Here is a 110,367-nt window from a genome sequence, read left to right on the forward strand (position 1 = left end):
GGATAAGCAATGCATAGAATGTTTCTGTCGTTGTAAAACTTGTAAATACAGTTACATCAGGATAAATAATATACGGTAAATGCGCGACACCGTAAGCGTAACTTGCAAATGCATATTGAGCGACGACTGCTAAAACGGCGATGCGAGGATATCCTAGTGTGCCATACTTCTTGTTTGTCCACCAAAGAGAAGAGTACCCGATAACGAATAAAACGATAGAAACTGTAAACCATGGGAATTGCTTTATGAGTCCTTGCATAAGCCAGTGCGTTTCCGGATCCATTACAACGAGGGCGATAATCGCGGTAACGAGTGTTGCAGGACCAAGGATGATGGCGTTTCTTCTATAAATTCTATACGAATCTTCTGAACCTTGCTCTCTCGCAAAATCAGCAAGAAAGAGAGAGGAGAGAAATAGTTCCGAAGTTAGCCCGAAGAGCATATAGCAGTAGATAACCGGGCTAGAAAGAAGTTTTCCATACAGAAGTACTTCTTTTCCTTCAGACATTGTAATATAAGCCCCCTCTGTAACGGGTAAAACGGTAATTAATAAGGCTGGAATTAAGAGCCCAGTAATACCTGAAATCACCCGAAGAAGGAATTGATACTTTGGCAGAGAGTAGGCAAATACCATGAACGTACTACGAATTGCAATGAGTATTAAAATTAACATAACTGGCACGAACATCACTGTCGCAAGGGTGAAAGCAGCTTTCGGAAAGAAGCCGAGAAAAGCGACAACGACAAAGACGAGAAATGTATTTGTTACTTCCCAGGTTGGTGATAAGTACCGATTGGCAAGCTTGGCAGCGAGCGTTGGATGTTTTGCGTATACCATGCCCCAAAAACCTGCTCCAAAATCGATGGACCCTAATATACTGTATACGAAAATAAGAGCCCATAAGATGATGATTGCAATACTTTCCTCATGCACGAGAATCGCCTCCTTCGTGATGTAAATCATTTGTAAGCGGATGTTTCTTAAAGAATGTCCGTAGTACAAAAACTGTTAAAATACCGAGTCCAATATATAAAATAATGAATAGAATAAATAAAGGACCGACAAAATCAGCGCGTGTAGAAGCGTCGACTGTACGTTGCATACCATAAATGGTCCAAGGTTGACGACCACTACAGCTGAAAATCCATCCGAATTCAATACCGAGCATCATAATTGGTCCACATGCAGCAGCTCCCCAAAGAAGCCACTTCGGTAATTCTGTTCCTTTTTTTCGGTAAACAAAGTACCAATATAAGAGGGCGATTGCCGCAACTGCAAAAGTAAAGGCAGCGGTGCCGACCATTAAGTTGAATAGTGTATGTGTATAAAATGGTGGCCATGTTTCTTGTGGGAATTCCTTGAGTCCTTTTACGACGGTGCTAGGGTCGAGTCCCACTAGTAGGCTAAGCATGTTCGGAATTTCTAGTGCATAGTTTAGTTCAAGCGTGTTAGGATCTACAACTCCGCCAATTGATAACGGTGCATGTGATGTCGTTTCAAATAAAGCTTCAGCAGATGCAAGTTTTTCAGGGGAATGCTTATGTAAGGCAATCGCCGATTCGTGTCCGGAAAGCCACATCGTAGCACCTGTAATAAATGTCACGACGAGTCCTAACAGTAGTCCCTTTTTATGATATGCCACTTCACGTTTACTTAAATTCTTCTTTAATAATTTAAATCCAGCGATAGAGGCAATGACGGCAGCTCCAGTTGTATAGGCTGTAATCACAACGTGGAATGCGCTTGTGCCAAAACTCGGATTAAAGAAAGCTTTCCACGGATCAACGTTAAAAACTGATCCATCTGGCCCCATTGAAAAGCCTGCGGGTGTATTCATCCATGTATTTGCTGATGTAATAAGCACGGCAGATGCCGTGGCACCAATCATGACGAAGAATAGCGAGATTAATCTCATAAATGGAGGTAGTTTATCAGCTGCATATACATAAATGGACATGAACAAAGCCTCTAAAAAGAAAGCGAAAATCTCAATTTGAAAGGGAACAGAAATAACCTGCCCAACAATTTTGGCAAAACCAGGCCAAAGAAGTGAGATTTGCACACCAACAATTGTTCCAGTTGGAATTGCTACACCGAGAAGGATGGCAAACGCCTTCGTCCATCTTTTCGCCATAATGGCATAATCGGAATCTTTCTTCCAGTGATAGAGTATTTCACTTATAAAAATCATCAATGAAAGTCCCACGCCAAGTGTTGCAAAGATAATGTGGAATGCTAATGAAGAACCAAAAAATGCTCTTGCTAATGTTACCGTATCCATATGTAAACTCCTCTTCTTTTTTTGCCATTATTTTCTGATTGAATTGGAAGATTTATTCAAAAAAACTACCAAAAATATATATGTATTTAAAAAGTGGATATGGTAATATGTTGATTGAATATTCTAAATAAAAAGAAGTTAATGTTTAATAATATTTTGTTTGTTTTTTAGTGAGGAATATTTTATAATCTTTTATGCGAACATAAGTTCTGTTTTAGAGGTGAAGAAGTTTATGTGAAATGGAGAGGATGTTTTATGTATCCTGAAGTCATTAAAAAGATGGCATTTTCAAAAGAGCATAGAGATTTATTATTGAAGCTGTATAATAAAGAGATTACGCGTCGTGAATATGATCGACTTGTAGCATCGCTATATAGACCTTCTAAAGAGGCTTGTGAGGGATAGAGGCACGGGAGACAATCTAATAGATTGTCTTTTTTACATTCATGTATGTTCTGGTAAAATTAAGGTTAGTCTTAATGGGGAGGTGAAAAGATTGCGGAAACGTTTATATATAGGGATTGGAGTTATTCTCTTAATTGCTTTAGGTGGCATTGTATTTTGGGCGGCTATACAAGGAAACCGTACAGAACATTTTATTTTAAGACATATGGTGAATGAAAATGGGACACTTGCCACATATCGTTTAGCGGATACAAAGGCAGGTAAGGGTGAAGCGAAAGGTCGTGAAGCTTTATCGGAATCAGCAGGACTCTGGCTACAATATACACTCGATAAAGACGATCAAGCGTTATTCGATGAACAAGTTAAAGTTATTCAAAATAGCTTTGTACATAAGGATCAAATCGTTATATGGAAAATTTCTGAAAAGGGAGAAATGCAGTCAGCTACAAATGCACTTATAGATGATCTTCGTATTATAGAACAATTATATCGTGCTTATGAGATGTATAAGGAGGAGCGTTATAAAAACTTAGCAGATCAATTGAGTGACGCTGTAATTCGTTATAATAAGAAAGATAATTATTACGTTGATTATTATGATGCAGATGCAGGGAAACAAAATAATTTCGCAACTACATCATACTTAAATCCGCACGCATTCTCGTATATGAAGAAGTACGGCAAAGTTTCTGCACAGCAATATCAGGAAGTCGTTCAATTTTTAGCGGATTATCCAAGGCATGGCTGGGCATTCCCAAAAGAGTATAAAGAAGATGGTACATTTACGTACGATAAAGAAGTGAATCTTATTGACCAATCATACGTGGCATATCATCGAAGTTTAGGTGGCCTTTCATCAGATGCTTATTTGGAATTTATAAAGAAGAAGTTCCAGGAGGATGGAAAGCTATACGGTCGTTACAATTTAGAAACGGGAAAACAAACTGTGAATTATGAATCGCCAGCTGCTTACGGACTAACGATCTTGTACGTACTACAAACAGGTGATACAAAGTTTGCAAAGGAATTATATGATCATATGGTCACATTCCGAAATGATAATGTATTTAGTAGATATTACGGCGGATACGTAACAGGTGAAAATAATAATACGCATATTTTTGATAACGTATTGCCACTTTTAGCGGAAATAGAATTGGAGAAGAATAAAAAATAGAAGGTGCTATCCCCTTTTGGGGTAGCACCTTCTATTTGTGTCGTTATTTATTGATATAATTTTACACCTTAATATTAGAGAAGTATTCAATCACAAACTTACGGAATTGCTGAGCAGTTTTCGATAAGTAGCGTTTCTTTGACCAACTTAAGCCGATAGTTCGCTCGCAATTTGGTTCAATAATACGTAACTTATTTAATGCTAAAGTAGAGTTTTTTAATAAAGTTAAACTTGGGACAAAGGCGATGCCGAGACCTTGCTTAATGAGGTCGCTAATCACGGTTGGTTCATCTACTTCAAAAGCGATATGTGGAGTGAAACCAGCTTCCTTGCAAAATTCATCTGTTAAGTGCCGAAATCCGTAACCAGTGTTCATACTAATAAATGGTTCATCTTTTACCTCATGCAGATGGATGCTTTCACGTCCTGATAAACGATGACCTGAAGGGACGACTAAGAAAATTTCTTCTGTAATAAGTGGTTCCCACATAATTTCCTCGCCTTCAATGGGCACAGAAGAAATGCAAAAGTCAATTTCTATATTATCTAGTTGTCGCTTCATAGAAGGAGTAGATGCGAGAAATTGTTGGAAGCGAACGTTAGGATGCTCTAGTAAAAAAGAACCGAGTAGTTCTGGTAATATTCTTGGAATAGAAACTGCCAGTGTAATAGAGCTTTGTTGTAATTCAGCTAAATCTTTAATTTCTCGTTCACCTTCACTTAATTCATGGAAAATGCGCTCTACTCGTTTTAAAAATACTTTTCCAAAAGAGTTTAATGTAATCTGTCGACCTTGGCGATCAAATAACGGGACGCCTAAGTCCTTTTCTAATCTAGCGATTGTTTTGCTGAGCGAAGGTTGTGCGATATGCAATTCTTCAGCGGCTTTTGTCATATGTTCTAATCGTGCGACTGTCCGAAAGTATTTTAGTTGAAGAAGTTCCATTTTGATTCTCCTTTCTATAGACCAAAAGGAATGGATTGATAATTAAAGATGTATTATACAGTATGGAAAGTGGCGTGTATAGTAAATCTGTTAAACCATTCTAATGGTGTTAAATTAGGAGAAGGAGTATGTTTCATGAATGGAATTCAACTTATATTTAAAGATTGGAAAGCGATGTGGCACCATAAACATGGACGTATCGCCTTAATTTTTTTATTAATCGTTCCTTTAATTTATTCAGGATTCTTTTTAGCTGGATATTGGGATCCGTATGGAAGATTAGATAAATTACCTGTTGCGATTGTAAATTTAGATAAGGGTGCTGTGATGGATGAAAAAACAATTCATGCAGGAGACGATTTTGTAAGGAATTTAAAAGAGAATAAGGAACTAGCTTTTCATTTCGTATCAGAAAAAAATGCGGATGAAGGGTTAAAAGAAGATAAGTATTATATGGTTGTTACGATTCCAAAGGATTTCTCTAAAAAGGTAAGCACACTTATGGATGAGAAACCAGAGCCAGCACAACTTCAGTACAAAGTGAATCCGGGTAAAAATTTTGTAGCAGCTCAAATTGGAACGACAGCTGTTGAAAATATGAAAACAAAAATTTCAAATAGTATTACGAAATCTTATACAGAAGGTGTCTTTTCAAAGTTTCAAGACTTAGCACAAGGGTTGAGTGATGCAAGTAATGGTGCTGAGAAGTTACATGAAGGAACGACAGATGCAAGAAACGGGGCAAATCAGCTTGCAGATGGTATTCATCGTTTAAGTGACGGGACATCAAAAGTGAAAGAGGGAAGTGAAAAACTTGCTGATAGCCAATCAGCCTTAACTGGTGGGGCAAACGAGCTGAGTCAAGGAGCGACCTCACTTCATAGTGGTATGGAATTATTAGCACAAGGTGAAAAAACTTTACAATCAGGGGTTAGTGAATTAAGTGCTGGTACAAATGAATGGATGAATGGAAGTGAGAAGCTTACTGAAGGGCAAGTGAAGGCGGACAATGCAGCGAATAGTGTAAAACAACAACTAGAAGAGTACGTGAAAAGTCATCCAGAAGTGCAGCAAGATCCTGCTTTTCAAAAAATCATTGCTACTTCTAATGGATTAGCTAAAGCAACAAACACTTTAAATAATAGCCAACAACAATTGACACAAGGTGCGCAGAAGCTTGCGGATGGTCAGCATAAGGTTGAAGAAGGTATGAATACATTTGGAGTTAAGTTAAATGAAGCTACTACTGGAACGAAAAAGATCGCAGATGGTGCTGCGAATTTAGCTAATGGATTTACGAAGTGGGGAAGTGGATTTACATCATTACAAGAAGGGGTAAATCACCTTGCGAGTGGCGGAACAGAGCTAAATCATGGTGCTGATCAGTTAACGAACGGACTTGTTAAACTTGACGATGGCGCGGAAGAACTTTCTACGAAATTGGGAGAGGGTGCAGAGAAGATAGCGGATGTTCGCAATGATGATGCACGCAATACGATGTTCTCAGAGCCAGTTCAATTAGTGAAGTCGACAGTTTCTGATGTACCTAATTACGGTTCAGGTATTGCACCATATTTCTTATCACTTGCATTTTATGTTGGCGGAATTATGGCATCGAATATTTTACCACTTGGCCGTAGACAAAATATGAAGGTAAGCGGAACGGTACATTTTATTAATAAACTAGGATTGGTATATGTAATTGGATTGATTCAAGCATTACTAGTAGATGTGGTTGTGCTAGGAGTTATGAACTTAGAAGTTGCAAGTGTGCCACTCTTTGTTTTATCAAGTATCGTTATTTCCTTTACGTTCATGACGTTTATTCTTATGTTAGTAACGGTATTTGGTCTTGTTGGGAAATTCTTAGCGGTAACGCTTCTCGTCTTGCAATTAGCGACGAGCGGGGGGACTTTCCCAGGAGAATTAAATATAGCTGTTCTTAGCAAAATTGGACAATTTCTTCCAATGTCCCATTCTCTTAGAGGGCTACAAGATGTGATTTCTTTAGGAGATTGGTCTCAATTACAAATACAAATTTTAATATTGTTATGCTATCTCGTTGTTGCTGGCGGAATTGCTTGGATCACGAGTCATATACAACATAAGGAAACGAATGCAGAACAAGTTTCTTAAAAAAAGAAGCTATCCGTTTTTTTCGGATAGCTTCTTTTTTACTTGCGTTGCATTACCGCAAAGTAATTGTTTTCATTATCAGCAAAGTTGAATGCTCTACCTGTAGGTAAATCTACAACTTGCCCAACTGTAACGTTTTTCTCAGAAAGATCTTTATACAGTTGATCTAAGTTATTAGAGAAGAACATAAGTGAAGGCGTATTTAAGTTTAATTCAGGTTGCATCTTTGCAATTAACGCTTTATCGTGAAGGACGATGCTTGTGCCTCCTTCTTTCGTTGGTGCAATTTCAATCCAGCGAAAGCCTTGTCCGTTATTTTCTTCCGCGATAATTTGGAATCCTACTGTCTCAGTCCAAAATTGTACTGCTTCATCTTGATTATTTACATATAACATAATTTGTCCAATTTGATTAATCATAGGTGTGTCCTACTTTCTTTTCTTGTCTGGAATTCTATTATATCAAAGATATGGTTTGAATACCTTTTCGTGATTTTTCCGAAGTACAATCTTAGCCCATTTCACATTTTTCGTAGGAGAAGGTCCTGTAATCCACGTATGAAATGGTAGTGTACTGCAAATGACCATTGCTGAAATTGAGATTGTGGCCGTTATTGTAAATAATAATAGGCTATATAATATTGTGTTTTCTTGCAGTGTGAATAAAGAAAGAAATTTTGTACATAGTTGCAAGAAGAAAAAATGAGCTAAATAAGCACCGTACGTGTAATTCCCGATAAATCGTAAAGCTTTATATAAGAAACCGCGTCGCTGTACGATTGTAATAGACAGCACGTAAAGTATAATGATTTCGCATACGATATATAAAAACATAGACGGTTTTAAATAAGTCGAAACGGTTAAATGAATAGAGTTTGCTCCGTAAAAACTAAATAACTCATAATTGATGAATAAAAATAAGATGAAAAATAATATTGTGATAAGCGGGATATGTTTCATGACAAATGTACGCCACGTTTTTAATGCGACAGCAGCGATTCCTCCCATGACGAAATAGAATGAGTAGAACAAGAAGGAACGATCTGTATAATGTAAAATGGTTGAGCTAGTCAATTTCTCTCCATTAAAAATGTAGTGAGAAGAATACCACATTAAGAGGAAATATAGAGAAGCAAAGATGGTCATATATTTATATATGTCTTTTTTATTTTCAGTTCGTTTTTGAAACCAATAAAATAGTGTACATAGTAAAGGGAACAATAAGTGAATTTGGAACATCATAATCACGTACCAAAGATGGGGTGCAGCTGTTCCGAGTAATAAACTTTTTATACCACTTTGTAGTGTAATCATATCGTTTGTTGTTAATAAGTAAAGAATAGACCAGAAGAAATAAGGAATGAGTAAATGTGCGGATTTTTCATAAATATATTCTGTGTAGGCTAGTTGCTTCGTATATTGCCGAATTAAGTGAAAGCCGACGATAAATATGAATGCAGGTGCTGAAAACTTTGCAAGGTTGAATAGCATGCCCATAATGAGGGATTGCTCAAGTAAGACATTTCCTTGATTCATTGTATATAATAAGGAACTTTGCAAAACGACAGCAAGAAATGCAATGCTTTGCAAAACTTTAAATTCTGGTGCGCTTTGAGTCATCATGTCCATCTCCTTTTCCATACATGATTATAGTACGGAGAATGGATGATGGGTGTGGAATATTTGTGAAGATTATAACAAATTTGTGGCGGAATAGATTATATCGACGATTTTTCGGATATATCGTTCATAACTTCAAATATATCAACGATTTTTTCAATATATCGACGTTTCGACAAGGGATATCGACTTATCAACAAATAACGACAAAAAGAGGATGCTCAAAACGAGCATCCTCTTTCTATTTATTAAGCAAATTTGTTTTTGATCCAGTTCTTACCTTCTACAAGGCGAGCTGTCATTACGGCACAAGCGTTATCTGCTGTTACGTTTAACACTGTTGCAGGAGGATCAATGATTGTACTAATTGCTGCGATAATTGGCAATGCTTCTGGCGGGAAGCCGTATAGAGAAACGATTAACATTTCACCAATCATACCGCCGCCTGGAATAGCGCCCATTACTGTTCCTACTAATAGAGAAACAACAAGTGCGATTGCTAATGTTTTCGGTCCTTCGAATTCCATGTTGAAAATACCGAATAAGAAAGCAATTTTTAGTACGCCACCTAAAACAGATCCGTCTTTATGAAGTGTAGATCCGAGAAGGACAACTGTTTCACGAACGTCAGAAGAGATACCCATTTTCTTCGTTGCTTCCAAGTTCGCTGGAATACTAGCAGCACTACTACAAGTTGCAAGTGATGTAACTGTAGGGGATACCATGTTCTTCCAAAATACTTGTACACCTTGTTTGCGACCTGCAAGGTATGCATAGAACGTGAAGAATACAAAGAAATAAATTAGAGACGCTGGATAGTATACCATTGCTGCTCGGAAGTAAGTTCCAAGAAGTTGTGGTCCGAATTCACCAACTAATGCCGCGAAGTAAGCAGCAAGTCCGATTGGAGCGTAGTACATAATGAAAGATACAACTTTCATTGAAATTTCTGCACCAGCTTGTAAGAATGTAGCGAATGGTTTTCCTTTTTCACCAACTGCTGAAGTTGCAACCCCCATTAAAATAGAGAAGAAAATAAGAGCTAACATATTTTCACGAGATAGTAACTTCGAGAAGTCAGATACTGTTATAATACCAACGATTTGATCTGCAACACTAACTGCTTTTTCAGCTTTATCAGGCTGCGTTAGTTCCAATACAACACCTTGTGCTGGCGGGAATACTTTCACGACAATAATCATAAAAATAGCAGCTAAAATACTTGTAAATAAGAAAGTCCCAGCCATACTAGACATAATTTTACCGAAACGTTTTAATCCATCCATATTAGCAATAGATGACGCGATGCTAAAGAACACTAAAGGTACAACAATCGTAAACATTAAGTTTAAGAAAATGTCACCAAGCGGCTTTAAAGCAACTGCATCGGCACCCATGAAATAACCAATGAAACCACCAATTAGGATAGAAGATAATAAAATAAGTGGAAAGCGATATGCCTTCATAAATATATCCTCCTATCAATTAAAAAAATCATACTGAATTATTATAGCGAGTTAGAGCCCTCTTTACTAGGAGAATAATGATAGATGGAATAGCGTGAAAACCGAGAAATTTTTGTTTTTAAGCTCGGCATACAGCAGGCAATCTAGACATATATATTTGTAACCTAGTGGTGGCAAGGATGCGCCGTAATTTAGGTTTGGAAAAAGGGGGAGGGAAAAGGGATGAATATTTTACTTTGCTGTGCAGCGGGAATGTCTTCCAGTTTGATTGTTACTAAAATGGAGAAAGCAGCAGAGGCAAAAGGGATAGAGGTAAAGATTTGGGCAGTCTCAGGTTCTGAAGTAAATAGTCACATAGATGAAGCTGATGTGCTTTTACTTGGACCGCAAGTACGTTATTTATTACCGAAAATGAAAGAGTTATGTAAGGAGAAGGGAGTACCTGTTGATGTCATTCAATCTGTCCATTACGGGCTTTGTAATGGAGAAGCTATCTTACAAGCAGCTTTGTCAATGAAACCATGAGGAGAGTGGGATAGATGATACGGTTTTTAGAGAAATATGTAATGCCAGTAGCGGGAAAGGTTGCAGAGCAGAGGCATTTGCAAGCAATTCGTGATGGAATTATTTTGACGATGCCTTTCTTAATTATTGGATCATTTTTCCTTATCATTAGTGCGCTACCAATACCAGGGTATAATGATTTTATGGCAGGTTTGTTTGGGGAGAATTGGCAGAGGGCCTTGGGGTATCCAGTTAGTGCAACTTTTAATATAATGGCTTTAATAGCTGTTTTTGGAATCGCTTACAGGCTTGGGGAATATTATAAAGTGGATGCTTTAGCATCTGGGGCGTTGTCGCTTGTGACATTTTTACTTGCAACTCCCTTTCAAGTTGCATATATTGTTCCGGGTACGAAAGAAAGTATACTAGTAGATGGAGTAATTCCAGCGGCATTAATGGGAAGCCAAGGTTTATTTGTAGCGATGATTATTGCAATTATATCTACTGAAATATATCGATTTATTGTGCAGAAAAAGATGATTATAAAGATGCCTGAGACAGTTCCACCAGCAGTAACGCGTTCATTTGCAGCACTTATTCCGGGATTTATTGTTGTGACAGTTGTTTGGATCATTAGATTAATCTTTGAACATACGACTTTTGGTAGTATTCATAATGTTGTAGGGAAGTTGTTGCAAGAGCCGCTTAGTATACTGGGAGCTAGTCTTTGGGGGGCAGTAATTGCAGTTATCATTGTTCATGTTCTTTGGGCGTGCGGAATTCATGGTGCTGCAATTGTTGGTGGTGTAATGAGCCCAATTTGGTTATCGTTAATGGATCAAAACCGAGTTGCTTTTCAAGCGGGTCAAGATGTACCGAATACGATTACTGCACAGTTTTTTGATTTGTGGATTTATATGGGCGGTTCAGGTGCAACACTAGCTTTAGTTGTCGGAATGTTATTATTTGCGCGAAGTCAGCAATTAAAAAGTATAGGTCGATTGTCGATTGCACCTGGTATTTTCAATATTAATGAAATGGTAACTTTCGGTATGCCAATTGTCATGAACCCACTGTTACTAATTCCATTTATAGTAGTTCCGGTTGTATTAACGATTGTTTCTTACTTTGCGATGGAATGGGGGCTAGTTGCCCGTCCGAGCGGAGCTGCTGTACCTTGGACGACACCGATTCTGTTTAGTGGATATTTGGGATCAGGCGGAAAAATTTCAGGTGTTATTTTGCAACTCGTTAACTTTGCACTAGCATTCTTCATTTATTTACCGTTCTTAAAAATATGGGATAAACAAAAGTTGGCGGAAGAAAAGGGGGAGTAAAGAACTAAAATGGATACGATAGAAACGAAGGCTTTTCACTTAATTTTGCATGGGGGAAATGCACGAAGTTGTTCAATGGAAGCAATTGATTGCGCAAAGCGTGGAGAATTTACAGAAGCAGAAGCGAAATTACAAGAAGCGTTAGAGGAATTAAAAGAGGCGCACCGTGTACAAACGGAGCTCATACAGAAAGAAGCTGGTGGTGAAAAGACCGAAGTTACCCTTCTGATGGTGCACGCGCAAGATCATTTAATGAATGCAATTACGGTGAAGGAATTAGCGAGTGAATTTGTAGAATTATATAGGAAGATGTCAGTATCGGAATGAACCTTGCGTATGCAAGGTTTTTTTATGTATGTGTCGGTACCATCAGTGGAATGCTTGTTCCACTGATGGTATTTACAATCCTCCTTTTTATAAATGAGTAAGGTTGATATTTAATCGGTAGTAACAATCTCCCCTATACCACGAATTAGTTTTTTATATTCATCTCATTTGGTTTTAATATACTCACGATGTAATCAATCGCTATTTGTGGTTCAACGGTCGTACCGCACGTGTAACAGTCGATGGCTGCAAAGTTTTTTTCTGGATAAGTGTGAATAGAAAGGTGGCTTTCAGATAGTAAAACTAAAATAGTAACACCATGCGGATCGAATTCTTTTGCACTTACGTTTAAAACATGGGCACCAGAACAATTTGCAGCGGCAACTAAATGATATTCTAAAAAGTGAACATCATCTAATAGAGAAAAGTCTACTCCCCATAAATCTACTATTATATGCTTGCCGAAAGTAGAGTATTCCATAAGGTAGCACTCCTCACTATAATATCGTCAAAACTCCATTTCCTTTTTGTAACATTCGTGTAGGATAAGGTTCGATTCTGAATTTACAAGATCTTGGTTACGATGTTCTAAATGTTCTTCTTTAAATTGAAACAAAGGAGCAAGAAGAGAAGGTAATGTTCGAGGAGTTGGCACAATATATAATTGCTCAATTTGATCGAGTATATAGGCAGAGTTAGCAGCAATATGAAATCCCCAGTCAGTTCCGAAAGAAGGAACGATCGTATGATAACTTTTCACAGTCAATCCAGCATGTTCAATTGTATTACCAATACTCCAATAAACAAGAGGTGCATCAGCAGGAGAATTAGATTGGCAGACGAATGCTCCGTCTTCTGTTAAGAATGTAGCTATACGAGTGAATAATTCACTTGTATATAAAGTACTTAACAACTCTGTTGCTGGATCTGGAAAATCAATAATAATGACATCGTATAAGGATGAAGGAGAATTTAGAAACTCTTTCGCATCACATACGTGCACATTTACACGACTATCAAAAAATGCACTTTGATTTAAGGAAACTATCTCCGGCACAGTACGTGCCATATTAATCATTGCCTCGTCTAAATCAACAAGGTCCACATGTAGCACAGTTTCATATTTCAAAACCTCTCGTAAGGCAAGACCATCGCCACCACCTAATATGAGAACACGCTTTGGATCAATTACTTTTGACATAATCGGATGAACGAGTGCTTCATGATAAATTTGCTCATCGACGGAACTAAATTGTAGTTGCTTGTCCAAATATAAACGGACATCGCTAACTTGTAACAAAGTAATATTTTGATAATTACTTTGTTCTGCAAATAAATTTGTATGTTCGCTAGCTTGTATTTCTGTTAGCGAAATTTCATCCCATATATCTAAGTTATATGAGTTTGTTTCTATTATAGGTTCCGATTGCTCTTTTTTGTCTTGCTTATTTTCTATTTCCTCTTGTTCTAGTTCAAATTTGTCAGAGTCTAATTCAGAACGCTTGTCTTTTTTATAGCTTGTTATTCTATAAATCTTTCTTTTGTTCTGTTTTCTATGTTTTGGCATAGGAATCCCCTTTCGAATTGTGTTATTTTATTCTATGTAATTTAGTAGAGTTTGATTGGACAATAGATAGAAGAGTGTGTTTAAGAGAGGTCTATTTTTCACTAGATTTTCACGTTTTAAAAAATTTTTTAGTGTTTTTTTGTTTTAAACACAACTAGACAACTAAACACTAATCTATTTTCATACAGTTATGTGTTAAAAGCGTGTTGTTTTATAACACACTGTATGTTTTTTAGGTGACACACTATTTGAAAGCGTTAACACACAAAGAAAACAGTCGAAAAAGTGCTGATTTTAGTGGTTTTAAAAAGTTGGCACGCTAATTGCATTAATAAATAGCGTAAAGAAAAATAAATAAAATATAAATTTTTTATACTACACAAGGGGGATTTTCAAATGAATATTTTATTATGTTGCTCAGCAGGGATGTCTACAAGTTTACTAGTTACAAAAATGGAAGCGGCTGCAAAAGCTCGCGGTCTAGAAGGAAAGATTTGGGCTGTATCTGGGGATGCAGTAAAAACAAATATCGATCAAGCAGATGTATTATTACTAGGACCACAAGTTCGTTACATGCTTTCTTCAATGAAAACGCTTGCTGATGAGAGAAATGTTGGAATCGATGTTATTAATCCAATGCACTACGGCATGATGAATGGAGAAGCAGTTTTAGATCACGCGTTAACACTTAAAAAATAATTAGGGGGGAAGCGAAATGCAAAAATTTATTGCATTTATGGAGAAGTATATTGTTCCTGTCGCTGGTAAAATCGGATCGCAACGTCACTTAGCTGCGATCCGTGATGGATTTATTGCAGTTATGCCACTTATTTTAGTTGGTGCACTGGCATCACTAATTAATGGTTTTCCGTCTGAAGTTTTCCAAGATTTCATGAAAGGTTTGTTTGGTGAAACGTGGAAACAAGTTGGCGGTGGAATGTGGACTGGTTCTTTCGCAATTCTAGCACTAATCATAGCATTTACAACAAGTTATAACTTAGCAAAATCTTACGGCGTTGATGGTTTGTCAGCAGGTATTATTTCATTTGGTGCGTTAATTATTCTTACGCCAACAACACCGAAAGAAGGCGGGTTGAACTTAGCTTGGACAGGTGCACAAGGGCTATTCGTAGCAATTATCGTAGCACTTCTTGTTACTGAGGTATTCCGTTTCTTTGTACAAAGAAACATTACATTTAAAATGCCTGATGGAGTACCACCAGCAGTTTTAAGATCTTTCGCAGCTATAGTTCCAGCATTTGTTATCTTAACAGTAGTTGCAGGTATTCAATTAGCAGTGAAATTAGCTGGTACAAGTGTTCATGAATTTATTTTTAATACGATTCAATCACCACTGCAAAGTTTAGCAGGGACATTACCAAGTGCAATTATCATTGTAATCCTTGTTCATCTTCTTTGGTTCTTCGGTTTACATGGGCCAAATATCGTTGGTGGTATTATTGAGCCATTATACTTACCGGCATTAGAGAAAAATATGAAGTTATTCCAAGGTGGTACATCTGCATTTGATGTTCCAAATATTATTACAAAACCATTCTTTGATACTTTCGTATATCTTGGTGGTTCTGGTGCAACATTAGCATTCTTAGTAGTGGTATTACTTGTAGCAAAAAGTGCACAATTACGCGGTGTATCTCGCTTATCAATTGGACCTGGTGCATTTAACATTAACGAACCAGTAATCTTTGGTACACCAATTATTTTAAATCCAATTTTATTCTTACCGTTTATCGTAACACCAATTGTATTAGTAATTACTTCCTATACAGCTATATCTATTGGATGGGTACCAAAAACAGTTGTAATGATTCCATGGGCAACACCACCAATTATTAGTGGTTATCTTGTAACAGGTGGACATCTTTCAGGTGCAATTCTACAGTTATTCAACTTTGTAATTGCGATGGTAATCTACTATCCATTCGTTGTATTATGCGACCGTTCTGTTGTTCGTACTGAAAAAGCAGCAGCACAAGGAAATAATAACTCTGTACCTATGTAACACAGTAATTGTTCTCACAGATAACATTATCTGTGAGAACAATTACCTTTATATCATGTTCAGAAGGATGAGACCCATCTACAAGAACACCAAACTATCATTCATAAAATAATAATGTAATAGAAATGTTCAAACTGAAGGGGTATTTAAATCGGTTGAACCATAATAGAGAGGGCGGTAATTATGATGACTACAGCAGAACAAATTCCATTCCAATTAATTTTAAATAGTGGTAATGCACGAAGCTTTGCAATGGAGGCACTTCAATTTGCCAAACAGGGGAAAATGGCAGAGGCTGATGAAGCGATGGTAAAGGCGAAAGAAGCGATTAATGAAGCGCATCATTTCCAAACAGAGCTCATACAATCAGAAGCAAGAGGAGAAAAAACAGAGATTAGTGTTCTTTTAATTCATGCACAGGATCATTTAATGAATGCGATTACAGTAAAAGAATTAGCAGCAGAATTTATTGACCTTTATAAAAAGTTAGAAGCGAAAGGGGAATAAAGCATGACTGGAATTAAAATTGCTACAATCGGCGGTGGATCTAGTTATACACCAGAGTTAATTGAAGGATTTATTAAGCGTTATGATGAGCTTCCTGTTCGTGAAATTTGGTTAGTAGATATTGAAGCAGGAAAAGAAAAGTTAGAAATCGTTGGTAACTTAGCGAAACGTATGGTGAAAAAATCTGGTTTACCAATCGAGGTACATTTAACACTTGATCGCCGTGAAGCATTAAAAGGTGCTGACTTCGTAACAACGCAGCTTCGCGTAGGTTTATTAGAAGCTCGTGCAAAAGATGAAGCAATCCCGTTAAAATATGATGTAATCGGTCAGGAAACGAATGGTCCTGGTGGTTTATTCAAAGCGCTGAGAACGATTCCTGTTATTTTAGATATTTGTAAGGATATGGAGGAGCTTTGTCCGAATGCATGGTTAATTAACTTCGCGAACCCAGCTGGTATGGTAACAGAAGCTGTCCTTCGTTATACAAATATTCAAAGAGTAGTTGGTCTATGTAACGTTCCAATCGGAATCCGCATGGGTCTTGCAAGATTACTTGAAGTAGATGCAAGTCGTGTCCACGTTGATTTCGCAGGTTTAAATCATATGGTATACGGACTAGATGTATATTTAGATGGCGTAAGTGTAATGGATCGTGTGTTAGAGCTTGTAACAGATCCAGAAAAGCAAATTACGATGGAAAATATTGCAGCGCTTAACTGGGAGCCAGACTTTATTCGCGGCCTTCGTGCAATTCCATGTCCATACCATCGTTATTACTACAAAACACGTGAAATGTTAGAAGAAGAGAAAGAAGCTTCAGTTGAAAAAGGTACACGTGCAGAAGTAGTAAAACAATTAGAAGATGATTTATTCGAGTTATATAAAGACCCGAACTTAGATATTAAACCACCACAATTAGAAAAACGTGGCGGCGCTTATTATAGTGACGCAGCATGTAGCTTAATTACGTCTATTTACAATAATAAAGGTGATATCCAGCCTGTTAATACACGAAACAACGGAACAATTGCAAGCTTACCGCATGATTCAGCTGTTGAAGTGAACTGTATTATTACGAAAGAAGGTCCAAAACCAATTGCGGTTGGAGATCTTCCAGTACCAGTTCGCGGTTTAGTACAGCAAATTAAATCATTTGAGCGCACAACAATTGAAGCTGCTGTTACAGGTGATTATCATAAAGCGCTGCTTGCTATGACAATTAATCCACTTGTACCATCAGATAAAGTGGCAAAACAAATTTTAAATGAAATGTTGGAAGCGCATAAAGAATATCTTCCACAGTTCTTCAAAAAGGTAGAGAAATAAAGCGGCGCTATTCAGCCCGCTTTTTTTATTCTATTAGGAGGTATTACGATGATTAAGTTAATTGTAAACGCAGATGATTTCGGTCTTACAGAAGGTACAAATTACGGCATTATTGATGGACATATAAATGGACTTGTAAATTCAACGACGATGATGATGAATATGCCAGGAACAGAGCATGCGGTACGCTTAGCAAAAGAGCATAACCTACTCGGAGTAGGCGTACATCTCGTATTAACAGCAGGAGAACCACTTCTTGGAGATGTACCATCACTTGTAAGGAGCGATGGATTGTTTCATAAACAAAGCGTCGTATGGAAAGGGAATGTAAATCCAGAAGAAGTTGAGAGAGAGTGGACTGCTCAAATTGAGAAATTCCTATCTTATGGATTAACGCCAACTCATTTAGATAGTCATCATCACGTGCATGGATTGCCGATCTTGCACGATGTTCTTGAGAGATTAGCGGCTACATATAATGTTCCGATTCGTCGTTGTGAGGAAGAGCGAGCAGTGCGCCCATTTTCAGATGTGTTTTACAGTGACTTTTACGCGGATGGTGTGACGGAAGATTACTTTGTGAAGTTAAAAGAAAGAGTACAAGGTGAACAAACGATAGAAATTATGGTTCATCCAGCTTATATTGATCCAGAGCTTGTGAAGCGTTCTTCTTACGTGATGGATCGTGTGAAGGAGTTGCGCATTTTAACAGAGAGCGAGTTACCTGAGGGAATAGAACTTGTGAAGTTTTAATAGAAAAACGACGGCTATATAATGCCGTCGTTTTTTTGTGCTTACAAGATGGATAGAATATATCCGCCGAAGGCTCCGAGTATAACGATAACCCAAGGTGGTGTTTTCCAAAAAGCGAGTAAGCAAAATAGAAGAGACGCAAAAACAAAATCTACAGCGTCCATAATGGTGCTTGTCCAAATAGGATCATAAAAAGCTGCTAATAAAATACCGACAACGGCTGCATTGACTCCAAGTAGTGCGCCTTGTATGTAAGAGATTTTTCTCACACTGTCCCAAAATGGTAAAACACCAATAACGAGCAAGAAAGCAGGAAGAAAGATCGCAATTGTTGCGAGTATGGCCCCAAACGTCCCGTTTAACACTGCTCCTATATAAGAGGCGAATGTAAATAGTGGACCTGGCACGGCTTGTGTTAATCCGTATCCAGCTAGGAATTGTTCTTTCGTCATCATTCCGTTTTGTACGAACTCACCTTCAAGAAAGGGCAGCACGACGTGTCCGCCTCCAAATACAAGTGCACCAGAGCGATAGAAACTATCAAATAAAGCGATGTAATAAGAGAACGGTCTTAATATTGGTAGCAGTAGTAATAGTCCAAAGAATAAGACGAGACAAGAGACTGCTATCGCTTTTGAAATAGGTACTTTTATGTTTTGAGATTGGCTAATTGGTTGGTTACGATATAAAAACCAGCCGATAAAGCCCGATATTATAATGAGGATGACTTGTGTCCAGCTACTTGGCCATAATAAGGCGATTACGGCAGTTACAATCGCAATCGTCGCACGATTTCGGTCTGGCGTTAACTTTTGCGCCATTCCCCATATGGCATGAGCAACAATGGCGACTGCTACAAGTTTTAGCCCGTGAATCCAGCCACCACTTCCAAGATCGAACTGATTCAGGAACGAGGCGAAGAAAACCAAAACAAGCACAGACGGTAAAGTGAATCCGATCCATGAAATAATAGCTCCTAATACCCCGCCCCTTAATAATCCAATCCCCATACCGACTTGACTGCTAGCAGGACCGGGAAGGAATTGGCACAGTGCTACTAAATCTCCATAGCTTCTCTCATCCATCCATTTTCTTTTTTGTATGTATTCATGGTGGAAATAGCCGAGATGGGCGACAGGACCACCAAATGAAGTAAGTCCTAATTTAAATGAGACGAGAAAAATCTCTAATAATGTGCGAAAAGTGTATTTGTTATTTTTCAAAACGACCTCCGAGAATGTTTTTCTAAGTGCATTATACAAGAGGTAGTAAAGCAAAAGGAACGATTCTAATGTAAAGATTGTGTGAATCTTTTCTTCGTAATTAAAACTTGAAAAAGTCATAAATGATTATGTATAAACCATAAAGTAGTAGAAGTAGTGCTGGGAAATTTATATAAGGAGAATGCCCGTATGACAACACATTTCTTTGCGAGGTTAACAGGTAAGAGGGAAATACCTCCTGTAAATACAGAAGCTTATGGTGTAGCAGAGTTTATATTTAGTTATGATTTAAAGAAATTACAATATCGGGTCATATTGAAAAACATCGAAAAAGTTACATCATGCCAAATTCATTTAGGGAAAGCGGATCAAATTGGTCCAGTTATTTTAAATTTGTTTGGTCCGGTAAAGCAAGGTATTAGTGTAAGTGAAGGAGTCGTGACCGGTGTAGTCAATGTGGAAGATTTTGAAGGGCCTTTACAGGGGCGAGCTTTTGATAGCTTACTTCAAGAAATCATTCAGGCAAATGTATATGTAAATGTTTATACGAAGTCCAATAAGAAAGGCGAAATTAGGGGGAGAATCAGGAAAGTAAAGAAGTAGAAAAAAGGCTGTCCATATTTTGGAACAGCCTTTTTTGCTATAAGGTGCAAATTGTAGTGATTATTGCCGGTAAATCGATATATTTGAAAAGTTGCTGATATAATCTGGGTTACGCCGATATATTTGGAAAACCGCTGATATAATTCGCGTTACGGTCGATATAGTTAAACAACTGCCTCAATTAATTTTTTACAGGCTGATTTTTAATGAAGAAGTCCATGACATAAAACACTTCGTCATCCGGTATTTGTATTTCAAATGTATTTTCAATCGGTTGCAATGCTTTTTTCACTTTCATATACATCCAGTACTCATCTTGTCTTCGTTTTTCTTTATCTGGATGAGGGAGGAGGCTTTCTCCTTTTTGAAGACGGTCAACCATACAGCTCATATGCAGAATCACACCCATTAAGCTGTCAGGCGTTAGCTGTAAGGAAATTAATTCTTGAATTGTATTTAATGCATAACGAATTGTTTTAATAAGTAATGCTCCGTCGTTCCGCTGCATTTGTTGTTCAAGAATATCAGCCATTTTTGCATATGTTTCTTCATACGTAATTAATTCTTGAATTGGTTGAATCGCTGTGTAGTTTACAATGTCTTGGAAATGATATGTTAAGCATGGCACCTGCACATCGAAATTTGTGACGATACAAATGATATTTCGCTCTTTTTTTATGTTCTCAATCATTTTCGTTAAATCTTTTTCATGGACGATACTAATTGGAATAATTTCAATTAAGTCTTTGTCAAATCGCAAATAGTTCTCTAACATTTTTTGAATAGCTAAAGCACTGCCTTCACCAGTTAAACAAGCTGTCAAAATAACAGACTTCATTGGTGATAGTGGTTTTTTCTTTTCTTCTTGTACGTTTAAGTAAAACGGTGTTAAGTTCTTCACTGTTTCATATAACGCATCTAACGAGTAGCCAAGCTGAGCTTTTCGAGCTGCTTCTAGTGCATGTGGAGTGCTTGTCATGGAAAGAACACGTACCGGGATTTTGAACTCAGTTTCTAATATATCCCCAATATAAGCGAGAGAGCCCATATCAACGAGTAAGAGAAGTCCATTTACATTTTGAAGTGTTTTCATATACACTTTCACACGCTCTAAGAAATCTTTCGGCGATTCATGTAACGGCATATCAATACCGGTTACTTCCTCAATGCCGAGAAGTTCGTTTGCGACGTTTGCCATTTCTGTTGCGATGCCGTTACCGTGCGCTAATATTAATACTTTTACTTCTGTTTGTGAGGCAGGAATTGGATCAACAACGAAGAACATTGTTAAAAAGCCTGCTTCATCAATAGGCATTGTTATTTGTAATTCATCCTCCAGTAGTTGAATGCATTGCATCGCTACGGAAAAAGCTTCTTTATATTTTGTACGAATTTGATTTAATTGTGGGTGATGAATTTGTTTCCCAGCTTGCAAACGTTGTAGAGTTGTCTGTACATGTAAGCTTAAAGCGAGAAATACTTTTTCATCAAACGTCTTAGATAAATGCTTCTCAGCAAGTACCGCAATTTTTTCGCAAACGGAAACGATATTACGATCCACAATTTTAAAAACATTTTCATGACTTGTTTTTTTAGAAATTTGGTTAAAATATTGTACGAAAAAGCTTTGAATATCATTTTCTATTAGTAATTCTAATTCGTCCTCTTCAATACCGCGAGCTTGAAGTTCTTCATATTTATAATCAATATAATCGTATATAGAAGATTGTTTTTCATTTTCTATTTTATGATTACTCCAACCTTCATTACCTGTAAATACAAATGTTTCATTTGGTATTTGGTATAGATGACGGCTCTTTCTTTCAATGAATAGCCCTTCTTTCATATACCAAGGTAAATCTGTACTTGAAACATAGACAGAATCACGTTTCTTTGTCACGAAGTCAGAATAGGCTTTCGCACAGGCAATTTGTACATCCGTTTTTAATTGCCCGATGTTATTGGGACAATTGTAAAAGACGAAGGCGCGCATTGTATTCGGGCTAACGTGAATTTCTTTTCGCAGACGTATCGCTTCATTTGTGAAAAATAGTTGCAGTAAAGCAAAGCGTTCTTTATGTGTACGCTCACGAAGTGGTGGTAGCGTAACGGTCATCGGTATACGTCTTGTAAATGTTTTTAATAAAAATGAATTTGGTTCTTCTGTTGTTGCAGTAATGATTAATACTTGTGCCTTACGCTCGTTTTCTGTTTCTCCAAGGCGGCGGTATACCCCGCGGTCAATAAAGGTGAAAAGCATTTCTTGTCCCTCTGGAGGAAGACGATGTACTTCATCTAAGAAAAGGATCCCTTCATGTGCTTTTTCAATTAACCCTTTTTGATCACTTGCCCCTGTATAAGCTCCTTTTTTAATCCCAAATAACTGCCCCAGTAGTAGCTGTGGATTATTTGCGTAATCAGCACAGTTAAAGACGATAAATGGTGCATTTTTAGGAAGCTGTTCAACTTCAATTGCATATTCGTGCATTAAAGAAGCGAACATAGATTTTCCGACCCCTGTTTCCCCTAGCAGTAAAGTATGCATACCGTTTGGAGGATAGAGAATAGAAGCTTTCGCTTTTTCGATTGCGATTTTAAGGCTTGTATTTTCAATTGCAAATGTATCTAATGAAGTTGTTTCCTTTGAATGCGTTTCCAACGAAGCGTTCGTTTCTATATAAAAACGAACAGGACGCGTATTTGTTTTTAATAAACGTTTATCTTTTACAAGTTTGTTTAAGTCGCTACTTACATTGGCGCGATCTAGTTGTAACAGGGTAGCGAGTTCTGATGCGGTTACACCTTCTATATAATTGCCTTCTTGTATTGCGTTAAAAATGAGATCTATTCGTTTCATTTCTATTCACCTCGAAACTTCATCACTATTTAAAATTTTACACAAAAATGGGAAGGGTGGGAAGAGAAAAATAAAACAGCTTTAGCATATAGGCACTAAAGCTGTTACAATCTTGTGTCTTTCCAAAAGTTCACTTCGAGATGGGAAGACGGATTATAGGGAAGAAGTTTGTATCCTTGTGACTGTAAGTAATCAATTACTTGTGGCAGTATTTGTACGGTTACACTCGAATCATGCATTAAAATCACTTCGACTTGTTCATCGCTCTGATTACGTACTCTTTCTAATATGGAAGAAGGATTGTCATAGCTTTTCCAGTCATATGTATCGATTGTCCAATCCCACATTTTATACTGGGCGGATACAAGTGCATCACGGTAATTCTTTTTTAAGTAAGGCATACTACCGTACGGGACACGAACGAGATGTGTATTTAATTTTGTAACTTGCTGAACAATGGTTTGTGTTTGTTCCATTTCTGTAATTAAAGCAGATGGATCACCAGTATAAAGGCGTTTTACATCGTGTGACATACTGTGAAGTCCGATATAATGTCCGTCTTTAATTAATCGTTGCATTGTTTTTTTATAATGTGGCACTTTTCCACCAATAACAAAGAAAGTTGCTTTTCCGTTCTTTTCTTTTAAGATGTTTAAAATTTGCGTAGTATATTTGTTTGGTCCGTCATCAAATGTTAAGTACGCGATTTTTTGGATAGGAGAGGTAGTTTCAGTATTTGGATGATGTTCAGCAGGAATCATTGTAGTTGCTCCTGCATGAGATGACGCGTACATAGTAATTGTTAAAAATAAAATAATGTATTGAAATACTCGCTTGATCATAACATTCACCCTCAGTTTGACAATCAAGATGTAAAAAAGAAAATAGAATCCTTTTCTTATTATGTATATCTTTCTCCAATAGTGGGACTCTCAAACAAACTATATTTTGGAAATATGAAATGAGGAGTAAAAAATAAAAAATAGCATCCTCTTATAAGAGGATGCTATTTGAATATTTCATAATAGTAAAGGCTATACTACAATTAGTCTTCGCGTTTTTTCACTTTTTTATAAAAGGAAATAAGTGGTTTGTAACGGTCGTGTACAAGACCGATTACTTCAGCGACTATTTCAGTAAAGAAAATTAAAGCAAACAGAAGAATCATTGATATCCATAGCGTCGCTTTAGTGAAAAAAATAGCATTTACACTGAAAAAAATACCAAATGCATAAATGATGAGCACCGTCGTACGATGAGAGAATCCCATTGCTAGGAGACGGTGATGTAAATGAGATTTATCTGGTGCTGAAATTGGTTTTTTATTTACAATACGACGAATAATCGCAAAAGTTGTATCAAATATAGGTACACCTAAAATGATAATTGGAACAAGGAAACTAAATAGCGTTACACTTTTGTATAATCCCAATAAAGATAGGATGGAAATACAATAACCTAAAAATAGGGCGCCGGTATCTCCCATGAAAATCTTTGCTGGATGGAAATTATAGAATAAAAATCCAAGCGTACTTGCAAGTGCGATAAGTGCTAATGGCAAGATAATAACTGCACCAGTACCCATAGGGCTGGTGAGGGCCATGTAAGCCAATGTTGCTAGAACGATTGATGAAATTCCAGCGGATAATCCATCTAAACCATCAATTAAGTTGATGGCATTTGTAATGCCTACAATCCAAAAAACTGTAATTGGATATGCGAGCCATCCAAGTTCAGTATCCCCGATAATAGGTATATATAGTACCTGTACTAATAATCCACTTTTTACAATTAATATAGCAACTAATAGCTGGCCACCAAATTTTACTTTTGCTGATAATTCATACATATCATCTAAAATCCCAATGATAATGATGATGATAGCGCCTAAGCTTATTGATAACATTCTTTGTTCGTATAACCCACCAACAACAAAACCTACAGCTACACCGATAAAAATTGCTAATCCGCCAAGACGGGGCATGATTTTTTGGTGTACTTTACGCGCGTTTGGTTTATCTGTTGCTCCTATCTTAAATGCTAATTTAATAACGAAAGGAGTAACGCCGAGTACAGTGATAAAGGATGCCAAAATGGCATAAATCACCTGTGAGTCCATTAATACCCCACCTTTTATATTTAAACGTAATTTTTAGATGTTTTTTCTGAAAATTTTGATGATTATTTACAGGCTCATAACATATGGTATCACAAAAAGATTAGAATTCAATCTTTTTTCTTTGTACGGCAAATGGAAGCAGATAGAATATATGACAATTGTATACAGAATGTTGAATCGTTTGAGAAGGTTAATCGTATTGTACTTTAGAATATGACATTTTCTCTGTTTCTTCGATAATGAATATGTTTATTTCAGTATTATAAGTGTTACACGTAGAAATGAGTAAATTCCATGTTAAAATGTGGGAATTTATTCACATGAACGGGCAGTAAGGCTTCCACCTCAAAATTTAGTTGAGGCAAAGAATTTAGGTGGGAACCTTAATTCCTGTAAAATCTCGATTGGTTTAACTAATAATTAGTGGAGGATGAATGCCCCCCACTGAATAAAGTTTTATTTTATATTCTTGCATGTAATTTTACAAAAACTTAAAAAAGAATGGAAAAAGTAATTCATATAATAAAGAAGTAAAAGAGTTTTCTCATTTTTAATGTGAGAGGGGGAAGCACAGGGGGAATTCTATGTATTCGTATATTTTCTATTGTATATTCCTGTGCGAAAAGGAAATGAAAATTACGATAATAGGTACCGGATACGTTGGATTGATTACAGGAGTAGGGTTGGCAATGTTAGGCCATTCAGTCACATGTTTTGATATAAATGATGAGAAAATTGAACGGATAAAGCAAGGGGATCTGCCTATTTATGAAGCGGGTTTATATGAATTAATAAATGATGCGTGTGAAAATGATTGTTTAACTTTTACAACAAGTAGGGTAAAAGCATTTTACGATGCAGAATTTATATTTATTGCAGTTGGAACGCCATCTTTATTAGATGGGACAGCGGATTTAACATATATTCGAAGTGCTTGTGATGATATCGGAACATATGCGACGAACGACATTATTGTCGTTACGAAAAGTACGGTTCCTGTAGGTACAAATGATGTTATGAGAGGGTGGATTGAGGAGAAATTACAAAGTAGATATGAATTACATATCGTATCGAATCCAGAATTTTTACGGGAAGGTTCAGGAATTTACGATTTTTTTCAGGGAGATCGTATTGTAATTGGAGCAGATAATGAGGCAGTAGCGCGGAAAGTGGAGAATTTGTATAGTGAATTATGCTTAAAAACGTATGTTACAGATATAAAAAGTGCAGAGATGATTAAATATGCATCGAATGCTTTTTTAGCGACAAAAATTAGTTTTATCAATGAAATTTCAAATATATGTGAGAAGGTAGGAGCCAATGTATTAGACGTTGCACAAGGGATGGGAATGGATAAGAGAATTGGGGCGTCTTTTTTAAATGCTGGCATTGGTTATGGGGGTTCGTGTTTTCCGAAAGATACGAAAGCCCTTGTGCAAATTGCAGGGAATGTGGCGCATGATTTTCGCTTGTTAAAAGCAGTCATTGAAGTGAATAATAAACAACAGTTGTTATTGATTGAGAAAGCGAAGAAAGTATTAAATATGAACAAGAAGCGGATTGCGGTGCTGGGAGCGGCATTTAAACCGCATACGGATGATATAAGAGACGCACCGTCTCTTATTATGATACAAGAATTAATTCATATAGGTGCGGACGTAGTTCTATATGACCCGAAGGCGATTCCAAATATGAAAAACATCTTTGGAGAGACTATACAATATAGCGAATGTATAGATGAATCGATTAGAGGAGCGAGTGCGGCTTTTATCATGACAGAATGGGAGGCTATCCGAGCTTATCCGTTAGAAAAGTACGCACAACTTATGAGAGAGCCTATTTTATTAGATGGAAGAAATTGTTATACTATTGAGGATGTCAAGAAGCAAGAGATAGACTATTATTCGGTTGGAAGAGAAAGTATTTGTAAGAGGGACTTTTCCGTTATTCGTTAAAAAGGCATGTATTCATGTATATTCTTATATGTCATAATAGAATTTGTAACTGGTGAAAGAAAAGAGGCAGTGAAATGACTGAACGTTTAAAAGTAATGACAATTTTCGGGACACGTCCAGAAGCAATTAAAATGGCACCTCTTGTGTTAGAGTTGCAAAAACATCCAGAAAAAATTGAGTCGATTGTGACTGTAACAGCGCAACATCGTCAAATGTTAGACCAAGTATTAAGTATCTTTGGAATTACGCCAGATTTCGATTTGAATATTATGAAAGATCGCCAAACTTTAATTGATATTACAACGCGTGGTTTAGAAGGTTTAGATAAAGTAATGAAAGAAGCAAAGCCGGATATTGTACTTGTACATGGTGATACAACTACAACATTTATCGCAAGTTTAGCTGCTTTCTACAATCAAATTCCAGTAGGTCATGTAGAAGCAGGACTTCGTACATGGGATAAATATTCTCCATACCCAGAAGAGATGAATCGCCAACTAACAGGTGTAATGGCAGATCTTCATTTCTCACCTACATCAAAATCAGCAACGAACTTACAGAAAGAAAATAAAGATGAGTCACGCATTTTTATCACTGGAAATACGGCGATTGACGCACTAAAAACGACTGTAAAAGAAACATATAGTCATCCTGTACTAGAGAAACTTGGAAATGATCGTCTTGTACTTATGACAGCTCATCGCCGTGAAAACTTAGGAGAGCCAATGCGTAATATGTTCCGTGCAATTAAACGTCTTGTTGATAAGCATGAAGACGTACAAGTTGTGTATCCTGTTCATATGAACCCTGTTGTTCGTGAAACAGCGAATGACATTCTAGGCGATCATGGTCGTATTCATTTAATTGAGCCGCTAGATGTAATTGATTTCCACAATGTGGCAGCTCGTTCATACTTAATGTTAACTGATTCTGGTGGTGTACAAGAGGAAGCGCCGTCATTAGGTGTACCGGTTCTTGTTCTTCGTGATACAACAGAGCGCCCGGAAGGTATTGAAGCAGGTACATTGAAATTAGCAGGAACGGACGAAGAGACAATCTTTGGTCTTGCTGATGAATTGTTATCAGATAAAGAAGCTCATGATAAGATGTCAAAAGCATCTAATCCTTACGGTGATGGCCGTGCATCAGAGCGTATTGTAGAAGCAATTTTACAACATTTTAATAAGTAAATAAAAAAGAGCCAAATCATATGCGATTTGGCTCTTTTTGTTATTGCTGATTTCTCATAATCCACTCTGCATGAGCATTCGTAGAAGGAGGTGGCTCAGTTGGTGTTTTGTTCTGATTCGTTTCTTTCTTTGCTTTTTCGTCAGAGTTAGAATTTGAAGAAGGATTTGATTCAGTTTTTGTAGTTGGATTTTCTTGAGTGTTTGCTGTTTCGCCTAATTCTTTTTTAATTCCGTTACGTACTGTCTCTACACCGATTGGATCTGGAAGGAAGTAATAAATACCACCTATTTTTTTGTCTTCTCCTTCAAGTTTGAGCGTTTGTATTGTAGAAGGGTCAAACCCAGACAATTTATTGTAAAGAGCAAGTCCGTCTGAAATAGGAATGTCAGTTTTTATATATTTTCCAACGACTGCGGTTAAATCTTTAATTTTAAATACAGTAGAGGCTGAATTTAGTTTTTGAGCAACAGCTGCTAGTAATTGTCTTTGTCTAGCGGCCCTACCATAATCACCGTTTGGATCCTGTTTTCGCATACGTACGTATGCAAGTGCTTCTTCTCCATTTAAGTCTTGTTGACCTTGCTTAAACTTGATTTTTTTGTAGTAATCTACGTCCGAACGCTCCCAAAAATCGAATGGGACATCAACGGTAACACCGCCAACAGCATCAACAATACCTTTAAAGCCTTGGAAATCAATTTTAATATAATGGTCTACAGGAACTTTTAGAAAACCTTCGACCGTTTTGATTGCCATTTCTTCTCCGCCGTAAGCATGCGCAGCATTAATTTTGTCCTCTTTGTTCTTACCAACAATTGGAACGCGACTATCACGAGGGATACTCATAAGTGAAATCTTTTTCGTTTTAGGATTGACTGTCGCAAACATTAATGAATCTGTCCGACCGTTTTGTCCGTCCGTTGCATAATCTTCTATACCCATAATGAGGAGTGTAAAAGGCTCTTTTGTAATTTCTACATCTTCGGTTCTCAAGTCCGATTTTTGACGAGTAAAACCACTATACATCCCCATGAGAGAAGAGTAGGAGTTTAATATATAAAGTCCTACACCACCAAATAAAAATACGAAAATAAGGAAGTAGAAAAACTTTCTTCTTCGTTTCTTTTTTATTCTGCTATTTTGGAGATGATAATAACGTTCTTCCATATATAATCTCCTTAGTTCATTTATAGGGAAGTAATTCACTACATTAATCTTTAGAGGTGATAATATAGTTATTCTTAGATAACATCTTGTTCTAAGTACAACATATCTCCTTCTGTAATTGTACATTTCCCATTTGTTAATTCAATCATCCAATCTGTGAATGCTTGTTTTCCATCTTCTTCTACATACGTATCAAATGTGACATTTTCGAGATAATGTATATCTTTAATGGCATATTTCGAATTACGTAATTCATTTTCAATTTTGCCAAGTAATGTGTAATCAATTTCGGTCTGCATAACACGCATTAGTTTTCGCTGAACGACACCAACATGATTAATACCCTCACTTGTACATTTTCCATATGCGCGAATTAATCCACCTGCGCCAAGTTTGATGCCGCCAAAATAGCGAGTAACGACAACGACGGTATCTTTTAAACCGCGTTTTTTTAGTACCTCTAACATAGGTATGCCAGCTGTGCCGCTAGGTTCTCCATCATCATTTGCTTTTTGGATTTGATCTTGTTCACCAATCAAATACGCAGAACAATTATGTGTGGCATTCCAATTTTGTTTTTTTAGTTTTTGTATAAACTCTTGAGCTTCTTCTTCGGTTGTAGCTCGGCTAATATAACAGATAAATCTTGATTTTTGAATGACAATTTCGTGCTCACCGTAGTCTTTGATTGTTAAATATTGTAATAACACTCGTATACGCCCCTATCTATCAAAATGACTAGTACTTTACATTTTAAAAGCGAGCGTTTTTATATTCAAACATTTTTTATAAATAAGTTGAAATTTTTGATGAGTATTTCATCTTTTTGTTGTAATTTGTCGAGATGGTGAATATAATTTCAAATCGGCATTTTCATGTATGGATGCACCATTTTTAGTTTTCGTGTAAACTTAGGGAATAAAAACTTTTTTATAAGGCAGGTACGCAAATGAAAACAGCTATTGTTACTGATAGTACAGCATATATACCGAAGCATATTCGTGATGAACTCAATATATATATGATTCCATTAAACGTTGTATTTGGAACGGAATCTTATCAAGAAGAAGCTGAAATTTCAGTAGATGATTTCTATGTAAAAGTACGTGAGCAAGAAGAACTTCCGAAAACTTCTCAGCCAGCAATCGGAAAGTTTGTTGAGTTATTTGAAGAACTATCGAAGGATTATGATGCGGTTATTAGCATTCATCTTTCAAGTGGGATTAGTGGTACATATCAAACGGCAACGACAGCCGGGCAAATGGTAGAGGGTATCGATGTATATACGTACGACTCTGAAATTAGCTGTGAAGTACAAGGATTCTATGTACGTGAAGGGGCAAAATTAGCAAGCGAAGGAAAAGATCCGAAGGAGATCGTTGCCCGTTTTGATGAAATGAAGAAAACGATGGACGCTTATTTTGTAGTAGATGATTTACATCATTTACAACGTGGAGGACGATTAAATAGTGCGCAAGCCTTCATTGGTAGTTTATTGCAAGTGAAGCCCGTTTTATATTTTAGAGATAAAATCATTATTCCATTTGAAAAGATTCGTACACGTAAAAAGGCGTTAAAACGAATTGTTGAAATTTTTGATGAGCAAGCAAGTAAAGGTGTACCTATGGAAGCAGTTATCATTCATGCACAACGTGAAGAGGAAGCGAATGAATGGAAGGCAGAATTAGAAGCAAAATATCCTCATGTCACAATCCGCACAGGTTATTTCGGTGCTGTAATTGGTACGCATTTAGGTGAAGGTGCGCTAGGTCTTGGGTGGTATACGAAGTAATAAGATATAAAAAAGCTCTCTTTTTAAGAGGGTTTTTTTACGGATATTTTACGTGTGGTTGACAAGTTAATATTTGGAAATGGTAAAATGTACGTAAAATAAATTAACGAGGAAAGTTTTATAACTTACTTTTTACAAGAAACTATATTATAATGGAAGAGAGGTGAAACATATGGAGCATAATTCTTGTTTATGTCCAAAGTTTGAGTCAGCTTTTACTTTGCTTAGTAAAAAATGGACTGGCTTAATTATTAAATCTTTGCTTGAAGAGTCAAAACGTTTTAGAGAAATCGCAGATATTATACCAAATATGAGCGATCGTATGTTGTCAGAGCGTTTAAAGGAATTGGAAAGCGAAGGCATTGTAGTTCGTAATGTTTATCCAGAAGTACCAGTTCGAATCGAATACGGCTTAACTGAAAAAGGGAAAGCATTAGAAAGTGTTATGGATGAAGTCCAAAATTGGGCTGAGAAATGGATGAAATAACGTTTTGATTTCATTTGTATTAGTGTATGTAACAAAACGTAAGGGAAACCTTGCGTTTTTTTTTGCTTATAAAAAGCTTTTAAAATTCTACACATATATACAAAAATATGTATATTTTGCGATAGAGTTACATATAATATTACATTTGTTTTACAATAGCGTAACATTAGCAAAAAAAATCCCGAATTATGGTATAAATTTTATAGGTTATATACGGAAAAAAGACAAAAGAAAGCGGTGTAAAAAATAAAATGAAAAAGCTAAAAATGGCATCTTGCGCATTAGTTGCAGGGTTAATGTTTTCAGGACTAACACCAAATGTATTTGCAGAAGATAAAATTTCTGACGTGAAATCACAAATTAATACACAAAATGACACTTTACATAAACAACAACAAGAACGTGATGAATTACAAAAACAAATGAATGACTTAAACAAAACAATTCAAGGTTTAGATAAGTCTGTTCAAGAGAATGCTTCAAAGCTTGATGAAACAACGAAAAAAGTTGCTGATACTGAGCAATTAATCGAAAATAAAAATAAAGATATTGCAGAACTACAAACGAAAATTGCAAAACGTGAAGAGTTATTAAGAAAACGTTTAGTTGCACTTCAAGAGCAACCAAACACAAATGTTGTAACAGAAGTTCTTGTAAACTCTAAAAACGTTGCAGATCTAGTTGATCGTTTAGCTTCTGTTTCTAAAATTCTTGAGTCTGATGAAGATATCATGAAAACACAACAAGAAGATCAAGCGAACGTGAAAAAAGACGTTGAAACGGTAAAAACAAAGCAAAAAGAATTAAAAGAAGCACAAGCTCAAATTGAAACTGCTAAGAAAGAACTTGACGCTGAAAAAGCGAAAAAATCAACAGCAGTAAATGATTTAAGCGGTAAAATGGATACAGTTGTAACTACAATGACAAGTACGGAAAGTCAATTGAAAGATCTTGAAAAACAAGCACTGCAATTACAACGTATTGCTGAACAAGAAGCACAAGAAAAAGCTGCACAAGAAGCTGCTGCTCAAAAACAAGCAGAGCAAGCTGCTAAAGATGCGCAAGCTCAACCAGCACAAGCGGCACCTGCTCAGCCAGCAGCACCAGCTAAAAAAGAAGAACCTAAAAAAGAAGAACCTAAAAAAGAAGAGCCTAAAAAAGAAGCACCTAAGCAAGAAACGAAAAAACCAGAGCCAGCACCAGCTTCAAATGCGGGTGGCGTAATTGGTAAAGCGCAAAGCTACTTAGGTTTACCATATGTTTGGGGAAGTGCATCTCCATCAAACGGTGGTTTTGACTGTAGTGGATTCATTTCTTACATCTTCGGTGTAGGACGTCAAGACGTTGCAGGTTACTGGAATTCAGTTTCTAAAGTAAGTAGCCCACAACCTGGAGATTTAGTATTCTTCCAAGGTACTTATAAGCCAGGTCCATCTCACATCGGTATTTACGTTGGTAATGGCCAAATGATTCATGCTGGTGATAAAGGGATTGCATACTCTAGCTTAAGCAGTAGCTATAACCAAAAACATTTCTTAGGATACGGTCGATTCTAGGATTTATAAACGAATAAAACAAGTGTATAAAGTCGATAGCTTACTATTTTATAAGTAGGTTATCGGCTTTTTTGAGTTTTTACGAGACTATCATAAAGGCTTATAGTAGTGCTGGAGGTGGTTGCTGATGCTTGCTGGAAAACAGTTGCTATTAGAAGAACTCTCTTTAGATTTACGGAGAGAATTAAGTGATATGGAAAAGAAGGGAGAGGTCGTATGTGTACAAGGCGTACCATTTGAATGCATATAACAATAAGGATGACGGGAGAGAGGTTTGTTATTGGGATCAAAAGGATTTAGCAGCTAAAGTATCAGCTCAACTCGCTAAAGAAAGACGCTATGGTAAAGAGAGATTGTATGTACTAGCTGAAACTAAGGCGCCGGCAATTTTAATTGAACTTGGGGTTTATTGATAATGAAGCAGATATGGCAAAATGGCATGTAGATAATATCGCTCATTCCATCGTTTATGCATTAACTGGACAAGGAGTTGGTGGCAGCGGAAACGGAAACGTAGCAACTGTATCGCTAAAAAAAACATTATCTAATCAGGTGCTTTTTCGAGAGAGTATGTTGAGGATGTGATGGGAGCATTAACCTCTCTAAAAATGACAGCTAATTTCATTTTACAATCGAATGGACAAACATATTTCATTTCAGAACCAACTTCAGATACGCAATTGAATGTAATGAAAGAGTACCTTGATTGTAGAGAATGGTGGTATGAGGTTAAGTGAAAAGTAAAAAAAGCCGTCAAATGACAGCTTTCTTATTTATATTATTGAATCTTAACAAATTTCTTGAAGTATTCATCTCGTTTAATTTTATCGTTTACATATGACTTAACAAACTTATTTTCCCATGACTTATCAGCAACTTTTATAGATTCAATATCAAATCCAAGGTGTGCATTTAAAGAATCCCTGCTTAAGTTTACATTGTAAGTTTTCCCTTCGAATGGAAGAGTTATATTAATGGAATTTAAAGCGTGGAAACGTCTTAATATTCTAGCTGATTCTTCTACAAACATTTTTTCAATAGTGTCTTCACCTGAAAATTCCTGTTTGTACTGTTCCTCTGTAGTAGTACTATCAGCATGTGCAGCTTTGTACGCTGCAAAAGATTCATAGAATGTGATTTCAGCTTTATTATTATGTAGCTTTGCTTCTTTAATGAAGTTTACACCCTTAATTGATTTTGTATAAACAACAAAATCTTCTTGACTGACTACTTTCTTTTTAGTAGTATCTTCTTTTTTTGCTTCTTGTTTTTGTACATTTTTATCTTTCGCTTCAGTTTTATCTTCTGTAGAACCGCAACCTGCTAAAAGCCCTAGTGATAGTCCTGCTACGATAAATTTCTTCATGTCAATTGTCCTCCTGATGTATCTTCTATTTTGTTACAAATCAGAAATTCTTCTAACTTATTTTTCCCTGTTCTTAAAGTTTCTTTTATATTGTTTGAAGTCTTGTTTCTCTACATAGAATTGTTCGCCAGTTGAAACATTTTTTACTAAATATGTTTTCATTGTAAATTCCTTGATTGAAAAATAAATGGACCATACCCAGATTGAAAGTGTAAGTGTTGGAACGGCTAATAGAAAAGTAATTACGAAAATAATGATATCTACTTTAGGATTTACTGGTTTTAAAACTAATCGTTCCCAGCTGTAGCTTCTGCTTGTTCTAATTGTTGCATACGTTGTAGCGATGCTACAGTATCATAACTTATGAAATAACCTCCTTGAAGTAATATCTAAATCATACCAATTTCATGCAACAACTGTAAATGTTTTATTATTTCACATCGACAAAATCATCAACTTTCAATTTCATATCTAATTGAAAAGCATCAGTACATACAATTGTTTTCGATTGTACATCTATGTTCGTTATTGTGATGTATTATTCATGTATGTAGCCATTTCTGTAGTATGAAATAAGTATTTTTTTATTGTGTTGTAAAGATTCATTCAAACCTTGTTCTATCCGTTCTTGAGTGTCATAAGTCAGGTGTGGTTTTGGTACCTTGTATTGTTCCTCAATTTTGCTGGTGCGGAAGTTGGAAGAAAAGCCTCCATCATAAAAGAATTCCTCGAGTTTTACTACAATGGTTAGAAATGTACGTAAACAAAAAACATCCTATTTTTTTATTTGTTCCTCATGTGCGATATATAGAAGAAATGAGCCTGTTATTGAAAACCTTGAATCATAGAATCGATGGTGTACATGCAGAAGATCCAATGAGAAAAGAAAAAGTAGCAGCTTTCAGAAAGGGAGAAATTCCGTTATTAGTTACGACGACAATTTTAGAAAGAGGAGTAACTGTGAAAAATTTACAAGTTGCAGTGTTAGGGGCAGAAGAAGAAATCTTTTCGGAAAGTGCACTCGTACAAATTGCAGGCCGAGCAGGTCGTAGTTTTGAAGAACCTTACGGCGAGGTCGTTTATTTTCATTACGGTAAGACAGAGGCGATGGTACGCGCGAAAAAACATATTCAAAGTATGAACAAAAAGGCAAAAGAACAAGGATTAATCGATTGATGCATTGTCTACTTTGCGATGAGTATATATTGGAAACAGTTAGTTGGTATACCTTCTTTGTAAAGCCTCATAAAAAATATATATGTGATAGATGTGAACAGAAACTTTCCTATATTATAGGAGAAATTTGTATGGAGTGTGGGCGACCTTTAGAGGGCTTGCCTTCCGAATATAAAGAAAATGATATTTGTGTGGATTGCGTAAGATGGATAAACGAGGAGAAGTATCGTCCTTTAAAAAATCGTTCTTTGCACGTGTACGATGATGGGATGAAAGAAATAGTAGCACAGTTTAAGTTTCGGGGAGATGCGGAGTTAGTTCATATTTTTTATCGATCTTTTCGGGAGTTATTTCAAAAGCATTTTACGAGTGTTTCAAGTGTTATTGCTGTTCCGCTTAGTAGGGAGCGGGAATATGAACGTGGTTTTAATCAGGCAGAGTTATTAGCAGCTTGTTTACCTATCAAAATTTCTTATCCATCATTAAGAAGAAGAGAAACAGAAAAGCAAAGTAAGAAGAAACGTAAAGAAAGGCTTTCGGGAAGTAATCCTTTTTATTTTCAGGGAGAAGAGATGTTTCATGGACAGCATATCTTACTCGTTGATGATGTATATACGACAGGAATTACAGTTAGACAAATTGGAAGTCTTTTATACGATAGAGGAGCAAGGGGAGTTTCTAGTTTGACGCTCTGTAGAAGTTGATCTGTAACTGTCGAAAGGGATAATAAAAAGGCGATAAGTCTCCTTTGACTTCGTAAGTTGTCATTCGTTATAGTCAAAGTATGGGGCGAATGCCCTGATTTTTAGAGTGAAGGGAATGGAATGAACATGCAAGGAAGAGTGAAATGGTTCAATGCAGAAAAGGGATTTGGGTTTATTGAGCGTGAAGATGGTGATGATGTGTTTGTTCATTTTTCTGCTATTCAACAAGATGGATATAAGTCATTAGAAGAAGGGCAACAAGTTGAGTTTGACATTGTAGATGGAGCACGTGGACCACAAGCAGCTAATGTTGTAAAACTGTAGGAATATTGTTTTTGGGAAGAGAAAGCTGCGTTTGTGGCAACGTTATATATATGGTAGAACCTCTTGTTTTTTACAAGGGGTTTTTGTTATGAATGGAGTTGTCAAAAAGTTGTTTCTTTTCTGTAACGAATTGTCCACAGTTATATTCGTTATTCACGATGTTAATAGGATAAAATAAAGATAGAAACGATGCATCTTTTCATTTCAACAAAAAACGATAAAAAAATCGCAATTCCACTAATTTTTTTAAAAAAGTTAGAAGGAATTTTTAAGCCAATGTCGAAATTATAGTACATAGGCTTGAAAGGAGGAATTCATCTATGAAATTCAACATTCGTGGTGAAAATATTGAAGTAACTCCAGCATTAAAGGAATATGTAGAGAAAAAACTAAGTAAGTTAGAGCGTTATTTTGATACATTCCCAGAGATTAAAGTTAATTTAAAAGTATACTCTGACAAGCAACGTGTCGAGGTAACAATTCCATTTACTGATTTATTACTTCGTGCAGAAGAAACTAATAGCGATATGTACGCTGCTATTGATTTAGTAGTTGATAAACTTGAGCGACAAATTCGTAAACATAAAACAAAGGTAAATCGTAAGTTACGTGAGAAAGGTTCTGTGAAAACGAACTTTATCCTTCCAGAAACAGTAGCTGTTCTGGATGAGGTAGAAGAGGATGAACTAGAACTTGTACGTACAAAACGATTCGATTTAAAACCGATGGACGTTGAAGAAGCAATCCTACAAATGGATATGCTAGGACATAATTTCTTCGTCTTCACAAATGCTGATACAAATGAAACTAACGTTGTATATGGCCGTAAAGATGGGAAATATGGTTTAATCGAAACTAAATAATAATTCAAAAGCGCAGCCGAAATGGCTGCGCTTTTTTTGCTGAAAATAGATTTTGAAAAAAAGTTTTCTTAATTTAGAACGAGAGATTCGGCCGATTGTTGTCATAGTTATAAGACAAGTGTTACAATTATCATTAGGTATATACATTTTAGTTTTTTTAATTAGGAGAAAAATTGGCATAACATACATTTGATTTTTATGACGACTGATTGTAATAGAGAAAAAGAAAAACAATCGGAAGTTTTATTTTAATAAAAAGAGGAGCGTATTTCCTATGATCGGTATTTTAAAAAAGGTGTTTGATGTAAATCAACGCCAAATTAAACGTATGCAGAAGACAGTTGAGCAAATTGATGCATTAGAGTCATCTATTAAGCCTTTAACTGATGAACAATTAAAAGGAAAGACGCTTGAATTTAAAGAACGTCTAACAAAAGGTGAGACAGTAGATGATCTACTACCTGAAGCTTTTGCGGTTGTTCGTGAAGCTGCGACTCGTGTTCTTGGAATGCGTCCGTATGGCGTACAGTTAATGGGTGGTATTGCCTTACATGAAGGGAATATCTCTGAGATGAAAACGGGTGAAGGTAAAACGTTAACATCTACATTACCTGTATATTTAAATGCCCTAACAGGAAAAGGTGTTCACGTTGTTACAGTCAATGAATACTTAGCACAACGTGATGCGAGCGAAATGGGACAACTTCATGAGTTCCTAGGCTTAACAGTAGGAATTAACTTAAACAGTATGTCACGCGAAGAAAAACAAGAGGCTTATGCTGCTGATATTACGTATAGCACAAATAATGAGCTTGGATTCGATTACTTACGTGACAACATGGTTTTATATAGAGAACAGTGCGTTCAGCGTCCACTTCATTTTGCTATTATCGATGAAGTCGATTCTATCTTAGTCGATGAAGCGCGTACGCCACTTATTATTTCAGGACAAGCGCAAAAATCAACAGAGCTATATATGTTTGCAAATGCATTCGTTCGTACATTAGAAAATGAAAAAGAATATTCATTTGATGTGAAGACGAAAAATGTAATGTTAACAGAAGATGGTATTACGAAAGCGGAGAAAGCTTTCCATATTGAAAACTTATTCGATTTAAAACATGTAGCACTTCTTCATCATATTAATCAGGCACTTCGTGCGCACGTTGTTATGCACCTTGATACAGATTATGTTGTACAAGAAGGCGAAATCGTAATTGTAGACCAATTCACTGGTCGTCTTATGAAAGGTCGTCGCTATAGCGAAGGTTTGCACCAAGCTATTGAAGCAAAAGAAGGCGTAGAAATTCAAAATGAAAGTATGACACTCGCAACAATTACGTTCCAGAACTATTTCCGTATGTATGAAAAGTTATCTGGTATGACTGGTACAGCGAAAACGGAAGAAGAAGAATTCCGTAGTATTTACAATATGAATGTTATCGTAATTCCAACGAACAAAGATATTATTCGTGATGACCGTGCTGATTTAATCTTCAAATCAATGGAAGGTAAATTCAATGCAGTTGTTGAGGATATTGTAAATCGTCATAAACAAGGGCAACCTATTCTTGTTGGTACAGTTGCAATTGAAACGTCAGAGCTTATTTCAAAAATGTTAACACGTAAAGGTGTACGCCATAACATTTTAAACGCGAAAAACCATGCGCGTGAAGCAGATATCATTGCAGAAGCTGGTATGAAAGGTGCTGTAACGATTGCGACGAATATGGCTGGTCGTGGTACGGATATTAAGCTTGGAGACGATATTAAAAACGTTGGTCTAGCAGTTATCGGTACAGAGCGTCACGAAAGCCGTCGTATTGATAATCAGTTACGTGGTCGTGCTGGTCGTCAAGGGGACCCTGGTGTAACGCAGTTCTACTTGTCCATGGAAGATGAACTAATGCGCCGCTTCGGTTCTGACAATATGAAAGCGATGATGGATCGTCTTGGTATGGATGATTCACAGCCGATTGAAAGTAAAATGGTTTCTCGTGCTGTAGAATCTGCACAAAAACGTGTAGAAGGAAATAACTATGATGCACGTAAGCAGTTATTGCAGTACGATGATGTACTTCGTCAGCAACGTGAAGTTATTTACAAACAGCGTCAAGAAGTAATGGATTCTGAGAACTTACGCAGTATTATTGAAGGTATGATGAAATCTACGGTAGAACGTGCTGTTGCGCTTCATACTCAAGAGGAAATTGAAGAAGATTGGAACATTAAAGGTCTTGTTGACTACTTAAATACAAACCTTCTGCAAGAAGGCGATGTAAAAGAAGAAGAGTTACGTCGTCTTGCTCCAGAGGAAATGAGCGAGCCAATTATCGCGAAATTAATAGAGCGTTACAACGACAAAGAAAAGCTTCTGCCAGAAGAGCAAATGCGTGAGTTCGAAAAAGTTGTTGTATTCCGTGTAGTAGATACGAAATGGACAGAGCATATTGATGCGATGGATCACCTTCGTGAAGGTATTCATTTACGTGCTTACGGTCAAATTGATCCACTTCGTGAGTATCAAATGGAAGGATTCGCAATGTTCGAGTCAATGATTGCTTCTATTGAAGAGGAAATCTCTCGTTACATTATGAAAGCTGAAATTGAACAAAACTTAGAGCGTCAAGAAGTTGTCCAAGGTGAAGCTGTTCATCCATCTAGTGATGGGGAAGAGGCGAAGAAAAAACCAGTTGTAAAAGGTGACCAAGTAGGACGCAACGATGTATGTAAATGTGGTAGCGGTAAAAAATATAAAAACTGCTGTGGTATCGGGAAGTAATACAGGGCGGTAGCCCAGATTACTTTGCAAACTTTTACATCAAAAATGTATCATTAAGAAAGATTAAACTCTCTCCGTCATAAGTGGAGAGAGTTTCCCTTGTTTTCATACGAAAGTAACAGCAATTACATAGAGGTGAAGGAAATGGAATTAGTAGAAATTAGACAAGAATTAGAGAAAATGGCTAAGAGATTAGCGGCTTTTAGGGGGTCTCTTTGACCTTCCTACTAAGGAAAAACAAATTGCAGAATTAGAAGAGACAATGATGGGTGCAGGATTTTGGGATGACCAACAAGGCGCACAAGCTGTAATTAACGAAGCTAATGCACTGAAAGAGATGGTTGGAAAGTTCCGTCAGTTAGATGAGACATTCGAAAATTTAGAAATCACGCATGATCTTTTAAAAGAAGAGTATGATGAAGATTTACATGAGGAGCTTGAATCAGAAGTGAAAGGCTTAATTCAAGAAATGAATGAGTATGAGCTTCAGTTACTACTAAGTGATCCTTATGATAAAAATAACGCTATTTTAGAATTACACCCAGGTGCTGGTGGAACGGAGTCACAAGACTGGGGTTCTATGTTATTACGTATGTACACACGTTGGGCTGAAAAACGTGGGTTTAAAGTAGAAACGGTTGATTACTTACCAGGTGATGAAGCTGGTATTAAGAGTGTTACTTTATTAATTAAAGGTCATAACGCTTACGGTTATTTAAAGGCAGAGAAAGGTGTACATCGTCTTGTACGTATTTCACCATTCGATTCTTCAGGCCGTCGTCATACATCGTTCGTATCTTGTGAAGTTGTACCTGAGTTCAATGATGAAGTTGAAATCGAAATACGTTCAGAGGACTTAAAAATTGATACGTACCGTGCAAGTGGTGCAGGTGGACAGCATATTAATACGACAGACTCAGCAGTTCGTATTACACATACACCTACAAATACAGTTGTAACATGTCAGTCAGAGCGTTCACAGATTAAAAACCGTGAGCACGCGATGAAAATGTTAAAAGCGAAATTATACCAAAAGAAATTAGAAGAGCAACAAGCAGAATTAGATGAAATTCGCGGTGAACAAAAAGAAATCGGATGGGGTAGCCAAATTCGTTCTTACGTATTCCACCCGTATTCTCTTGTGAAAGATCACCGTACAAATACAGAGGTTGGTAACGTGCAAGCAGTTATGGATGGAGAAATTGATCCATTTATTGATGCTTACTTACGTTCTCGCATCTAATAAGCGAAAAAAAGCCAACAGAGTTGTCGGCGTATGCTGAGGGTAATCGAGGATATAAAGAATTTGATTTTATTTCTATAAATGAAGTAAAGAGGAAGAGAAGTTGGAAACGACAACTTCTCTTTTTGATGGGATTATATGTAGCATATAATGTTGTATATTGTTTTGTAAAAAGAAGAGAATAGTAAAACAGAGCGGCAATAGAGTAAGACTTGAACAGAACTTTTCTGATTTTCTGTTCAAAAAGAATTCTTTATAGAAGTTTTTACGTTGTTCACAGAATTGAAACAACTTATGAAAGCTTTATATTATCAGGGTTCTTACTGTATTTTTGAAGAATATGAAATATACCTTAGTTTTTCTATATAAAGATAATGCTTATAATGAAAATGAGTGTGTTAGGAATGAAAAGAATATCAACAATGGGGAGCGATAGATGTGAAAAAGAAATTGTTGGCTATTGCGCTAGGAACATCAGTTGTTTTTGCATTAGGAGCATGTGGAAATAAAGAAGAGAGTAAGCCTTCGAAACAATCTGCAAGCACGGATAGCGCAGAGCAAATTTACCAAAAAAGTTGTATAGGCTGTCATGCGAAAGATTTATCGGGAGCAACTGGACCAGATTTACGAAAAGTGGGACAGAAATATGATGCAGCAGAGATTGAAAAGATTATTGAAAAAGGTCGCGGTTCCATGTCACCAGGAATTATTCAAGGTGAGGATGCGAAAAAAGTAGCTGAGTGGTTAGCTGAACATAAATAAAAAGGGTAAAATGGACGAGTTGATTACATAATCTTATCCCAAAATGATTTTGGATAAGAATTATGACAGCTCGTTTCCTTTTTTTGGAGTGTAACATAACTGTAACAAAATTGTATCCGAACTGGAAACCGTTTGATGTTACAATGGGGTTTGTAGAATTTTGCTGAAATATATTACATAGTAGTATTGCTTATAAAAAGATTGTAAGTAGACTACCTTCAACAAGAGTGGTTAAGCGAGAATAAAAGGTTATCTTTTATTTTTAGATGTACAGAAAAGTATTTCGAAAAAAATCATTAAGTATTGGGTGATAAATAATGATAAAAATGACGAATGTTTATAAGGAGTACCCGAATGGTATGAAAGCCATTGCTGGTCTCACAGTTAACATTAAACAAGGTGAGTTTGTATACGTAGTTGGACCGAGTGGAGCCGGGAAATCTACATTTATTAAAATGATGTATCGTGAAGAGAAGCCATCTACAGGATCAATTAATGTAAATGGACTTGTTATTGAAACATTAGCAGAAAGAGATGTTCCATATTTCCGTCGTCAATTAGGCGTAATTTTCCAAGATTTTAAATTGCTACCTAAGTTAACGGTATATGAGAATGTTGCGTTTGCCTTAGAGGTAATTGAAGAAGAAAAAGAAGCTATCCGCGAGCGTGTAACAGAAGTTTTAGGTCTTGTAGGTCTTGAAGATCGTGCAGGCGCACTTCCAAGTGAACTTTCAGGCGGAGAGCAGCAACGTGTTGCGATTGCGAGAGCAATTGTTAATAGACCAAAGGTTGTAATTGCCGATGAGCCAACGGGTAACTTAGATATTGAAACAGCTCTTGATATTATGAAGATTTTCACACGCATCAATGAACGCGGTACAACGATCGTTATGGCGACACATAACGCAGATATCGTAAATACAATCCGTCATCGTGTAATCGCGATTGAAGGCGGAAAAATTGTTCGAGATGAGATTGAGGGAGGATACGGATATGAAGGCTAAGACCCTTAGTCGACATTTGCGAGAAGGTGTAAAGAATCTATCACGTAACGGATGGATGACGTTTGCTTCTGTTAGTGCAGTAACAGTTACATTATTACTTGTAGGTGTCTTTTTAACAGCGATTATGAATATGAACCATTTTGCGACGAAAGTAGAGCAAGATGTAGAAATTCGTGTACACATTGATCCAGCAGCAAAAGAAGCTGATCAAAAGAAATTAGAAGATGATATGAGTAAGATTGCAAAAGTAGAATCTATTAAATATTCTTCTAAAGAAGAAGAGCTAAAACGCTTAATTAAAAGCTTAGGTGATAGCGGAAAAACGTTTGAGTTATTTGAACAAGATAACCCACTTAAAAACGTATTCGTTGTAAAAGCAAAAGAACCAACAGATACAGCAACAATCGCGAAAAAGATTGAGAAAATGCAGTTTGTAAGTAATGTTCAATATGGTAAAGGGCAAGTTGAAAAATTATTTGATACTGTAAAAACAGGACGTAATATCGGTATTGCGTTAATTGCAGGTCTTTTATTTACAGCGATGTTCTTAATCTCTAATACAATTAAAATTACAATTTATGCTCGTAGTACAGAAATCGAAATTATGAAACTGGTAGGTGCAACAAACTGGTTTATTCGTTGGCCGTTCTTATTAGAGGGATTATTCTTAGGAGTATTAGGATCAATTATTCCAATTGGCTTAATTCTAGTTACGTATAATTCACTACAAAGCGTGTTTAACGAAAAACTTGGCGGAACAATTTTCGAACTTCTACCATACAGTCCTTTCGTGTTCCAATTAGCTGGTTTATTAGTGTTAATCGGGGCTTTAATCGGTATGTGGGGAAGTGTAATGTCAATTCGTCGCTTCTTAAAAGTATAAAAAGTTGCAAACATAATTCGTACAAGCTTATCATATAGTAGAAATAGGTAAAGGCATCACACACTGTGTGATGCCTTTTGCTACACCACCTGTGTGTTTTGGAAAGGGGAATTCCGCATTGAAACGTAGAGTTGCAATTATTGGAATGGTTGTTGCATTTTTAATTGGTGCTGGCGGAATGTTTGCAGGTATGTCTTTATTTGGGGTTAACCCAGCAGAAGTAACGCAAACAATTTCGAGTGGAAATGCTAGCACCGCGCAAGGGAATTTGGCAAAAATTAATGAGGCGTATGCACTAATTGATTCACGTTATGTGGAAGACGTGAAGGATGACAAGTTAGTCGAAGGTGCAATACAAGGTATGTTGTCTACGCTGAAGGACCCTTATTCCACGTATATGGATAAAGAAACGGCTAAACAGTTTAGTGAATCACTTGATCCTGAGCTAGAGGGGATCGGGGCTGAGGTGAACAAAACGGACGGTAAGCTTATTATCGTATCTCCAATTAAAGGCTCACCGGCAGAAAAGATTGGAATTAAACCGAATGACCAAATTTTATCTGTGGATGGAAATAGTGTGAAAGATTTATCACGTGAAGAAGCAGTATTAAAGATTCGTGGTAAAAAAGGTACGACTGTCGCGATTGAAATTAAGCGTGCAGGAGTAGCTGATCCGATTGTATTTAAAATTAAGCGTGAAAAAATTCCAATCTTCACAGTGTTTAGTTCTGTGAAACAAGAGAGCGGAAAAGATATCGGTTATATGCAAATCACTTCTTTTGCTGAAAATACGGCGAAAGAATTTAAGGATCAGTTAAAAGAGTTAGAGAAGAAAAATATCAAAGGCTTAGTTATTGACGTGCGCGGTAATCCTGGTGGCTACTTAAATAGTGTAGAAGAGATACTAGGGGAAATTATGACGGATAAAAAGCCAATGCTACAAGTAGAGCAACGAAATGGTGAGAAAAAGAAATTCTCTACGGAACTGAAGGAGAAAAAGCCATATCCAATTTCAGTATTAATTGATAACGGAAGTGCTTCTGCTTCAGAGATTTTAGCCGGTGCGCTAAAAGAGGGAGAAGGATACGATTTAATTGGTGAAAAAACGTTTGGTAAAGGCACTGTTCAGCAAGCCGTTCCATTTAAAGATGGCAGCAACATTAAATTAACGATGTTTAAATGGTTAACACCGGATGGAAACTGGATTCATAAAAAAGGAATCGCGCCAACAGTAGAAGTGAAGCAACCAGATTATTATCATGCGACACCAATTCAAATTGAAAAAACACTTTCATATAATTCAAATGATGTGCAAGTAAAACACGCGCAAGAAATGCTTAAGAGCCTAGGATATGTACCGGGGCGTGAAGATGGATACTTTAGTAAAGAGACAGAATCAGCGCTGAAAGCATTCCAAAATGCGAATGAGATGGAAGCGACAGGGCAGCTGGATAAAAAGACAGCTGAGGCGATTCAAACTAAAATTATTGAAAAAATCCGTTCTGGAGAAAATGATTTACAATTACAGTCCGCATTAAAATTAATAGCGAAATAAAGTGAAATTTTAATCAGCGGGGGTTTTCTTCATCCCCCACTGATTATTAGTTGAACCAATCGGACTTTACTGGGCAGCCCGACCCCCACCTAAATTCTTTGCTTTCGCTGAATTTTGAGGTGGGGGTCTTACTGCCTAGTAAAGTGGGGTAAAAAGAAATACAGGCAGTTTGCTGCCTGTATTTTTTTGTGTTAAACAAACGTTTGTCCAGTTATGATAATATAAAAAGAAAGAATGATATAAATGGTGGTGAATGGGTTCGTGGAGGCATGGATTTTTGAAATAATGCGGGCAGTTGGACGTTTTTTCTTACACCCTGCTGTCTATGTATTTTTAATAAGTAGTATCTTCGTTGGATACTTACGTATGTTACGTGAACGAAAGGATTTTTCCTTTAAAGTTTATGATATTTGGTTTGAACTGCGAACATCTCTATTCGCAGGAGTTAAATACGGATTAATCGTATCTATTATTACGATTGGACTTGGACTTGTTGTTTCTAAAGCAAGCTTATGGGTCATCTTATTATGGACGTTTCTATTTGGATTAACTGCAATGTATCGATATTTATCAGCAGCTTATACATTTAGTATCGCGATTGTCTGCGTTCTATTATCTTCTAAGCTACCAGTTTCCTTCTTACAGCTTGGAGAGGGTGAAGAGAATACGATTGTATCTCTTGCTATTTTACTAGGCGTCATGCTCGTCGTAGAGGGCCTGTTGATTTCTAAAAATGCAGTAGGATATTCGACGCCGAAGATTAGGAAGGGTAAGCGCGGATTAAAGATTGGTTTACACGAATCAAAGCGTTTATGGATCGTTCCAATTTTTATTCTTGTACCAGGTGACGCGGTAACACAATTTATTTCATGGTGGCCTGTCGTTTCAATAGGTTCAGATACATATTCTCTATTCCTCGTTCCATTTTTAATTGGATTTATGAGAAGGATTAGAAGCTATGAGCCAACGGAAGCTTTATTATTTACAGGAAGACGTGTATACGGATTAGCAGGACTTGTACTTGTTTTAGGAATCGCAAGTTATTGGTGGCACGTACTTGCCATTATCGCGATGGGAGTCGCAATGCTTGGACGTTTCACAATTTCCATGCAAGAAAAAATTGCCGATGAAACAAGACCGGCGTATTTTGCTGCACGTAATGATGGACTTGTTGTATTAGATACAATCCCGAATACGATTGGGGCAGAACTGAATTTGCTGCCTGGAGAAGTGATTACGAAAGTAAATGGAGTCATTCCAAGAAGTGCTGAGGAATTTTATGATGCGCTTCAAACGAAGACGACAGGAGCATTTTGCAAGTTAGAAGTATTAGATACAAATGGAGAGCTTCGCCTTGCTCAAACGGCATTATACGCCGGAGGACATCACGAATTAGGTGTTGTGTTTGTTCAGCAAGAACATGAGTGGGATTCGGAAGCGATGTAATAGAAGTGGGGTATCACCTTGTGGTGATACCCTTTTTTGCTGTTGGCTGGGCGGGATTAGTAGTAACTGAAATTTATATCGGCGCAACTGAAAAAATATCAGCGATTATTCCAATATATCGACTTTTCGGCAAAAAACGACAACTATCGCAAACCGTATTTTTAAGTTTTATAGTCGAATCTCTTGAATAATTATTTGATAATGGTTATCATTTAGGGAGTCTTTTTAATTTTGGAAAATGGAGGGGAAATATGCTACGTAAATTTTTTTCTTACTATAAACCGTATAAAGGTTTATTTATACTCGACTTTTCTTGCGCGGTTGTCGCAGGGTTACTAGAACTTGGCTTCCCGCTTATCGTAAATCAATTTATTGATAAGTTATTGCCAGGGCAAAACTGGACGCTTATTTTATGGGCTTGTTTCGGTTTACTTGCAGTGTATATATTAAATGCAGGCTTACAATATGTCGTTACATATTGGGGACATATGCTTGGTGTTAACATTGAAACGGATATGAGGCAGAAATTATTTGATCACATTCAAAAGCTATCATTCAGATTTTTTGACAATAATAAAACAGGTCATTTAATTTCACGTCTTACAAACGACTTAATGGAAATTGGAGAAATTGCTCACCACGGGCCAGAAGATTTATTTATCGCTGTTATGACTTTAGTTGGGGCATTCTCATTTATGATGATGATCAACTGGAAGTTAGCGTTATTAACGTTCTTCGTTATTCCATTCTTATTATGGTTAGCGCTTTACTTCAATAAAAAAATGACAGGTACGTTTAGACGTTTATTCTCAGATGTTGCTGATTTCAATGCATGTATTGAGAACAACGTTGGTGGTATCCGCGTTGTACAAGCATTCGGAAATGAAAGATTTGAGAAAGAGCAATTTGCTGTAAATAACGCTCGTTTCCGTACAACCAAATTAATGGCGTATAAAATTATGGCGTTAAATTCGTCAATTAGTTATATGCTCATGCGTCTCGTAACGCTTTTCGTCTTAATATGCGGTACATGGTTTGTTCTGCAAGGTGAATTAACGTACGGTGGATTTATCGGATTCGTTTTATTAACGAATATTTTCTTCCGCCCAATTGAAAAAATCAATGCAGTAATCGAAAGCTATCCGAAAGGGATCGCTGGTTTTAAGAGATATGTAGAGCTTCTTGAAACAGAGCCAGACATTGTAGACTCTAAAGATGCAATGGAAGTTAAACATGTACATGGTGATATTCAATATAGCAACATTACATTCGGATATGAAAATAAAGAACCGATTTTAAATGATATTAGTTTGAAAATACATGCAGGTGAAACAGTTGCGTTCGTTGGACCATCAGGAGCTGGAAAAACAACGTTATGTAGTTTACTCCCACGTTTTTATGAACAATCGTCTGGATCGATCCAAATTGATGGTATTGATACGAAAGATATGACGTTATCTTCACTTCGTAAGCAAATTGGAATTGTGCAGCAAGATGTGTTCTTATTCTCAGGAACGATTCGTGAAAATATTGCTTATGGAAATTTAAAGGCGTCAGAATCTGAAATTTGGCAGGCGGTAAAACGTGCGCAGTTAGAAGACTTAATTTACTCACAACCAGACGGTTTAGATACTGTTATCGGTGAGCGCGGCGTGAAACTTTCAGGAGGACAGAAGCAGCGTCTAGCGATTGCTCGTATGTTCTTGAAAAACCCGCCAATTTTAATATTAGATGAAGCGACTTCTGCATTAGATACAGAAACGGAACTAGCGATTCAAAAGTCACTTGCTGAACTATCTGTCGGCCGTACAACATTAGTTATCGCTCATAGACTTGCAACGATTAAAAATGCGGATCGTATCGTCGTTGTAAATAAAGATGGTATTGCAGAACAAGGTTCACATGATGAATTAATTGAGCAAGGCGGAGGATACAGCAGGTTATACGAAGCACAGTTCAGTTCGTAAATATAATTTCTACTGAATTAGCACATCATATTAGTAGATGGAAATCTCATATGGGAGGCTATAAAGTATGATTGTAACAACAACGTCTACAATTCAAGGGAAAGAAATTATTGAGTATATCGATATCGTGAATGGAGAAGCGATTATGGGCGCGAATATAGTTCGTGACCTTTTCGCCTCTGTCCGTGACGTTGTGGGTGGTCGTGCAGGTGCTTATGAAAGTAAATTAAAAGAAGCACGCGACATCGCAATGGAAGAGATGAAAACTCTCGCAAGACAAAAAAATGCGAATGCAATTGTTGGTATCGACGTGGATTACGAAGTGGTTCGCGAAGGGATGCTAATGGTTGCAGTGAGCGGAACTGCTGTCCGTATTTAAAGTAAAAAGCCGTGCTGATGCACGGCTTTTTACTGTTATTGATGCGATTCTATGTCGAAGTTCCAATATTTCTTGGGAAATGCGGAAGGCCTTGTCGATATATAGGGAAGACATTAGAGCGCCTCTTTACATTTTCGTATTTGAACTAATAATGTTTCGTATTCTTGTTCGAGAGACGTGATGTCATCGTGATGATTTGGTATGGAAATTCGGCCGATGATTTCTGTTAATTTTGTTTGTAATCGTAATAATTCTTGTTCAGTAACGTTTACAGAATCCCCTGTTGTTCTTTTTGTGTATTGCTCGTAATTACCGTGGAATACTTTTGGTTCACTTTCGTCTACTTGTAGAATACGGTCTGCAACAGAGCGAATAAAGGCACGGTCATGGCTAATGAAAAGTATTGTGCCAGGGTATTCTTGTAACATGCTTTCTAATTCTTCTTGCGTCGCTAAGTCTAAATAGTTTGTCGGTTCATCGAGTAGAAGCATATTATAGTTTCCTAAAAATACTTTTGCGAGCGCAACCTTCATTCGTTCGCCGCCACTTAAGACATGCACAGGTTTATGAACATCTTCACGACGGAATAGAAGCCGGGCGAGTATTGTTCGAACGAATGCTTCTGTATAGTTGGTTTCTTCTAGAACGTTCTCTAAAATGGTTTTATCTGTTTTTAAAATGGATAGTGTTTGTTCAAAGTATCCAATTTTGCAACTCTTCGAAAGCTGGATGCCACGCTCGTTTGCGAGAAGCATGTTGAACACAGTTGTTTTGCCGCTTCCGTTTGCACCTAAAATAGCAAGTTTTGCACTAGGGGCAATAGTTCCATTCATATTTTTAAATAGTGTGCGGTCGCCTATTTTCTTTGTTGCTTTATTGAACTGTACTGCCACTTTACTATGAATGGGTGTATGGTATTGCACGTCAAACTGAGCCTGAGAAAGATCTTTTGGTTTTTCTTTCTTTTCTAGTTTTTCGAGACGTGTTTCTAATGCTTTTGCTGCTTTGCTAACCTGTTCTTGCCCATGAGCCCCGCTTAACTTATAAAGTTTAGATTCAGATGAACTGAACCGAGTTGGTATTTTTGTCATGCTAGAAGCACGTTGCTTTTTTTGTGAAATTGATTGCTCTAAACGATTTTTTTCTTGTATATATTGCTCATATTCTGCTTGTTTTTGTATTCGTTCACGTTCTTTTTGCTTTCGATAGTTGGAATAGTTTCCTTTATACTCTTGAATCATGCCGTCTTCAATTTCAATGATTTTTGTACATATATTATCTAGAAATTCACGATCATGCGATATTAAAACAAGAGCCCCTTTATAAGATAAAAGTGCTTTTTCTAATTGCTCTGTACCGACCATATCTAAGTGGCTTGTTGGTTCATCAGCGAATAAAATACCTGCATCTTGTTCGAGAGCATGGGCGATCTTTAGCCGCATTCGTTCACCACCGCTCATTGCATCTGTAATATTTGAAATACTCCATTTTCCCTTTGCGAGAGAAGAAGCGGTTTCCGGTAGTTCCTCGCTAAGCTGAGGAATGATGCTGATAGAACTATGATGAGTTACTATGCCAGTGTCAGCTTCTATTTCTTTACTTAATATTTGTAATAACGTAGATTTACCAGCTCCGTTGACTCCGACAATTCCTATGCGATCCTGTGCTTGGATTTCCAGTGATGGTAACGTAAATAGTGTGCGATCACCAAAGCTCTTTTCAATATTGCGTGCGAATAAAATAGTCATAAAAAAACCGCCCTAGTTTCACTAGAGAGGATAAACGTCGCCCTTGCATGAAAAAATCGTACATAAATAAACGATTTTTTCACATGATCGTTTCGAAAGAAAGTATCGACAAATGGACAGACTAATCCCCTGCTAGTTTTCATCATTTTTTGTTCACTGTTTGTGATGGATGAAATAAATAAGAGAATTAGAACTTCATTGGTCAAAGTACCTTCCTTTCATAATATTACTTTTATTGTATGCGTATACAAAATGGTTTGTCAAACTTATTTCTGTTTATGATTTTTGAATTCGTTATTATACAATTGTGCTTTTGCGAGCGCCTTAGCATCGTTTTTTGATTTCATCTAATCCATTTGCGCCCCCAATGATATATCCTTCAAATGATGAACCAACAAAATCAAAGATGTATTGAAACTGAGCGATAAGCGCACTCCTTTTACATGTATTGTAAACCTTCACACTAATGTGAAGGTCAACTCTGTTTTTTCGCAAAGGAATCTACATGATTTAAAAATACTTGAATAGCTTTAGACGGAATAAAATATTTGCCGCGCACGATGGAGAATGGACGGATGAGTTGTTCATTTGGAACTTCAACGTGGAATAGCTCTTTTGCCAGTAACTCTTTCCGTACGGTCCAATCAGAAAGGATAGCGATGCCAAGTCCGGCACTAACTGCTTCCTTCACGCTTTGGATACTACTGAATGTAAAGAAGCGCTTCAGCTTTAAATGGTGTTGATGAATAAAGCGGTCACTATAAGCACGTGTACCAGAACCACTTTCTCTTAATACCCATACTTGATCTTGGAGTGTGTTTTCATTTATTTCTTTTGTGCGGAGTAGTGGATGATTTGGCGGGACAACGAGCTTCATTTCATCTTGCATAAACGTTTCAACGTCAACGTCGGCGTATACGACTTGCCCTTCCACCAAGCCAATATCAATTTGATTAGAGCGAAGGCTTTGCAAAACATCTTCTGTATTTGAGATAAAAGTATGAACTTCGACGTGTGGATTTTCATTCGCATAGTTAGCCAGTATTTTTGGAAGTAAGTATTCACCGATTGTAAAACTAGCACCGATGCGAAGAGTTCCTGTTACAACGTTATGTAGTTCGTTAATTTCTTGCTTAGCATCTTCATAAAGAGAGAGCATTTGCTTTGCATGTATATATAATATGTTTCCAGCCTCCGTCACTTGAACATGCTTCGGAGAGCGCTGAATAAGTGTAGTGCCAAATTCGTTTTCTAAGTTGCGTATATGCATACTTACGCCAGGTTGTGAAAGGTTTAGTAATTCTGCTGCACGGGAGAAGTGTTTCTGTTCAACGACAGTAACAAAAATTTTTAAAATGTCTACGTTCATGTAATGGGCTCCTTTCGTTTTTCTTTCATCTTATCATAAGTATTTCTAATGATAGAGATTCAATATTGATATTAAACTTATTATAGAAACTCTCTTATAATGTAAGTAGAAAGAACATGCATGTTCCAATACGATTATTGGAGTGGTTCAAAGTGGAACAAACACTTGTTATACAAAAGAAGAAGGGCTTTGGATTTTCGCAAGGAATTGGGATTACACTATTAATCGCAATTGCTGCGAAATATTTAGCAGAGCTTCCGTTTTTAAATATTATGGGACAATTAGTAATTGCTATTCTAATTGGGATGGTTTGGCGTGCGGCAATTGGAGTCCCGCAAGAAGCGATAGCTGGAACGAACTTTGCGAGTAAGAAGTTACTTCGCTTCGGGATTATCTTACTTGGAATGCGATTAAATCTTGTTGATATTGCGAAGGCAGGGCCGAAAGTATTGGTCATCGCAGCGGTTGTTATTACATTTACGATTTTCGTTGTATATGGAGTAACGAAAGTATTTAAGGTAGAAAAGAAACTCGGAATTTTAACAGCATGCGGAACTGCAATTTGCGGCGCGGCTGCGGTCGTGGCAATTGCGCCGCAAGTGAAGGCGAAAGATGAGGAAACGGCAGTCGGCGCAGCAATTATTGCAATTTTAGGTACAATATTTACACTTATTTATACGTTATTATACCCAGTGCTTGGCTTCTCACCGTACGGTTACGGTGTATTCTCAGGTGCGACGCTGCATGAAATCGCTCATGTCATCGCAGCTGCGGCGCCAGGAGGAAGTACGGCTGTAGACATCGCAGTTATCGTGAAGCTAACGCGCGTTGCGATGCTTGTGCCAGTAGCGATTTTAATTGGATTATGGTTTGGTAAGAGTGAAGGAAGCGAGGAAAAAAAATCGTGGCGCGACCTTCCGATTCCGTGGTTCATCTTCGGATTTTTAGCGATGAGTGCGGTGCATTCGCTCGGGATTATCCCAGAAGTTGTTGCTGGATACATTGTTGTCATTGCTTATATGCTTATTGCAATGGCGATGGCGGGGCTTGGTTTAAATGTAGAGTTTAAAACGTTCCGTAAGTTAGGAAGTAAAGCATTCATGGCGGGGCTGATCGGCTCGGTTTGCCTTTCTATTCTTGGATACGTTCTTGTATATGCGTTAGGATTTATGTAGTAGGAAAAAGCTGCTCCCAAAGGTACTTGGGGCAGCTTTTTTTTATGATTATAGTGCTACGGATGTCGGTATATTTAAAAAATCGCTGATATAAATTGAATTACTCTTGTACTTGGTTAGAGAAGATGTTCAGTGAAACGTTTTACTAAAATTTGTAAAGATATCTTTATTTATAACTGGAAAATATTTATAATTAAAGTAAAGATATCTTTACTTTCGAAGGTGGAGCTTATGGGTGTGAAAAATACAATAAAAGAGTTAAGAAAGCAACATCATATAACGCAAGTTGAAATGGCAAAGGCGATGCAGGTGACGCGGCAGACAATTGTGGCGATTGAAAACCATCATTATAATCCGAGTCTAGAGTTATCCTTAAAAATTGCCAAATATTTTGGGGTGAAGGTGGAGGAAATATTTACGCTAGAGTAAGGGGAGAAAAAATGAACGATACTAAAAAGTTATTGATCGGTGCGACTTTTGGATTGTGTTTGGGAGACATTGTAGTTCATATTATGAACCCGGCTATACCAATTTTACCGCTCGTAGTGAGTAACGTTTTAGCAATTGTATTTTTGTTAGTGTATGCGTATTACAAAAAGCGTAAGTACAGAAAAGAAGAACTTCCGGATATAGATGAGCGAGTAAATGAAAATATAAAAAAATATGTAAATGTCTCATTTGTATTCGCATTTCTATTGCTTATTGTTTATATTGTTGCGAGTAAAGCAATAGGCAGAGCTGTTATACCAATGCAAGAAATATTTATGATATGTAGTTCCTTATTTGCGGGTAGTCTCATCATAGGAGTCATGATAGGGAAACGAGCATAGTGATAGGAGGAATGAAAAATGCAAGATGAGTTTGAGAGATTTCAGTCAGATAAAGCGTTTAAATATGTAGGGTTATTTTTTACGATTAGTTTAGCGATATGGAGTTTATATAATTTAATTGTTGATGGAAATGTTGGTATGCCGTTTGTTTTATTTGTACTAGGGCAGTGGGTGTATTTTCTTGTGAACTATTGGCCGAAGTGGAAATATAGAAATCAAAAAGAGGCTGATCATGTATGAGTAAACAAGATATTGTACGGTTCATAGGAAGTTTATTTTTAGCGGGTCTTGTTTTAAATGTGAGTTTAATGATTTTAAGTATTTCGTGGGGAACAATCTTCATATCGAATGTAGCACTAGTCATTCTGTATGGTATTTCGGAATATAGGGAACAGAAGCGTTTGAAAGAAGAGGGAGTACCGTCGATTGATGAGCGAGTTGTGAATAAGATGAAGTCATATTTTACGATTAGTATGACAAGCTTCGTTTTTTTGTTCATTATGTATCTTTGTGTAAATAAGTATTTAGATAGGCAAGTCGTACATGTAAATGAGTTATTATATATTGCTATTTTTGGTTTATTAATAAGTATGGCATCGACGAGTGTGTTAGCAACAAGGAATAGATAGAAAAAGGGGAACTGGGATGGGATTACCGGTATTATGTGTCGCTACGGCTATTTTTGCTTTATTTTGGGGAATGCAGAACTTCTCTCGTAATCCAGTACCAAGTATTTGTATTATGCTTGGTACTGTAGGTTTATCATATTATTTATTAGTTTCAGCTCATTATCATAAAACAGCAACGAGTGTTGTTGTTGGAGCACTTATTTTATTTTGTGGGCGCGCTGTACAAAAAGGATTATTTCCGTAAAAGCTGTTTATACAAAGAGTATAAACAGCTTTTTGTATTTTTTTTACAAAAGTCTTGAAAGTTACGTAACGTCATCTTTTATAATGAAGTGGAAGAGGTGATGGTAGTGATTTCAATACAACAATTGACGAAAGAAACAGGGGTAACAGTACGTACATTACGTTATTATGATCAAATAGATTTATTAAAGCCGAGCGGGAAAACAGAAGGTGGGCATCGTTTATATAGTGAAGCTGATGTAATACGTCTGCAGCAGATTTTATTTTTAAAGGAAATGGGATTTTCATTAAAAGAGTCTGCGAATATGTTAGTAAAAGGTGAGCTTAATTTAAAGGATTCACTTGAAAAACAACTTCGATTTGTACAGGAAGAACAAAAGAAATTCAATCGAATGGAGCGTGTTTTACAAGCTGTTGTTTATTCAGTAGATGTGGAGGGAGAACTTGATTGGAAAGTTATGTTTGAACTGATTCAGCTTTCGAAACAGTCGTCTCGTATACGTGAAATATTTCAAAATGAAGTATTTTCAAAGGAAGAACAAAAATTACTTCATAATTTGCCAAATATGAGTGAAGAAGATCCGAATGTTTTAGAGTGGGTAGATTTATTAAAGCAGTTTCGCACTTTTATGAAAGATGGTAAAGAAACTGCAAGTGATGAGGTACAAGGGGCAACGAAGAGATTAATGCAGAAATGTTTAGAAATGGCTAATGGTGATGAAGCGTTTTTAGATAAGTTATGGGGAGTTAGAAAATCGAAGGAAGATTCACAGAAAATGAGCATGTATCCAATTGAAGAAGAACTTTTATTGTATATGGATGAAGCTTTTCGTATATATGATGAAAAGGAGAGGGATAAATGAGTATACTCGCAGAATATCGTTGGTATTTTTTAATTGGGGCAGAGATTGTATTTTGGTTATCGGCTATCGGTTTCTTTTTACTTCGTTACGGATTCCGTTTGAAGAAGGCGAGCTTTATTATGGGGAGTGTACTACTCCTAAATGAAGTGTTCATTTTAACCTTAGGGGTAGTGGATTATTATCAAACAGGGAAGTTCTCTAACTTTCAGATCATTACTGTAATCATTTTATTGTATGCAGTTTTCTACGGAAAAAAGGATTTGAAGAAGCTTGATATATTTGCGCAAAAGCTAGTTGCGAAATGGCGGAATGAACCGGCGCCAATTATGGAAGAACAGGTAGAAATAACAGGTATGGCCTACGCAAAGCAGGAAATAAAAAATTGGGTATTGCACCTTGTTTTATTCGTTGTTGTGCATATTTTCTTTTTCTTCGCGTATGGGCTTATTCCATTTGAACAGTGGGGCAATTGGTTAGAGTCAGGAATCGTTTTAAATAAAACTGCGAGTCGAGTGAGCCAAGTGTGGGCACTTATATTTTTAATTGATACAGCGATTTCATTTTCATATGTTTTTTTCCCGAAGAAGGAGAAAGGAAAAGAGAAGCTACTTTCGTAGAGGAAAGTAGCTTTTTTAGTATACAAATCATTGTTATAGGAGAGGATGACAATAAGAAAAAGAGTCGGTTTTATATGTCTATTTCTCGTTAGTTTAGTAGCATGCTCACAACCTAACATTAAAATTGATAAAAAGAATGATGTCATTGTAAAGGAATCAGGAATTTCCAATCTAGATAAATTCAAAAAATTCGTTTTGAATGTGGAACAAGGGGAAGTTGGTAAAATAAGAATTGTACATTATACACATGAAGGTGATCCGGTTTTTCAAACGTTAGAGTATAGTGGAACAGATATAATTCATATGTTAGATAATAGGCAAGATCGATTTGCTGGTAATCATACAGATATAGATGAAGATAGCTGTAAAAGGATTGTTAAAGAGCAGCGTGAATTACAAATGGCTTATAGGTTAATAGACTGTGTGAATGAAAATGGGCGCAATGGATATGATTTATTATATGTACCTAAAAAATAGAGTTAGTAGAGGAAGGAAGTTTTTACTCCTTCCTTTTTCTATGTATATATTGTCGAAAGTTTTACCGAATATCTGTTCGTTTTTTTAGGTTTTTTATGGGCGTTCGTGGTAAAATAATAATACAGATTTTTTACGAGGAGGTCGGTTTTGTTTGGAACATCAATTTGAAATTATCTCAGCGTATTCCCCGCAAGGTGATCAGCCGGTAGCTATAGAGAAGCTTGTAGAGGGAATTAATAGTGGAAAGAAAAAGCAAGTGTTGCTTGGAGCGACAGGAACGGGTAAGACATTTACGATTTCAAATGTCATTAAAGAAGTGCAGAAGCCAACACTTGTCATGGCTCATAATAAAACGTTAGCAGGACAGTTATATAGTGAGCTGAAAGATTTCTTTCCGAATAATGCAGTTGAATATTTTGTTAGTTATTATGATTATTATCAGCCAGAAGCATATGTGCCGCAAACAGATACGTTCATTGAAAAAGATGCGCAGATTAATGATGAAATTGATAAATTGCGTCACTCAGCAACATCTGCATTATTTGAACGGGATGATGTAATTATTGTTGCGAGTGTTTCGTGTATATATGGTTTAGGTTCTCCAGAAGAATACCGAGAGTTAGTTGTTTCACTTCGAGTTGGTATGGAAAAGGACCGCAATCAATTGCTTCGTGAGCTTGTTGATGTGCAGTATGGACGTAATGACATTGATTTCAAGCGTGGTACATTCCGTGTGCGCGGAGATGTAGTTGAAATCTTCCCAGCATCACTTGACGAGCATTGTATTCGAATTGAGTTTTTCGGCGATGAAATTGATCGTATTCGCGAAGTAAATGCGTTAACAGGTGAAGTATTAGCAGAACGTGATCATGTAGCAATCTTCCCGGCATCTCACTTCGTTACACGTGAAGAAAAGATGAAAGTCGCTATTGAAAATATCGAAAAAGAATTAGAAGAGCGTTTAAAGGAATTAAATGATAATGGCAAGTTATTAGAAGCACAGCGTATAGAGCAACGTACACGTTATGATTTAGAAATGATGCGCGAGATGGGATTTTGTTCAGGGATTGAAAACTATTCCCGTCATTTAACGCTTCGTCCAGCGGGTGCAACGCCATATACGTTATTAGACTATTTCCCAGAAGATTTCTTAATCGTTATGGATGAGTCACACGTATCCGTGCCACAAGTAAGGGCGATGTATAACGGAGACCAAGCACGTAAGCAAGTACTTGTGGATCATGGATTCCGTTTGCCATCAGCTTTAGATAATAGACCGCTTACGTTTGATGAGTTTGAAGAGAAAACGAATCAAGTTATTTACGTTTCGGCAACCCCAGGACCGTACGAGTTAGAACAGTCACCAGAAGTAATAGAACAAATTATTCGTCCAACAGGGCTTTTAGATCCACCAATTGATATACGACCAATTGAAGGACAAATTGATGATTTATTAGGAGAAATTCAAGATCGCATTGCAAAAAATGAACGTGTATTAATTACGACTTTAACGAAGAAGATGTCAGAGGATTTAACGGATTACTTAAAAGATGTAGGAATTAAAGTGAACTATCTTCACTCTGAAATTAAAACGTTAGAACGTATTGAAATTATCCGTGACCTTCGCCTTGGTAAGTTTGATGTACTTGTTGGTATTAACTTATTACGAGAAGGGTTAGATATTCCAGAAGTATCACTTGTAGCTATTTTAGATGCTGATAAGGAAGGATTCTTGCGTTCAGAGCGTTCATTAATTCAAACAATCGGTCGTGCGGCACGTAATGAAAACGGCCGCGTAATTATGTACGCAGATCGTATAACAAGATCGATGGGAATTGCGATTGAAGAAACGCAGCGTCGTCGTACGATACAAGAAGCTTACAATACAGAGCATGGTATTACGCCGAAAACGATTCAAAAAGGCGTGCGTGATGTTATCCGTGCAACGACAGCTGCTGAAGAACCAGAAACATATGAAGCAGCGCCAGCTAAGAAGATGACGAAAAAAGAGCGTGAAAAGACAATTGCGAAGATGGAAGCAGAGATGAAAGAAGCGGCAAAAGCGTTAGATTTCGAGCGTGCAGCTGAATTAAGAGATTTACTATTAGAATTAAAAGCGGAAGGGTGAACAGAGTGAGCATGAGCAAGGATTTTATTGTTGTAAAAGGTGCTAGAGCACATAACTTAAAAAATATTGATGTAACCATTCCGAGAAATCAACTTGTTGTTGTGACAGGATTGTCTGGTTCAGGGAAATCATCATTAGCATTTGATACGATTTATGCAGAAGGGCAACGCAGATATGTAGAATCGTTATCTGCGTATGCGCGCCAGTTTTTAGGACAAATGGATAAGCCGGATGTAGATACGATTGAAGGATTGTCACCAGCGATTTCAATCGATCAAAAAACAACGAGTCGGAATCCACGTTCAACTGTCGGAACGGTAACGGAGATTTATGATTATTTACGTCTACTATTTGCACGAATTGGTACGCCGATTTGTCCGAATCATGGTATTGAAATTACATCACAAACAGTAGAGCAGATGGTAGACCGTGTACTTGAGTATCCTGAACGTACGAAATTACAAGTGTTAGCTCCTATCGTTTCTGGGCGTAAAGGTGCACATGTGAAAGTGCTTGAAGACATTAAGAAGCAAGGATATGTTCGTGTACGTGTTGATGGTGAAATGCTTGATGTATCTGAAGATATTGCATTAGATAAAAATAAGAAGCATTCTATTGAAGTTGTAATTGATCGTATTGTTGTAAAAGAAGGAATCGCAAGCCGTCTTGCGGATTCTCTTGAAAGTGCATTAAGACTTGGCGGGGGAAGAGTCTTAATTGATGTAATGGGAGAAGAGGAACTTCTATTTAGTGAACATCATGCTTGCCCACATTGTGGTTTTTCAATCGGAGAATTAGAGCCGCGTATGTTCTCATTCAACAGTCCATTCGGGGCATGTCCTTCTTGTGATGGACTTGGTTCAAAGTTAGAGGTAGATTTAGAACTTGTTATTCCGAACTGGGATTTATCATTAAATGAACATGCGATTGCGCCTTGGGAACCGACAAGCTCACAATATTACCCACAGCTTTTACAATCTGTATGTAATCATTACGGCGTTGATATGGATATGCCTGTGAAAGATATACCGAAAGATTTATTTGATAAAGTGTTGTACGGAAGCGGAGAAGAGAAAGTTTATTTCCGTTATGTAAATGAATTTGGTCAAGTGAAGGAAAATGAGATTTTATTTGAAGGTGTTATTCCGAATATTGAACGTCGTTATCGTGAAACGAGTTCTGATTATATTCGTGAGCAAATGGAAAAGTATATGGCAGAGCAAGCTTGTCCAAAGTGTAAAGGTGGACGCTTAAAGCCCGAGAGTTTAGCTGTTTTCGTTGGTGATAAAACGATTGCTGACGTAACGAAGTATTCTGTTCAAGAAGTACAGGAATTCTTCTCAAATGTGGAGCTAACGGAGAAGCAACAAAAAATTGCTCATTTAATTTTAAGAGAAATCCAAGAGCGTGTTGGATTCTTAGTGAACGTCGGTTTAGATTATTTAACGTTAAGTCGTGCCGCAGGAACTTTATCAGGTGGTGAGGCACAGCGTATACGTTTAGCGACACAAATCGGTTCTCGTCTGACCGGCGTACTTTACATTCTTGATGAGCCTTCTATCGGTTTGCATCAGCGTGATAACGATCGTCTTATTCGCACATTGCAAGAAATGCGCGATTTAGGAAATACGTTAATTGTCGTTGAGCATGATGAAGACACGATGATGGCTGCTGATTATTTACTTGATATCGGACCTGGTGCAGGTATTCACGGTGGTCAAGTTGTGTCAGCAGGTACACCAGCTGAAGTGATGCAAGACGATAATTCGCTAACAGGTAAGTATTTAAGCGGTAAAGAGTTTATTCCGGTTCCACTTGAAAGACGTAAAGGTGACGGAAGAAAAGTGGAAATTGTCGGTGCAAAAGAGAATAACTTAAAGAATGCAAAGATGTCATTCCCGCTTGGTACGTTTGTAGCGGTAACCGGTGTATCTGGATCAGGTAAAAGTACGATGATTAATGAGGTACTATATAAATCGTTAGCGCAAAAATTATATAAAGCGAAAGCGAAGCCAGGTACTCATAAAGAGATTAAAGGTCTTGAGCATTTAGATAAAGTAATCGATATTGATCAATCGCCAATCGGTCGTACACCACGTTCTAATCCAGCGACGTATACAGGTGTATTCGATGATATTCGTGATGTGTTTGCGCAAACGAATGAAGCGAAAGTGCGCGGATATCAAAAAGGACGTTTCAGCTTTAATGTAAAAGGTGGCCGTTGTGAAGCGTGCCGTGGTGATGGAATTATTAAAATCGAAATGCACTTCTTACCAGACGTATACGTTCCGTGTGAAGTTTGTCACGGTAAACGTTATAACCGCGAAACGTTAGAAGTGAAGTATAAAGATAAGAATATTTCTGAAGTATTAGGGATGACAATTGAAGATGGAGTAGAGTTCTTCGCTAATATCCCAAAAATTAAGCGTAAACTTCAAACGCTTGTAGATGTAGGGCTTGGTTATATGAAATTAGGGCAACCAGCTACGACGTTATCTGGAGGAGAAGCGCAGCGCGTGAAACTAGCTTCTGAATTACATCGTCGTTCTACAGGGCGTACGCTATACATTTTAGACGAGCCAACGACTGGTTTACATGCACATGATATCGCGCGTCTTCTAGAAGTTCTGCAACGTCTTGTTGACAGTGGTGAAACCGTACTTGTAATTGAACATAATTTAGATGTAATTAAAACAGCTGACTATATAGTTGACCTTGGGCCAGAGGGCGGAGACAAGGGTGGACAAATCGTTGCTTCAGGAACGCCAGAGCAAGTAGTGAAAGAAGAGCGATCGTATACAGGTAAGTATTTAAAAGAGATTTTAGATCGTGATAAAGCAAGAATGAAAGAGAAAATAAAAGAAGTAGAGTTATCACAATAAGTGTATTGCTAAAAACCGAGTGGAAATGCCACTTGGTTTTTAGTTTATAGGGGGAGAAGATGGAGTTTACAGATGTTCTAAGAAAGAAAAATATGAAAGTAAGAGAGTTTCAAAGTTGGGGTGTATATTTTCGCAAGCGCTGGGAGGATCATTTTGCAAACCATTTAAGTGATGAGGAAAAAGAAGACATTTTCCTGTATGGAGATAAGTATGCATGTGGGTATCTTTGGCACATATTTAGTTATGAGAAAAAGAAGTGTTTAGAGGGTGAAGAAGCGGAGAACGCGTTTCATAATGAAGCGAAAAAGGAGTGCTATATATTCTATCAACATTGTGACGATGTACTACTAATAAAAGATGCGAGTTTATTACGTATCGAGGATATATTACGGGAGACGTATACTGCGTATAAAGGCGATATCTATATTGTAGACAAAGATTTCACTTGGACCTTTGTGAAAACTCATGAACATAGATGGTATGGCCCTTATTTTGCGAGGAAATGTTAGTAGGTATACAAGCATGGAGAATAGAATAAGTTGATATAAGTGTTTGTATGATACTTGCGTTTATAATCTATTAGCGTATGATGAAATATATATGTCAAAAGGATGTGTAAGAAAATGAGATGGATTGTATCACTTCTTGTAAATAGCGTTGTGTTAATCGCTGTATCGGGACTTTTAAAAGGGATTGCGCCAGACGCTTTTTATGTAGCAAATATACAAACTGCAATTATTGCGAGTATTATCTTGGCCGTTTTAAATGTGTTCGTAAAACCGTTTTTAATTTTAATTACGCTACCGATTACGGTTGTAACTTTCGGGTTCTTCTTAATTGTTATTAATGCGATTACGTTAAAAATAGCAGATTCATTATTAGGAGATGCATTTAATATATCAGGATTTGGTGTAGCGATTGTAGCGGCAATTTGTATTTCAATTTTTAATATGATTATTGAAAAGGCAATTGTGGAACCACTATACGAAAAAAAGAGAAAATGACAAAAAGAAAAACATTTCATGATGTGTATGAAATGTTTTTTTCTATTTATTAGAAACCGTATTTCTTGTTTCCAGAAAAAAATGGTACAATATCCGGTAGAATGGAATTTTACATCAAATGAGACTGAACCCGCAGCGGAGTGGAGGTTTATACATATGCCGAAAGTAAGGACAAAAGATTTAATTGAACAATTTCAATTGGAGTTAATAAGTGGTGAAGAAGGAATTCATCGTCCGATTGATACAAGTGATTTATCACGACCTGGAATTGAAATGGCAGGATTTTTTACATATTATCCAGCTGATCGCGTACAGCTTCTTGGAAAGACGGAGCTTACGTTCTTTGACACGCTAACGACAGAGCAAAAACAAGAGAGAATGAAAGCGCTTTGTACTGAGGAGACGCCATGTATTATTATAACTCGTAATCAAGATGTACCAGATGAGTTACTGCAAGCGTCACGTGAATCGGGTATGCCTTTATTACGTTCTTCTCAAACGACAACAAGATTATCAAGTCGTTTAACAAATTATTTAGAAGGTAAGTTAGCGCCAACAACAGCTGTACACGGTGTGTTAGTAGATATTTACGGTGTTGGTGTTTTAATTACAGGTCAAAGTGGTGTCGGTAAAAGTGAGACAGCTCTTGAGCTTGTAAAACGTGGTCACCGCCTTGTTGCGGATGATAGCGTAGAAATTCGCCAAGAAGATGAAGACACATTAGTAGGAAGCTCACCAGATTTAATTGAGCATTTATTAGAAATTCGTGGTCTAGGTATCATTAACGTTATGACGTTATTCGGTGCAGGGGCAGTGCGAAATTATAAGCGTATTACACTTGTTATTAATCTTGAAATTTGGGATCAAAAGAAAAATTACGATCGCTTAGGTCTTGATGAAGAGAAGATGAAGATTATTGATACAGAACTTACGAAGATTACACTTCCAGTTCGTCCTGGTCGAAACTTGGCTGTTATTATTGAAGTAGCAGCGATGAACTTCCGTTTAAAACGTATGGGAGTCAATGCAGCACAACAGTTCTCTGAACGATTAATGAGTGCGATTGAGTTAGGAAATCAGGAGTAAACTTTGGAGAGGGAGGTCATACATATGCTGTTAGGTTCTGTACCACAGCTTGACCGCGTAGCGATCCAACTTGGACCGTTTCCTGTTTATTGGTACGGGATTATTATCGGTACAGGTGTGCTATTAGGTCTTTGGCTAGCAACTCGCGAGGGAGAAAGGCTAGGTATTCCAAAAGATACATTTGTTGACCTTGTATTAATTGCAGTACCGATCGCTATTCTATTTGCGAGAATGTACTACGTTATTTTTGAATGGGAATATTACGCGCAAAACCCGAGTCAAATTATTAATATTCGTCAAGGTGGCTTGGCGATTCATGGTGGTTTAATCGGGGCTGTTATTACAGGGATTCTTTTTGCGAAACGACGCGGGCTTTCATTTTGGAAGTTAGCAGATATTGCAGCGCCAAGTATTTTACTAGGACAAGCAATTGGCCGATGGGGAAACTTTATGAACCAAGAGGCACATGGTGATGAAGTAACGAGACAGTTTTTAGAGGGTCTTCATTTACCGGATTTCATTATTAATCAAATGTATATTGAAGGTGTGTACTATCACCCAACGTTTTTATATGAATCATTATGGAATTTTGCAGGTGTCATTTTATTACTTGCATTACGAAAAGTGAATTTACGACGCGGGGAATTATTCTTCACATATTTAATTTGGTATTCAGTAGGGCGCTTCTTCGTAGAAGGCCTACGTACAGATAGTTTAATGCTAGGACCACTTCGTATCGCACAAGTAATGTCAATTGGACTTGTTGTTATTTCTATTATTTTCATTATTGTGAGACGAAAAATGGGGCAAGCTGATAAAAGATATTCGGAAAATTAGAGAAAAGTAGCATCTTATTATGAGATGCTGCTTCTTTCATATTCAGGAAAGAGAAGGGACTAAGGCAATGAGAATAAATACAGTGTTATTTGATTTAGATGGAACGTTAATTAATACAAACGAACTTATTATTTCTTCTTTTTTACATACGTTACATACATATTATCCAAATCAATATAAGCGTGAAGATGTATTGCCATTCATTGGTCCATCTTTACATGATACTTTCAGCAAGATTGATGAAAACAAGGTTGAAGAGATGATTACATGTTATCGTCAATTTAACCATGAGCATCACGATGAATTAGTGGAAGAATATGAAACTGTATATGAAACAGTTCAAGAGTTGAAGAAGCAAGGCTATAAAGTTGGTATTGTTACAACGAAAGCGAGACAAACCGTTGAAATGGGATTAAAGCTGTCAAAGCTTGATGAATTTTTTGATGTTGTCGTGACAATTGATGATGTAGAGCATGTGAAACCACACCCAGAGCCACTTCAAAAAGCGCTTGAGTTATTAGATGCGAAACCGGAAGAAGCATTGATGGTTGGGGATAACCATCATGATATTGTTGGTGGACAAAATGCGGGTACGAAAACAGCTGCAGTTTCATGGACGTTGAAAGGTAGAGCGTATTTAGAGGCGTACAAGCCGGACTTTATGCTAGATAAAATGAGTGATTTGCTACCGATTTTATCTAATATCAACCGGTCATAAAGGTCCAAGTAAGTTAGTAGGGGTGTATTTCCCTACTTTAGTAGAGGAGCGAGCTAAGTGCGACGGACAACGCGCTATCCTGTTTCGGGAGAGAATTCATTATGGAATGTGTATAAAACAGTGTCCTTTTGGAAGGTGATGAAGAACTTTATTATTATCCAAATTGCACGTTACACGCCATTTTTATCCGTCAAGAATTGGTTGTACCGTACATTCTTACGGATGAAAGTCGGAAAGAAAACATCATTTGCGCTTATGGTAATGCCGGACATTATGTTCCCAGAAAAGATAACTGTGGGAGAGAATTCGATTGTCGGCTATAACACAACGCTTTTAGCACATGAATATTTAATTCGTGAATATCGACTTGGAGAGATCATCATAGGAAATGAAGTGATGATTGGAGCGAATACGACCATATTACCAGGTGTAAAAATTGGGGATGGCGCGATTATTTCAGCTGGCACACTTGTTCATAGAGATGTCCCAAGTGGTGCTTTCGTGGGTGGAAATCCAATGCGTGTTATTTATACGAAAGAAGAAATGGATGCTAGAGAAGGTTGATAGCAAAAATGTAACATTTCTCTTCTTTTTTAATGAATAAAAAGGAAATAATTGAGTATAATATACTGTTTTGTTTTTTACGGAATCGTTTATACTTATAGATAGAAGAATGTGTGAACGAAGAAAACAAAAAACTGGAGGATATATGGGGAAAAATCAAGGAATATATAAGGAGAACGGACAAGTTATCTCTTTTAATCAATTAGCGGACTTCTTTTATAAAAAAGGGATGAGGGCTTACAAAGGGCAAAAATTGCAGGATGCAATTAAATATTTTCGAAGAGCGGCACAAAGTGAGAAGGAGCCGTTTATTTTATGCCAATTAGCAACAGTATTATCTGAGGCTGGTGAATATCAGGAGTCGAATCAAATCTTCTTTAAGCTTGTTAGATCTAATCCAGAACTTGAACAGTGCTATTATTTTATTGCAAATAATTATGCATATATGGGGCTATTTCAGCAGGCGAAAAAGTATGCGGATCGCTATTTAGAAGTTGCAGAAGAGAAGGAATTTGTAGAAGATACATTAGAATTACTTGAGATTATGGAAGAAGAAGCGATGGGTGCGGAAGAGATTGAGGATGAAGATGATTTAATTGTTATGCAGGAAGAAGCGAATCGTTATATTCGTAACGGACAATTGGAAGAAGCAATTGCTACATTAGAAATTGTTACGAAAGATTATCCGGAATTTTGGTCGGGTCATAATAATTTAGCCATTGCACATTTTCAATCTGGTAATGTAGATAAGGCGCTGAAATTAACGGAAATGATTTTAGAGAAAAATCCTGGTAATATACATGCGCTTTGTAATACGCTTATTTTTCTATATTCAATTGGAGAGCATAAACAAGTAGAAGCGTTAGCTGCTCAGTTAGTTTCGGTATATCCAATTTCGTTCGAGCATCGTTTGAAACTGGGAACGACACTTGCAACAATTGGTCATTTTGAGCCTGCATATAAATGGTTCAAAGTATTAAAGCGTCAAGGATACGAGGGAGACGTTAGTTTTTATTATTGGTTTGCATATTCTGCTTATATGGTGAAAGATCAGCAAGTAGCTGAAAAAATGTGGCAACATGTTGTAGAATTGCACCCTGATAAAAAGGGAAAAGAGCCGTGGAATGCGCTGAATTTAGCAGATGAAGGACAAAACGTATTGTTTGAAGAATTACGAAAATCATTTCAGCAAAGTGGGACGCTAGAGGAACAAATGCTAGCTTTATATTTAATGAATGAATTATCCACGCCAGAGAAGGTGGGATTCTTCTTTGATGTAACGCAGGCGAAGAACGGTGTTCCAATCGTATCGCAACTTGCAAAGTATTTCTTTTTACTTAATAGCCATAAGAGCATTCCGGCTGATTTACAGCAATTTGAACAGTGTGCGCGAATTGCGGATGCTTTATATAATTATACGAAAAAAGATGATGAATTGATCGAAGAGTGTTTACAATTTTGGTTCTGTACGTTCATACGTTTATATACATCTGGGGCAGTTTTCACAAATGTATACGGATGGTCAGCTGCGGTTGAATATATCGTACGCAGCGAACAAGGAAATAAGATGACACAGTCGGAGCTTGGAGATGTATATAATGTATCTGTAGCGACTGTTCGAAAGTATGTGCAGGCTGTTAAGCGTACGCACACATAATGTAAGCAAATCATTGGGAAAAAAATGATGCTAACAGTATAATGAGGGTAACTTAATTGTGTAGGAATGAATAGGAGTGAATAGTGTGTCAGAAGAAAAAATTTATGATGTCATTATTATTGGTGCAGGACCAGCTGGTATGACAGCTGCAGTATATACATCTCGTGCGAATTTAAGCACATTAATGCTTGAGCGTGGTATCCCAGGTGGCCAAATGGCAAACACAGAAGATGTAGAAAACTACCCAGGTTATGAGTCTATTTTAGGACCAGACTTATCAAATAAAATGTTCGAGCATGCGAAGAAATTTGGTGCTGAATATGCATACGGTGATGTGAAAGCAGTCATCGATGGTAAAGAATACAAAACAATTATTGCTGGTAAAAAAGAATATAAAGCACGTGCAATTATCGTTGCAAGCGGTGCAGAGTATAAAAAAATTGGTGTGCCAGGCGAAGCAGAACTTGGCGGCCGCGGTGTATCATATTGTGCAGTATGTGATGGGGCTTTCTTTAAAGGAAAAGAACTTGTAGTTATTGGTGGCGGAGATTCTGCTGTTGAAGAGGGTGTGTTCTTAACACGCTTCGCATCGAAGGTAACAATTGTTCACCGTCGTGACACGCTTCGTGCACAGAAAATTTTACAAGATCGTGCTTTCCAAAACGAGAAAGTAGATTTCATTTGGAATCACACTATTAAAGAAATTAACGATGCAAATGGTAAAGTAGGAAGCGTAACACTTGTAGACGTAAACAGTGGAGAAGAGAAAGAAGTCAAAACTGACGGCGTATTCGTATACATCGGTATGTTACCATTATCAAAACCATTTGTTGAACTAGGTATTACAAATGAAAATGGTTACCTTGAAACAAACGAGCGTATGGAAACGAAAGTTCCAGGTATTTTCGCAGCTGGTGATGTTCGTGAAAAAATGCTACGTCAAATTGTAACTGCAACAGGTGATGGTAGTATTGCAGCGCAAAGTGCACAACATTACGTAGAAGAATTATTAGAAGAACTAAAAACTGTATCAGAAAAATAAGGGATAACATACCTTTTGAGAAGAAAGCTACCGATAGGAGCTTTCTTCTTTTTTGTGAAAATGTCAAAGTTTTGTCAAAAAATATCAGGATTATAAGCTTTCTTATTGATATACTGGACTTTACGGAAAAATCACTATAAGAAATGAGGAATTTATTCAGTATGGAATGGCGTAATATATATCGTGGATTTTGTATGGGCGTTAGTGATTTAATTCCTGGTGTGAGCGGCGGTACAATCGCTGTTGTGTTAGGAATTTATGAACAATTACTTGCGGCAATTAGTGGATTCTTTAGTCGTGAATGGAAAAAACATTTAGGATTTTTAATTCCCCTTGCAGCTGGTGTGGCAGCAGCGTTTTTAACATTAAGCCACGTTATTAAATATTTACTTGCAAATCATTATGAACCGACTCAATTTTTCTTCCTCGGTTTAATTATTAGTATATTACCGATGTTAATGAGAGAAGCTGATGCAAAGTCTTCGTTTAAAGGTAAGCACATTGTTTTACTAATCGTTGCAGCAATTCTTGTTGCAATCACAGCTTTCTTTAAACCGGATAAGGCAGCAGATCCAATTACGACGTTAACAATTTTAAATGCAATTGGTTTATTTTTCGCAGGATGGATGGCTAGTATGGCTATGTTGCTTCCTGGAATTAGCGGATCATTTATTTTATTAATTATTGGTGTGTATCCGACGGCAATTAATGCTTTAACTACACTGAACTTACCTTTAATCGTAGTTATCGGTGCTGGTGTTATGGTAGGGTTTGTTGTAAGTAGTAAAGGAATTAGTTTCTTGTTAAATCGTTATAAAAGTATGACATTTGCGGCAATTATTGGACTTGTTATCGGCTCAATTGTAATTGTGTTCCCTGGTATTCCAACTGGAGGATTTTCGATTATCAGTTCAATTATTACCTTTATTTTAGGATTTGCGATTGTTACTTATTTCGGTAAGAAATAAGTACTTTAATCCCCTTGGCGATAAAAATCGTTAAGGGGATTTTTCATGCTATTCATTGAAAGTCTAGGCATTTACATTGCTTGTTATAGAAAGCTTTTTTAAAATTGTTGAGTAGCAGTGCTTAGCGAAAGGGGACTGGCTCCTTCGTTGTAGCAAACTGTTTTTGATAGTATAATGAAATGAGTATGCAGTGAGAAATTTACTGCAAGTAGCTGAGGTGAAGAAACATGCAAAGAGTGACAAACTGTGTGTTAGTTAGAGATAATGAAGTACTCTTACTCCAAAAACCTCGCCGAAATTGGTGGGTTGCACCAGGCGGGAAAATGGAGCGTGGTGAGACAGTAAGAGATTCCGTTGTTCGCGAGTATCGCGAAGAAACAGGTATTTATTTAAAGAACCCAGCGTTAAAAGGGGTCTTCACCTTTGTCATCCAAGAAGGTGATAAAGTTGTTTCTGAATGGATGATGTTCTCCTTTTTAGCGACAGATTTTGCAGGAGAAAACAAACTAGAGAGCGAAGAAGGCATCATTGGTTGGCATACATTTGACAAAATTGATGATTTAGCAATGGCACCAGGAGATTATCACATTATTGATTATTTAATTAAAGGAAATGGCATAATCTACGGTACATTTGTATATACCCCAGATTTTGAGTTGCTTTCATATCGATTAGATCCGAGTTAAACCGTCAAGGAGAGGATACGATGACAGAGAATAATGATATAAAAATGGTAATTATTACAGGAATGTCTGGAGCTGGAAAGACAGTAGCTTTACAAAGTTTTGAAGATTTAGGATATTTCTGTGTAGATAATTTACCACCGATGTTATTGCCAAAGTTTATTGAGCTTATGGCGGATTCAAAAGGGAAAATGAATAAAGTGGCACTTGGCGTTGATTTACGTGGCCGAGAGTTTTTCGAACATTTATGGGGAGCACTTGATGATTTATCAGAACGTACATGGATTATTCCTCATATTTTATTCTTAGATGCGAAAGATGGCACGCTTGTAACTCGTTATAAAGAAACGAGACGTTCGCATCCACTTGCACCAACTGGTTTGCCGTTAAAGGGAATCGAAATGGAGCGCAGTTTATTAACTGATATGAAGGCACGAGCGAATATTGTACTGGATACATCGGATTTAAAACCGAAAGAATTACGTGAAAAAATTGTTCATCTGTTTTCAACTGAAACTGAGCAAGCATTTCGTGTAAATGTTATGTCATTTGGATTTAAGTACGGTATTCCAATTGATGCAGATTTAGTATTTGATGTTCGTTTTTTACCAAATCCATATTACATTCCACATATGAAGCCATTAACAGGATTAGATGAGGAAGTTTCATCGTATGTGCTGAAATTTAATGAGACACATAAGTTTTTAGAGAAATTGACGGATCTTATTACTTTCATGCTGCCTCATTATAAAAGAGAAGGCAAGAGTCAACTTGTAATTGCAATTGGATGTACAGGTGGACAGCATCGTTCTGTTACGCTTACAGAATACCTTGGGAAACATTTGAAACCAGAGTATAGCGTTCATGTATCTCATCGTGATGTGGAGAAGAGAAAGGGCCATTAAGGGATGAAAAAAGAGAGAAAACCTAAAATTGTTATCATGGGAGGCGGTACTGGACTCTCTGTTTTATTACGAGGATTAAAACAATATCCAGTTGATATTACAGCAGTTGTTACAATCGCTGATGATGGTGGCAGTTCAGGTAGATTACGTGATGAGCTAGAAATTCCACCCCCAGGTGACATTCGTAACGTACTTGTTGCGTTATCAGATGTAGAGCCGCTGGTGGAAGCTTTATTCCAGCATCGTTTCACAACGGGAGACGGGCTGAAAGGTCATGCGTTAGGAAATTTATTATTGGCGGGTATGACCTCAATTACAGGAGACTTTTTTCATGCGATTACGGAAACGAGTAAAGTGTTAAATGTCAGAGGACGTGTGTTACCAGCAGCGAACCAAAGTGCGGTACTTCATGCGGAACTAGAAGATGGAGAAATTGTAACAGGCGAATCAAAGATTCCTTATTACGGAAAGAAGATTAACCGCGTCTTTCTAACTCCAGAAGATGTAGAGCCGTTACATGAAACGTTGGCTGAGATTAAACGAGCTGATTTACTAGTTTTTGGTCCAGGAAGTTTGTATACGAGTATATTACCGAATTTAGTTGTTAACAAAATCGGGGACGCTGTTCTTGCTGCAAAAGCAAAGAAGGTATATGTGTGTAATGTTATGACGCAAGCTGGTGAAACGATGGGATATACTGCGTTTGACCATGTGCAGGCGTTACATGATCATTTAGGTAAACCATTTATCGATACTGCAATTGTAAATAACCGTGATATTCCTTGTGAATTACGTGAGTTATATGAGGAAGAAATGTCGGCACCAGTTGTAGTAGATGAAGAGCGTTTTACAGAGAGCAATATTGATGTCATTCAAGATCAATTGGCGAAGTATGATGATCGTGTTGTAAGGCACGATACATTAAAACTAGCTTCTATTTTATATTCACTGTTGTAGATGTGCGTTGCCTCGTTTGAGGTAACGCTCATCCTTTCATATAGGACAAGATTTTTGTTCCAAAGTAATCGTATAAGGAGGTGTTGACTGTGTCATTTGCATCAGAAACAAAGAAAGAGTTGACGAATCTTGAGATGAAGGAATGCTGTGAGAAAGCAGAATTATCAGCGTTACTTCGAATGAACGGATCGCTTTCTTTTTCAAATCGTCGTCTATCTATCGATATTCAAACGGAGAATGCGGCAATTGCAAGAAGGATTTATACGCTTTTGAAAAAAGGATATGACGTGACGGTAGAATTACTTGTTCGTAAAAAAATGCGATTGAAGAAAAATAATGTATATATTGTGCGGCTTGTTGAGAAGTCTCGCGAAATATTAGCTGATCTTCATATTGTTCGAGACGACTTTTCATTTATCCGAAATATATCACAAGAATTGATTGATAAGAAATGTTGTAAACGATCGTATTTACGCGGTGCATTTTTAGCAGGTGGTTCAGTAAATAACCCAGAAACATCATCTTATCATTTAGAAGTCTTTTCGTTATATAAGGAACATAATGATGCTATATGTGAACTGATGAACGGATTTGATTTAAATAGTAAGACGTTGGAAAGAAGAAAAGGGTACATTACGTATTTGAAAGAAGCAGAAAAGATTACGGAGTTTTTAAATATTATAGGCGCTCATAATGCACTTTTAAGATTTGAAGACATTCGAATTGTTCGCGATATGCGTAATTCAGTAAATCGTTTAGTGAACTGCGAAACAGCCAATTTAAATAAAACAATTGGTGCAGCGCTAAGGCAGATTGAAAATATCCGTTATATTGATGAGACAGTTGGTCTTGATATATTACCAGATAAACTACGAGAAATTGCACAATTACGAAGAGATTATCAAGATGTAACATTGAAAGAGTTAGGCGAGATGGTATCCGGGGGGAAAATTAGTAAATCGGGTATTAATCATCGTTTGCGTAAAATCGATGAGATTGCAGAGAAATTACGCGCGGGGGAAACGGTAGCGAAAAAATAAGAGGTTAAAGGGGAAATGGAGCTGTGGTTCAAAAACGAGTTCAGGTTTCATTAAAAAACGGTTTACAAGCACGTCCGGCTGCGTTGTTTGTACAAGAGGCCAATCGCTTTCATGCGGATATCTTCATCGAGAAAGATGGAAAGACAGTGAATGCAAAGAGCATAATGGGGATTATGAGCTTAGCAATTGGAACAGGTAGCATGATAACAATTACAACAGAAGGTTCAGATGCAGAAGAAGCCTTAGAAGCATTAGCTGCATATGTACAATAAGAAGCTATCGCGCATGTGCGATAGCTTTTTTGTTTTGTTGTTGGGGTGGGGTATGTACATGCAGCGGTTTGAACATAAAAAGAAGCGCCCAATTATAGGGCGCTTCCGCTTTAAATCTATCTAGCTCCACCGGCTAGAATTTTCGGTCGTTTCGCCCCTTCATTCGAGGCAAAAGCGCCTCGGAATCAGGGGCTCCATCGCCCTGCGATTCTGAACGAGCCGCTTCCGCTTTAAATATCTATTAACGATTTGTAAAGATCTTATCGATTAAACCGTATTCTAAAGCTTTTTCTGCTGTCATGAAGTTGTCACGGTCTGTGTCGCGTTGTAGTACTTCAAGAGGTTGACCTGTGCGGTCAGCAAGAATTTGGTTTAGTTTTTCACGTAAGAATAGGATACGTTTTGCAGCGATTTCGATTTCAGTCGCTTGACCTTGTGCTCCACCAAGTGGTTGGTGAATCATTACTTCACTGTTTGGAAGTGCATAACGTTTACCTTTTTCACCTGCTGCAAGTAAGAATGCCCCCATAGATGCAGCCATACCGATACAGATTGTTGATACTTGTGGTTTAATAAACTGCATTGTATCGTAAATTGCCATACCTGCTGTGATAGAACCACCAGGGCTGTTGATGTAGATGTGAATATCTTTTTCTGGATCTTGAGATTCCAAGAATAAAAGCTGGGAAACGATTGAGTTAGCTACGTTGTCATCAATTGCACTACCAAGCATAATGATGCGGTCTTTTAATAGTCGAGAGTAAATATCGTAAGCGCGTTCTCCACGATTTGTTTGTTCAATTACTGTAGGAATTAAATTCATCTGTTATTTCCTCCTTCTAAAGCTTTCTTAGTCTTATAATACAATTATGGTCAATAAAGGTCAAACGAAACCACTTTAAATCAAAAAAATATGTAGTTGTACCATGAAATATTCGCTATGTTTTTGAAATTCCCTGCTTATGTATCTTCAACATCATAACCGAATTACATAAATTTAAACGTTATAAAAGCTGTAGAAAAAAAGAAAAGAACGCCTTTTTAATACAGCGTTCTTTTGATATTTATTCTTTTAAAAGATAGGTTACTTTATTTAAAATCTTTTCGATGTGTTTCGCGTTTTTACTATACATTTCGCTTGCTGATTTCGACTTTGTTTCTAGGGAAAATAGTTCAAGATCAGCATGGCATTTTTTTAAAGATGCTAATAATAAAGGCTTGTTTTGAGGAGAAGGCATTTGTAGTTTGTCATTATAAATGTCGATAGTAAGTTGCCCATATGAATCCACTTGACCGAGAAAGACATTTTCAATAACAACACCGAGCTTTTCTAGTTCAGAATGTAACCAAGCACGGTTATGCCCACTAGAGGATAAAGGTTCATCTAAGACATTTCCATCCATAATAACAGTTTGTGGTTCTTTTTCGTTTGGCACTTTTAAGCCGATATCTTTTGCTGTAAGTGGTTGGCGATCTTTCTTCAATAACACATTCAATTCTCCGCTCGGTTCTAGTACAGCGAATTCAACATCGGCTACGCTGAAAGCATCTTTTCCACGGAGAAGTTCCAGTAATTCGTCACTTGTATATTTTTCTTTCTTTAAGTTGTCTTCGAGTATCTTTCCGTCTTTTATTAATACGGTAGATTTTCCTTCAAAAAAATCTCGAGCTGTTTTGTTTTTTAAAGAGAGGATTCCTGTTAAAAAAGGTACCACAGCGAAAATGAGTATCGCAAAGACGCCGTGGAAAAATTTTGAATCGAGCCCTGTAGATACTTGGGCAGCAATGTCACCGATTGTCATTCCGGCTATGTATTCAAAAAAGGAGAGCTGAGAGATTTGTCTTTTCCCTAACCATTTTGTAATAGCGAATAAAATAATTAATATGAATACAGAGCGAAGAATGACAAGTGTCCATTCCGGCAGGTGAGACATAGTCATTTCCTCCAGTCTACTTAAAACCCTTTATATTGAGGTTCTTCACGTTCTAATACTGAAACTCTATTCTGTAAATCAGCGATGATGCTGTCCATTTCTAACATACATTCATGAAATACACGTTTTGATTCCGCGTCCTGTGAATGTAGTGAAAGAGAACTTAAGCTTGCTTGAGCGCCCCTTACACTAGCGAGGCAGGTTTTAACGCTAGCAATAACTGTCATACGAACACCTTATCCTTTCGGTTTGAATAGCAATGCTCCAATGAATCCGAAAATAATAGCTGCTGATATACCAGCGCTCGTTACTTTAAACATTCCAGTAATAACGCCAACGATGCCGTGTTTTGCAGCTTCTTCCATTGCCCCGTGAACGAGGGCATTACCGAAACTTGTAATAGGTACAGTTGCACCGGCACCTGCAAAGTCAATTAATGGTTCATACAGGTTAAAGCCGTCTAGTATAGCGCCGACAACAACAAGTGTTGCCATTGTATGAGCGGGTGTTAATTTGCCGACATCAAACATAAGTTGTCCGATTACACATATGAGTCCACCAATGACGAAAGCCCAGAAAAAAATCATTGCGTTGCACCTCCAAATTCAATCGAAACGGCGTGAGCGATACACGGAATCGTTTCTTCTTGTTGGAATGTAAGTGGAGATAGTAAAGCGCCTGTCGCAACGACAAGTATTTTTTTGAGCTCTCCTCTTTTCATTCGGTTTAATAAATGACCATACACGACTGTTGCGGAACATCCTGGTCCACTCGCCCCAGCTATGACTGGTTGTCCGTCTCTGTAAATAATGATTCCGCAATCTTGGAATTGTTCACTTGTTACTTTTGTTCCGTGTTTATGTAGTAGGTCGTAGGCAATTTCGCGACCGACATGTCCAAGGTCACCTGTTACGATTAAGTCGTAATAAGAGGCGTCAATTTGTCGTTCGCGTAAATGGGCTTCAATCGTATCGACAGCCGCCGGGGCCATCGCACCACCCATATTAAAAGGATCTGTTAATCCCATATCAATCACTCTTCCGATTGTTGCAGATGTTACTCTAGGCCCATGTCCAGTGTCGCTTAAAATAGCTGCGCCAGCTCCAGTTACTGTCCATTGTGCGGTAGGAGGTTTTTGACCGCCGTATTCAGTTGGATACCGGAATTGTTTTTCTACAGCGGCATTGTGGCTGGATGCTCCAGTTAATAAATATTTTGCACCTTTTGCATTTACAATGCTTGCCCCGAGTGCTAATCCTTCCATTGAAGTAGAACATGCGCCGAATAATCCGAGATATGGTGTTCCGAGTGTACGGCAGGCAAAGCTTGTTGGAGTGATTTGATTAATTAAATCTCCTGCAAGTACAAATTGGATATCGTCTTTACGAAGCTTGGCTTTTTCAGTAGCGCGGCTACAAGCTTCTTCAAATAAAATTTTGTGCGCCTTCTCGTAAGAATCTTGTCCGAGCCATAAATCTTCATGGAGGGTGTCGAAGTCTTCAGGTATATTTCCATTCGCTTCAAACGGTCCACCAACTACCCCGGTTGAGATAATAACTGGTTTGTTTTCGAATACCCATGTTCGGTGTCCTTGTAACATTTATAGACCTCCCCATTGAACGAGAATCGTTTTAATAAGTGCGATGACGAAAGCTGAAAATACACCAAATAAAATAACGGAGCCGGCTAATTTAAACATATTTCCTCCAACGCCGAGTACGAATCCTTCAGTCCGATGTTCAATACATGCTGCGATTACGGAATTCCCAAATCCAGTAACAGGTACAGCTGTGCCAGCTCCAGCGAATTGTCCGAGGCGATCGTATACGCCGAATCCAGTTAGCAACATGGAGATGAAAATTAGAGTTGCGACTGTTGGATTTCCTGCTGAACGCTCAGTGAAATCAAAATATGTGATGTAAAAAGTAGAAATGAGTTGTCCGATGAAGCAAATAAAACCACCGACGAAAAAGGCTTTTATACAATTTTTCAAGACAGGGCGCTTCGGTTCCCGTTCTTGCTCAAATTTTTTATACTCCTGTTGTACAGGGGTTAAGTTCTTATCTTTACTAGACATTGCGATCCTTCCTTTTCTATTCGAAAGCGTTAAGTGTTAGATTCCATTTCTGATCCGATAAGTTTTAACTGTTTTTTGATTTCACCTTTAGATATTTCTTTTTTCTTGATTCTGTTTTCAAGCTTTTCGAGTAACATAAAGATTTTTTTATCTGTACTAACACGAACATCGAAAGTTGGATATTCATCACTTAGTTGCTTTTGAAGTTTCTTGCGTAAAGGTTTTAGCCCAAAGCGTTCATGATGCTCAGGCTTAACTGCTATGTAGAGATCTAAATTTGAATTCACTGCAGCGCTTTTTATAATTTCATCCATAGCGATAGCTGTTTTCTTTGCTTCTTGCGATATAGATTGATTAAAGGATTCTGTACTCATTTTCGTTAATTTAGGTCCTTTTTCTTTCTCTGTTCGCTTTGCTTCTTCTTTCTTTACCTTTTTATCTAATGGGCTGTGATCACATCCGGTAAAAGAGCTACATAGAAGGGCAAATAATGCGGCTATGAGGCCGAGTTTTCGCATGATTATCATTCCATTTCTATTGCAATATGTAATGTGATAGAAAAAGGATGACTGCATATCATCCTTTTTCTATTTCACAGCATGACGAATCCGTTATTGCTGTGAGTATTGTGGTTCTTCTTGTTGGACTTCTTCAACGCGTGGGTTTAAAGAATCGATAATCGTTTGTGTTTGCTCTGCAGCTGTTTGGAAAAGTTGCTTTGCTTGTTGGTTATCCGTATCAAGAGCGAATCCCTCTAAGCTAGCTTGTGCGCTTTTTAATCCAGAAACAGTTTGCTTTAGTTTTGTAATTACAGTCATTGAATGAAGCCCCCTTTGGAATATCAATTCAAAGATTATAATTTGTGAGTTGGAGTGAATTTATGATTGGAAAATTTAGGGGATAGTGCTTTGTTAATCTACTCCTAACTAGGGTGCATAGAGGATTATGGGGATATTTTTATTGATTTAGATGGATTTTATTGCTATTATTATGAAAAGAAAATGAAGTGTTTTTATAATCATGCGCCCATAGCTCAGTCGGATAGAGCGGTGGTTTCCGGTACCACGTCTGCCGGGGGTTCGAATCCCTCTGGGCGCGTCAAAAAGTCCTAACTTACGTTTTGTAGGTTAGGACTTTTTTTATTTCCCTCTTGTTATATCTAGTAATAAGATTTACTATTAGTACTTGATAATAATTTAGCGAGTTATTATTTTCTTTCAATATTATTCAAATTTCGGTTGTAAGTTGTAAATCTCATTAATACATATAAATTAATAATATTTTGGAATGGGTTTCTGCGTGAGGATTCTCCTTTTACCAAACTTATTGTACAATAGAAACAAGGGGGAGATTAGTTTGAAGGCAAGTCTTTTACAAGAACAAAGCTTACGTTTGGCAATGACACAAGAGTTAAGGCAAGCGATTACAATGCTCCAGTATAATGTACAAGAATTATCGGAGTTTTTGTATGAGCAATCGTTAGAGAATCCCCTTATTGAGTTAGGTGGTTTTGAGAGGGAGAAGAAAAAGAGCTCTAACACAAGTAAAAGTACCAGCAAACAAGTCGAGAATCAGATGGAAATCTACAGTGTGGATTCTACAACGATTCAGCAACATTTATTAAATCAAATACAGTATTATAAAATAGATGAAGAAGAGCGAAAAGTAGCTTCTTTCATTATTATGAACATGGATGGAAATGGGTATTTACAAGAAACGAACGAAGAGTTAGCGGATCTCCTTTCCGCACCGATTCATGTAGTCGACCGCTCTGTAGAGCTTGTCCAATCGCTCGAGCCAGCAGGGGTAGGAGCGCGTAATATTCAGGAATGTCTAACTTTACAATTGAAGCGCTTACAAAGACGGGATGGATTAGCGGAAGAGGTTATAGAGGATCACTTCGCTTATTTCGTGAAGAAGGATTGGCGAAAGCTCGTTCAAGTGTTGAAGTGTAGTAATGAAGAATTGCAATCGGCAGTGAACTGTATTACGTCCCTGCAGCCGAAACCAGGTCTTGCGTTTTCTTCTGATAAACCACTTTACATTGTGCCTGATATGGCGGTGAAAAAAGATGGTGATCGTCTCGTTTTACAAATGAATGAGAGAAATATGCCGAGAATTGAAATTCATTCTGAGTATAGTGCACTTCTGAATGATAGTGAAAGTGAAGTAGCATCTTACGTATCAGAAAAGTATCAGCATGTGCAGTGGATTATGCGCAGTTTAAAACAGAGAAAACAAACGCTTCTGCAAGTGATGACCATTATTATGGAAAAACAACATGATTTCTTCTGGGAAGGTCCAGAACATTTAAAGCCACTTGCTTTAAAAGAGGTAGCAGAAGAGTTAAGTGTGCATGAGTCTACAATTAGTCGTGCAACGCGAAATAAATATGTGCAAACACCACACGGTTTATTTGAGATGAAATCGTTCTTTAGTAATGCTGTTTCGACTACTGAAGATGAAGCAGTTTCTACAAAGCGTGTGAAACGGTTTATTCAAACGCTTGTTGAAGCGGAAAATAAGAAAAAGCCACTTTCAGATCAAAAGATTTCAAAATTATTAGAAGAAGAGCATGAAATCGTTATTTCTCGAAGAACAGTGGCAAAGTATAGAGAACAAATGCACATTCCAGCGTCGTCATTACGAAAAACGATCGGATAGGTGAAGAAGATGGAAGTTGTACTGTATACAAAAAAAGATTGTGGCCTGTGCGTGCAGGCGAAACAAGTTTTACAGGAAGTACAATGTGAATATTCTTTTCAAATTGAGGAAATAGATATATATGAAGATAATGACCTTTTAGAAAAATATCACCTAATGATTCCGGTTGTAGAAATAGGCGGGAAACAGGTGGAATATGGTAACATTCACAAAGGTGTCATAATAAACTATATAAAGAATGCAGTTAAGAGTTGAATAAGTTTCTATCTCCTGTTACAATAATACACGTAGCAGGGATTATTTTTTTAACCTATGTGGGACACAAAATGTCACTACGGGACGTAAAGTGACCACGAGGGAAAATGAACCAATGTAGTGAGGAGAAAAGATATGCGCTCATGGATTCAGAATACTAAAAAATTATTACCTGATCTGCTACCTGTTATGCAAACGAGAATGCAAATTCTTCAATACATTAGGCTCATGCAGCCGATTGGAAGAAGAAATTTGTCAGCAAGTCTCGGTATGACAGAACGAGTATTGCGAAGTGAAGTTCAAGTTTTGAAAGAACAAAACTTAGTTCACGTCGCTTCTTCTGGAATGACTTTGACAGAAGAAGGAACAGCTTTAGTTCTTGCTTTGGAAGACTTTATGAAAGAAATTTCCGGGTTAAAGGTTTTAGAAAAGCAACTTAAGGAAACATTAGACTTGGATGAAGTTTTCGTTGTCCCTGGTGATAGTGATGAATCGCCTTGGGTCAAACTGGAGATGGGCCGTGCTTGTGTGACTTGTATAAAAGACCGTCTGACAGCGAATAATATCGTTGCTGTGGCTGGAGGAACTACGCTAGCTGCTGCTGCGGACATGATGCAGCTTGATTGCAAAGATTTACATATGCTATTTGTCCCAGCACGTGGTGGAATTGGAGAAGGTGTCGAATTAGAAGCCAACACCATTTGTGCCAAAATGGCGCAAAATACGATGAGTAATTATCGCTTATTGTATGTTCCAGACCATGTTAGTAGCGAAGCATATGCGTCTATTGTGACAGAGCCTTCCGTGAAAGAAGTTCTTGAGTTGATTCGATCTTCCAATATCGTCATTCATGGAATAGGTGATGCGTTAACAATGGCACGTCGCAGAAATACTTCAGAAGCAGATTGGTTAAAGATTCAAGCAAGCGAAGCAGTTGGCGAAGCTTTCGGTTACTACTTTAATGAACAAGGAAATGTTGTTCATAAAGTAAGAACAGTTGGTATGCAACTTGAGGATTTACAACATGTATCTCACGTTGTTGCAGTCGCTGGAGGTTCTTCAAAGGCAAAGGCAATACAAGCTGTAATTAAACAAGGGCACACTTCAATTCTAATTACAGATGAAGGTGCAGCAAAACAGTTAACAAAGGGTATTACCCTTTAATATAATCCCCCAAGGAGGAAATTCAAATGACTAAAATTGGTATTAATGGATTTGGACGTATCGGACGTAACGTATTCCGCGCAGCTCTTAACAACTCTGAGGTAGAAGTAGTAGCAATCAACGACTTAACAGATGCTAAAACATTAGCTCACCTTTTAAAATATGACACAGTTCACGGAACTTTAAATGCAGAAGTATCTGCTAACGAAAACAGCATCGTTGTTAACGGTAAAGAAATTAAAGTTATCGCTGAGCGTGACCCAGCTCAATTACCATGGAGCGACTACGGAGTAGAAGTAGTAGTAGAATCTACTGGCCGTTTCACTAAAAAATCAGACGCTGAAAAACACTTAGGTGGATCAGTTAAGAAAGTTATCATCTCAGCTCCAGCTTCTGACGAAGATATCACTGTAGTTATGGGTGTTAACCACGAACAATACGATGCAGCTAACCACAACGTAGTATCTAACGCTTCTTGTACTACAAACTGTCTAGCTCCATTCGCTAAAGTATTAAACGAAAAATTCGGCGTAAAACGCGGAATGATGACAACAATTCACTCTTACACTAACGACCAACAAATCTTAGACTTACCACACAAAGATTTACGTCGTGCTCGTGCAGCAGCTGAAAACATGATCCCAACATCTACTGGTGCAGCTAAAGCTGTAGCATTAGTATTACCAGAACTTAAAGGTAAATTAAACGGTGGCGCTGTACGTGTTCCAACTGCTAACGTTTCTCTTGTTGACTTAGTTGTTGAACTTGACAAAGAAGTAACAGTTGAAGATGTAAACGCAGCATTCAAAGCAGCAGCTGAAGGCGAATTAAAAGGTATCCTTGGATACAGCGAAGAGCCATTAGTATCTATCGACTATAACGGATGTACTGCTTCTTCTACAATCGATGCATTATCTACAATGGTAATGGAAGGTAACATGGTTAAAGTACTTTCTTGGTACGATAACGAAACTGGTTACTCTAACCGTGTAGTAGACCTAGCAGCATACATGACTTCTAAAGGTCTTTAATTCTTAATTATATAAGTAATCAATGACAAAACGAGGGAGAGGGTTTGTTCCCTCTCTCTCTTCTTTCGTTTTAAAAGCAAATGTGTTAAGCTTTTGAGTGGGTTTTGTCAATCCTAACTAGTAGTCGGAGGGAAATCCAATGAACAAAAAATCAATTCGTGACGTAGATTTAAAAGGTAAGCGTGTATTTTGCCGCGTTGATTTCAACGTACCTATGAAAGAAGGCAAAATTACAGATGAAACTCGTATCCGTGCAGCTCTTCCTACAATTCAATATTTAGTAGAGCAAGGTGCGAAAGTTATTTTAGCAAGTCACTTAGGCCGTCCAAAAGGTCAAGCAGTAGAAGAATTACGTCTTACTCCAGTAGCAGCACGTTTAGGCGAGCTTCTTGGTAAAGATGTTAAAAAAGCGGACGAAGCATTCGGACCAGTTGCACAAGAAATGGTTGCAGCAATGAACGAAGGCGACGTATTAGTTCTTGAAAACGTACGTTTCTATGCGGGCGAAGAAAAGAACGATGCAGAACTTGCGAAAGAATTTGCAGCACTTGCTGATATCTTCGTAAACGATGCATTCGGTGCAGCTCACCGTGCTCATGCTTCTACAGCAGGAATCGCAGACTACCTACCAGCAGTATCTGGTCTATTAATGGAAAAAGAGTTAGATGTATTAGGTAAAGCACTTTCTAATCCAGAACGTCCATTCACAGCTATCATCGGTGGTGCGAAAGTAAAAGATAAAATCGGTGTAATTCGTCATCTATTAGACAAAGTAGATAACTTAATCATCGGTGGCGGACTTGCTTACACATTCGTTAAAGCTTTAGGTCATGAAATTGGTCTATCTCTATGTGAAGACGACAAGATTGAACTAGCTAAAGAATTTATGCAACTTGCAAAAGAAAAAGGCGTAAACTTCTACATGCCAGTTGATGTTGTAATCACAGAGGAATTCTCTGAAACTGCAACAACTCAAATCGTAGGTATCGACTCTATCCCTTCTAACTGGGAAGGCGTGGACATCGGTCCTAAAACACGTGAAATTTATGCAGATGTAATTAAAAATTCTAAGCTTGTTGTATGGAATGGACCAATGGGTGTATTCGAAATGACTCCATTCGCAGAAGGTACAAAAGCAGTAGGACAAGCATTAGCAGATGCAGAAGATACATACTCTGTTATCGGCGGTGGTGACTCTGCAGCAGCTGTTGAAAAATTCGGTATGGCTGATAAAATGAGCCACATTTCTACTGGCGGCGGTGCGTCATTAGAATTCATGGAAGGTAAAGAGCTTCCAGGTGTAGTTTGTCTTAACGACAAATAAGTAGCAGCCAAAGAAAAAGGACGGTGCAAAGCATGCGTAAACCAATTATCGCAGGTAACTGGAAAATGAATAAAACTCTATCTGAAGCAGTTAGCTTCGTAGAGGAAGTTAAAGGTCAAATCCCAGCAGCTACAGCTGTTGATGCAGTAGTTTGCTCTCCAGCTCTATTCTTAGAGCGTCTTGTAGCAGCGACTGAAGGAACTGACTTACAAGTAGGTGCACAAAACATGCACTTCGAAAAAAATGGTGCATTCACTGGCGAAATTAGCCCAGTAGCACTTAGCGACTTAAAAGTAGGCTACGTAGTACTTGGCCACTCTGAGCGTCGTGAAATGTTTGCTGAAACAGACGAGTCAGTAAACAAAAAGACTCTTGCAGCATTTGAACATGGTTTAACACCAATCGTATGTTGTGGTGAGACTTTAGAAGAGCGCGAAAGCGGAAAAACATTTGATCTAGTAGCAGGTCAAGTGACAAAAGCACTTGCAGGTTTAACAGAAGAGCAAGTTAAAGCAACTGTTATCGCTTATGAGCCAATCTGGGCTATCGGTACAGGTAAATCTTCTTCTTCTGCAGATGCAAACGAAGTATGTGCGCACATCCGTAAAGTTGTTGCAGAAGCTGTTTCTACAGAAGCTGCAGAAGCTGTTCGTATTCAATACGGCGGTAGCGTAAAACCAGAAAACATTAAAGAGTATATGGCACAATCTGACATCGACGGCGCTTTAGTTGGCGGTGCTAGCTTAGAGCCTGCTTCGTTCTTAGGTCTTCTGGGGGCGGTAAAATGAGAAAGCCAACAGCTTTAATCATTCTTGATGGTTTCGGACTACGTGAAGAAACTCATGGGAATGCTGTAGCACAAGCTAAGAAACCTAATTTTGATGGTTACTGGAACAAATTCCCTCACACAACGCTTACAGCTTGTGGTGAGGAAGTAGGTCTTCCAGAAGGTCAAATGGGTAACTCTGAGGTTGGTCACTTAAATATCGGTGCTGGCCGCATTGTATATCAAAGCTTAACACGCGTAAACGTTGCAATTCGTGAAGGTGAGTTCGATCAGAACGAAACGTTCCAAAATGCAATTAAAAGCGTAAAAGAAAAAGGTACTGCTCTTCATTTATTCGGTTTACTTTCTGACGGTGGTGTGCACAGTCACATGAACCATATGTTTGCTCTTCTTCGCTTAGCAGCAAAAGAAGGCGTGGAGAAAGTTTATATCCATGCATTCTTAGATGGCCGCGATGTTGGACCACAAACAGCAAAAGGTTATATCGATGCAACAAATGAAGTGATTAAAGAAACAGGAGTAGGACAATTCGCGACTATCTCTGGTCGTTATTACTCTATGGACCGTGACAAGCGTTGGGATCGCGTAGAAAAATGTTACAGTGCTATGGTGAATGGTGAAGGCCCTACTTATAAATCAGCAGAAGAGTGTGTAGAAGACTCTTATGCAAATGGTATCTACGATGAATTCGTATTGCCGTCTGTAATTGTTAACGACGATAACACGCCAGTTGCAACAATCAATGATGATGATGCAGTTATCTTCTATAACTTCCGTCCAGACCGTGCAATTCAAATTGCTCGTGTATTTACAAACGAAGACTTCCGTGAGTTCGATCGTGGTGAAAAAGTACCTCACATTCCTGAATTCGTTTGTATGACACATTTCAGTGAAACTGTAGATGGTTACGTGGCATTCAAGCCAATGAACCTTGATAACACATTAGGTGAAGTTGTTGCGCAAGCGGGATTAAAGCAACTTCGCATCGCGGAAACTGAAAAGTATCCGCACGTTACATTCTTCTTTAGCGGTGGTCGTGAGGCTGAATTCCCAGGAGAAGAGCGTATCTTAATTAACTCACCGAAGGTTGCAACGTATGACTTGAAACCTGAAATGAGCATTTACGAAGTAACGGACGCTTTAGTAAATGAAATCGAAAATGATAAACATGATGTTATCATTCTTAACTTTGCGAACTGTGATATGGTTGGCCATTCTGGGATGATGGAACCAACAATTAAAGCAGTAGAAGCAACTGACGAATGTTTAGGAAAAGTTGTAGAAGCGATTCTTGCAAAAGATGGTGTAGCACTTATTACTGCTGACCATGGTAATGCTGATCAGGAGTTAACTGCTGATGGTGGACCAATGACAGCTCATACAACTAACCCGGTTCCTTTCATCGTTACAAAAAATGACGTAGAGCTTCGTGAAGGTGGTATTTTAGGAGATATCGCCCCAACAATGCTTACACTTTTAAATGTGGAACAACCGAAAGAAATGACAGGTAAAACAATTATTAAATAATTTGCTTATATAAAAAGGAGAGAATTTATTATGTCAACAATTATTGATGTTTATGCTCGCGAAGTCCTTGACTCTCGTGGTAACCCAACTGTAGAAGTAGAAGTTTACACAGAAAGCGGCGCTTTCGGACGCGCTATCGTACCAAGTGGTGCATCTACTGGTGAGCACGAAGCAGTAGAATTACGTGACGGTGACAAATCTCGTTACCTTGGTAAAGGTGTTCTAAATGCAGTAAACAACGTTAACGAAGCAATCGCTCCAGAAATCGTTGGTTTCGACGTAACTGACCAAGCTGGTATCGACCGTGCTATGATCGAATTAGATGGCACTCCAAACAAAGGTAAACTAGGCGCTAACGCTATCCTTGGTGTATCTATGGCAGTAGCTCACGCAGCAGCTGACTTCGTAGGTCTTCCATTATACCGTTACCTTGGTGGATTCAATGCAAAACAATTACCAACTCCAATGATGAACATCATCAACGGTGGTTCTCACGCTGATAACAACGTAGACTTCCAAGAGTTCATGATCTTACCAGTTGGCGCTCCAACATTCAAAGAATCAATCCGTATGGGTGCTGAAGTATTCCATGCACTTAAAGCTGTATTACATGACAAAGGTCTTAACACTGCAGTAGGTGACGAAGGTGGATTCGCTCCAAACCTTGGTTCTAACCGTGAAGCATTAGAAGTAATCATCGAAGCTATCGAAAAAGCTGGTTACAAAGCTGGCGAGAACGTATTCTTAGGAATGGACGTTGCTTCTTCTGAGTTCTACAACAAAGAAACTGGTAAATATGACCTTGCAGGCGAAGGCCGTACTGGCTTAACTTCTGCAGAAATGGTTGATTTCTACGAAGAGCTTTGCAAAGACTTCCCAATCATCTCTATCGAAGATGGTTTAGACGAAAACGACTGGGATGGTCACAAATTATTAACTGAGCGTATCGGTGATAAAGTACAATTAGTTGGTGACGACTTATTCGTAACTAACACACAAAAACTTGCTGAAGGTATCGAAAAAGGTATCTCTAACTCAATCTTAATTAAAGTTAACCAAATCGGTACTTTAACTGAGACTTTCGAAGCTATCGAAATGGCTAAACGTGCTGGTTACACAGCAGTTGTATCTCACCGTTCTGGTGAAACTGAAGATGCTACAATCGCTGACATCGCAGTTGCAACTAACGCTGGCCAAATCAAAACTGGTTCTATGAGCCGTACTGACCGTATTGCTAAGTACAACCAATTATTACGCATCGAAGACGAACTAGGCGAAATCGCTGTTTACGATGGTATCAAATCTTTCTACAACATCAAACGATAATTGTAGAAAATAACGACAGACCGTGAGAAATCACGGTCTGTTTTTTTATGCTTAAAATTGCTCACCCGTCATAAGTGACATGAAATGTTTAAAGAAACGGTTATAATCAAAATCGATTGCGATCTGATGACTCGGCCAATCAGTAAATGGTTTGGATTCTCCTAAAGAGCGAAATTCTCCAATGCTTGCACCTTGTGCATAGGATTCCGTCATGACAACGATAGGTGATTTATGATACGTAAACATAGAGTTATCAAGTAAAGCGAGTATTGGCGTTGTGTCATGAAAGGGGCTTCCTTTTAAATCTGGTAGGGCATTTTTATAATATCCGTAGTAATAATGATCGAATAACGGTTTGACAAGTGGGGCTTTTCCTTTTGCCTCAATGTATTCAGCCATTTCTGGTGTAATGACAGAATATTGAGTGACGTTTAACGGGTATATATACATGTTAGCTGTGGATTGAAGGACTATATTAGCGGCAGTAGGATCACCATAAAAGTTAGCTTCAGAAATAGGTGTAACATTACCAGGGTGTAAAAAGGCACCGCCCATTACGTAGTAAGATTTAATTTGCTTCATTAACTGTTTACATAGGATGAATAAAATTGCGAGGGAGGTAAGTCTTCCTAAACTTACAATGATTAATTCATCTTTATATTGCTCAATAAGAGGGATAACTTCAAAAAAATTCTCCATTTCTCCGTTAGTCACATTCTCCTTTGGAATAATTGGCCCGAGCCCTTGTTTCCCGTGTACATTCGTAAAGAAAGAAGGAGGGGCACCAGTAAGCGGTTGTTCTGAACCACCAAATACTTTAATATTTCTATTTTTTGTTTCGTGCTTAAGAAAATGAACATTTTGTACGGCCATTTCTTTTGGAACATTGCCGTAATCAGCAACAATGCCGATGATTTCTATTTCATCGATAAAGAATGCTAAGAGGAGGGCCATCGCATCATCAATCCCAGGATCACAAAAAATAAGAACTTTTTTGGGCATATGTTCACCACCTATCTTATTTATCCCACTTTAATGGGCAGTAAGACCCCCACTGATTAAAGTTTTACTTTATATATATGTAAGCTTAAGGATAAAAAGATTATTTTATTAAAATAACAACCTTATAAATTCAGAAAATAAAAACTTTTTATATTAGGTCAAGGTTTTTGACTTAATTTTTACATAGAAATCCAGTCATATCAAGGTTGTAAGCGTCTAACATAGGCTGTTTTTGCTGTCAAGTTGATAAATTGCAGCTTTTTACAATTTATACTATGATAAAGATATTAAGAGAAGATCGTATAAACATGAGGGATGATGAACATGAAATTTACAAAGATTCTTGTCCAAATTGCTGCTCTTTACGTCTTTTATATGGTTGGAAATTGGGTGCAAGAAATGTTAAATATTCCGATTCCAGGAAGTTTGATTGGAATGTTCCTCTTACTTGTTTTACTTAGCCTAAAAGTTCTTCCAGTGAAATGGTTCGATTTAGGAGCAGAAACACTCGTTGCTATTATGCCGTTTTTATTAATTCCGCCAACGCTTGGCCTAATGAATTACGGTGCTTTTTTTATGAGTAAAGGAATTTCTCTTTTCATTACAATTGTAGCGAGTACATTTTTAATTATTATTGTCGCAGGACATACAGGACAATATCTTGCGAATAGAAAGGAAAGAGAGTCGCGATGAGCCAAATATTAATCGGAATTGGTTGGGTTCTTTTTACGGTGCTATTATACCAATTATCTAAAAAAATCTATAAATTATTTCCAACACCATTCACCATTCCAATGCTTGTAGCAACAGGATTAATGGCTTTCTTATTTATTATGCTTGATATACCATATCAACATTATATGGAAAGTGGTGGCGGCTGGATTGCAAAACTGCTCGGACCCGGTGTTGTAGCATTTGCAATTCCTCTTTATAAACAACGTCACGTTCTGCAAAAGTATGTTGTACCGATTGCTGGTGGCGTATTAGTAGGTACAACAGTTGCCATTGCGAGTGATTTTGCCATTGCATCACTTATGGGAACGGATAAAAGCTTAATTTTATCTTCTTTACCAAAATCGGTGACAATGCCAGTTGCAATGAGTGTTTCAGAGCAAGTTGGTGGTGTACCGTCATTAACAGCAGCTTTCGTTGTTATCGCAGGTATTACTGGAACGATTACCGGCCCGCTTTTATTAAAATGGAGCCGCGTTACAAACTCAGTTGGTAAAGGTATCGGATTTGGATGTGCTTCTCATATTATGGGTGTCATGAGAGCGATGAAAAATAATGAACATGAAGGTGTTATTGGATCGGTAACAATGACATTAACAGCAATTTTGACATGTTTGCTCGGGCCGTTATTTGCAATGATGTTTATGTAATAGAAGAAAAGCGAGAGCGACTCTATAGCTCTCGCTTTTCTATAGAATTTATGCTACAGTTAAAATAACTGAATCTTTGTAGGAGGTACGCCAAGTGCATACGTTATTATCCGTTTTACTTATTATTGTATCGATTTTAATGATTGTTATGGTACTTATGCAGTCTAGTAATAGCTCAGGCCTTTCAGGTGCAATTTCAGGCGGTGCAGAGCAATTATTTGGTAAGCAAAAAGCACGTGGAATTGAAGCAGTATTAAACCGTATTACAATTGTTTTAGCTGTTCTATTCTTCGTATTAACAATTGCTGTTACGTACTTAAATTTATAGAATTGAAAGAAGAAGCGTTAGTAAGTTGTACTAATGGTTCTTCTTTTTTTATTTTGCCATTTGAAAGATGTTTCTAATTAGATTATAGAAATATAAATATGGTACACTAAGATATAGAAAGAATACGACTAGATTACAGAAGAGAAAGAGGAGAAGTACATGATGAAATTAGCATCTCCGAAACCATTTACATTTGAGGGTGGAGACCGCGCTGTTTTATTACTACATGGTTTCACAGGAAACTCAGCTGATGTACGTATGTTAGGGCGTTTCTTAGAGAAGAAAGGCTACACTTGTCATGCCCCAATTTTTAAAGGGCACGGTGTACCACCAGAAGAGCTTGTTCATACAGGTCCTGAAGATTGGTGGCAAGACGTAATGGAGGCATATCAGCTTTTAAAAGATAAAGGCTTTGAGAAAATTGCTGTTGCTGGATTATCACTTGGCGGCGTATTTTCTTTAAAATTAGGTTATACAGTACCGGTTTTAGGTGTAGTACCAATGTGTGCACCAATGTATATTAAGAGTGAAGAAACGATGTACCAAGGTATATTGGCATATGCCCGCGAATATAAAAAACGTGAGCAAAAATCACCAGAGCAAATCGAACAAGAAATGTTGGAATTCCAACAGACACCGATGAATACATTAAAAGCATTACAACAATTAATTGCTGATGTACGTAACAATGTGGATATGATTTATGCACCGACATTTGTTGTACAAGCACGTCATGATGAAATGATTAATACAGATAGTGCTAACATTATTTATAACGGTGTAGAATCTACGTTAAAAGACATTAAATGGTATGAAGACTCTACGCATGTCATTACACTTGATAAGCAACGTGACGAGCTACATGAGGATGTATATAACTTCTTGGAGCAACTAGATTGGTAAGATCTAGTTGCCTCTTTTTTTCATAAGGGAATTTTTTATGAAAGCTGTAAAAAAATCATTGGGAGATGATTGAAGTTTCGCTTTATACATCCCCCATCTTTCGGATACACTAAATAATATAAGGGTTTAAAGGAGGTATTTTTGCTTGGAAGAAATCATACAAGAACATATTGATAAGTTGTTATTATTTATGAGAGAAGAAGCGTATAAACCGCTAACGATACAAGAGTTAGAAGAGGCATTTGGAATTGAAGGTTCTGAGGGCTTTAAAGATTTTGTAAAGGCACTTGTAACGATGGAAGAGAAGGGACTTGTTATTCGTACTCGTAGTAACCGTTACGGTCTTCCTGAAAAGATGAATTTAGTACGCGGTAAATTAATTGGACATGCACGTGGATTTGCATTCGTTGTACCAGACGAAAAGAAAACGGGAGATGATGATCTTTTCATCCCGCCTACAGAGTTAAACGGTGCACTTCATGGCGATACAGTATTAGCACGTGTTAGCGCACAATCAAGTGGATCACGCCAAGAAGGTTCAATTGTACGTATTTTAGAGCGTGGCACGAAAGAACTAGTTGGTACATATACAGAATCGAAAAATTTTGGATTTGTTATACCTGACAATAAGCGCTGGACGAGTGATATCTTTATCTTGAAAAGTGCATCGATGGGTGCTGTAGAAGGCCATAAAGTAGTTGTGAAAATTACGAGCTATCCAGAGAATCGTTTAAGTGCAGAAGGTGAAGTTATTCAAATTCTAGGTCATAAAAATGATCCAGGAGTAGATATTTTATCTGTCATTCATAAACATCATTTACCTTTAGCTTTCCCTGAAGAAGTGATGGAGCATGCAAACAGTGTACCAGAAACGATTTCAGAAGAAGATTTAAAAGATCGTCGCGACCTGCGTGACCAAATGATCGTAACGATTGACGGCGCAGACGCGAAAGATTTAGATGACGCTGTTACAGTAACGAAGCTTGAGAACGGTAACTACAAGCTTGGCGTTCATATTGCGGATGTAAGTCATTACGTTCAAGAAGGCTCGCCAATTGATGTAGAAGCAGCGGAAAGAGCGACGAGTGTATATCTTGTTGACCGTGTAATTCCGATGATTCCGCATCGTCTATCTAACGGTATTTGTTCGTTAAACCCGAAAGTAGACCGTCTGACGTTATCTTGTGAAATGGAAATCAACAACTTAGGTGACGTTGTAAAGCACGAGATTTTCCAAAGTGTGATTAAAACGACAGAGCGTATGACGTATGCTGACGTAAGAAGCATTTTAGAAGATGAGGACGAAGAGTTAATCAAACGCTATGAGCCGCTCGTACCGATGTTTAAAGAGATGGGGCAATTAGCGCAAATCCTACGTGAAAAACGTATGCGCCGCGGTGCAATCGACTTTGACTTTAAAGAAGCGAAAGTATTAGTAGATGAAGAAGGAAAACCGACAGATGTTGTCATGCGCGATCGTTCTGTATCAGAGAAGTTAATTGAAGAATTTATGCTTGTTGCGAACGAAACAGTAGCAGAGCACTTCCACTGGATGAACGTACCATTCATGTACCGTGTCCATGAAGATCCAAAAGAAGATAAGCTTGAGCGTTTCTTCGAGTTTGTAACGAACTTCGGATATGCGGTAAAAGGACGTGCGAATGAAATACATCCTCGTGCGCTACAACAGATTCTTGAAATGGTGCAAGGGCAGCCGGAAGAAGTAGTTATTTCAACAGTAATGCTTCGTTCAATGAAGCAAGCGCGTTACGATGCGGATAGCTTAGGGCATTTCGGTTTATCAACTGAGTTCTACACGCATTTCACATCGCCAATTCGTCGTTACCCAGATACGATCGTTCATAGATTAATTCGTGAATACATCATTAACGGTAAAGTCGACCATGAAACACAAGCAAAATGGCGTGAAAACTTACCTGAGATAGCAGAACACTCTTCTAATATGGAACGCCGTGCTGTTGAAGCAGAACGTGAAACAGACGAAATGAAAAAAGCAGAGTATATGGTTGATAAAGTCGGCGAAGAGTATGACGGTATGATTAGCTCTGTAACAAACTTCGGTTTATTCGTAGAGCTTCCAAATACAATTGAAGGTCTTGTACATGTTAGCTACTTAACGGATGATTACTACCGTTATGACGAAAAACATTTCGCAATGATCGGAGAACGTACAGGTAACGTATTCCGCATCGGAGACGAAATTACAATTCGCGTTATTAACGTAAACAAAGACGAGCGTGCAATCGACTTTGAAATCGTTGGCATGAAAGGTACACCTCGTCGTAAGTTCAAAGATCGCCCAGTCGTTATCGAACAGCCAAGAACAGGCAGAAAGAAACGCGGTGGACGTAGCGAGCGCAGTAATGAGCGCGGCGGCGAACGTGGCACAGGTAGAAAATTTGACCGTGGTGGCAAAGGAAAAGGAACAGGCACAGGCACAGGAAAAGGAAGAGGATCCGCTTCTGCGTCAGCATCCGCTAGCCAGCCAGGGAAAAAAGATAGTAACGGCAAGAAGAAAAAAGCATTCTTCGAAAACGTACCAGGATTCAAGAAGAAAAAGAAAAAGCGTAAGTAAGAAAAAGAGGGCTTCGCTTTGGTGAAAAGCGAGGCTTTTTCTTTTTTTATTGGTGGCTTGAGAGCGAGCCACTTTCGCTTCTTGTTGGAATCCAGCTACAGTGGCTAGAATCCATTGGCCATTTCACTCCCTCGGACGAAGCAAAAAGCGCTTCTCTGTCGGGAGTTCCAATGTCCAAAGATTCTGAGCGAGCCACTTTCGCTTTTTGTACACATTTGTTACAATAGTAAAAATAGAGGAGGGACGTTATATGCCAAAGGGTACAGGTAAGGTTATTGCGCAAAATAAAAAAGCTTTTCATGATTATTTCATCGAAGAAACATACGAAGCAGGGCTTGTCCTTCAAGGAACGGAAATTAAGTCGATTCGTGCTGGACGCGTGAACTTGAAAGATGCATTTGCTCGTGTACATAATGGTGAAGTATGGGTTCATAATATGCATATTAGTACATATGAGCAAGGGAATCGTTTCAATCATGATCCACTTCGTACAAGAAAGTTACTTCTTCATAAAAAAGAAATTGAGAAGTTAACGGGTGCTTCAAAAGAAACAGGCTATGCATTAGTTCCAGTTAGAATTTATTTAAAAAATGGATTCGCGAAAATGGCACTTGGTTTAGCAAAAGGTAAAAAGCAATATGATAAGCGTAACGATTTAAAAGAGAAAGAAGCTAAACGTGAAATTGCACGCGCGTTCCGTGATCGTCAAAAGATGTAATACAGATATTTACATTTGTAAAACGGCGCGCGTATGATATAATAACTTATGTAAGATTGTTGCACATTGAAAAACAGCTCTTAGTAGCTATCACGATATTTTCTTCGTATGCTCCATTTTTATCATGGGGACGTTACGGATTCGACAGGGATAGTTCGAGCTTAGGTTGCGAGTCGAGGGGATCGGCCTCGTTAAAACGTCAAAGCCTATAATTGGCAAACAAAACAATCTTTCTTTAGCTGCTTAATTGCACTAAAGGTTCCTCCCTCCATCGTCCATGTGGTAGGGTAAGGGACTCAAACTAAGTGGACTACGCCGGAGTTCGCCGTCTGAGGGCGAAGGAAGAGAACAATCAGACTAGCAACTTGGAAGCCTGTCGATAGGCTGAAGAGTTCGCGAAATGCTAATATATCGACTACACTCGTAGAAGCTTAAGTGCCGATATTTTTGGACGTGGGTTCGACTCCCACCGTCTCCACCAATACATAACTGTTTGGTGGTTTTTTATTTTGTAGGATATGAACCATAACTTTGCCAGGTTGGCGGGGGGATGGTTCTTTTTGTTTTGTAGTTTTATAAAATTCTTAAGTTGATGGGGCGGTACCCTCGAAATAGATACTATAAATGCCCTTAATGATTAAATAATATGTATTTAAATCTTCATATCCTTTGTGTTTCTATTCATATCTATTGTAAGATTATATAGAGTTCTCCTAATAAGCTGTTATAATGGCTTTTTTAGGGATTCCATATTTATAAATTTCGAAATATTTTTTCGAGATAATTTTTTATCTAACTAAGTTATATTGAAGTAGAGGTGAACCATCGGTGAGGCAGGTGTTAGTAATTAAGAATGAACGGTCTTTAGCGAAGAAAATCGTAAGCGGTTTAAAGAAAGAAGGCTGTTTTATTTTAAAACTTCACAATGAAAACCAAGGTTTAAATATAGTATATGAACAAGATTGGGATATTATCATATTGGATTGGGACTCATTAAGTATATCTGGACCAGAAATTTGCAGACAAATACGACTTGTTAAAACGACACCAATCATTATTGTGACTGATAACACTTCTAGTAAGGATTGCATAGCGGGGTTACAGGCAGGTGCAGATGATTATATTAGAAAACCATTTGTGAAAGAAGAATTAGTAGCAAGAGTTCAAGCTATTTTAAGAAGAAGTGACTATAATCAGCAAAATGAGATAAATTTTTTTCAGTTTAAGGATCTCTTTGTTGATGCATCTAGCAATATTGTGAAAAAAGATGGTAAAAATCTCTCGCTTACGAAGCGTGAGTACGATTTACTTGTATTTTTAATCAAGAATAAAAATACAATATTGAGTCGTGAAATGCTTTTGAATCAGGTTTGGGGATATAACGTAGTAGTAAATCCAAATGTAGTAGACTTATATATTGGGTATGTAAGAAAAAAGTTAAAGTGTGAGAAGAAAGACAGATATATTCAAACGATACATGGCAGAGGCTATTCAATGGTTGATTGATAAGAATAAGATAATAAGGTAGTTTCTGTGAAATATTAAAAGAAGATTGCTATCAGAAATGGGCATTTTTTTGCAGTAGAAATCATGGTTTATAAGGTGCTAATCTATCGGTTAGTACGTGCGGGGGATGGATCTGGTGGAGACCGTATCTAATTTGTTTTTAATTTTATTAACTCACACCATTCACAAGATTTTCACAGAATTAATGACTATACTTATTTACAGGATGTTCAAATGAAAATGATTATCAATAGCAATTTAGATACATGAAAGTTACTATCTAATTCAATCTATGACGTCATCATTTTCGAACTAAATTACATAATAAGGAGTATACGTATGAAAAAAACTATGCTTTTAAAATTAGTAAGTATTCTAGCAATTTTCACTTTAATGTTAGTAGCTTGCTCAGATTCAGGTAAGGAAACTTCGAAAGCTAATAAAGGTGATAGTAGTGATAAGCCAAAAACGGTTGAAATCACTGATGCTCATGGAACTGTTAAAGTCCCTGTAAATCCAAAGAATGTAGTTGCTTTAGATAATAGAACTTTTGAAACTTTATCTGATTGGGGAATTAAATTAGCGGCTGCTCCAAAGGATGTAATGCCTGCAACTTCACCATATGTAAAGGATGATTCAGTTAAAAATATTGGGAATCACCGTGAACCAAATCTTGAAATTATTGCAGCGGCAAACCCTGAACTTGTAATCGTTGGTCAAAGATTTGCTGGCCATTACGAAGAAATCAAAAAATTAGTGCCAAATGCAGCTGTTATTGATCTTAATGTTGATGTTTCTGAGAAAGCTACTAAGCCTGGCGAAAACTTAGTAAAAGGACTTAAAGATTCTACAATTACTTTAGGGAAAATCTTTGATAAAGATAAAGAAGCTAAACAAGTAGTAGCTGATTTTGATAAATCTATTGAAAAAGTAAAATCTGCTTATAACGGAAAAGATAAAGTTATGAGTGTTATCGTTACTGGTGGAAATATTGGTTTTGCTGCGCCACACTCTGGTCGCGTTTGGGGACCGATGTATGAAATCTTTGGCTGGACTCCAGCACTAGAAGTTGCTAATTCTACTGCAGGTCATAAAGGTGATGACGTTTCTGTTGAAGCTATCGCACAAACAAATCCTGATTGGCTTTTCGTATTAGATCGTGATGCTGCAACATCTGATGCTGCTAAGTCAGCTCCTGCTCAAGATGTTATTTCTAAATCACCAGCTCTTCAAAACACAACTGCTGTTTCTAAAAAACAAGTTGTTTATGCACCAGCAGATACTTACACAAATGAATCAATTCAGACTTATATAGAGTTATTTGGAAATATCGCAAAAACTTTAGCTAAGTAGTGTAAAGGAGTACGAAGCAGTGTCAAAAAATATGATTTCTAGGGTTGAGAATATTTCTCAACCCCAGTTTTATAATCACAATAAAATATGGACAAAACCTTTTATAATAGCGATTATAATTGTTGTAATTTTAGGGATTATATCACTGTTTACTGGAGTTTATGATATTCGTGGACAAGAGGACGGAATGGAGATGTTTTTCATCACTCGTGTTCCGAGAACAGTTGCATTAATGCTTACCGGAGCTGCGATGGCGATGGCAGGGCTCGTAATGCAATTAATTACACAGAATCGTTTTGTTGAACCTACTACAACGGGGACTATTGAATGGTCAGGCTTAGGCCTGCTTTTTGTGTATTTACTATTTCCTGCCCCGACTTTAGTTCAAAGAATGACTGGTGCAATCATTTTTTCTTTTATAGGAACTATGATTTTCTTTCTATTTTTAAGAAGAGTTAAGCTTCGCTCATCTTTAATTGTTCCGATTATTGGATTGATGCTTGGAGCAGTTATTTCTGCAGTGTCTACTTTTTTGGGACTTCTTTTTCAAATGACGCAAAGTATTGAAACTTGGTTTGTAGGTTCATTTGCTAACATTCAGGTGGGAAGATACGAATATTTATGGCTGATTGTTATCGTTACTTTGCTTATTTTTATGTATGCGAATAGGTTGACTTTAGCTGGACTAGGAGAAGATGTCGCAACAAGCCTTGGCGTTAATTACAATAGAATTGTTCTTTTTGGGACTGGCCTTATCTCTGTTGCTGTTGGAATTGTTGCTGCTGTTATCGGAAACTTACCTTTCTTAGGGTTAATTGTTCCAAACATTGTTTCCATGTTTAGAGGAGATGATCTTAGGAGTAATTTACCTTGGGTATGTGTGATCGGAATGGGGACAATAACTACCTGTGACATCATTTCTCGAACAATTATAAAGCCTTTTGAACTACCTGTTTCTTTAATACTTGCATCAGTGGGAGCAGTCGTGTTTATTACTATTTTATTGAGAAAAAGAAAACCAAGGAGGCTGCGATGATCACATTAGACTATAAAAATAAAGAAAATGTCGAAGTCGATTCTAGCCTTCATAATAAAAGTAGATCAGCTAGTGCTTTTCGTTCTAAGAAAGAAGCAAGACGTTATTGGATTGTACTGATCACATTGATTGCTTTAGGTCTTCTTTCTTCATATGGACTTTTAGTGTATAACAATCCAGTTCCGATAGATTCACCTTCTTTTATCCCAGTTGTTAAGAGAAGGATAGTAGCTATTGTTGCGATGATTATTGCTGCAGTTTGCCATAGTTTGTCAACAGTTGCTTTCCAATCTATTACGAACAATAAGATTATTACTCCTTCACTTTTAGGTTTCGAATCACTGTATTCAGCAATTCATACGAGTACAATATTCTTCTTTGGTGCTAGTGCATTAATAAACTTTAATGGAATTGGATCATTTTTATTCCAAGTTGTTGCTATGGTCTTGATGAGTTTGATCCTTTATGGATGGTTACTTTCCGGTAAATACGGGAATTTACAACTTATGCTTTTAGTTGGAATTATTATTGGTACTGGACTGAATTCTGTATCAACTTTTATGAGAAAGTTACTTGCGCCTTCAGAGTTTGATATTTTACAGGCGAAATTATTTGGCTCTGTTAATCATGCGGATCCTGCATATTTTCCTATTGTAATTCCTATGATTATAATTGTAGCGGTATTAATTTTTGCTCATTCTAAGAAGTTAAATATTTTATCACTAGGAAAGGATGTTGCTACTTCTTTCGGAGTTAAATATCAACCTAGTGTAATTTATACGCTTGTATTAGTTGCTATTTTGATGTCCATCTCAACAGCTCTAATTGGACCACTTACGTTCTACGGCTTTTTAGTGGCAACTTTGAGTTATCAGGCGGCGGCAACTTATGATCATAGATATATTTTTCCAATGGCCTTTGCTATAGGATTTTTAATAATGACGAGTGCATACTTTTTAATGTATCATGTATTCAATGCTCAAGGTGTAGTTTCAGTTATTATTGAATTATTTGGTGGAATCATATTCTTAACTATTGTTTTAAGGAAGAGGGCTTTATGATAAAAATTGATAATGTTAAAAAGTTCTATACTGATAAGGTGAAAATAGGACCTTTGGATATTGAAATACCAAAAGCGGGCTTTACTTCTTTAATTGGACCAAATGGTGCTGGAAAGTCTACGACACTTTTGATGATTGGAAGACTTTTAGATATGGATGAAGGTCAAATTCAGGTAGCGAATATGGATGTTTCTGAATCCAAATCAAAAGACTTAGCCAAAATTTTGACTATATTGCGACAAGAAAATCATTTTGTAACGAGGCTTACGATTAGACAACTAGTTGGATTTGGACGCTTTCCTTATTCAAAGGGAAGATTAACTAAAGAAGATGAGGTTATCATTTCTAAATATATTGATTTTCTAGATTTAACTAGTTTAGAGAATAGATATTTAGATGAGCTTTCTGGTGGTCAAAGACAAAGGGCATATGTAGCGATGGTATTGTGCCAAGAGACTGAGTATGTACTTTTAGACGAACCTCTGAACAACCTGGATGTTGCGCGCTCTGTTCAAATGATGGAGCATTTGAGACGTGCAGCTAATGAATTCGGAAGAACAATTTTGACTGTTATGCATGACATAAATTTTGCAGCTAAATACTCTGATAAAATTTGTGCTATGAAAGATGGACAAATTGCTGCTTTTGGAACAGTAGAAGAGGTTATGGACCCAACACTTTTAACAGATATTTTTGAAACAAAAATAGAAATTATTAAAGGTCCTTATGGGCCAATCGCTGTTTATTAATTACAAAATGAATATGCAAAAAAAAGCTGCTGTCTATATTTTATAGGCAGCAGCTTTTTTTATGCGATTGCCGATGATAGCTCTGTCCTACAGGTATTTCATTATTTCCGTTCCTGCGACGCTTCCAACAATAAACTTGTAAATTACTCATAAAATGCAAAGGGATGCTTCAACTTTTCAAGTATCTACCAAACGGAAAATTTATCCCGCTTTAATGGGCAGTAAGACCCCCACCTCAAAATTCAGCGAAAGCAAAGAATTTAGGTGGGGGGTCAACTGCCCATAAAAGTCCGATTGGTTCAACTAATAATCAGTGGGGGATGAAGAAAATCCCCACTGATTAAAGTTTCACTTTATCTCTGTATAACTTTTTATAAGGAGTCAGCTTGGTTCTTAGTATGTAATATTGCATATGAGAGTGTATTGATAAAAGTGTAAGGGGTCACTATAATGAGGGCATAAAGATTAATCAGATTTTCGTAGTAATAAAAAAGGAGGGAATAATATGGAAATCGCAATGGCAGTTTTGAAATTTGTAGGTGGCGTAATCCCGTTAATTCAAGAACTTTTAAAAGCATTTATGTAGGTTTATTAGTTAGCAATCATTTATCAATTATTATCATATCTTACTAAAAAAAGAACGGGGTGATTTTTCTGAATATTAAGAAAAACACTAAAAGAAGAAAGTTCCTTGCATGTTTATTAGTTAGTCTATGCACTATTAATTATTCATCTATTTCCTTCGCAGAAACACAAGTAGGTAATGCAACTGATGTAACCAAAAATGCTAGTGGCATTGATACTGGTATAGCAAATCTTAAATATAATAATCAAGAGATTTTAGCTGTAAATGGTGATAAGGTAGAGAGTTTTGTTCCGAAAGAAAGTATCAATTCAAATGGTAAATTTGTAGTAGTGGAACGCGAGAAAAAATCACTTACAACTTCACCAGTCGATATTTCGATTATTGATTCTGTGGTGAATCGTACGTATCCAGGAGCGGTACAACTTGCAAATAAAGCTTTTGCAGACAATCAACCGAGTGTATTAGTGGCTAAGAGAAAGCCTTTGAATATTAGTATAGATTTACCTGGCATGAGAAAAGAAAATACAATTACTGTCCAAAATCCGACATATGGTAATGTGGCTGGAGCAGTAGATGATTTAGTATCTACTTGGAATGAAAAGTATTCTAAAACACATACGTTACCTGCAAGAATGCAGTATACAGAATCTATGGTTTATAGTAAATCACAAATCGCAAGTGCCCTTAACGTTAACGCTAAATATCTCGATAACAGTCTAAACATCGATTTTAATGCGGTTGCAAATGGAGAGAAGAAAGTGATGGTAGCGGCATATAAGCAAATATTTTATACCGTAAGTGCTGAACTACCTAACAATCCATCCGATCTTTTTGATAATAGTGTTACTTTTGGTGAGTTAACTCGTAAAGGTGTAAGTAATTCGGCTCCACCTGTTATGGTTTCAAATGTAGCTTATGGTAGAACTGTTTATGTAAAATTAGAAACAACATCTAAGAGTAAAGATGTACAAGCTGCTTTTAAAGCCTTACTTAAGAATAACAGCGTCGAAACGAGTGGACAGTATAAAGATATTTTTGAAGAAAGTACCTTTACTGCTGTAGTATTAGGCGGAGATGCGAAAGAGCATAACAAGGTTGTTACTAAAGATTTCAATGAAATCCGAAATATCATTAAAGATAATGCTGAATTAAGTCTTAAAAATCCAGCATATCCAATTTCATATACAAGTACGTTCTTAAAAGATAATGCAACTGCTGCTGTTCATAACAATACAGATTATATTGAGACGACAACTACAGAATATTCAAGTGCTAAAATGACACTTGATCATTATGGTGCTTACGTTGCTCAATTTGATGTATCTTGGGATGAATTCACATTTGATCAAAATGGGAAAGAAGTACTAACACATAAAACATGGGATGGTAGCGGCAGAGACAAAACAGCTCATTACTCTACAGTTATCCCTCTTCCACCAAATTCAAAAAATATAAAAATCGTAGCTAGAGAATGTACTGGTCTTGCATGGGAATGGTGGAGAACAATTATTAATGAACAAAATGTTCCATTAACAAATGAAATAAAAGTTTCAATTGGAGGAACAACATTATACCCAACGGCTAGTATTAGTCATTAGGTATAAAAAAGCGCCCTGTAATCAGGGCGCTTTTTTACTTAGTCACAAATTTTACTCTTTCCAAAACTGTTCTAGCAAAATAACGATCATAGTACCTACGAGTAATCCGTTACTTAAAACATATTGTAAGGAAGAAGGGGCTCCGCTAAATGCACTTTCTGGAAGAAACATTATACCCAAACTGATTAATAATGAAATTCCTAATATAGTTAATCGACGTTGCTTTAATTCTTCACGTAAAATGGATTGAAATGAAATGCCTATTACTTGGACAAATGTAGCTAAAAGTGCAGCATTAGCAATAGGACCTGGTAGCAAGGATATAAAGTTTACAATTGAGGGGATAAAAGAAATACCTGCTAATATAAGACTTGCTATAAGAAACGACTTTACCTTTTTTTGACCTGTTAGTTGAATAAATCCTGCTGATGCAGGTAATGGTACAATTCCAATTGTAGAGAACAATGATGAGATAATATGTGATATACCTCCGACCCATACACCACGGTTCAGTGTTCGCTTTTCATTTTCTTTAGATAGGGGAGCCACTTGTTTTACAGCCGAAATAGCAGCAATTGTATTTGCAACTAAAAGGAAGGTAAATAAAGTTGCAGTTAGAGTCATTCCAATATCGAATCTAGGTGTGCCCCAAGCAAATATCTCTGGTAACTTAACTAGCGTGGTATGTGAAGGCATATGAGATGATTTTCCTAATACTGCATACAAAAGCCAACCACATGAAATTCCAAGTAACACAGCGTAACTTTTCATCCATCCTTTCCCTTTAATTGATAAGAAAGTAATAAGGGCAAAAACAAAGAGCGCAATAGTAGCTGTTGTATAGTCAGGATGAGTTGCAGGTCCTTGTAATCCCATCATTCCTTTTAGTAACACACCACTAAGCTGAAGTGATAAGATTAAAAGAAAAGTTCCTGTAACTAAAGGGGTAAATAAACGTAAGATTCGATGAACAAGCCCTGTTATACCAAGAACGAAGAGCAATATACCTGCAATAATTAATCCGCCTTCTAAAAGTTGCAACACGTCTTTTGCACTTTGTCCCTGATGAATAGCGACTTGTCCCAATATGACAAATATACTTACCCATGAACCAGCTGGCCCATCCGCAATGGGATAACGATGTCCAAACCACGCTTGTATAAATGAACTTACTCCGACAACTAAAAAAGTTCGCTGCATTAATGTTGAAATATCTTCTATTGATAAATGAAATATGCCACCAATAATGATAGGCAATGCAATTGCATTTGCTAATAAAAAAACAAACCACTGTAGAATGCTAAAGCTCGTATTAGAGTATTTTTTATTCATGTTATTCTCCTTTATCGAAAAAGAATTTCATAGTAAAGATCCATCCTTTCTATACATTTAGATTAAAAAGGATGGATTTTGTAACTCTATAAAATTACTTTAATTATATAGATGGATTTTTGGTTAATTACCATGTACGGAACGGTAAGAATTTCCCGTTAAGTGTAATAACAATACGAGGATCGCCACCTTTTGGATCTTCTTGTGTATCCACACCTAGATTGAAGTTTATTGCACTCATTACACCTTCACCAGCTTTTTCTAAGATTAATTCTCTAAGAGTTGGTGCGTATTGTAACATCATTTCGTATAATCGATATAAGATTGGATCAGTAGGAGGCATTTGCATTACTTGCCCTCTAAGTGGAACTACTGTTAATGCTTGAACTACTTCTTCATCTAATTCTAATAGTTTACCGATTTTTTCTGCTTCCGGACGTGTCATTGTAGCTTGTCCTAATAATGCTGTTACAACCCAAGTCTCAGAGTTTTCACTTACTTTTGAGATTTCCTCCCATGTTAAGCCTCTTGCGATTTTTGCTTCCATAATTTTTTGCGTAGCTTCTTGTCTATTCATATTTAATAACTTCCCTTCATTTAAGTAATGATTAATGTTTCATACCGTTTAATTTTTTATATCCATCGACTACTAAATCTAATTTACCTGTGTGGGGATCAATAACTAAACCATGTACAGGAACATCTTTTGGAATAAGTGGATGATTTCTTACCAAATCAACATTAGCTTGAGTCGAATCGCAGATATCATCGAATCCAAATAGCCATTTTTCAAGGTCAACACCAGCATATTCAATTGCTGATAAAATTTCTGGTGAAGCTACTCCGCGATCTAATATTTTTTGAAGTGTTCCTTTTGGATCCGTTTGGCCCGCACCACATCTATGGTGTCCAATAAGGAAGATTTCATCTGCATTTAAATCGTATACTGAAGCTACAACACTTTGCATAACACTATCGAAAGGAGAAGCAATTTTACCACCTGCATTTCTGATAACTTTTGCATCACCGTCGTGTATATCTAAAGCTTTTGGGAGTAGCTCAATTAAACGAGCATCCATGCAAGAAACAACAACCATACGTTTTTTAGGCATTTTTGTCGCTTCACGAGGAGCGTATTTCTTATTTTCTACAAATTGTTCATTGAACGATAGAATTTCTTGTAATAACATATTTATAACCTCCTTTAAATCTAAATTTATTTTTTTGATGTGTCCTCTATGTTATAAGTGAATATACCTGATAAATAATGTGATGTAAGAGGATAAACTAAGTATAGTGAATTGTATCGATAAGCAGAATAAGTTGGCGAAACACTTTCGGGCTTTCTACTTTCACGGTGAAAGGATTGGTTTATATCATTGATCAAACAGATTTTGAGATACTGAAATTATTAGGAGAAAACTCGAGAATACAATGGAAAGAACTTGGTCAGAAAATACATATGACAGGGCAGGCTGTAGGAAATCGAATTCGGAGATTAGAGGATCTAGGAATTATTGAACAATATACAATTGCAATAAACCGAATCAAGTTAGGACAAGTAGTGACTGCATTTGTTACTTTGTTCGTAACAACAGCTAATCATCAAGAGTTTATGAATTTCTTTCAAGGAGAAGAAGGGATCTCTGAGGTACACCGTATAAGTGGTGAGGGGTGTTATTTATTAAAAACACATTTTGCTTCCAATGAAGACTTAGATAATTTTCTAGGACGACTATTAAAATACGGGAATTATCGTGTTAACTTATCAATAGGAAAGTTGAAATAAGGTTTCTTTTCCTTGGAGGGGATGGTAACATTATTTGCTAAACCTTATTTGTATAGAGATAATGAAGTCGTTTAATGTTTATCTTAAATAGTCAGAGCCTTACTACAATTTATGTGTAGTAAGGCTTTTTTTAGGGAATTATAAATAATTTTGCCTTAAAAAAATGTTTTTAAAAGCTAAATTGTGGCTTCATATCACCTTTATAAGGTTCATGTTCAACGAATACAGTGATGTCTTTACCGGCTTGATCTTTACCAGTCCTTTTATACGTAAATTTATTATTATTCAGTTCAGTAAGTTCAAGAGCGGCACCATATTTGTTATTTCCGATTGAAACATGGGCTCTTATTTTATTTTCATGTACAACATCGAAGTAGCCATAATCACCGCGGCTTTGACCTGTTTCGCTATTGAAGAACTCATATTTATTAGACTTGTCATCAAATTTTGCTAAGCTTATAAAATTAGAATTAAACTGTGTTACATCGTTACCAGCTTCATCTAATACTTTTGTTCCGTGCCAAAGGGTACCACCTAAAATTTTATCTCCATCAACATTTTTAGCAATATCACCTGTAGTAGAGTTCAGTTGCTTGTCCGGATCAGTGAAAGAAAGTTCTTTTTCTTTATATGGAACATGTTCAACGAAGACTTCTACATCTTTACCGTTAGCATCTTTCCCCATTCTTTTATAAGTAAATACATTTTTATTTAGTTTTGTCATGTCAACAACAGCTTGATACTTCATTGATTCTGAAATTAATACTCTCTTCTTCCCATCATTTGTGACAAAGAAAGTTCCTTTATCGCCACGACTTGCACCTGTTTTAGCATCAAAGAATTCATATCTTCCTGATTTCGCATCATATTTTGCAAGACCAATGAAGTTTGCATTCTCTTTTGTTAAGTCATTTTTATCTTTGTCATATACTCTTGTACCTTGCCAATTCGTATCGCTAAGAATATTAGCCATTTTTTGTCCTTTAGTTAACTTATTCTCCTTTTTAGTATCTTTCGCAACTTGTTCTTGTTTTTGTTTACCATGATTTTCTTCGGCTTTAGTACCAGCACAACCTGTTAACGCTAATGTGAATCCGAGCAGTATGGATGATAGTGCTTTTGTTTTTTTGTTCATTTTTTATCGTCTCCTTATTGTATGATTTTCATGTTATTCACATGGTTTTAAGTAGTACGGTTTGCGATGAACTTAGTTGCTACGTTTATTATGTTAATACTCGAGTATAAACTGCCTCTAAATAAAACATTAAAAAAAGATAAACTAATTCCTAAAATTTGTTCATACTTATAAAAATAATTGCTAGTTTGCAGTATGTATCTTTCGAACACTTACCAACGTTGCTCCTGATACTACGAGTAATCCCAAAATACAAAGTGCGGAAGAAGAAAAGCCGCTAACAATAATGTAATTTCTAATAGAGTTAATCGATTGTAGTACAAAATTTTTGAGCTAAACTGTAGGGGAATGAAGATTTTATAGAAGTCGTTTCGTATAGGAAGGGGATGGCTATGTTTGATTCAACAGATTTTAAAATTATACAGTTACTACAAGCAAACGCTAGGATGAATTGGAAGGAAATTGGAGAGATAGTACATATGACGGGTCAGGCTGTTGGGAAACGAATTAATAAATTAGAAGAGGCAGGTGTCATTCAAAGATATACGATAGATATCGATAGAGCTAAGCTGGAAGGATCTATCATGACCTTTGTTACGCTATTTTTGCATGCACCACATTATCATAATCAAATTCAAACCTTTTTCGAAAAAACGGACGTAATTGCTGAAATGTATCGTATAAGTGGCGATGGGTGTTATATCATGATTCTTCATACATCTTCGCACCAGCAATTAGAAGAGACTCTTGCAGATGTTTTACATTATGGTGATTAAGACAATTGAAAAAAAGAAAGAATAAGATATTTATTCTTTCTTTTTTTCGTATGGAACTGTAATTCTTTATTTGCTTTTGTTTATAAAACTGCTCGCTGATATGACTTTTGCGTAAATATCACCAAACTCCAATGCACTCATGAACGATTGATGAGCGTTTACTGCTGGGATTAGATTTCCTTGGAATTCTAAATCTTTTGTTGTACAAGTATCTTCAATTACAATACATTGAAATCCTAAATCACTGGCAGCACGTACGGTTGCATCAATACATACGTGAGTCATCATACCGCAAATGACTAGTTGATCTATTTTTTCTGCCTTTAATGTTTCTAATAAATTTGTTCTTAAAAAACTGTTAGGGTGATGTTTTTGTATGACTTTTTCGTTAGCAATTGGTTGTACATCATCATGAATTTGAACACCTACTGTATCGGGTAAGAAGAAAGTAGCTCCTTCATTGTTCGCAATATGTTGTACGTGAATAACTGTTTTATGCTTTTCGCGAAATAGTTTCAAGACTTCTTTCGCTTTTTGTACGGCTTTTTCAGGTTGATGTAATGCCATATTGCCGCCTTCAAAGTAATCATTTTGTATGTCGACTAATAGTAACGCTTCGTTCATCATTAATCCCCCCACAATTAGTTATACAGCACGTTATTTGTACTGTACTGTTATTATATAAATTACAAGTGTGTGGAAGTAATAACGTCATGAAACGATTTTGACGTATATAGTTTCATTGTGAAAAAGCTAAAAGATACAAAGTGAAGCTTGGGGAAGTGACTATATTAAGCGTAAATATCAGAATGGTGAAGTGATAGTGAAAGAGGACGATCATATTGGATTTAACACTCTTGTAAGTATAATTTTGCTATAATAAATAAGTATTTACGTGAAGGAGAGTGTGAAATGAAGTTTAATATTGATCATTATATAGCTAGCGTTTTACAGTGGATATTAAATATAGCGTTAATTATATTGTCCATTGTTTTATCGATCTTTTTAATTAATGAGACAATCACATTTATTCAATACATATTTTCAACAAAGGAATATACATCGTATAAATTGGTTGAGAGCATCATCGTTTATTTCTTATACTTTGAGTTCATCGCATTGATTATTAAGTATTTTAAGTCGAATTATCATTTCCCGTTACGTTATTTTATTTATATCGGAATTACGGCGTTAATTCGTTTAATTATCGTATCTCATGAGGAACCGATGGAGACGCTGTTGTATGCGGGATCTATTCTTGTTTTAGTCATTGCTTTATACATATCAAATATGAGAGATTTGAGAAAAGAGTAGTGCAGGCATAAGTTTGCGCTACTTTTTATCAATTTAGCCAAGAAGACTCCTTCCTCAAGGAGCGTGAAGAACGTAGCCCAGCGAGTAGGTGGGAGATGAATTGGCTTCGAACAAGAGATGGCAGGAAGTCATCTTAATTGTTCGACATATGTAAAGTGTTACCGGACAATTTGTCATAATCACTTCACTATCAATCGAATGTATGTTTGGTGTATAATAGACATATATCGAAATGGAGGTGAAACGAAGGATGATCAATAAAGCGTATAAATTTCGTATCTATCCAAATAAAGCACAAGCGATCCTGATCAATAAAACGATTGGGTGTTCTCGTTTTGTATTCAATCACTTCCTATCTCTATGGGATAATGCATACAAAGAAACAGGAAAAGGTTTGACATATGGTACATGCTCTGCCAAACTTCCTGCCATGAAGAAAGAGTTTGTTTGGCTAAAAGAAGTGGATAGTATTGCTATTCAATCGTCTGTTCGCAACCTTGCGGATGCTTATACACGCTTTTTTAAAAAACAAAATAGTGCCCCGCGCTTCAAATCTAAAAAGAACAACGTACAATCTTATACCACAAAACAAACAAATGAAAACATTGCTGTTGTGGGAAACAAAATGAAATTGCCGA

109 protein-coding genes, 1 tRNA gene, 1 other RNA gene and 7 pseudogenes (1 of these 118 cut by a window edge) are annotated in these 110,367 nt (G+C 37.2%); 84 read left to right on the top strand and 34 right to left on the bottom strand.

The window, feature by feature from the left end; genetic code table 11:
- Window positions 1-934 carry the 5' portion of a cytochrome d ubiquinol oxidase subunit II gene (locus MR115_RS08450; protein ID WP_000544166.1) on the bottom strand. Its footprint begins 92 nt before the window's first position, so only the first 934 of its 1,026 coding nucleotides appear in the window; it begins with the start codon at window positions 932-934; the stop codon falls past the left edge of the window.
- Window positions 927-2,282, bottom strand: a complete 1,356-nt coding sequence (gene cydA / locus MR115_RS08455) for a cytochrome ubiquinol oxidase subunit I (RefSeq protein ID WP_061679355.1) — start codon at window positions 2,280-2,282, stop codon at window positions 927-929. The genes MR115_RS08450 and cydA overlap by 8 nt, the downstream gene beginning before the upstream one ends.
- A gap of 255 nt (window positions 2,283-2,537) precedes the next feature.
- On the opposite strand from cydA, the gene MR115_RS08460 reads away from it, so the two are divergent.
- Together MR115_RS08460 and MR115_RS08465 are read left to right on the top strand one after the other, a co-directional pair.
- Window positions 2,538-2,687 (top strand): hypothetical protein, encoded by a 150-nt coding sequence (locus MR115_RS08460; RefSeq protein ID WP_000283173.1) that lies wholly within the window; start codon window positions 2,538-2,540, stop codon window positions 2,685-2,687.
- Between the two features lie 91 nt (window positions 2,688-2,778).
- Complete coding sequence (locus MR115_RS08465) at window positions 2,779-3,864, top strand: transcriptional regulator (RefSeq protein WP_242240842.1); 1,086 nt, start codon at window positions 2,779-2,781, stop codon at window positions 3,862-3,864.
- A 61-nt stretch (window positions 3,865-3,925) separates the two neighbouring features.
- On the opposite strand, the gene MR115_RS08470 is transcribed toward MR115_RS08465, so the two are convergent.
- Entirely contained in the window at window positions 3,926-4,810 is an 885-nt protein-coding gene (locus MR115_RS08470) for a LysR family transcriptional regulator (protein ID WP_242240845.1), read from the bottom strand.
- A gap of 135 nt (window positions 4,811-4,945) precedes the next feature.
- Between MR115_RS08470 and MR115_RS08475 the strand changes: the two genes are divergently transcribed.
- Window positions 4,946-6,946: a YhgE/Pip family protein gene (locus MR115_RS08475; RefSeq protein ID WP_242240847.1), complete on the top strand. Its 2,001-nt coding sequence runs from the start codon at window positions 4,946-4,948 to the stop codon at window positions 6,944-6,946.
- Window positions 6,947-6,984: 38 nt separating this feature from the next.
- Here MR115_RS08475 and MR115_RS08480 read toward each other — a convergent pair whose 3' ends face one another.
- The 3 genes from MR115_RS08480 to MR115_RS08490 all read right to left on the bottom strand — a co-directional run bounded on the left by MR115_RS08480 (window position 6,985) and on the right by MR115_RS08490 (window position 10,031).
- A complete protein-coding gene (locus MR115_RS08480) occupies window positions 6,985-7,365 on the bottom strand; it encodes a VOC family protein (RefSeq protein ID WP_000609849.1) in 381 nt (126 codons plus the stop codon).
- Window positions 7,366-7,407: 42 nt separating this feature from the next.
- A complete protein-coding gene (locus MR115_RS08485; RefSeq protein WP_242240945.1) occupies window positions 7,408-8,565 on the bottom strand; it encodes an acyltransferase in 1,158 nt (385 codons plus the stop codon).
- Window positions 8,566-8,813: 248 nt separating this feature from the next.
- Window positions 8,814-10,031 (bottom strand): dicarboxylate/amino acid:cation symporter, encoded by a 1,218-nt coding sequence (locus tag MR115_RS08490; protein WP_061679350.1) that lies wholly within the window; start codon window positions 10,029-10,031, stop codon window positions 8,814-8,816.
- Window positions 10,032-10,253: 222 nt separating this feature from the next.
- On the opposite strand from MR115_RS08490, the gene MR115_RS08495 reads away from it, so the two are divergent.
- The 3 genes from MR115_RS08495 to MR115_RS08505 are packed head-to-tail and all read left to right on the top strand — an operon-like array spanning window position 10,254 to window position 12,199.
- Window positions 10,254-10,556: a PTS sugar transporter subunit IIB gene (locus tag MR115_RS08495; RefSeq protein WP_048563423.1), complete on the top strand. Its 303-nt coding sequence runs from the start codon at window positions 10,254-10,256 to the stop codon at window positions 10,554-10,556.
- Window positions 10,557-10,570: 14 nt separating this feature from the next.
- Window positions 10,571-11,872, top strand: coding sequence for a PTS cellobiose transporter subunit IIC (gene celB / locus MR115_RS08500; RefSeq protein ID WP_061679348.1), 1,302 nt, complete (start codon window positions 10,571-10,573; stop codon window positions 11,870-11,872).
- A 9-nt stretch (window positions 11,873-11,881) separates the two neighbouring features.
- On the top strand, window positions 11,882-12,199 hold the full coding sequence (locus tag MR115_RS08505) for a PTS sugar transporter subunit IIA (protein ID WP_000379646.1): 318 nt from the start codon (window positions 11,882-11,884) through the stop codon (window positions 12,197-12,199).
- A gap of 110 nt (window positions 12,200-12,309) precedes the next feature.
- On the opposite strand, the pseudogene speD reads toward MR115_RS08505, so the two are convergent.
- Both speD and MR115_RS08515 read right to left on the bottom strand, forming a co-directional pair.
- Window positions 12,310-12,680 (bottom strand): annotated as a pseudogene (speD, locus tag MR115_RS08510) (adenosylmethionine decarboxylase).
- A gap of 27 nt (window positions 12,681-12,707) precedes the next feature.
- Entirely contained in the window at window positions 12,708-13,766 is a 1,059-nt protein-coding gene (locus MR115_RS08515) for a polyamine aminopropyltransferase (RefSeq protein WP_242240849.1), read from the bottom strand.
- A 396-nt stretch (window positions 13,767-14,162) separates the two neighbouring features.
- Here MR115_RS08515 and MR115_RS08520 point away from each other — a divergent pair, with 396 nt between their 5' ends.
- The 5 genes from MR115_RS08520 (at window position 14,163) to chbG (ending at window position 18,378) form a co-directional block, all read left to right on the top strand.
- Window positions 14,163-14,465, top strand: a complete 303-nt coding sequence (locus tag MR115_RS08520; protein ID WP_001023569.1) for a PTS sugar transporter subunit IIB — start codon at window positions 14,163-14,165, stop codon at window positions 14,463-14,465.
- Between the two features lie 16 nt (window positions 14,466-14,481).
- Complete coding sequence (celB, locus tag MR115_RS08525) at window positions 14,482-15,789, top strand: PTS cellobiose transporter subunit IIC (protein ID WP_061679344.1); 1,308 nt, start codon at window positions 14,482-14,484, stop codon at window positions 15,787-15,789.
- Between the two features lie 183 nt (window positions 15,790-15,972).
- Window positions 15,973-16,296: a PTS lactose/cellobiose transporter subunit IIA gene (locus MR115_RS08530; RefSeq protein WP_000989050.1), complete on the top strand. Its 324-nt coding sequence runs from the start codon at window positions 15,973-15,975 to the stop codon at window positions 16,294-16,296.
- A 3-nt stretch (window positions 16,297-16,299) separates the two neighbouring features.
- Entirely contained in the window at window positions 16,300-17,625 is a 1,326-nt protein-coding gene (gene celF, locus MR115_RS08535; RefSeq protein ID WP_242240853.1) for a 6-phospho-beta-glucosidase, read from the top strand.
- 48 nt (window positions 17,626-17,673) lie between these two features.
- Window positions 17,674-18,378, top strand: coding sequence for a chitin disaccharide deacetylase (chbG, locus tag MR115_RS08540; RefSeq protein ID WP_242240857.1), 705 nt, complete (start codon window positions 17,674-17,676; stop codon window positions 18,376-18,378).
- A gap of 41 nt (window positions 18,379-18,419) precedes the next feature.
- On the opposite strand, the gene MR115_RS08545 is transcribed toward chbG, so the two are convergent.
- Window positions 18,420-19,601, bottom strand: coding sequence for a chromate transporter (locus tag MR115_RS08545; protein WP_242240863.1), 1,182 nt, complete (start codon window positions 19,599-19,601; stop codon window positions 18,420-18,422).
- Window positions 19,602-19,790: 189 nt separating this feature from the next.
- Here MR115_RS08545 and exsM point away from each other — a divergent pair, with 189 nt between their 5' ends.
- On the top strand, window positions 19,791-20,204 hold the full coding sequence (exsM, locus tag MR115_RS08550; RefSeq protein WP_242240864.1) for an exosporium regulatory protein ExsM: 414 nt from the start codon (window positions 19,791-19,793) through the stop codon (window positions 20,202-20,204).
- A gap of 181 nt (window positions 20,205-20,385) precedes the next feature.
- Here the strand turns inward: exsM and MR115_RS08555 are convergent, their stop codons facing one another.
- From MR115_RS08555 to MR115_RS08565, 3 genes are all read right to left on the bottom strand, one after another.
- Window positions 20,386-23,061 carry a sigma-54-dependent transcriptional regulator gene (locus tag MR115_RS08555; RefSeq protein WP_242240865.1) on the bottom strand — a complete coding sequence of 892 codons (2,676 nt, stop codon included), beginning with the start codon at window positions 23,059-23,061 and terminating at the stop codon, window positions 20,386-20,388.
- A 104-nt stretch (window positions 23,062-23,165) separates the two neighbouring features.
- Window positions 23,166-23,903, bottom strand: coding sequence for a polysaccharide deacetylase family protein (locus MR115_RS08560; RefSeq protein WP_242240866.1), 738 nt, complete (start codon window positions 23,901-23,903; stop codon window positions 23,166-23,168).
- Window positions 23,904-24,106: 203 nt separating this feature from the next.
- Complete coding sequence (locus MR115_RS08565) at window positions 24,107-25,180, bottom strand: glycosyltransferase family 4 protein (protein WP_000378302.1); 1,074 nt, start codon at window positions 25,178-25,180, stop codon at window positions 24,107-24,109.
- A gap of 584 nt (window positions 25,181-25,764) precedes the next feature.
- Between MR115_RS08565 and MR115_RS08570 the strand changes: the two genes are divergently transcribed.
- Entirely contained in the window at window positions 25,765-27,135 is a 1,371-nt protein-coding gene (locus MR115_RS08570; protein WP_073517114.1) for a UDP-glucose dehydrogenase family protein, read from the top strand.
- A 74-nt stretch (window positions 27,136-27,209) separates the two neighbouring features.
- Window positions 27,210-28,325, top strand: a complete 1,116-nt coding sequence (gene wecB / locus MR115_RS08575; RefSeq protein WP_242240867.1) for a non-hydrolyzing UDP-N-acetylglucosamine 2-epimerase — start codon at window positions 27,210-27,212, stop codon at window positions 28,323-28,325.
- 40 nt (window positions 28,326-28,365) lie between these two features.
- On the opposite strand, the gene MR115_RS08580 is transcribed toward wecB, so the two are convergent.
- Together MR115_RS08580 and MR115_RS08585 are read right to left on the bottom strand one after the other, a co-directional pair.
- The gene (locus MR115_RS08580) at window positions 28,366-29,493 is read right to left on the bottom strand and encodes an LCP family protein (RefSeq protein WP_242240868.1); all 1,128 of its coding nucleotides are present in this window, start codon (window positions 29,491-29,493) and stop codon (window positions 28,366-28,368) included.
- 74 nt (window positions 29,494-29,567) lie between these two features.
- Window positions 29,568-30,203, bottom strand: a complete 636-nt coding sequence (locus MR115_RS08585; protein WP_242240869.1) for a YigZ family protein — start codon at window positions 30,201-30,203, stop codon at window positions 29,568-29,570.
- Between the two features lie 239 nt (window positions 30,204-30,442).
- Between MR115_RS08585 and MR115_RS08590 the strand changes: the two genes are divergently transcribed.
- The 5 genes and pseudogenes from MR115_RS08590 to MR115_RS08610 form a co-directional block, all read left to right on the top strand.
- Window positions 30,443-31,285 (top strand): DegV family protein, encoded by an 843-nt coding sequence (locus MR115_RS08590; RefSeq protein ID WP_061679332.1) that lies wholly within the window; start codon window positions 30,443-30,445, stop codon window positions 31,283-31,285.
- A gap of 172 nt (window positions 31,286-31,457) precedes the next feature.
- A complete protein-coding gene (locus MR115_RS08595) occupies window positions 31,458-31,772 on the top strand; it encodes a winged helix-turn-helix transcriptional regulator (RefSeq protein WP_000400858.1) in 315 nt (104 codons plus the stop codon).
- 251 nt (window positions 31,773-32,023) lie between these two features.
- Complete coding sequence (locus tag MR115_RS08600; protein WP_242240870.1) at window positions 32,024-33,328, top strand: C40 family peptidase; 1,305 nt, start codon at window positions 32,024-32,026, stop codon at window positions 33,326-33,328.
- 127 nt (window positions 33,329-33,455) lie between these two features.
- Window positions 33,456-33,560 (top strand): annotated as a pseudogene (locus MR115_RS08605) (helicase); the annotation flags it as partial.
- A pseudogene (locus tag MR115_RS08610) lies at window positions 33,556-34,065 on the top strand (N-acetylmuramoyl-L-alanine amidase C-terminal domain-containing protein); the annotation flags it as partial. The pseudogenes MR115_RS08605 and MR115_RS08610, both read left to right, overlap by 5 nt.
- Before the next feature lie 41 nt (window positions 34,066-34,106).
- Here MR115_RS08610 and MR115_RS08615 read toward each other — a convergent pair.
- The 3 genes and pseudogenes from MR115_RS08615 to MR115_RS30035 all read right to left on the bottom strand — a co-directional run bounded on the left by MR115_RS08615 (window position 34,107) and on the right by MR115_RS30035 (window position 35,439).
- Window positions 34,107-34,694, bottom strand: coding sequence for a hypothetical protein (locus MR115_RS08615; RefSeq protein WP_242240872.1), 588 nt, complete (start codon window positions 34,692-34,694; stop codon window positions 34,107-34,109).
- 57 nt (window positions 34,695-34,751) lie between these two features.
- Window positions 34,752-35,059: pseudogene (locus tag MR115_RS08620) on the bottom strand (hypothetical protein).
- A gap of 173 nt (window positions 35,060-35,232) precedes the next feature.
- Window positions 35,233-35,439 (bottom strand): YolD-like family protein, encoded by a 207-nt coding sequence (locus MR115_RS30035; protein WP_309243099.1) that lies wholly within the window; start codon window positions 35,437-35,439, stop codon window positions 35,233-35,235.
- Here MR115_RS30035 and comFA point away from each other — a divergent pair.
- The 14 genes and pseudogenes from comFA to MR115_RS08695 all read left to right on the top strand — a co-directional run.
- A pseudogene (comFA, locus tag MR115_RS08630) lies at window positions 35,355-35,870 on the top strand (ATP-dependent helicase ComFA); the annotation flags it as partial. The gene MR115_RS30035 and the pseudogene comFA sit on opposite strands and share 85 nt — an antisense overlap.
- Window positions 35,870-36,574, top strand: a complete 705-nt coding sequence (locus MR115_RS08635) for a ComF family protein (protein WP_242240876.1) — start codon at window positions 35,870-35,872, stop codon at window positions 36,572-36,574. The pseudogene comFA and the gene MR115_RS08635, both read left to right, overlap by 1 nt.
- Before the next feature lie 126 nt (window positions 36,575-36,700).
- Window positions 36,701-36,898 (top strand): cold shock protein CspC, encoded by a 198-nt coding sequence (cspC, locus tag MR115_RS08640; protein ID WP_001990088.1) that lies wholly within the window; start codon window positions 36,701-36,703, stop codon window positions 36,896-36,898.
- A 320-nt stretch (window positions 36,899-37,218) separates the two neighbouring features.
- The gene (gene hpf / locus MR115_RS08645; RefSeq protein WP_242240883.1) at window positions 37,219-37,761 is read left to right on the top strand and encodes a ribosome hibernation-promoting factor, HPF/YfiA family; all 543 of its coding nucleotides are present in this window, start codon (window positions 37,219-37,221) and stop codon (window positions 37,759-37,761) included.
- 274 nt (window positions 37,762-38,035) lie between these two features.
- Window positions 38,036-40,543 (top strand): preprotein translocase subunit SecA, encoded by a 2,508-nt coding sequence (gene secA / locus MR115_RS08650; RefSeq protein WP_242240884.1) that lies wholly within the window; start codon window positions 38,036-38,038, stop codon window positions 40,541-40,543.
- Window positions 40,544-40,687: 144 nt separating this feature from the next.
- Window positions 40,688-41,786 (top strand): peptide chain release factor 2 gene (prfB, locus tag MR115_RS08655; RefSeq protein ID WP_242240885.1). Its coding sequence is split into 2 segments (ribosomal slippage): window positions 40,688-40,759 and window positions 40,761-41,786, totalling 1,098 coding nucleotides; the frame shifts between segments, so codons are not numbered across the junction.
- A gap of 438 nt (window positions 41,787-42,224) precedes the next feature.
- Entirely contained in the window at window positions 42,225-42,548 is a 324-nt protein-coding gene (cccB, locus tag MR115_RS08660; protein ID WP_000727965.1) for a cytochrome c551, read from the top strand.
- 317 nt (window positions 42,549-42,865) lie between these two features.
- A complete protein-coding gene (ftsE, locus tag MR115_RS08665) occupies window positions 42,866-43,552 on the top strand; it encodes a cell division ATP-binding protein FtsE (protein WP_255863943.1) in 687 nt (228 codons plus the stop codon).
- Entirely contained in the window at window positions 43,542-44,435 is an 894-nt protein-coding gene (ftsX, locus tag MR115_RS08670) for a permease-like cell division protein FtsX (protein ID WP_061679326.1), read from the top strand. Before ftsE ends, ftsX begins: the two co-directional genes overlap by 11 nt.
- 118 nt (window positions 44,436-44,553) lie before the next feature.
- The gene (locus tag MR115_RS08675; RefSeq protein WP_080349976.1) at window positions 44,554-45,990 is read left to right on the top strand and encodes a S41 family peptidase; all 1,437 of its coding nucleotides are present in this window, start codon (window positions 44,554-44,556) and stop codon (window positions 45,988-45,990) included.
- A 261-nt stretch (window positions 45,991-46,251) separates the two neighbouring features.
- A complete protein-coding gene (locus tag MR115_RS08680; protein WP_163096006.1) occupies window positions 46,252-47,436 on the top strand; it encodes a PDZ domain-containing protein in 1,185 nt (394 codons plus the stop codon).
- A gap of 20 nt (window positions 47,437-47,456) precedes the next feature.
- Window positions 47,457-47,627, top strand: coding sequence for a hypothetical protein (locus MR115_RS08685; protein WP_242240887.1), 171 nt, complete (start codon window positions 47,457-47,459; stop codon window positions 47,625-47,627).
- 60 nt (window positions 47,628-47,687) lie between these two features.
- Complete coding sequence (locus MR115_RS08690) at window positions 47,688-49,403, top strand: ABC transporter ATP-binding protein (RefSeq protein WP_242240889.1); 1,716 nt, start codon at window positions 47,688-47,690, stop codon at window positions 49,401-49,403.
- Window positions 49,404-49,470: 67 nt separating this feature from the next.
- Window positions 49,471-49,782: a heavy metal-binding domain-containing protein gene (locus tag MR115_RS08695; protein ID WP_002068307.1), complete on the top strand. Its 312-nt coding sequence runs from the start codon at window positions 49,471-49,473 to the stop codon at window positions 49,780-49,782.
- 113 nt (window positions 49,783-49,895) lie between these two features.
- Here MR115_RS08695 and abc-f read toward each other — a convergent pair whose 3' ends face one another.
- From abc-f to MR115_RS08710, 3 genes and pseudogenes are all read right to left on the bottom strand, one after another.
- Window positions 49,896-51,530: a ribosomal protection-like ABC-F family protein gene (gene abc-f / locus MR115_RS08700; protein ID WP_242240892.1), complete on the bottom strand. Its 1,635-nt coding sequence runs from the start codon at window positions 51,528-51,530 to the stop codon at window positions 49,896-49,898.
- Between the two features lie 266 nt (window positions 51,531-51,796).
- Window positions 51,797-51,971: pseudogene (locus MR115_RS08705) on the bottom strand (flavodoxin family protein); the annotation flags it as partial.
- Window positions 51,972-52,005: 34 nt separating this feature from the next.
- Entirely contained in the window at window positions 52,006-52,899 is an 894-nt protein-coding gene (locus MR115_RS08710; RefSeq protein ID WP_242240896.1) for a LysR family transcriptional regulator, read from the bottom strand.
- Window positions 52,900-53,051: 152 nt separating this feature from the next.
- On the opposite strand from MR115_RS08710, the gene MR115_RS08715 reads away from it, so the two are divergent.
- The 25 genes from MR115_RS08715 (at window position 53,052) to MR115_RS08835 (ending at window position 74,476) form a co-directional block, all read left to right on the top strand.
- On the top strand, window positions 53,052-54,074 hold the full coding sequence (locus tag MR115_RS08715) for a YeiH family protein (RefSeq protein ID WP_242240899.1): 1,023 nt from the start codon (window positions 53,052-53,054) through the stop codon (window positions 54,072-54,074).
- Window positions 54,075-54,305: 231 nt separating this feature from the next.
- Complete coding sequence (locus MR115_RS08720) at window positions 54,306-54,503, top strand: helix-turn-helix transcriptional regulator (protein ID WP_061679317.1); 198 nt, start codon at window positions 54,306-54,308, stop codon at window positions 54,501-54,503.
- Window positions 54,504-54,514: 11 nt separating this feature from the next.
- Window positions 54,515-54,904, top strand: a complete 390-nt coding sequence (locus MR115_RS08725; RefSeq protein WP_242240902.1) for a hypothetical protein — start codon at window positions 54,515-54,517, stop codon at window positions 54,902-54,904.
- Window positions 54,905-54,922: 18 nt separating this feature from the next.
- Entirely contained in the window at window positions 54,923-55,144 is a 222-nt protein-coding gene (locus MR115_RS08730) for a hypothetical protein (protein WP_242240903.1), read from the top strand.
- Complete coding sequence (locus tag MR115_RS08735) at window positions 55,141-55,533, top strand: ATPase (protein ID WP_242240905.1); 393 nt, start codon at window positions 55,141-55,143, stop codon at window positions 55,531-55,533. Before MR115_RS08730 ends, MR115_RS08735 begins: the two co-directional genes overlap by 4 nt.
- A 16-nt stretch (window positions 55,534-55,549) precedes the next feature.
- Complete coding sequence (locus MR115_RS08740) at window positions 55,550-55,777, top strand: hypothetical protein (protein WP_000524124.1); 228 nt, start codon at window positions 55,550-55,552, stop codon at window positions 55,775-55,777.
- A gap of 100 nt (window positions 55,778-55,877) precedes the next feature.
- A complete protein-coding gene (locus MR115_RS08745; RefSeq protein WP_242240907.1) occupies window positions 55,878-56,639 on the top strand; it encodes a MerR family transcriptional regulator in 762 nt (253 codons plus the stop codon).
- A complete protein-coding gene (locus tag MR115_RS08750) occupies window positions 56,636-57,256 on the top strand; it encodes a hypothetical protein (RefSeq protein WP_242240909.1) in 621 nt (206 codons plus the stop codon). Before MR115_RS08745 ends, MR115_RS08750 begins: the two co-directional genes overlap by 4 nt.
- 45 nt (window positions 57,257-57,301) lie before the next feature.
- Window positions 57,302-57,733 (top strand): DUF4362 domain-containing protein, encoded by a 432-nt coding sequence (locus MR115_RS08755; protein ID WP_242240911.1) that lies wholly within the window; start codon window positions 57,302-57,304, stop codon window positions 57,731-57,733.
- A gap of 151 nt (window positions 57,734-57,884) precedes the next feature.
- Window positions 57,885-59,861, top strand: a complete 1,977-nt coding sequence (gene uvrB, locus MR115_RS08760) for an excinuclease ABC subunit B (RefSeq protein ID WP_063259552.1) — start codon at window positions 57,885-57,887, stop codon at window positions 59,859-59,861.
- Window positions 59,862-59,872: 11 nt separating this feature from the next.
- On the top strand, window positions 59,873-62,743 hold the full coding sequence (gene uvrA / locus MR115_RS08765; protein ID WP_242240951.1) for an excinuclease ABC subunit UvrA: 2,871 nt from the start codon (window positions 59,873-59,875) through the stop codon (window positions 62,741-62,743).
- 59 nt (window positions 62,744-62,802) lie between these two features.
- Window positions 62,803-63,252: a DUF4275 family protein gene (locus MR115_RS08770; protein ID WP_097816976.1), complete on the top strand. Its 450-nt coding sequence runs from the start codon at window positions 62,803-62,805 to the stop codon at window positions 63,250-63,252.
- A 114-nt stretch (window positions 63,253-63,366) separates the two neighbouring features.
- Window positions 63,367-63,747 carry a phage holin family protein gene (locus MR115_RS08775; RefSeq protein ID WP_001267308.1) on the top strand — a complete coding sequence of 127 codons (381 nt, stop codon included), beginning with the start codon at window positions 63,367-63,369 and terminating at the stop codon, window positions 63,745-63,747.
- A gap of 156 nt (window positions 63,748-63,903) precedes the next feature.
- Window positions 63,904-64,833 carry an HPr(Ser) kinase/phosphatase gene (gene hprK, locus MR115_RS08780; protein WP_001127251.1) on the top strand — a complete coding sequence of 310 codons (930 nt, stop codon included), beginning with the start codon at window positions 63,904-63,906 and terminating at the stop codon, window positions 64,831-64,833.
- A 24-nt stretch (window positions 64,834-64,857) separates the two neighbouring features.
- A complete protein-coding gene (gene lgt, locus MR115_RS08785) occupies window positions 64,858-65,670 on the top strand; it encodes a prolipoprotein diacylglyceryl transferase (RefSeq protein WP_000924230.1) in 813 nt (270 codons plus the stop codon).
- A 67-nt stretch (window positions 65,671-65,737) separates the two neighbouring features.
- Window positions 65,738-66,388: a pyrophosphatase PpaX gene (gene ppaX, locus MR115_RS08790; RefSeq protein ID WP_088027609.1), complete on the top strand. Its 651-nt coding sequence runs from the start codon at window positions 65,738-65,740 to the stop codon at window positions 66,386-66,388.
- Window positions 66,389-66,445: 57 nt separating this feature from the next.
- A complete protein-coding gene (locus MR115_RS08795) occupies window positions 66,446-66,952 on the top strand; it encodes an acyltransferase (protein ID WP_061679305.1) in 507 nt (168 codons plus the stop codon).
- A gap of 145 nt (window positions 66,953-67,097) precedes the next feature.
- Window positions 67,098-68,609, top strand: a complete 1,512-nt coding sequence (locus tag MR115_RS08800; protein WP_063259556.1) for a tetratricopeptide repeat protein — start codon at window positions 67,098-67,100, stop codon at window positions 68,607-68,609.
- A gap of 85 nt (window positions 68,610-68,694) precedes the next feature.
- Window positions 68,695-69,651, top strand: coding sequence for a thioredoxin-disulfide reductase (gene trxB, locus MR115_RS08805; RefSeq protein ID WP_061679303.1), 957 nt, complete (start codon window positions 68,695-68,697; stop codon window positions 69,649-69,651).
- Between the two features lie 161 nt (window positions 69,652-69,812).
- On the top strand, window positions 69,813-70,619 hold the full coding sequence (locus MR115_RS08810; RefSeq protein WP_098286443.1) for a DUF368 domain-containing protein: 807 nt from the start codon (window positions 69,813-69,815) through the stop codon (window positions 70,617-70,619).
- Window positions 70,620-70,846: 227 nt separating this feature from the next.
- Window positions 70,847-71,305, top strand: coding sequence for an NUDIX hydrolase (locus MR115_RS08815; protein WP_061679302.1), 459 nt, complete (start codon window positions 70,847-70,849; stop codon window positions 71,303-71,305).
- A gap of 20 nt (window positions 71,306-71,325) precedes the next feature.
- Window positions 71,326-72,207, top strand: coding sequence for an RNase adapter RapZ (gene rapZ, locus MR115_RS08820; protein ID WP_000138462.1), 882 nt, complete (start codon window positions 71,326-71,328; stop codon window positions 72,205-72,207).
- Window positions 72,208-72,210: 3 nt separating this feature from the next.
- Window positions 72,211-73,164, top strand: a complete 954-nt coding sequence (locus MR115_RS08825; protein WP_097816973.1) for a gluconeogenesis factor YvcK family protein — start codon at window positions 72,211-72,213, stop codon at window positions 73,162-73,164.
- An 89-nt stretch (window positions 73,165-73,253) separates the two neighbouring features.
- The gene (whiA, locus tag MR115_RS08830) at window positions 73,254-74,204 is read left to right on the top strand and encodes a DNA-binding protein WhiA (protein WP_061679301.1); all 951 of its coding nucleotides are present in this window, start codon (window positions 73,254-73,256) and stop codon (window positions 74,202-74,204) included.
- A gap of 23 nt (window positions 74,205-74,227) precedes the next feature.
- Window positions 74,228-74,476: an HPr family phosphocarrier protein gene (locus MR115_RS08835; RefSeq protein WP_000250307.1), complete on the top strand. Its 249-nt coding sequence runs from the start codon at window positions 74,228-74,230 to the stop codon at window positions 74,474-74,476.
- Between the two features lie 241 nt (window positions 74,477-74,717).
- Here the strand turns inward: MR115_RS08835 and clpP are convergent, their stop codons facing one another.
- The 8 genes from clpP to MR115_RS08875 form a co-directional block, all read right to left on the bottom strand.
- Window positions 74,718-75,299, bottom strand: coding sequence for an ATP-dependent Clp endopeptidase proteolytic subunit ClpP (gene clpP, locus MR115_RS08840; protein ID WP_001049162.1), 582 nt, complete (start codon window positions 75,297-75,299; stop codon window positions 74,718-74,720).
- Between the two features lie 241 nt (window positions 75,300-75,540).
- A complete protein-coding gene (locus MR115_RS08845) occupies window positions 75,541-76,410 on the bottom strand; it encodes a DUF421 domain-containing protein (protein ID WP_061679300.1) in 870 nt (289 codons plus the stop codon).
- Window positions 76,411-76,430: 20 nt separating this feature from the next.
- Window positions 76,431-76,637 carry a DUF1657 domain-containing protein gene (locus tag MR115_RS08850; RefSeq protein WP_000215900.1) on the bottom strand — a complete coding sequence of 69 codons (207 nt, stop codon included), beginning with the start codon at window positions 76,635-76,637 and terminating at the stop codon, window positions 76,431-76,433.
- 9 nt (window positions 76,638-76,646) lie between these two features.
- A complete protein-coding gene (gene spoVAE, locus MR115_RS08855) occupies window positions 76,647-76,997 on the bottom strand; it encodes a stage V sporulation protein AE (RefSeq protein ID WP_002112813.1) in 351 nt (116 codons plus the stop codon).
- Entirely contained in the window at window positions 76,994-78,010 is a 1,017-nt protein-coding gene (spoVAD, locus tag MR115_RS08860; RefSeq protein ID WP_242240914.1) for a stage V sporulation protein AD, read from the bottom strand. The genes spoVAE and spoVAD overlap by 4 nt, the downstream gene beginning before the upstream one ends.
- Complete coding sequence (spoVAC, locus tag MR115_RS08865; RefSeq protein ID WP_063263108.1) at window positions 78,011-78,487, bottom strand: stage V sporulation protein AC; 477 nt, start codon at window positions 78,485-78,487, stop codon at window positions 78,011-78,013. It abuts the gene before it with no gap.
- A 29-nt stretch (window positions 78,488-78,516) separates the two neighbouring features.
- A complete protein-coding gene (locus tag MR115_RS08870; protein ID WP_242240916.1) occupies window positions 78,517-79,005 on the bottom strand; it encodes a hypothetical protein in 489 nt (162 codons plus the stop codon).
- A 93-nt stretch (window positions 79,006-79,098) separates the two neighbouring features.
- A complete protein-coding gene (locus MR115_RS08875; RefSeq protein WP_000216160.1) occupies window positions 79,099-79,305 on the bottom strand; it encodes a DUF1657 domain-containing protein in 207 nt (68 codons plus the stop codon).
- A 204-nt stretch (window positions 79,306-79,509) separates the two neighbouring features.
- Between MR115_RS08875 and MR115_RS08880 the strand changes: the two genes are divergently transcribed.
- The 9 genes from MR115_RS08880 to eno all read left to right on the top strand — a co-directional run bounded on the left by MR115_RS08880 (window position 79,510) and on the right by eno (window position 88,565).
- A tRNA-Arg gene (locus MR115_RS08880) sits at window positions 79,510-79,585 on the top strand.
- A gap of 258 nt (window positions 79,586-79,843) precedes the next feature.
- A complete protein-coding gene (gene rpoN / locus MR115_RS08885; protein ID WP_242240918.1) occupies window positions 79,844-81,151 on the top strand; it encodes an RNA polymerase factor sigma-54 in 1,308 nt (435 codons plus the stop codon).
- Window positions 81,152-81,160: 9 nt separating this feature from the next.
- Entirely contained in the window at window positions 81,161-81,406 is a 246-nt protein-coding gene (locus MR115_RS08890) for a glutaredoxin family protein (protein ID WP_063263114.1), read from the top strand.
- Window positions 81,407-81,541: 135 nt separating this feature from the next.
- Window positions 81,542-82,570 carry a gapA transcriptional regulator CggR gene (gene cggR / locus MR115_RS08895; protein ID WP_001258183.1) on the top strand — a complete coding sequence of 343 codons (1,029 nt, stop codon included), beginning with the start codon at window positions 81,542-81,544 and terminating at the stop codon, window positions 82,568-82,570.
- A 26-nt stretch (window positions 82,571-82,596) separates the two neighbouring features.
- The gene (gene gap / locus MR115_RS08900) at window positions 82,597-83,601 is read left to right on the top strand and encodes a type I glyceraldehyde-3-phosphate dehydrogenase (protein ID WP_000161234.1); all 1,005 of its coding nucleotides are present in this window, start codon (window positions 82,597-82,599) and stop codon (window positions 83,599-83,601) included.
- Window positions 83,602-83,740: 139 nt separating this feature from the next.
- Entirely contained in the window at window positions 83,741-84,925 is a 1,185-nt protein-coding gene (locus MR115_RS08905) for a phosphoglycerate kinase (RefSeq protein WP_001036332.1), read from the top strand.
- Window positions 84,926-84,957: 32 nt separating this feature from the next.
- On the top strand, window positions 84,958-85,713 hold the full coding sequence (tpiA, locus tag MR115_RS08910; protein WP_061679291.1) for a triose-phosphate isomerase: 756 nt from the start codon (window positions 84,958-84,960) through the stop codon (window positions 85,711-85,713).
- Window positions 85,710-87,239, top strand: coding sequence for a 2,3-bisphosphoglycerate-independent phosphoglycerate mutase (gene gpmI, locus MR115_RS08915; protein WP_242240920.1), 1,530 nt, complete (start codon window positions 85,710-85,712; stop codon window positions 87,237-87,239). Before tpiA ends, gpmI begins: the two co-directional genes overlap by 4 nt.
- 30 nt (window positions 87,240-87,269) lie before the next feature.
- Window positions 87,270-88,565, top strand: coding sequence for a phosphopyruvate hydratase (gene eno, locus MR115_RS08920; RefSeq protein WP_000103948.1), 1,296 nt, complete (start codon window positions 87,270-87,272; stop codon window positions 88,563-88,565).
- A 51-nt stretch (window positions 88,566-88,616) separates the two neighbouring features.
- On the opposite strand, the gene MR115_RS08925 is transcribed toward eno, so the two are convergent.
- On the bottom strand, window positions 88,617-89,567 hold the full coding sequence (locus tag MR115_RS08925) for a nucleoside hydrolase (RefSeq protein WP_242240923.1): 951 nt from the start codon (window positions 89,565-89,567) through the stop codon (window positions 88,617-88,619).
- 324 nt (window positions 89,568-89,891) lie between these two features.
- On the opposite strand from MR115_RS08925, the gene MR115_RS08930 reads away from it, so the two are divergent.
- The 13 genes from MR115_RS08930 to alo all read left to right on the top strand — a co-directional run bounded on the left by MR115_RS08930 (window position 89,892) and on the right by alo (window position 103,383).
- A complete protein-coding gene (locus tag MR115_RS08930; RefSeq protein WP_048563466.1) occupies window positions 89,892-90,260 on the top strand; it encodes a CidA/LrgA family holin-like protein in 369 nt (122 codons plus the stop codon).
- Window positions 90,257-90,949, top strand: coding sequence for an LrgB family protein (locus tag MR115_RS08935; RefSeq protein WP_000078299.1), 693 nt, complete (start codon window positions 90,257-90,259; stop codon window positions 90,947-90,949). The genes MR115_RS08930 and MR115_RS08935 overlap by 4 nt, the downstream gene beginning before the upstream one ends.
- A gap of 94 nt (window positions 90,950-91,043) precedes the next feature.
- Window positions 91,044-91,277 (top strand): preprotein translocase subunit SecG, encoded by a 234-nt coding sequence (secG, locus tag MR115_RS08940; RefSeq protein ID WP_000557263.1) that lies wholly within the window; start codon window positions 91,044-91,046, stop codon window positions 91,275-91,277.
- A 162-nt stretch (window positions 91,278-91,439) separates the two neighbouring features.
- Window positions 91,440-92,180, top strand: a complete 741-nt coding sequence (estA, locus tag MR115_RS08945; protein WP_161940854.1) for a carboxylesterase — start codon at window positions 91,440-91,442, stop codon at window positions 92,178-92,180.
- A 145-nt stretch (window positions 92,181-92,325) separates the two neighbouring features.
- Window positions 92,326-94,776 (top strand): ribonuclease R, encoded by a 2,451-nt coding sequence (rnr, locus tag MR115_RS08950; RefSeq protein ID WP_242240926.1) that lies wholly within the window; start codon window positions 92,326-92,328, stop codon window positions 94,774-94,776.
- A gap of 250 nt (window positions 94,777-95,026) precedes the next feature.
- Window positions 95,027-95,494, top strand: coding sequence for an SsrA-binding protein (gene smpB / locus MR115_RS08955; protein ID WP_001123922.1), 468 nt, complete (start codon window positions 95,027-95,029; stop codon window positions 95,492-95,494).
- Window positions 95,495-95,620: 126 nt separating this feature from the next.
- Window positions 95,621-95,975, top strand: a transfer-messenger RNA (tmRNA) gene (gene ssrA, locus MR115_RS08960).
- 347 nt (window positions 95,976-96,322) lie between these two features.
- The gene (locus MR115_RS08965; protein ID WP_242240928.1) at window positions 96,323-97,000 is read left to right on the top strand and encodes a response regulator transcription factor; all 678 of its coding nucleotides are present in this window, start codon (window positions 96,323-96,325) and stop codon (window positions 96,998-97,000) included.
- Between the two features lie 339 nt (window positions 97,001-97,339).
- Window positions 97,340-98,353, top strand: a complete 1,014-nt coding sequence (locus MR115_RS08970) for a siderophore ABC transporter substrate-binding protein (protein ID WP_097817372.1) — start codon at window positions 97,340-97,342, stop codon at window positions 98,351-98,353.
- Between the two features lie 19 nt (window positions 98,354-98,372).
- Window positions 98,373-99,389 (top strand): ABC transporter permease, encoded by a 1,017-nt coding sequence (locus MR115_RS08975; protein ID WP_097817373.1) that lies wholly within the window; start codon window positions 98,373-98,375, stop codon window positions 99,387-99,389.
- Entirely contained in the window at window positions 99,386-100,450 is a 1,065-nt protein-coding gene (locus MR115_RS08980; RefSeq protein WP_097817374.1) for an iron chelate uptake ABC transporter family permease subunit, read from the top strand. The genes MR115_RS08975 and MR115_RS08980 overlap by 4 nt, the downstream gene beginning before the upstream one ends.
- Window positions 100,447-101,199 (top strand): iron ABC transporter ATP-binding protein, encoded by a 753-nt coding sequence (locus MR115_RS08985; protein WP_063263139.1) that lies wholly within the window; start codon window positions 100,447-100,449, stop codon window positions 101,197-101,199. Before MR115_RS08980 ends, MR115_RS08985 begins: the two co-directional genes overlap by 4 nt.
- 645 nt (window positions 101,200-101,844) lie before the next feature.
- Window positions 101,845-103,383, top strand: a complete 1,539-nt coding sequence (gene alo / locus MR115_RS08990) for an anthrolysin O/cereolysin O family cholesterol-dependent cytolysin Alo (protein WP_242240930.1) — start codon at window positions 101,845-101,847, stop codon at window positions 103,381-103,383.
- 51 nt (window positions 103,384-103,434) lie between these two features.
- On the opposite strand, the gene MR115_RS08995 is transcribed toward alo, so the two are convergent.
- The 3 genes from MR115_RS08995 to MR115_RS09005 all read right to left on the bottom strand — a co-directional run bounded on the left by MR115_RS08995 (window position 103,435) and on the right by MR115_RS09005 (window position 105,905).
- Window positions 103,435-104,715, bottom strand: a complete 1,281-nt coding sequence (locus MR115_RS08995; protein WP_097864006.1) for a purine/pyrimidine permease — start codon at window positions 104,713-104,715, stop codon at window positions 103,435-103,437.
- Between the two features lie 127 nt (window positions 104,716-104,842).
- Complete coding sequence (gene cynS / locus MR115_RS09000) at window positions 104,843-105,292, bottom strand: cyanase (RefSeq protein ID WP_097817377.1); 450 nt, start codon at window positions 105,290-105,292, stop codon at window positions 104,843-104,845.
- Between the two features lie 31 nt (window positions 105,293-105,323).
- Window positions 105,324-105,905: a beta-class carbonic anhydrase gene (locus MR115_RS09005; RefSeq protein WP_242240932.1), complete on the bottom strand. Its 582-nt coding sequence runs from the start codon at window positions 105,903-105,905 to the stop codon at window positions 105,324-105,326.
- Window positions 105,906-106,072: 167 nt separating this feature from the next.
- Between MR115_RS09005 and MR115_RS09010 the strand changes: the two genes are divergently transcribed.
- Window positions 106,073-106,504 (top strand): Lrp/AsnC family transcriptional regulator, encoded by a 432-nt coding sequence (locus tag MR115_RS09010; RefSeq protein ID WP_002008929.1) that lies wholly within the window; start codon window positions 106,073-106,075, stop codon window positions 106,502-106,504.
- Window positions 106,505-106,673: 169 nt separating this feature from the next.
- Here the strand turns inward: MR115_RS09010 and MR115_RS09015 are convergent, their stop codons facing one another.
- Window positions 106,674-107,639, bottom strand: a complete 966-nt coding sequence (locus MR115_RS09015; protein ID WP_242240934.1) for a DUF4822 domain-containing protein — start codon at window positions 107,637-107,639, stop codon at window positions 106,674-106,676.
- Window positions 107,640-108,025: 386 nt separating this feature from the next.
- Between MR115_RS09015 and MR115_RS09020 the strand changes: the two are divergent.
- Window positions 108,026-108,440 (top strand): annotated as a pseudogene (locus MR115_RS09020) (Lrp/AsnC family transcriptional regulator).
- 41 nt (window positions 108,441-108,481) lie between these two features.
- Here the strand turns inward: MR115_RS09020 and MR115_RS09025 are convergent.
- Window positions 108,482-109,039: a cysteine hydrolase family protein gene (locus MR115_RS09025; RefSeq protein ID WP_242240937.1), complete on the bottom strand. Its 558-nt coding sequence runs from the start codon at window positions 109,037-109,039 to the stop codon at window positions 108,482-108,484.
- A gap of 288 nt (window positions 109,040-109,327) precedes the next feature.
- Between MR115_RS09025 and psiE the strand changes: the two genes are divergently transcribed.
- Both psiE and MR115_RS09035 read left to right on the top strand, forming a co-directional pair.
- The gene (psiE, locus tag MR115_RS09030; RefSeq protein ID WP_000671178.1) at window positions 109,328-109,729 is read left to right on the top strand and encodes a phosphate-starvation-inducible protein PsiE; all 402 of its coding nucleotides are present in this window, start codon (window positions 109,328-109,330) and stop codon (window positions 109,727-109,729) included.
- 250 nt (window positions 109,730-109,979) lie between these two features.
- On the top strand, window positions 109,980-110,367 hold a 388-nt coding region (locus tag MR115_RS09035), incomplete at its 3' end, for a helix-turn-helix domain-containing protein (RefSeq protein WP_242240941.1).

Origin of the sequence: Bacillus cereus group sp. BfR-BA-01309 (genome assembly GCF_022664315.1) — a bacterium.
GTDB classification, from domain to species: Bacteria; Bacillota; Bacilli; order Bacillales; family Bacillaceae_G; genus Bacillus_A; species Bacillus_A mobilis.

Excerpts from the sequence above, each read along its gene's own strand:
- MR115_RS08870 (WP_242240916.1), bottom strand. The coding sequence starts at position 79,005 with ATGCGAAAACTCGGCCTCATAGCCGCATTATTTGCCCTTCTATGTAGC.
- MR115_RS08905 (WP_001036332.1), top strand. The coding sequence starts at position 83,741 with ATGAACAAAAAATCAATTCGTGACGTAGATTTAAAAGGTAAGCGTGTA.
- cggR (WP_001258183.1), top strand. The coding sequence starts at position 81,542 with ATGCGCTCATGGATTCAGAATACTAAAAAATTATTACCTGATCTGCTA.
- MR115_RS09025 (WP_242240937.1), bottom strand. The coding sequence starts at position 109,039 with ATGAACGAAGCGTTACTATTAGTCGACATACAAAATGATTACTTTGAA.
- MR115_RS08580 (WP_242240868.1), bottom strand. The coding sequence starts at position 29,493 with ATGGAAGAACGTTATTATCATCTCCAAAATAGCAGAATAAAAAAGAAA.
- ppaX (WP_088027609.1), top strand. The coding sequence starts at position 65,738 with ATGAGAATAAATACAGTGTTATTTGATTTAGATGGAACGTTAATTAAT.
- MR115_RS08490 (WP_061679350.1), bottom strand. The coding sequence starts at position 10,031 with ATGAAGGCATATCGCTTTCCACTTATTTTATTATCTTCTATCCTAATT.
- MR115_RS08505 (WP_000379646.1), top strand. The coding sequence starts at position 11,882 with ATGGATACGATAGAAACGAAGGCTTTTCACTTAATTTTGCATGGGGGA.
- uvrA (WP_242240951.1), top strand. The coding sequence starts at position 59,873 with ATGAGCAAGGATTTTATTGTTGTAAAAGGTGCTAGAGCACATAACTTA.
- ftsE (WP_255863943.1), top strand. The coding sequence starts at position 42,866 with ATGATAAAAATGACGAATGTTTATAAGGAGTACCCGAATGGTATGAAA.
- MR115_RS08555 (WP_242240865.1), bottom strand. The coding sequence starts at position 23,061 with ATGAAACGAATAGATCTCATTTTTAACGCAATACAAGAAGGCAATTAT.
- MR115_RS08970 (WP_097817372.1), top strand. The coding sequence starts at position 97,340 with ATGAAAAAAACTATGCTTTTAAAATTAGTAAGTATTCTAGCAATTTTC.
- MR115_RS08460 (WP_000283173.1), top strand. The coding sequence starts at position 2,538 with ATGTATCCTGAAGTCATTAAAAAGATGGCATTTTCAAAAGAGCATAGA.
- psiE (WP_000671178.1), top strand. The coding sequence starts at position 109,328 with ATGAAGTTTAATATTGATCATTATATAGCTAGCGTTTTACAGTGGATA.
- spoVAE (WP_002112813.1), bottom strand. The coding sequence starts at position 76,997 with ATGATTTTTTTCTGGGCTTTCGTCATTGGTGGACTCATATGTGTAATC.
- MR115_RS08725 (WP_242240902.1), top strand. The coding sequence starts at position 54,515 with ATGAACGATACTAAAAAGTTATTGATCGGTGCGACTTTTGGATTGTGT.
- exsM (WP_242240864.1), top strand. The coding sequence starts at position 19,791 with ATGACAACACATTTCTTTGCGAGGTTAACAGGTAAGAGGGAAATACCT.
- MR115_RS08730 (WP_242240903.1), top strand. The coding sequence starts at position 54,923 with ATGCAAGATGAGTTTGAGAGATTTCAGTCAGATAAAGCGTTTAAATAT.
- MR115_RS08635 (WP_242240876.1), top strand. The coding sequence starts at position 35,870 with ATGCATTGTCTACTTTGCGATGAGTATATATTGGAAACAGTTAGTTGG.
- MR115_RS08815 (WP_061679302.1), top strand. The coding sequence starts at position 70,847 with ATGCAAAGAGTGACAAACTGTGTGTTAGTTAGAGATAATGAAGTACTC.
- MR115_RS08750 (WP_242240909.1), top strand. The coding sequence starts at position 56,636 with ATGAGTATACTCGCAGAATATCGTTGGTATTTTTTAATTGGGGCAGAG.
- chbG (WP_242240857.1), top strand. The coding sequence starts at position 17,674 with ATGATTAAGTTAATTGTAAACGCAGATGATTTCGGTCTTACAGAAGGT.
- MR115_RS08520 (WP_001023569.1), top strand. The coding sequence starts at position 14,163 with ATGAATATTTTATTATGTTGCTCAGCAGGGATGTCTACAAGTTTACTA.
- MR115_RS08825 (WP_097816973.1), top strand. The coding sequence starts at position 72,211 with ATGAAAAAAGAGAGAAAACCTAAAATTGTTATCATGGGAGGCGGTACT.
- smpB (WP_001123922.1), top strand. The coding sequence starts at position 95,027 with ATGCCAAAGGGTACAGGTAAGGTTATTGCGCAAAATAAAAAAGCTTTT.
- celB (WP_061679344.1), top strand. The coding sequence starts at position 14,482 with ATGCAAAAATTTATTGCATTTATGGAGAAGTATATTGTTCCTGTCGCT.
- MR115_RS08595 (WP_000400858.1), top strand. The coding sequence starts at position 31,458 with ATGGAGCATAATTCTTGTTTATGTCCAAAGTTTGAGTCAGCTTTTACT.
- secA (WP_242240884.1), top strand. The coding sequence starts at position 38,036 with ATGATCGGTATTTTAAAAAAGGTGTTTGATGTAAATCAACGCCAAATT.
- rapZ (WP_000138462.1), top strand. The coding sequence starts at position 71,326 with ATGACAGAGAATAATGATATAAAAATGGTAATTATTACAGGAATGTCT.
- estA (WP_161940854.1), top strand. The coding sequence starts at position 91,440 with ATGAAATTAGCATCTCCGAAACCATTTACATTTGAGGGTGGAGACCGC.
- MR115_RS08470 (WP_242240845.1), bottom strand. The coding sequence starts at position 4,810 with ATGGAACTTCTTCAACTAAAATACTTTCGGACAGTCGCACGATTAGAA.
- gap (WP_000161234.1), top strand. The coding sequence starts at position 82,597 with ATGACTAAAATTGGTATTAATGGATTTGGACGTATCGGACGTAACGTA.
- MR115_RS08560 (WP_242240866.1), bottom strand. The coding sequence starts at position 23,903 with ATGATCAAGCGAGTATTTCAATACATTATTTTATTTTTAACAATTACT.
- MR115_RS09005 (WP_242240932.1), bottom strand. The coding sequence starts at position 105,905 with ATGTTATTACAAGAAATTCTATCGTTCAATGAACAATTTGTAGAAAAT.
- MR115_RS08690 (WP_242240889.1), top strand. The coding sequence starts at position 47,688 with ATGCTACGTAAATTTTTTTCTTACTATAAACCGTATAAAGGTTTATTT.
- MR115_RS08615 (WP_242240872.1), bottom strand. The coding sequence starts at position 34,694 with ATGAAGAAATTTATCGTAGCAGGACTATCACTAGGGCTTTTAGCAGGT.
- MR115_RS08515 (WP_242240849.1), bottom strand. The coding sequence starts at position 13,766 with ATGCCAAAACATAGAAAACAGAACAAAAGAAAGATTTATAGAATAACA.
- MR115_RS08480 (WP_000609849.1), bottom strand. The coding sequence starts at position 7,365 with ATGATTAATCAAATTGGACAAATTATGTTATATGTAAATAATCAAGAT.
- tpiA (WP_061679291.1), top strand. The coding sequence starts at position 84,958 with ATGCGTAAACCAATTATCGCAGGTAACTGGAAAATGAATAAAACTCTA.
- MR115_RS08740 (WP_000524124.1), top strand. The coding sequence starts at position 55,550 with ATGGGATTACCGGTATTATGTGTCGCTACGGCTATTTTTGCTTTATTT.
- MR115_RS08600 (WP_242240870.1), top strand. The coding sequence starts at position 32,024 with ATGAAAAAGCTAAAAATGGCATCTTGCGCATTAGTTGCAGGGTTAATG.
- MR115_RS08570 (WP_073517114.1), top strand. The coding sequence starts at position 25,765 with ATGTATTCGTATATTTTCTATTGTATATTCCTGTGCGAAAAGGAAATG.
- MR115_RS08770 (WP_097816976.1), top strand. The coding sequence starts at position 62,803 with ATGGAGTTTACAGATGTTCTAAGAAAGAAAAATATGAAAGTAAGAGAG.
- MR115_RS08495 (WP_048563423.1), top strand. The coding sequence starts at position 10,254 with ATGAATATTTTACTTTGCTGTGCAGCGGGAATGTCTTCCAGTTTGATT.
- MR115_RS08875 (WP_000216160.1), bottom strand. The coding sequence starts at position 79,305 with ATGACTGTAATTACAAAACTAAAGCAAACTGTTTCTGGATTAAAAAGC.
- MR115_RS08745 (WP_242240907.1), top strand. The coding sequence starts at position 55,878 with ATGGTAGTGATTTCAATACAACAATTGACGAAAGAAACAGGGGTAACA.
- MR115_RS08850 (WP_000215900.1), bottom strand. The coding sequence starts at position 76,637 with ATGACAGTTATTGCTAGCGTTAAAACCTGCCTCGCTAGTGTAAGGGGC.
- MR115_RS09015 (WP_242240934.1), bottom strand. The coding sequence starts at position 107,639 with ATGAACAAAAAAACAAAAGCACTATCATCCATACTGCTCGGATTCACA.
- MR115_RS08995 (WP_097864006.1), bottom strand. The coding sequence starts at position 104,715 with ATGAATAAAAAATACTCTAATACGAGCTTTAGCATTCTACAGTGGTTT.
- MR115_RS08695 (WP_002068307.1), top strand. The coding sequence starts at position 49,471 with ATGATTGTAACAACAACGTCTACAATTCAAGGGAAAGAAATTATTGAG.
- hprK (WP_001127251.1), top strand. The coding sequence starts at position 63,904 with ATGCCGAAAGTAAGGACAAAAGATTTAATTGAACAATTTCAATTGGAG.
- MR115_RS08565 (WP_000378302.1), bottom strand. The coding sequence starts at position 25,180 with ATGGACTCACAGGTGATTTATGCCATTTTGGCATCCTTTATCACTGTA.
- hpf (WP_242240883.1), top strand. The coding sequence starts at position 37,219 with ATGAAATTCAACATTCGTGGTGAAAATATTGAAGTAACTCCAGCATTA.
- celB (WP_061679348.1), top strand. The coding sequence starts at position 10,571 with ATGATACGGTTTTTAGAGAAATATGTAATGCCAGTAGCGGGAAAGGTT.
- cynS (WP_097817377.1), bottom strand. The coding sequence starts at position 105,292 with ATGAATAGACAAGAAGCTACGCAAAAAATTATGGAAGCAAAAATCGCA.
- MR115_RS08845 (WP_061679300.1), bottom strand. The coding sequence starts at position 76,410 with ATGTCTCACCTGCCGGAATGGACACTTGTCATTCTTCGCTCTGTATTC.
- lgt (WP_000924230.1), top strand. The coding sequence starts at position 64,858 with ATGCTGTTAGGTTCTGTACCACAGCTTGACCGCGTAGCGATCCAACTT.
- MR115_RS08775 (WP_001267308.1), top strand. The coding sequence starts at position 63,367 with ATGAGATGGATTGTATCACTTCTTGTAAATAGCGTTGTGTTAATCGCT.
- cspC (WP_001990088.1), top strand. The coding sequence starts at position 36,701 with ATGCAAGGAAGAGTGAAATGGTTCAATGCAGAAAAGGGATTTGGGTTT.
- MR115_RS08800 (WP_063259556.1), top strand. The coding sequence starts at position 67,098 with ATGGGGAAAAATCAAGGAATATATAAGGAGAACGGACAAGTTATCTCT.
- spoVAC (WP_063263108.1), bottom strand. The coding sequence starts at position 78,487 with ATGTCTAGTAAAGATAAGAACTTAACCCCTGTACAACAGGAGTATAAA.
- celF (WP_242240853.1), top strand. The coding sequence starts at position 16,300 with ATGACTGGAATTAAAATTGCTACAATCGGCGGTGGATCTAGTTATACA.
- MR115_RS08710 (WP_242240896.1), bottom strand. The coding sequence starts at position 52,899 with ATGAACGTAGACATTTTAAAAATTTTTGTTACTGTCGTTGAACAGAAA.
- clpP (WP_001049162.1), bottom strand. The coding sequence starts at position 75,299 with ATGAATTTAATTCCTACAGTAATTGAACAAACAAATCGTGGAGAACGC.
- MR115_RS08810 (WP_098286443.1), top strand. The coding sequence starts at position 69,813 with ATGGAATGGCGTAATATATATCGTGGATTTTGTATGGGCGTTAGTGAT.
- MR115_RS08720 (WP_061679317.1), top strand. The coding sequence starts at position 54,306 with ATGGGTGTGAAAAATACAATAAAAGAGTTAAGAAAGCAACATCATATA.
- gpmI (WP_242240920.1), top strand. The coding sequence starts at position 85,710 with ATGAGAAAGCCAACAGCTTTAATCATTCTTGATGGTTTCGGACTACGT.
- MR115_RS08475 (WP_242240847.1), top strand. The coding sequence starts at position 4,946 with ATGAATGGAATTCAACTTATATTTAAAGATTGGAAAGCGATGTGGCAC.
- wecB (WP_242240867.1), top strand. The coding sequence starts at position 27,210 with ATGACTGAACGTTTAAAAGTAATGACAATTTTCGGGACACGTCCAGAA.
- abc-f (WP_242240892.1), bottom strand. The coding sequence starts at position 51,530 with ATGACTATTTTATTCGCACGCAATATTGAAAAGAGCTTTGGTGATCGC.
- MR115_RS08985 (WP_063263139.1), top strand. The coding sequence starts at position 100,447 with ATGATAAAAATTGATAATGTTAAAAAGTTCTATACTGATAAGGTGAAA.
- cydA (WP_061679355.1), bottom strand. The coding sequence starts at position 2,282 with ATGGATACGGTAACATTAGCAAGAGCATTTTTTGGTTCTTCATTAGCA.
- MR115_RS08930 (WP_048563466.1), top strand. The coding sequence starts at position 89,892 with ATGAAATTTACAAAGATTCTTGTCCAAATTGCTGCTCTTTACGTCTTT.
- ftsX (WP_061679326.1), top strand. The coding sequence starts at position 43,542 with ATGAAGGCTAAGACCCTTAGTCGACATTTGCGAGAAGGTGTAAAGAAT.
- MR115_RS08590 (WP_061679332.1), top strand. The coding sequence starts at position 30,443 with ATGAAAACAGCTATTGTTACTGATAGTACAGCATATATACCGAAGCAT.
- MR115_RS08755 (WP_242240911.1), top strand. The coding sequence starts at position 57,302 with ATGACAATAAGAAAAAGAGTCGGTTTTATATGTCTATTTCTCGTTAGT.
- MR115_RS08925 (WP_242240923.1), bottom strand. The coding sequence starts at position 89,567 with ATGCCCAAAAAAGTTCTTATTTTTTGTGATCCTGGGATTGATGATGCG.
- MR115_RS08935 (WP_000078299.1), top strand. The coding sequence starts at position 90,257 with ATGAGCCAAATATTAATCGGAATTGGTTGGGTTCTTTTTACGGTGCTA.
- MR115_RS08530 (WP_000989050.1), top strand. The coding sequence starts at position 15,973 with ATGATGACTACAGCAGAACAAATTCCATTCCAATTAATTTTAAATAGT.
- MR115_RS08890 (WP_063263114.1), top strand. The coding sequence starts at position 81,161 with ATGGAAGTTGTACTGTATACAAAAAAAGATTGTGGCCTGTGCGTGCAG.
- MR115_RS08735 (WP_242240905.1), top strand. The coding sequence starts at position 55,141 with ATGAGTAAACAAGATATTGTACGGTTCATAGGAAGTTTATTTTTAGCG.
- eno (WP_000103948.1), top strand. The coding sequence starts at position 87,270 with ATGTCAACAATTATTGATGTTTATGCTCGCGAAGTCCTTGACTCTCGT.
- spoVAD (WP_242240914.1), bottom strand. The coding sequence starts at position 78,010 with ATGTTACAAGGACACCGAACATGGGTATTCGAAAACAAACCAGTTATT.
- MR115_RS08980 (WP_097817374.1), top strand. The coding sequence starts at position 99,386 with ATGATCACATTAGACTATAAAAATAAAGAAAATGTCGAAGTCGATTCT.
- MR115_RS08485 (WP_242240945.1), bottom strand. The coding sequence starts at position 8,565 with ATGACTCAAAGCGCACCAGAATTTAAAGTTTTGCAAAGCATTGCATTT.